The organism is Streptomyces sp. NPDC091282, assembly GCF_044757385.1.
Lineage (GTDB): Bacteria > Actinomycetota > Actinomycetes > Streptomycetales > Streptomycetaceae > Streptomyces > Streptomyces gramineus.
The window spans coordinates 1,206,598-1,321,940 of record NZ_JBIVUX010000002.1; the positions used below are offsets into that span (position 1 = coordinate 1,206,598).

Annotated in this window: 81 protein-coding genes (2 of these 81 only partly in view); 35 read left to right on the forward strand and 46 right to left on the reverse strand. The window is 72.2% G+C overall.

Going from position 1 to position 115,343, the window contains the following annotated elements; translation table 11 throughout:
• The 4 genes from ACIQOE_RS12490 to hemE all read right to left on the reverse strand — a co-directional run.
• Positions 1-63, reverse strand: the 5' end (the start) of a protein-coding gene (locus ACIQOE_RS12490; protein ID WP_399011111.1) for a P-loop NTPase fold protein. Its footprint begins 1,230 nt before the window's first position; only the first 63 of its 1,293 coding nucleotides appear in the window; its start codon is at positions 61-63; its stop codon lies beyond the left edge, outside the window.
• Between the two features lie 28 nt (positions 64-91).
• Complete coding sequence (gene fxsT / locus ACIQOE_RS12495) at positions 92-2,479, reverse strand: FxSxx-COOH system tetratricopeptide repeat protein (RefSeq protein WP_401411285.1); 2,388 nt, start codon at positions 2,477-2,479, stop codon at positions 92-94.
• Between the two features lie 6 nt (positions 2,480-2,485).
• Positions 2,486-4,399, reverse strand: coding sequence for a trypsin-like peptidase domain-containing protein (locus ACIQOE_RS12500; protein ID WP_401411287.1), 1,914 nt, complete (start codon positions 4,397-4,399; stop codon positions 2,486-2,488).
• Between the two features lie 91 nt (positions 4,400-4,490).
• Positions 4,491-5,558, reverse strand: coding sequence for a uroporphyrinogen decarboxylase (gene hemE, locus ACIQOE_RS12505; RefSeq protein ID WP_351325936.1), 1,068 nt, complete (start codon positions 5,556-5,558; stop codon positions 4,491-4,493).
• Positions 5,559-5,678: 120 nt separating this feature from the next.
• Here hemE and ACIQOE_RS12510 point away from each other — a divergent pair, with 120 nt between their 5' ends.
• From ACIQOE_RS12510 to ACIQOE_RS12530, 5 genes are all read left to right on the forward strand, one after another.
• A complete protein-coding gene (locus ACIQOE_RS12510) occupies positions 5,679-6,356 on the forward strand; it encodes a DUF3000 domain-containing protein (RefSeq protein ID WP_351325935.1) in 678 nt (225 codons plus the stop codon).
• A 304-nt stretch (positions 6,357-6,660) separates the two neighbouring features.
• On the forward strand, positions 6,661-7,323 hold the full coding sequence (locus tag ACIQOE_RS12515) for a response regulator transcription factor (protein WP_123973178.1): 663 nt from the start codon (positions 6,661-6,663) through the stop codon (positions 7,321-7,323).
• Between the two features lie 194 nt (positions 7,324-7,517).
• The gene (locus ACIQOE_RS12520) at positions 7,518-8,798 is read left to right on the forward strand and encodes a ribonuclease D (protein WP_362649681.1); all 1,281 of its coding nucleotides are present in this window, start codon (positions 7,518-7,520) and stop codon (positions 8,796-8,798) included.
• A 287-nt stretch (positions 8,799-9,085) separates the two neighbouring features.
• A complete protein-coding gene (locus tag ACIQOE_RS12525) occupies positions 9,086-10,303 on the forward strand; it encodes an acetyl-CoA C-acyltransferase (RefSeq protein WP_351325930.1) in 1,218 nt (405 codons plus the stop codon).
• Entirely contained in the window at positions 10,300-12,429 is a 2,130-nt protein-coding gene (locus tag ACIQOE_RS12530) for a 3-hydroxyacyl-CoA dehydrogenase NAD-binding domain-containing protein (protein WP_401411291.1), read from the forward strand. The genes ACIQOE_RS12525 and ACIQOE_RS12530 overlap by 4 nt, the downstream gene beginning before the upstream one ends.
• A 67-nt stretch (positions 12,430-12,496) precedes the next feature.
• On the opposite strand, the gene ACIQOE_RS12535 is transcribed toward ACIQOE_RS12530, so the two are convergent.
• The 4 genes from ACIQOE_RS12535 to ACIQOE_RS12550 form a co-directional block, all read right to left on the reverse strand.
• Positions 12,497-15,358, reverse strand: coding sequence for a stealth conserved region 3 domain-containing protein (locus tag ACIQOE_RS12535; RefSeq protein ID WP_362649687.1), 2,862 nt, complete (start codon positions 15,356-15,358; stop codon positions 12,497-12,499).
• Between the two features lie 8 nt (positions 15,359-15,366).
• Positions 15,367-16,311 carry a hypothetical protein gene (locus ACIQOE_RS12540; protein ID WP_365562818.1) on the reverse strand — a complete coding sequence of 315 codons (945 nt, stop codon included), beginning with the start codon at positions 16,309-16,311 and terminating at the stop codon, positions 15,367-15,369.
• Positions 16,308-17,966, reverse strand: coding sequence for a stealth family protein (locus ACIQOE_RS12545; protein WP_401411294.1), 1,659 nt, complete (start codon positions 17,964-17,966; stop codon positions 16,308-16,310). The genes ACIQOE_RS12540 and ACIQOE_RS12545 overlap by 4 nt, the downstream gene beginning before the upstream one ends.
• 320 nt (positions 17,967-18,286) lie before the next feature.
• The gene (locus ACIQOE_RS12550) at positions 18,287-19,399 is read right to left on the reverse strand and encodes a hypothetical protein (RefSeq protein WP_401411296.1); all 1,113 of its coding nucleotides are present in this window, start codon (positions 19,397-19,399) and stop codon (positions 18,287-18,289) included.
• Between the two features lie 249 nt (positions 19,400-19,648).
• Here ACIQOE_RS12550 and ACIQOE_RS12555 point away from each other — a divergent pair, with 249 nt between their 5' ends.
• Entirely contained in the window at positions 19,649-20,749 is a 1,101-nt protein-coding gene (locus ACIQOE_RS12555) for an LCP family protein (RefSeq protein ID WP_401411298.1), read from the forward strand.
• 7 nt (positions 20,750-20,756) lie between these two features.
• Here ACIQOE_RS12555 and ACIQOE_RS12560 read toward each other — a convergent pair whose 3' ends face one another.
• The gene (locus ACIQOE_RS12560) at positions 20,757-21,773 is read right to left on the reverse strand and encodes a hypothetical protein (protein ID WP_401411300.1); all 1,017 of its coding nucleotides are present in this window, start codon (positions 21,771-21,773) and stop codon (positions 20,757-20,759) included.
• Positions 21,774-21,839: 66 nt separating this feature from the next.
• On the opposite strand from ACIQOE_RS12560, the gene ACIQOE_RS12565 reads away from it, so the two are divergent.
• Positions 21,840-22,211, forward strand: a complete 372-nt coding sequence (locus tag ACIQOE_RS12565) for an NTP pyrophosphohydrolase (protein ID WP_362649704.1) — start codon at positions 21,840-21,842, stop codon at positions 22,209-22,211.
• A gap of 48 nt (positions 22,212-22,259) precedes the next feature.
• Here ACIQOE_RS12565 and ACIQOE_RS12570 read toward each other — a convergent pair whose 3' ends face one another.
• The 10 genes from ACIQOE_RS12570 to ngcE form a co-directional block, all read right to left on the reverse strand.
• Positions 22,260-23,705, reverse strand: a complete 1,446-nt coding sequence (locus tag ACIQOE_RS12570) for a glycosyltransferase family 39 protein (protein ID WP_365576773.1) — start codon at positions 23,703-23,705, stop codon at positions 22,260-22,262.
• A 72-nt stretch (positions 23,706-23,777) separates the two neighbouring features.
• The gene (locus tag ACIQOE_RS12575) at positions 23,778-25,274 is read right to left on the reverse strand and encodes an amino acid permease (protein ID WP_365562830.1); all 1,497 of its coding nucleotides are present in this window, start codon (positions 25,272-25,274) and stop codon (positions 23,778-23,780) included.
• Between the two features lie 147 nt (positions 25,275-25,421).
• Positions 25,422-27,338 (reverse strand): 1-deoxy-D-xylulose-5-phosphate synthase, encoded by a 1,917-nt coding sequence (dxs, locus tag ACIQOE_RS12580; protein ID WP_351325919.1) that lies wholly within the window; start codon positions 27,336-27,338, stop codon positions 25,422-25,424.
• Positions 27,339-27,528: 190 nt separating this feature from the next.
• Positions 27,529-28,842, reverse strand: a complete 1,314-nt coding sequence (locus tag ACIQOE_RS12585; RefSeq protein ID WP_351326054.1) for an ABC transporter permease subunit — start codon at positions 28,840-28,842, stop codon at positions 27,529-27,531.
• A 56-nt stretch (positions 28,843-28,898) separates the two neighbouring features.
• Entirely contained in the window at positions 28,899-29,690 is a 792-nt protein-coding gene (locus ACIQOE_RS12590; protein ID WP_351325917.1) for an ATP-binding cassette domain-containing protein, read from the reverse strand.
• 327 nt (positions 29,691-30,017) lie between these two features.
• The gene (locus ACIQOE_RS12595; RefSeq protein ID WP_365562834.1) at positions 30,018-31,109 is read right to left on the reverse strand and encodes a substrate-binding domain-containing protein; all 1,092 of its coding nucleotides are present in this window, start codon (positions 31,107-31,109) and stop codon (positions 30,018-30,020) included.
• Positions 31,110-31,242: 133 nt separating this feature from the next.
• Positions 31,243-32,442, reverse strand: coding sequence for an ROK family transcriptional regulator (locus ACIQOE_RS12600; RefSeq protein WP_363019377.1), 1,200 nt, complete (start codon positions 32,440-32,442; stop codon positions 31,243-31,245).
• A gap of 348 nt (positions 32,443-32,790) precedes the next feature.
• Positions 32,791-33,714, reverse strand: coding sequence for a carbohydrate ABC transporter permease (locus ACIQOE_RS12605; RefSeq protein WP_351325911.1), 924 nt, complete (start codon positions 33,712-33,714; stop codon positions 32,791-32,793).
• 4 nt (positions 33,715-33,718) lie between these two features.
• A complete protein-coding gene (locus tag ACIQOE_RS12610) occupies positions 33,719-34,645 on the reverse strand; it encodes a sugar ABC transporter permease (RefSeq protein WP_365562837.1) in 927 nt (308 codons plus the stop codon).
• Between the two features lie 27 nt (positions 34,646-34,672).
• Positions 34,673-36,124, reverse strand: a complete 1,452-nt coding sequence (ngcE, locus tag ACIQOE_RS12615) for an N-acetylglucosamine/diacetylchitobiose ABC transporter substrate-binding protein (protein WP_351325908.1) — start codon at positions 36,122-36,124, stop codon at positions 34,673-34,675.
• Between the two features lie 424 nt (positions 36,125-36,548).
• Here ngcE and ACIQOE_RS12620 point away from each other — a divergent pair, with 424 nt between their 5' ends.
• Positions 36,549-40,292: a GH92 family glycosyl hydrolase gene (locus ACIQOE_RS12620; RefSeq protein WP_401411584.1), complete on the forward strand. Its 3,744-nt coding sequence runs from the start codon at positions 36,549-36,551 to the stop codon at positions 40,290-40,292.
• A gap of 64 nt (positions 40,293-40,356) precedes the next feature.
• Here the strand turns inward: ACIQOE_RS12620 and ACIQOE_RS12625 are convergent, their stop codons facing one another.
• Positions 40,357-43,635, reverse strand: a complete 3,279-nt coding sequence (locus ACIQOE_RS12625) for a GH92 family glycosyl hydrolase (protein WP_401411306.1) — start codon at positions 43,633-43,635, stop codon at positions 40,357-40,359.
• Positions 43,636-44,249: 614 nt separating this feature from the next.
• On the opposite strand from ACIQOE_RS12625, the gene ACIQOE_RS12630 reads away from it, so the two are divergent.
• Positions 44,250-44,657 carry a hypothetical protein gene (locus ACIQOE_RS12630; protein WP_351325905.1) on the forward strand — a complete coding sequence of 136 codons (408 nt, stop codon included), beginning with the start codon at positions 44,250-44,252 and terminating at the stop codon, positions 44,655-44,657.
• 48 nt (positions 44,658-44,705) lie between these two features.
• Here the strand turns inward: ACIQOE_RS12630 and ACIQOE_RS12635 are convergent, their stop codons facing one another.
• Together ACIQOE_RS12635 and acnA are read right to left on the reverse strand one after the other, a co-directional pair.
• The gene (locus tag ACIQOE_RS12635; RefSeq protein WP_401411308.1) at positions 44,706-46,307 is read right to left on the reverse strand and encodes a sensor histidine kinase; all 1,602 of its coding nucleotides are present in this window, start codon (positions 46,305-46,307) and stop codon (positions 44,706-44,708) included.
• A 369-nt stretch (positions 46,308-46,676) separates the two neighbouring features.
• Complete coding sequence (acnA, locus tag ACIQOE_RS12640) at positions 46,677-49,391, reverse strand: aconitate hydratase AcnA (protein WP_362649735.1); 2,715 nt, start codon at positions 49,389-49,391, stop codon at positions 46,677-46,679.
• A 338-nt stretch (positions 49,392-49,729) separates the two neighbouring features.
• On the opposite strand from acnA, the gene ACIQOE_RS12645 reads away from it, so the two are divergent.
• Together ACIQOE_RS12645 and ACIQOE_RS12650 are read left to right on the forward strand one after the other, a co-directional pair.
• Positions 49,730-49,927: a DUF4236 domain-containing protein gene (locus tag ACIQOE_RS12645; protein ID WP_351325899.1), complete on the forward strand. Its 198-nt coding sequence runs from the start codon at positions 49,730-49,732 to the stop codon at positions 49,925-49,927.
• Between the two features lie 435 nt (positions 49,928-50,362).
• Complete coding sequence (locus ACIQOE_RS12650) at positions 50,363-51,892, forward strand: UDP-N-acetylglucosamine 1-carboxyvinyltransferase (protein WP_351325898.1); 1,530 nt, start codon at positions 50,363-50,365, stop codon at positions 51,890-51,892.
• A gap of 458 nt (positions 51,893-52,350) precedes the next feature.
• Here the strand turns inward: ACIQOE_RS12650 and ACIQOE_RS12655 are convergent, their stop codons facing one another.
• The 3 genes from ACIQOE_RS12655 to ACIQOE_RS12665 all read right to left on the reverse strand — a co-directional run bounded on the left by ACIQOE_RS12655 (position 52,351) and on the right by ACIQOE_RS12665 (position 62,146).
• The gene (locus ACIQOE_RS12655) at positions 52,351-52,689 is read right to left on the reverse strand and encodes a hypothetical protein (RefSeq protein WP_401411312.1); all 339 of its coding nucleotides are present in this window, start codon (positions 52,687-52,689) and stop codon (positions 52,351-52,353) included.
• Positions 52,690-53,003: 314 nt separating this feature from the next.
• A complete protein-coding gene (locus ACIQOE_RS12660; RefSeq protein ID WP_401411314.1) occupies positions 53,004-53,477 on the reverse strand; it encodes an SUKH-3 domain-containing protein in 474 nt (157 codons plus the stop codon).
• A complete protein-coding gene (locus ACIQOE_RS12665) occupies positions 53,465-62,146 on the reverse strand; it encodes a ricin-type beta-trefoil lectin domain protein (protein ID WP_401411316.1) in 8,682 nt (2,893 codons plus the stop codon). The genes ACIQOE_RS12660 and ACIQOE_RS12665 overlap by 13 nt, the downstream gene beginning before the upstream one ends.
• Positions 62,147-62,390: 244 nt before the next feature.
• On the opposite strand from ACIQOE_RS12665, the gene ACIQOE_RS12670 reads away from it, so the two are divergent.
• Entirely contained in the window at positions 62,391-66,398 is a 4,008-nt protein-coding gene (locus ACIQOE_RS12670) for a LamG domain-containing protein (protein WP_401411318.1), read from the forward strand.
• 108 nt (positions 66,399-66,506) lie between these two features.
• Here the strand turns inward: ACIQOE_RS12670 and ACIQOE_RS12675 are convergent, their stop codons facing one another.
• Positions 66,507-66,815, reverse strand: coding sequence for a trypco2 family protein (locus ACIQOE_RS12675; protein ID WP_401411320.1), 309 nt, complete (start codon positions 66,813-66,815; stop codon positions 66,507-66,509).
• Between the two features lie 91 nt (positions 66,816-66,906).
• Here ACIQOE_RS12675 and ACIQOE_RS12680 point away from each other — a divergent pair, with 91 nt between their 5' ends.
• From ACIQOE_RS12680 to ACIQOE_RS12700, 5 genes are all read left to right on the forward strand, one after another.
• The gene (locus ACIQOE_RS12680; RefSeq protein ID WP_401411322.1) at positions 66,907-68,226 is read left to right on the forward strand and encodes a serine protease; all 1,320 of its coding nucleotides are present in this window, start codon (positions 66,907-66,909) and stop codon (positions 68,224-68,226) included.
• The gene (locus tag ACIQOE_RS12685; protein WP_365562873.1) at positions 68,226-70,598 is read left to right on the forward strand and encodes a tetratricopeptide repeat protein; all 2,373 of its coding nucleotides are present in this window, start codon (positions 68,226-68,228) and stop codon (positions 70,596-70,598) included. Before ACIQOE_RS12680 ends, ACIQOE_RS12685 begins: the two co-directional genes overlap by 1 nt.
• A 391-nt stretch (positions 70,599-70,989) precedes the next feature.
• A complete protein-coding gene (locus tag ACIQOE_RS12690) occupies positions 70,990-72,378 on the forward strand; it encodes a vWA domain-containing protein (protein ID WP_401411324.1) in 1,389 nt (462 codons plus the stop codon).
• A complete protein-coding gene (locus tag ACIQOE_RS12695; protein ID WP_401411326.1) occupies positions 72,375-73,397 on the forward strand; it encodes a hypothetical protein in 1,023 nt (340 codons plus the stop codon). Before ACIQOE_RS12690 ends, ACIQOE_RS12695 begins: the two co-directional genes overlap by 4 nt.
• A complete protein-coding gene (locus ACIQOE_RS12700; RefSeq protein ID WP_365576820.1) occupies positions 73,394-74,650 on the forward strand; it encodes a carbohydrate ABC transporter substrate-binding protein in 1,257 nt (418 codons plus the stop codon). The genes ACIQOE_RS12695 and ACIQOE_RS12700 overlap by 4 nt, the downstream gene beginning before the upstream one ends.
• Positions 74,651-74,855: 205 nt before the next feature.
• Here ACIQOE_RS12700 and ACIQOE_RS12705 read toward each other — a convergent pair whose 3' ends face one another.
• Positions 74,856-76,880 carry a BTAD domain-containing putative transcriptional regulator gene (locus tag ACIQOE_RS12705; RefSeq protein ID WP_401411328.1) on the reverse strand — a complete coding sequence of 675 codons (2,025 nt, stop codon included), beginning with the start codon at positions 76,878-76,880 and terminating at the stop codon, positions 74,856-74,858.
• An 87-nt stretch (positions 76,881-76,967) separates the two neighbouring features.
• Here ACIQOE_RS12705 and ACIQOE_RS12710 point away from each other — a divergent pair, with 87 nt between their 5' ends.
• Entirely contained in the window at positions 76,968-77,840 is an 873-nt protein-coding gene (locus ACIQOE_RS12710) for an alpha/beta hydrolase (RefSeq protein WP_365562887.1), read from the forward strand.
• A 56-nt stretch (positions 77,841-77,896) separates the two neighbouring features.
• On the opposite strand, the gene ACIQOE_RS12715 is transcribed toward ACIQOE_RS12710, so the two are convergent.
• Complete coding sequence (locus ACIQOE_RS12715) at positions 77,897-78,352, reverse strand: DUF6299 family protein (RefSeq protein WP_401411330.1); 456 nt, start codon at positions 78,350-78,352, stop codon at positions 77,897-77,899.
• 273 nt (positions 78,353-78,625) lie between these two features.
• Between ACIQOE_RS12715 and ACIQOE_RS12720 the strand changes: the two genes are divergently transcribed.
• The 6 genes from ACIQOE_RS12720 to ACIQOE_RS12745 all read left to right on the forward strand — a co-directional run bounded on the left by ACIQOE_RS12720 (position 78,626) and on the right by ACIQOE_RS12745 (position 83,402).
• On the forward strand, positions 78,626-78,820 hold the full coding sequence (locus ACIQOE_RS12720) for a DUF5999 family protein (RefSeq protein ID WP_365562893.1): 195 nt from the start codon (positions 78,626-78,628) through the stop codon (positions 78,818-78,820).
• 125 nt (positions 78,821-78,945) lie between these two features.
• Positions 78,946-79,758, forward strand: coding sequence for a PaaX family transcriptional regulator C-terminal domain-containing protein (locus ACIQOE_RS12725; RefSeq protein ID WP_362651294.1), 813 nt, complete (start codon positions 78,946-78,948; stop codon positions 79,756-79,758).
• 237 nt (positions 79,759-79,995) lie between these two features.
• Positions 79,996-80,547: an adenylyl-sulfate kinase gene (gene cysC, locus ACIQOE_RS12730; protein WP_351325841.1), complete on the forward strand. Its 552-nt coding sequence runs from the start codon at positions 79,996-79,998 to the stop codon at positions 80,545-80,547.
• Positions 80,544-81,446, forward strand: a complete 903-nt coding sequence (cysD, locus tag ACIQOE_RS12735) for a sulfate adenylyltransferase subunit CysD (protein WP_401411333.1) — start codon at positions 80,544-80,546, stop codon at positions 81,444-81,446. The genes cysC and cysD overlap by 4 nt, the downstream gene beginning before the upstream one ends.
• A gap of 2 nt (positions 81,447-81,448) precedes the next feature.
• The gene (locus tag ACIQOE_RS12740; RefSeq protein ID WP_401411335.1) at positions 81,449-82,681 is read left to right on the forward strand and encodes a sulfate adenylyltransferase subunit 1; all 1,233 of its coding nucleotides are present in this window, start codon (positions 81,449-81,451) and stop codon (positions 82,679-82,681) included.
• Positions 82,682-82,949: 268 nt separating this feature from the next.
• Entirely contained in the window at positions 82,950-83,402 is a 453-nt protein-coding gene (locus tag ACIQOE_RS12745) for an ATP-binding protein (RefSeq protein ID WP_351325837.1), read from the forward strand.
• On the opposite strand, the gene ACIQOE_RS12750 is transcribed toward ACIQOE_RS12745, so the two are convergent.
• The 3 genes from ACIQOE_RS12750 to ACIQOE_RS12760 all read right to left on the reverse strand — a co-directional run bounded on the left by ACIQOE_RS12750 (position 83,362) and on the right by ACIQOE_RS12760 (position 87,283).
• On the reverse strand, positions 83,362-84,798 hold the full coding sequence (locus ACIQOE_RS12750) for an amino acid permease (protein WP_351325835.1): 1,437 nt from the start codon (positions 84,796-84,798) through the stop codon (positions 83,362-83,364). The two genes, ACIQOE_RS12745 and ACIQOE_RS12750, sit on opposite strands and share 41 nt — an antisense overlap.
• A 127-nt stretch (positions 84,799-84,925) precedes the next feature.
• On the reverse strand, positions 84,926-85,933 hold the full coding sequence (gene argF / locus ACIQOE_RS12755) for an ornithine carbamoyltransferase (RefSeq protein WP_401411338.1): 1,008 nt from the start codon (positions 85,931-85,933) through the stop codon (positions 84,926-84,928).
• 126 nt (positions 85,934-86,059) lie between these two features.
• Entirely contained in the window at positions 86,060-87,283 is a 1,224-nt protein-coding gene (locus ACIQOE_RS12760; protein ID WP_365575736.1) for an arginine deiminase, read from the reverse strand.
• A gap of 129 nt (positions 87,284-87,412) precedes the next feature.
• On the opposite strand from ACIQOE_RS12760, the gene ACIQOE_RS12765 reads away from it, so the two are divergent.
• Both ACIQOE_RS12765 and ACIQOE_RS12770 read left to right on the forward strand, forming a co-directional pair.
• Entirely contained in the window at positions 87,413-88,516 is a 1,104-nt protein-coding gene (locus ACIQOE_RS12765) for an SPFH domain-containing protein (protein WP_365575738.1), read from the forward strand.
• A 55-nt stretch (positions 88,517-88,571) separates the two neighbouring features.
• A complete protein-coding gene (locus ACIQOE_RS12770; RefSeq protein WP_351325828.1) occupies positions 88,572-89,465 on the forward strand; it encodes a hypothetical protein in 894 nt (297 codons plus the stop codon).
• Between the two features lie 18 nt (positions 89,466-89,483).
• Here the strand turns inward: ACIQOE_RS12770 and ACIQOE_RS12775 are convergent, their stop codons facing one another.
• From ACIQOE_RS12775 to ACIQOE_RS12790, 4 genes are all read right to left on the reverse strand, one after another.
• Positions 89,484-92,027 carry a polynucleotide kinase-phosphatase gene (locus ACIQOE_RS12775; protein ID WP_401411341.1) on the reverse strand — a complete coding sequence of 848 codons (2,544 nt, stop codon included), beginning with the start codon at positions 92,025-92,027 and terminating at the stop codon, positions 89,484-89,486.
• Positions 92,024-93,499, reverse strand: a complete 1,476-nt coding sequence (locus ACIQOE_RS12780) for a 3' terminal RNA ribose 2'-O-methyltransferase Hen1 (protein ID WP_365575742.1) — start codon at positions 93,497-93,499, stop codon at positions 92,024-92,026. The genes ACIQOE_RS12775 and ACIQOE_RS12780 overlap by 4 nt, the downstream gene beginning before the upstream one ends.
• 110 nt (positions 93,500-93,609) lie before the next feature.
• Positions 93,610-94,536: a DUF4232 domain-containing protein gene (locus ACIQOE_RS12785; protein WP_365560248.1), complete on the reverse strand. Its 927-nt coding sequence runs from the start codon at positions 94,534-94,536 to the stop codon at positions 93,610-93,612.
• A 100-nt stretch (positions 94,537-94,636) separates the two neighbouring features.
• On the reverse strand, positions 94,637-95,560 hold the full coding sequence (locus tag ACIQOE_RS12790) for an LLM class F420-dependent oxidoreductase (RefSeq protein ID WP_362649523.1): 924 nt from the start codon (positions 95,558-95,560) through the stop codon (positions 94,637-94,639).
• Between the two features lie 160 nt (positions 95,561-95,720).
• Between ACIQOE_RS12790 and ACIQOE_RS12795 the strand changes: the two genes are divergently transcribed.
• Positions 95,721-95,966 (forward strand): hypothetical protein, encoded by a 246-nt coding sequence (locus tag ACIQOE_RS12795; protein WP_401411344.1) that lies wholly within the window; start codon positions 95,721-95,723, stop codon positions 95,964-95,966.
• A 76-nt stretch (positions 95,967-96,042) separates the two neighbouring features.
• Here the strand turns inward: ACIQOE_RS12795 and ACIQOE_RS12800 are convergent, their stop codons facing one another.
• From ACIQOE_RS12800 to ACIQOE_RS12815, 4 genes are all read right to left on the reverse strand, one after another.
• Positions 96,043-96,501 carry a DUF6099 family protein gene (locus ACIQOE_RS12800; RefSeq protein WP_401411347.1) on the reverse strand — a complete coding sequence of 153 codons (459 nt, stop codon included), beginning with the start codon at positions 96,499-96,501 and terminating at the stop codon, positions 96,043-96,045.
• A gap of 183 nt (positions 96,502-96,684) precedes the next feature.
• Positions 96,685-97,017 (reverse strand): nucleotide pyrophosphohydrolase, encoded by a 333-nt coding sequence (locus tag ACIQOE_RS12805; RefSeq protein ID WP_351325814.1) that lies wholly within the window; start codon positions 97,015-97,017, stop codon positions 96,685-96,687.
• Positions 97,014-98,498 carry an ATP-binding protein gene (locus tag ACIQOE_RS12810; protein ID WP_401411349.1) on the reverse strand — a complete coding sequence of 495 codons (1,485 nt, stop codon included), beginning with the start codon at positions 98,496-98,498 and terminating at the stop codon, positions 97,014-97,016. The genes ACIQOE_RS12805 and ACIQOE_RS12810 overlap by 4 nt, the downstream gene beginning before the upstream one ends.
• Before the next feature lie 95 nt (positions 98,499-98,593).
• Positions 98,594-98,983: a cell division protein SepF gene (locus ACIQOE_RS12815; RefSeq protein WP_351325813.1), complete on the reverse strand. Its 390-nt coding sequence runs from the start codon at positions 98,981-98,983 to the stop codon at positions 98,594-98,596.
• A gap of 238 nt (positions 98,984-99,221) precedes the next feature.
• On the opposite strand from ACIQOE_RS12815, the gene ACIQOE_RS12820 reads away from it, so the two are divergent.
• Positions 99,222-101,018, forward strand: coding sequence for a hypothetical protein (locus tag ACIQOE_RS12820; RefSeq protein WP_401411351.1), 1,797 nt, complete (start codon positions 99,222-99,224; stop codon positions 101,016-101,018).
• Here the strand turns inward: ACIQOE_RS12820 and ACIQOE_RS12825 are convergent.
• Complete coding sequence (locus tag ACIQOE_RS12825) at positions 100,999-101,514, reverse strand: YceI family protein (protein WP_401411353.1); 516 nt, start codon at positions 101,512-101,514, stop codon at positions 100,999-101,001. The genes ACIQOE_RS12820 and ACIQOE_RS12825 overlap by 20 nt on opposite strands.
• 101 nt (positions 101,515-101,615) lie before the next feature.
• On the opposite strand from ACIQOE_RS12825, the gene ACIQOE_RS12830 reads away from it, so the two are divergent.
• From ACIQOE_RS12830 to ACIQOE_RS12850, 5 genes are all read left to right on the forward strand, one after another.
• Positions 101,616-102,113, forward strand: coding sequence for a MarR family winged helix-turn-helix transcriptional regulator (locus tag ACIQOE_RS12830; RefSeq protein ID WP_401411355.1), 498 nt, complete (start codon positions 101,616-101,618; stop codon positions 102,111-102,113).
• A 113-nt stretch (positions 102,114-102,226) separates the two neighbouring features.
• The gene (locus tag ACIQOE_RS12835) at positions 102,227-104,032 is read left to right on the forward strand and encodes a methylmalonyl-CoA mutase family protein (protein WP_365560256.1); all 1,806 of its coding nucleotides are present in this window, start codon (positions 102,227-102,229) and stop codon (positions 104,030-104,032) included.
• Complete coding sequence (scpA, locus tag ACIQOE_RS12840; RefSeq protein WP_363017142.1) at positions 104,032-106,206, forward strand: methylmalonyl-CoA mutase; 2,175 nt, start codon at positions 104,032-104,034, stop codon at positions 106,204-106,206. Before ACIQOE_RS12835 ends, scpA begins: the two co-directional genes overlap by 1 nt.
• Complete coding sequence (meaB, locus tag ACIQOE_RS12845; protein WP_401411358.1) at positions 106,203-107,201, forward strand: methylmalonyl Co-A mutase-associated GTPase MeaB; 999 nt, start codon at positions 106,203-106,205, stop codon at positions 107,199-107,201. Before scpA ends, meaB begins: the two co-directional genes overlap by 4 nt.
• Before the next feature lie 68 nt (positions 107,202-107,269).
• On the forward strand, positions 107,270-107,812 hold the full coding sequence (locus ACIQOE_RS12850; protein ID WP_351325805.1) for a GNAT family protein: 543 nt from the start codon (positions 107,270-107,272) through the stop codon (positions 107,810-107,812).
• Between the two features lie 92 nt (positions 107,813-107,904).
• Here ACIQOE_RS12850 and ACIQOE_RS12855 read toward each other — a convergent pair whose 3' ends face one another.
• Together ACIQOE_RS12855 and ACIQOE_RS12860 are read right to left on the reverse strand one after the other, a co-directional pair.
• A complete protein-coding gene (locus ACIQOE_RS12855) occupies positions 107,905-108,630 on the reverse strand; it encodes an alpha/beta hydrolase (protein ID WP_351325803.1) in 726 nt (241 codons plus the stop codon).
• Between the two features lie 369 nt (positions 108,631-108,999).
• Entirely contained in the window at positions 109,000-109,968 is a 969-nt protein-coding gene (locus ACIQOE_RS12860) for an alpha/beta hydrolase (RefSeq protein ID WP_401411360.1), read from the reverse strand.
• Between the two features lie 251 nt (positions 109,969-110,219).
• Between ACIQOE_RS12860 and ACIQOE_RS12865 the strand changes: the two genes are divergently transcribed.
• A complete protein-coding gene (locus ACIQOE_RS12865) occupies positions 110,220-111,452 on the forward strand; it encodes an MFS transporter (protein ID WP_351325799.1) in 1,233 nt (410 codons plus the stop codon).
• Positions 111,453-111,559: 107 nt separating this feature from the next.
• Entirely contained in the window at positions 111,560-112,429 is an 870-nt protein-coding gene (locus ACIQOE_RS12870; RefSeq protein WP_399011412.1) for a LysR family transcriptional regulator, read from the forward strand.
• Between the two features lie 18 nt (positions 112,430-112,447).
• Here the strand turns inward: ACIQOE_RS12870 and ACIQOE_RS12875 are convergent, their stop codons facing one another.
• The 4 genes from ACIQOE_RS12875 to ACIQOE_RS12890 all read right to left on the reverse strand — a co-directional run.
• Complete coding sequence (locus ACIQOE_RS12875; protein ID WP_351325796.1) at positions 112,448-112,912, reverse strand: DUF5709 domain-containing protein; 465 nt, start codon at positions 112,910-112,912, stop codon at positions 112,448-112,450.
• Positions 112,909-113,940, reverse strand: a complete 1,032-nt coding sequence (locus ACIQOE_RS12880; protein WP_365560269.1) for a helix-turn-helix domain-containing protein — start codon at positions 113,938-113,940, stop codon at positions 112,909-112,911. The genes ACIQOE_RS12875 and ACIQOE_RS12880 overlap by 4 nt, the downstream gene beginning before the upstream one ends.
• On the reverse strand, positions 113,934-114,965 hold the full coding sequence (locus tag ACIQOE_RS12885) for a helix-turn-helix domain-containing protein (RefSeq protein WP_399011066.1): 1,032 nt from the start codon (positions 114,963-114,965) through the stop codon (positions 113,934-113,936). The genes ACIQOE_RS12880 and ACIQOE_RS12885 overlap by 7 nt, the downstream gene beginning before the upstream one ends.
• A gap of 73 nt (positions 114,966-115,038) precedes the next feature.
• On the reverse strand, positions 115,039-115,343 hold the 3' portion of the coding sequence (locus ACIQOE_RS12890; RefSeq protein WP_401411364.1) for an alpha/beta hydrolase. The gene runs 661 nt beyond the window's last position; 305 of the gene's 966 nt are visible here — the last part of the coding sequence; the start codon falls outside the window, past its right edge; the stop codon is at positions 115,039-115,041.

Genomic DNA, 115,343 nt, shown 5'->3' on the forward strand with positions numbered 1-115,343 from the left:
GGGCGCGAAGCCGAAGGCGTCGTCGGCGAAGTCGGAGATGGGGTTGTCGGTCAGCGGGCGCAAGGCGGCTCCTTCGGTCGTACCCGGCGGTTCAGGGGTCCTGGGGCGGTGTGCCGGCGTGGGCGCGGAGGACGGCGGCGACCGGGTCGGCGGCGGCGAGGCGGTGACTCCAGGAGTCGAGCGCGACCCGGGCGCGCGCGCCGGCGATCCTGGTGTCGCCGACCGCCGCGTGGTGTTCCACCACGGCGAGGACCAGGCCGCCGGTGGCCTCGGGGCCCGCGTCCAGCGCCGCGGCCAGGGACAGACGGCGGGCGATCTCGGCCATCCGGTCGCGGCCTGCGGGAGTGCCGGGATCGGCGGGCAGCGCCGCGGAGAGCAGACGGAGCGCGGCCTCCTCCGCCGCCAGCAGCTCGTTGCGCGTCATCACCACGCCGCGCATGACGGTGAGCAGGGCGGGGTGCACCTCGACCGTCCGGGCCTGCGCCTCGAAGACGGCCAGGTCCTCCTCGGCCAGCCGCATCAGGGCCAGATGCTGGGTCACCGCGTCGTGCAGCACGTCGCCGCTGCCGGGGGCGGGCGCCGATTCGGCCGCGGCGGCCAGCAGGTCGTAGGGGACGGGACCGGTGCCAAGGCAGCTGAGCACCCTCAGCAGCTCGACGGCGGACGCGTCCGCGTCGGCCAGCTCCGCGACGGCCCGTTTCCAGACGACGGCGACCTTGACGTCGTAGTCGGGGAGGCCATTGAGCAGCAGCCGGGCGCAGAGCTGGTCGAAGTCGGTGAGGTGCTTGGCCACGTCGAGGCGCCGGTTGGCCAGCGAACGGCCCAGGTGGACCAGGAGCGGCGGCAGGTCCCCGGCGCGCTCGGCGACGGCGTCCCCGTCGTCGTCGGTGAGCCAGGGCGCCCGGGCACGCAGCAGGACGAGGCTCTCCTCGCGGGTCAGCGGGCCCACGCGCAGCGGATGCGCCGTCTGCTCGGCCCAGCTGACATGGCGGCTGGTGATCAGGATGTGGCCGGCGCCGAGCGGCAGCAGGGGGACGAGGTCGGCCGGCGGACCGGCGTTGTCCAGGACGAGCAGCCAGCCGCGGTCGGCCGGGCCGGAGCGCAGCCGCTCCAGGACACCGGCCACCGGCACCAGGCCGTCGGGTCCCCGCGGGACACCGAGTTCGGCGCCGAGTCCGGCGAGTGACTGGGCGAGGCTCCGGGCGTCCCGGGCCTGGCCCCACCAGACGAAGTCGTACGCGCCGCGGTGGCGGTGCAGGTACTCCAGCGCGGTCTGGGTCTTGCCGACGCCGACGATGCCGTACAGCACGCACAGGCCGTCGGAGCGGAGCAGGGCCGTGCGGACGTCGCCGAGCAGTGTCCCGCGGCCGACGAACCGGGTGTTGCGGGTGGGCGGTTCCGAGCCGACGCGCGGCGCGGGCCGGGTGCGGCGGGCGGGTTCCGCGGGCCGGGCGGGCACGTCGTACGGGGCGGGCGACGGGAGCCGGCGCGTGTTGCGGGCCCAGGCGGCGGGCGGCAGCAGCCTCACGGCCAGATACAGGGAGCGGCGTGCCTCGGACTGGGTCAGCCGGCCGAAGAGCGGTTCCACCACCTCGTCGAGCAGGACGAACGCGCTCCGCCCGTCGGCGTCCCGGTCACGGTCGGGGGCACGTACCAGCAGCCCGCTGTGGAAGACCTCCGGGAGGGCTTCGTCGTCGTCCGGCAGCAGACCGCGCTGGACGGCATGCAGCAGGTCGAGGGTGACGAGCGGTGCGGCGGACAGGAGAGCGGCAAGCCGTACGGGCGCGGGACCGGCGACCTCCTCGAGGGTGCGGACGAGGTCGGCCGGATCGGCCGCGGGGACGCGGAGGGCGAAGCCGTCCCAGGCGTCGGGGCCCGGCGGGACGGGTATCCCCTCGCCCTGGTACCAGTCGTCGGCGGGCGCCGCCACGTGGCGCGCCCAGGCCTCGATGGACCGGCCGTCCTCCAGGCCCAGTACGGGAACGGCGCTTTGGGCGCGGATGCCGGCCGCCGTCTCCAGACTGTCCGGCTGGAGACCGCAGGTGACCCAGGCGGTGGGGGTGGCGGGGCGGGAGGCCCGCCACCGGAACGGTGCGAGCGGCACGCCCACCCGGTGCCGCAGCGACCGGGACAGCGGCTGGAGCACCGCGGTCACGCCGGTCCGGCTCCACAGGTCGAGCAGCGCGACCGCCCGCCCGTCCTGCCAGGCGTCCGCCACGCAGTCGCTGACCAGGAGCACGACCTCGCCGCCCGGCAGGGGTGAGCCGGTGTCCAGGGCCGGCAGCTCGCCCGGTGCGGAGGTGTCCACCTCGCTCACCCGTACGTCCGCGAAGGGTGCCCGGCCCAGCGTCTCCCCGAGGTCGGTGAGGGTCCGGGTCCACAGCTGCATCGAGGGCGCCCGGTCGAGCACCAGGTTCAGGGTGAGCTGCGGTGCGCTCTGGAAGGGGCGCATCGCGCGGAGCAGCGTGCTCGGGTCCACCGGCCGTCACCCGCTGTCGGGGGAGACGAGCGGTTCGTCCTTCGACAGCGGCCGCTCCGGGTCGGCGTAGAGCAGGGTCACCCGGTCGCCGGTGAGGGCGTGGCGGAGCCGCCAGGCCCGGACCGCCTCCGGCATCTCCTCCAGTGCCACCTCGCCCGCCAGCGCCGCAAGCGCCTCCTCCGCCGCCGGTGAGGTCCCACGCGACCGGATCAGCACCGGTACCCCTTGCAGAAGGCAGGCGGCGACCGCGTCCCCGGCGGACCGGAACGTCAGTCCGGCGGAGTCCAGCAGCAGGACCCGGCCGTCGACGCCGTCCACCCAGCGCGGCGCCCGCTCCTCGGGAAGGGTCTCCTTGAGCCGCCGCCACCGCGCGTGCCAGCTGCGGTGCAGGTCGGCACGGTCCTCCAGTTCGGCGGCCCGTACGACGACGGGGCGGCGGGCGCCGAGCGGACCCGCCGCGTCACCGACGTCGGTGTCCAGCTCGTCGACGGGAAGATCCAGCAGCCGGTACGGCAGCACGAACTCGACCTGTCCGGCCGGGCCCGCGCCGGCGGCCGCCCCCTCCGTCTCGTACGTGCGCAGCGCTCCCGCGATGGCGGGCATCAGCTCCTGGTAGGGGACCCGGTCGTCGGCCAGCAGCATCGTGGTGCCTTCCGCCGCGCGGACCGTCGCCGTGACCCCGTACGTGTCCGCGTCCCACAGGAGCGTGTCCACCCTGATGGCGAGGACCGGCTGCTCGGTCGGCGGCCGGGCCGGCCGTGCCATCCCGAGCCGGGTCGCGACCGACCGCCGCCAGGTGTCCAGGCCGGCGCCGGTCTCCCCCGCCACCGAGGCGGCGAGATGCGAGACGAACTCCAGCAGGGCGGGTGACCGGCCGGGCGGGGCACCGCGGTTCTCCAGGTCGCGGGCCCGCTCCAGCAGGCCGACGCCGCCGGGCACGTCGGTCCGTGCGAGCAGCCCCTGCAGGGTCCGGCGTTCGTCGGCGAGCAGCAGCGACGGTGCCGCGACCTTGTCCACCAGGGTCTCGAACGCCTCGACCTCCGAGCTGCCCGAGTCGAACACCCGCAGGGTCTCGACGAGCAGTCGCAGGTCCTCCGGGCGGCGCGCGAACTGCCGTACCAGTTGCAGTGCCCTGAGCCGGGCCGTGGCGCCCGAGACCAGGGCGACCCCGGGGACCTCGTGCTGGAGTTCCCGCGCGAGCAGGTCGAACGCCGGCAGGTCCCGGAGCACGGGTACGGCGAGCAGGGCCTCCACCAGTTCGCCGAGTTCGCGCAAGGTGATGGCCGCGTCCGGCCGGCGTTCCGTGCCCGGTGCGGGCGGGCTCGGGACCAGCCGCTCGACGACGGCGGCCAGCGGCAGGAAGTAGCCGGCGTGACGTGCGCGGCCGGTGGCCCGCAGGGCGGTGAGGAGGCCGACGACGGCGCCCTCGTCGTCGACCACGGGGCTGCCGCTGCCGCTCGGCCGCGGCGGCGTACCTTCGAAGGCCAGCAGGCCCCAGCCGTCGGGTTCGCCGGATCCGGGCAGCGCCTGGACGACGGCGGGCAGGTCGCCGTCCGGGGTGATCACCCGGACCCGGCCGCCGCTCCTGGCTCTGTCGACCGTGGCGGAGGACAGGAACCGGGCGTCCAGGCTCAGTATCGCGAAGTCGCCGGAGAGGTCGCGCAGCGGCACCCAGCCTCCGGGCATCACCTGCGCGGGGACGGCCTCGTCGGTACCGCGGCGCACCACCCGCAGCGGGCCGCGCGGGCCGTTCTCGCTGTGCCGGTCGACGCCCAGCGCGTCGGTCACCACATGGGCGCAGGTCAGCACCAGCCCCCGGGCGAACAGGAAGCCGGACCCGGCGGGGCGGCCGTCGCCGTCCAGGACACGGACCGGCCAGGGCTCATGACTGTCCGGCTCCCCCGTCGGCTCCCCCGCCACCGTGCCCCCTCCCCCGTCCGCGAAGATTATGCGGCCGGGTGCGGGGGCACGTCACCGGAACGGCCGCAACAGGGCGGCCGGAATGGTTTTCCTAGCGGGCCGTGCGGTTGTGGACGTAGTCGACCAGGCGGGTCAGTGCGTCCGGGTCGGTGGACGGCATGACGCCGTGGCCGAGGTTGAAGACGTGGCCTTCGAGGCCGGCGGCCGCGTCGAGCACCTCGCGCGCCTTGGTCTCCACCGCGTCCTTGCCGGCGAACAGGACGGTCGGGTCGATGTTGCCCTGGAGGGCCTTGCCGGGGCCGACGCGGCGGGCGGCCTCGTCCAGCGGGACGCGCCAGTCGACGCCGACGACGTCCGCGCCGGCCTCGCCCATCAGGTTCAGCAGTTCGCCGGTGCCGACGCCGAAGTGGATGCGCGGGACGCCGTATCCGGCGACGGCGTCGAAGACCTTGGCGGAGGCGGGGAGCACCGAGCGGCGGTAGTCGGCGGGGGACAGCGCGCCGGCCCAGGAGTCGAAGAGCTGGACGGCCGAGGCGCCGGCCTCGATCTGCACCTTCAGGAACGCGGCCGTGATGCCGGCGAGGCGGTCGAGCAGGTCGGCCCAGAGCTCGGGGTCGCCGAACATCATGGCCTTGGCGTTCTCGTAGGTGCGCGAGGGGCCGCCCTCGACGAGATAGCTCGCGAGGGTGAACGGGGCGCCGGCGAAGCCGATCAGCGGGGTCGCGCCGAGCTCCCGGGTGAGCATGCCGATGGCCTCGGTGACGTAGGAGACGTCCTCCGGGGTCAGGTCACGGAGCTGGGCGAGGTCGGCGCGGGTGCGGATCGGGCGGGCGACGACCGGGCCGACGCCGGGCTTGATGTCGAGGTCGACACCGATGGCCTTGAGCGGGACGACGATGTCGCTGAAGTAGATGGCCGCGTCCACGTTGTGCCGGCGCACGGGCTGGAGCGTGATCTCGGTGACCAGCTCGGGGCGCATGCAGGACTCCAGCATGGGGATGCCCTCGCGCACCTTGCGGTACTCCGGCAGCGAGCGCCCGGCCTGCCGCATGAACCACACGGGGGTGTGCGGCACGGGTTCACGCCTGCACGCCTTGAGGAAGGCACTGTCGTACGTCGCTGTCGGCTGCTGGCCCGCGGGGCTCCCGTTCGCACTCACGACGGCAAGTCTCGCACGCCCCCGCACCCGGTGCGGCCACGGCCCGGACGGGGCCCCGGGTGGGGCCTTAGGTGGTGTCTCTCCCTGCGCGAAGGCGTCGTTCCCCTTACTCTTCCCCGCATGGCTGCGGCTCAGGGACGACTGTCGGACGGCGCTGGCGGAACGGGCGAGGGGAAGGGTACCGAGGGGGGCGAAGGACATACGGGGACGGCGGCGCCACCGGCCTTCCGGGCCGCGGTCGACGCGCTGCGCGGCGCCCGGCTGCGGCCGCAGGTCGAGGTGGAGCCGACGCCCGCGCCGCAGCGTCTGGCCCCGTTCGCGTACGCCCTGGAGGCGGCGGTCGTCGACGGCGAGCAGGATCTCGCCGACGGCCGGCTGGTCCTGCTGCACGACCCGGCCGGGCACGACGCCTGGCGCGGTACGTTCCGGCTGGTGACGCTGGTGCGCGCGGAGCTGGAACCGGAGATGGCGGCCGATCCGCTGCTCCCGGACGTCTGCTGGTCCTGGCTCACCGGGGCCCTGCAGACGCGCGGTCTGTCGTACGGGGAGCCGAGCGGGACCGTCACGCGGGCCAGTTCGCACTACTTCGGCGGGCTGTCGGAGCGGCCCGCGGCCTCGCAGATCGAGATCCGGGCCTCCTGGACGCCGCGGGAGGGCCGCGCCGGGGTGCCGGACACCGCGGCGCACCTCGCCTCCTGGTGCGACCTGCTGGCGCAGGTGGCGGGGCTGCCGCCGGCCGGGCCCGGCGACGCCTCGGTGGTCACCCTGCCGCAGCGCCGCGACCCGCAGGCACGCTAGCGGCCGCCCCGGCGGGGCCCGTCCGCCCGGGCCTCGTCCGTTCGGGTCATCGGCGACTCACCCTTCATTGACCATCTCTTTGTCGATACGGCCACTTTCTGTCCTGTACGGCAACAGGCCGAACCGATTCGATCTTCGGATGATCGATCGCGTGTCCGAATTGCACGGATTGTTGCTCACTAAATCGTGATCATTCTCTAAAGGCGGACGGGTTTGATGCCGAAGACGACTGTGACCTTGAAAGCACGGTTCGTCCCGGCTTCTTCCCCACAAGCCGGCCCCGTCCCCCCACCCAGGAGGCCTGGTGTCCGTTCTCCTAGAGCAGCCCGCAAGCCTGGTCGCCTACCGCCCGAACAAGCCCACCGCCATGGTGGTCGTGGCCGACCCGCGCGTCCGTTCCACCGTCACCCGCCACCTGTGGGCGCTGGGTGTGCGCGACGTCATCGAGGCCTCGTCCATCGCGGAGGCTCGTCCCCGCATCGGCAACCCCCGCGACATCTGCGTCGCCGACGTCCACCTGCCCGACGGCTCCGGCCTGACCCTCCTGTCCGAGACCCGTGCCGCGGGCTGGCCCAACGGCCTGGCCCTGTCCGCGGCCGACGACATCGGCGCCGTGCGCAACGCCCTGGCCGGCGGCGTCAAGGGCTACGTCGTCACCGGCACCCGCACCAACATCGGGCTCCCCACCCGGCCCGGTGCCGCCCCCATCGGTTCCGCCGCCGCCCGTATGCACCGCCGCCCCCCGGGTGCCCCGAGCCACCCGGGCGGCTACCGCGAGCTCTCCGGCCGTGAGGTCGAGGTGCTCCGGCTGGTCGCGGAGGGCCAGTCGAACAAGGCGATCGGCGTCTCGATGGGACTGTCCGCCCTCACCGTCAAGAGCCACCTCGCCCGGATCGCCCGCAAGCTGGGCACGGGCGACCGTGCCGGGATGGTCGCCGTCGCCCTGCGCACCGGCATCATCCACTGACCCGCCGTTCACCCCGCCCTCCATCGTTCAGCGACGTGAACCGGATCGGCCGCTGTTCCGCGGTCGCGCCCCGGACGGCGTCCCCCGTTCGTGGACCTGAGAATTCACCGAGCTGACTGGTTTACGACCCCCCGGCGCCCGTCGACGGAACGTTCCGTCGACGGGCGCCGTCCACACACGGATACCCTTGACATGTGACCGACGCCCAAGACACCGCAGCAGACAGTTCACTGCGCACCACCGGGGGTACTCCCCCGGACGACGCCGGGTCTTCTGCGACGGAGGCGCCGACCCCCCTGCTCGAACCGCGTGAGGGCATTCCGCCCGTGGTCACGGACGAGGACGCGCTCGCCCGCGTGGTCGCCGCGTTCGCGGCCGGTTCCGGGCCGGTGGCCGTCGACGCCGAACGCGCGTCCGGCTACCGCTACGGCCAGCGCGCCTACCTGGTCCAGCTGCGCCGCGCCGGCGCCGGGACCGCGCTCATCGACCCCGTCGCCTGCCCCGACCTGTCCGGCCTCGGCGAGGCCCTGTCCGGCGTCGAATGGGTGCTGCACGCCGCCACCCAGGACCTGCCCTGCCTGCGCGAGATAGGCATGGTGCCCAGCAGCCTGTTCGACACCGAACTGGCCGGGCGGCTCGCCGGGTTCCCGCGGGTCGGGCTCGGCGCGATGGTGGAGGGCGTCCTCGGCTTCGTCCTGGAGAAGGGCCACTCCGCAGTCGACTGGTCCACCCGCCCGCTGCCCGAGCCCTGGCTGCGGTACGCGGCGCTCGACGTCGAACTGCTCGTCGACCTCAGGGACGCCCTGGAGAAGGAGCTGGACCGGCAGGGGAAGCTGGAGTGGGCCCGGCAGGAGTTCGACGCGATCGCCTCCGCGCCGCCGGCCGAGCCGAGGAAGGACCCCTGGCGCCGGACGTCCGGCATGCACAAGGTGCGGCGGCGCCGGCAGCTGGGCGTGGTGCGGGAGCTGTGGCAGACGCGGGACAGGATCGCGCAGAAGCGGGACGTGTCGCCCGGCAAGGTGCTCGGTGACGCGGCGATCGTGGAGGCCGCGCTGGCACTGCCGGCGAACGCGCACGCCCTCGCGGCGCTGACCGGCTTCGGGCACCGGATGGGACGCCGGCAGCTGGAGCAGTGGCAGGCCGCGGTCGACCGGGCCAAGGCGCTGCCGGACTCCGCGCTGCCGCTTCCCGGGCAGCCGGTGACGGGTCCGCCGCCGCCGCGCGCGTGGGCCGACAAGGATCCGGCGGCGGCCGCCCGGCTGTCCGCCGCACGGGCCGCGGTGTCGGCGCTCGCCGAGCAGCTCACCATGCCCCAGGAGAACCTGATCACCCCGGACACCGTGCGCAGGCTGTGCTGGGAGCCGCCCAAGGTGGTCGACGCCGAGACGGTGGGCGCGGCTCTGGCGGGATACGGCGCCCGGCCGTGGCAGGTGGAGCAGGTCACGGCGGCGCTGGTCACGGCGCTGACCGCGTAACCGGTCCGCGGGCGGCGGGGCGTCGAGATCACGCCAAGGTTCCGGGACGGCACACGGAGGAAACCGAAGCGGGGCGGCCGACGGCACACGCCGTCGGCGGCCCGGCCGGCGACGGTGTGTGCCGTCGGCCGGCGGTCTCCCGTCCGCGCGGGGCACCGCCGGCGTGTGACCTTCGCCGCTTGGCCCGTCAGGGGTGGGCAGCTACGTTACTCATAAGTAGCATGGGGCCTGAGCGCGCGCTCAGCGCATGCAGCAGTGCCATCCCGCACCCTGGAGGAGAGCCAATCGTGCCTCGTACCGTCAGGGATGTCGTCTTCGTCGACGGCGTCCGTACCCCGTTCGGCAAGGCGGGCCCGAAGGGCATCTACCACGAGACCCGCGCCGACGACCTCGTCGTGAAGGCGATCCGGGAGCTGCTGCGCCGCAACCCCGGGCTGGACACCAAGAAGATCGACGAGGTCGCCATCGCCGCGACCACCCAGATCGGTGACCAGGGCCTGACCATCGGCCGTACCGCGGGCATCCTCGCGGGCCTGCCGACCTCCGTGCCCGGCTACTCGATCGACCGCATGTGCGCCGGCGCCCTGACCGCCGTCACCACGGTCGCCGGTTCCGTCGCCTTCGGCGCGTACGACGTGGCCATCGCCGGCGGCGTCGAGCACATGGGCCGCCACCCGATGGGCGAGGGCGTCGACCCGAACCCGCGGTTCGTCAGCGAGAAGCTGGTCGACGAGTCGGCGCTGTTCATGGGCATGACCGCCGAGAACCTGCACGACCGCTACCCGCAGATCACCAAGGAGCGCACCGACGAGTACGCGGTCCGCTCCCAGGAGAAGGCCGCCAAGGCGTACGCCGACGGCAAGATCCAGGCCGACCTGGTGCCGATCTCGGTGCGCCGGACCAACCCCGAGGGCGGCGAGACCGGCTGGGGCCTGGTCACCGCCGACGAGCCGATGCGCCCGGGGACCACCCTGGAGAACCTGGCCGGTCTCAAGACGCCGTTCCGCGTGCACGGCCGGGTCACCGCGGGCAACGCCGCCGGTCTCAACGACGGCGCCACCGCCTCGCTGATCGCGAGCGAGGACTTCGCCCGCGAGAACAACCTGCCGGTCAAGATGCGGCTCGTGGCGTACTCCTTCGCCGGTGTGGAGCCCGAGGTCATGGGCTACGGCCCGATCCCGGCCACCGAGAAGGCGCTCGCCCAGGCCGGGCTGAGCATCTCCGACATCGGTCTGTTCGAGATCAACGAGGCCTTCGCCGTGCAGGTGCTGGCCTTCCTGGAGCACTACGGCATCGCCGACGACGACGAGCGCGTCAACCAGTACGGCGGCGCCATCGCCTTCGGTCACCCGCTGGCCTCCTCCGGCGTGCGTCTGATGACGCAGCTGGCCCGCCAGTTCGAGGAGCAGCCGCACGTCCGCTACGGCCTGACCACCATGTGCGTCGGCTTCGGCATGGGCGCGACGGTCATCTGGGAGAACCCGCACTTCGAGGGGGACAAGTGAGCACCACCGCCGAGCTTCTGAAGCAGGCTTCGGACCTGTTCCCCGACGAGGTCGTCACGTCGGCGCACGTACGCCACTTCGACCTGCCGTCCGGGGCCGGCCGCTTCGCGCTGATCACCCTGGACAACGGCCTGGACCACACCAAGCCGACCACCTTCGGCCCGGCGTCGCTGGCGAACCTCAACGCCGCGATCGACCAGGTGGAGAAGGAGGCGGCCGACGGCGCGATCGTCGGTGTGGGCGTCACCGGCAAGCCGTTCATCTTCGCGGTCGGCGCCGACCTCAAGGGCGTCGAGCTGCTGAAGAACCACGAGGACGCGCTCGCCATCGGCAAGGGCGGCCACGAGGTCTTCAAGCGCCTCGCGGGCCTGGCCGTGCCGACCTTCGCCTACTACAACGGTGCCGCCATGGGCGGTGGCGTCGAGGTCGGTCTGCACTGCACGTACCGGACCGTCTCCAAGGCCATCCCGGCGTTCTCGCTGCCCGAGGTCTTCCTCGGCCTGGTCCCGGGCTGGGGCGGCTGCGCGCTGCTGCCGAACCTGATCGGCGCCGACAAGGCCGTCTCGGTCATCATCGAGAACAGCCTGAACCAGAACAAGCAGCTCAAGGGGCAGCAGGTCTTCGACCTCGGCATCGCCGACGCCCTGTTCGAGGGTGCCGACTTCCTGGAGCAGTCGCTGATCTGGACCGCCCAGGTCCTCAAGGGCGACGTCGAGGTCGAGCGTCCGGTGATCGACCGCGGCGAGGCCTGGGACCAGGCCGTGGCCAAGGGCCGTTTCATCGCGGACTCCAAGGTGCACGGCGCCGCTCCGGCCGCCTACCGCGCCCTGGACATCATCGCGGCCGCCAAGAACGGCGACCTCCAGCAGGGCTACGACGCCGAGGACAAGGCGCTCGCCGACCTGATCATGGGCGGTGAACTGCGCGCCGGCATCTACGCGTTCAACCTGGTGCAGAAGCGCGGCAAGCGTCCGGCGGGCGCGCCGGACAAGAACCTGGCGCGTCCGGTCACCAAGGTCGGTGTCGTCGGCGCCGGTCTGATGGCCTCCCAGCTCGCGCTGCTCTTCCTGCGCCGCCTGGAGGTGCCGGTCGTGCTGACCGACATCGACCAGGAGCGCGTCGACAAGGGTGTGGGCTACGTCCACGCCGAGATCGACAAGCTGCTCGGCAAGGGCCGCGTCAACCAGGACAAGGCCAACCGCCTCAAGGCCCTGGTCACCGGTGTGCTGGACAAGGCCGAGGGCTTCTCCGACGCCGACTTCATCATCGAGGCGGTCTTCGAGGAGATCGGCGTCAAGCAGCAGGTGTTCGCGGAGGTCGAGGCGGTCGCCCCGGCGCACGCGATCCTCGCCACCAACACCTCCTCGCTGTCGGTGTCCGAGATGGCGTCGAAGCTCAAGAACCCCGAGCGGGTCGTGGGCTTCCACTTCTTCAACCCGGTCGCGATCCTCCCGCTCCTGGAGATCGTGCGCGGCGAGCAGACCGACGACGCCTCCCTGGCGACCGCGTTCGCCGTCGCCAAGAAGCTGAAGAAGACCGCGGTGCTGGTGAAGGACGCCCCGGCGTTCGTCGTCAACCGCATCCTCACCCGCTTCATGGGCGAGATCCAGAACGTCATCGACGAGGGCACCCCGGTCGAGGTCGCGGAGAAGGCGGTCGAGCCGCTCGGCCTGCCGATGTCCCCGCTGGTGCTCCTGGAGCTGGTCGGTCCCGCCATCGGCCTGCACGTCTCGGAGACCCTGAACCGGGCCTTCCCGGACCGCTTCACGGTCTCCCCGAACCTCGCGGCCGTCGTCAAGGCGGGCAAGCGCGGCTTCTACGTGTACGACAGCGGGAAGCCGGAGCTGGACCCGGAGGTCGCCGCGCTGCTGAAGCAGGGCGACACCGTTCTCAGCGAGGAGCAGGTCCGTGACCGCGTCCTGGACGCCGTCGCCCAGGAGATCGGGCTGATGCTCGACGAGGGTGTCGTCGCCGAGGCGCAGGACATCGACCTGTGCCTGATCACGGGTGCCGGATGGCCCTTCCACCTGGGCGGCCTCACGCCGTACCTGGACCGCGAGGGTGTCTCCGAGCGCGTGAACGGCAAGAAGTTCCTGGCGCCCGGCGTGGCGTCGGTCCCGGCGTAACGGCCGACGGCGAAGGGGGCCTCCGCGATCCGCGGAGGCCCCCTTCGGTGTGTTCGGACGCCCTGGATCAGAGCGGCCAGCCGGGCAGATGCCCCGCGTGGAAGAGCCGGTTGCGGGGCGAGCCCGCCTCGAACTGGGCGGCGACGGGGAAGTAGCTGGGCAGGAACGCGGCCAGCGTGGCGTCCTGCTCGTCCTCGGAGACGTCCCCGTCGTGGAAGTCGTTGAGGCAGAAGACGTCGTGGGCGCGCTCGGCCAGGAGGTGGTTGAGCTTCTTCACCTGGTCGCTGAGTCCGACGTTGACGAATCCGCTGGAGATGCCGCCCGGCACGCTGCGGCCCGTGTAGTAGCCGAAGTAGTGGTGCAGCGACGAGGCGACGGACACGTCCGACGGGTCGCGCAACTGGTGGTGGGCGGTGGCGCGCAGCGCGTCGGGGAACTCCCGCTCCAGGTCGTACATGACGCTGCGGCGCAACGGGTGCGGGGCGTGGATGAAGGAGTTGACGAGGGTCCTGCCGAACTTCCGGGCCACCAGCTCCCGGTTGTTCTTCGCCGCCATGCGGCTGAACTCGTCGCCCTCGGCGATGGGGTTCACCGGAATGGCGTTCGACGACATGAAGTGCTTGGACTGGCCGTTGCCCAGGAAGAACAGGGAGGGCTGGAGGGGGCGGGCGGCGAAGACGTCGTCGTTGAAGTACAGGAAGTGCTCGGCCAGCCCGTCGATGTGGTGCAGGCGGCTCTCGATGGCGTGCGAGTTGTACGTGGGCAGCGCCCCCTCGTCGCCGAAGATCTCGGTGTGGTCGACCACGCGGACCCTGGGGTGGTGCGGGTCCAGCCACGCCGGGACCTGACGGTCCGTCACGATGTAGATGTTCCTGATCCACGGGGCGTACATGTCCAGGGACCGCAGCGAGTACCGCAGTTCGTCGCGGTTGCGGAAGCGGGCGGCGCTCGTGGCCGCGTCCTGCGTCTCGATCCCCATGGCGGCCAGCACGGCGTTCTTGCGTTCCAGCCACGAGACGTCGGCGCCGTCGACCCAGGTGTACACGGCGTCCACCGGGAACGCGATGTCGTGGTGCAGGGTTTCCGCGAAGGCCTCCAGCGTCGGGTACCGGCGGCCGCCCAGGTCCGTCGGCACCCGGCGAAGCGCGGACTTGGGCACCCGCGAGCCGAGCAGGGTGCGGAACGGGGAGACGATGGTGCCGGGGTCCTCGGGGTCGTCCTGCCAGAACGCGACGGTGCAGCCGTAGGCCGCCCCGAGCCGCAGGGTCCGGGACGGGGTGACGACGCTCTGGTAGACCCGCAGCCCGGAGCACTCGGTGCGCAGGTACTCGGTGGCGAGCCCGGCGAGGGTGGTGGCGACCGAGGTGTCCGCGTCGTTGAGCAGGGCCACGTAGACGGCCTGCTCGCCGACGTGCTGGGCGAGCGCCTTGAGGACGGCCTCCCGGTGGTCGGCGTGGACGGCGACGGTGTGCCGCACCTTCGTGGTCCGGGAGACGAAGTAGGGGACGCGGGCGGCCTCCAGCGCGGCGGCCGTCATCGCCAGGTTGGCCTGGACGGTGTCGAACGGGGTCTCCGCGTCGATCAGGCGGCACACCTGTCCGCCGTCGCGCACCAGACCGCGGTGCTCCTTGAGCAGCCGTTCCTCGGCCTGCTGGAGCCGGCTGGAGTGCCGGGTGCTGCGCGGAGCGGCGGCCGCGGCCCGGGCCTGGCCGCCCGCACCGGCGACGAGGGCGTGCGCGGCGGTCCGCTCGGCCTTCAGCGCGGCGCGGCGGCCGTCGGCCCGGTCCGCCTCCAGGGCGGCGAACAGGGTGTCCCACCGGTCGCCGGGGAAGAACCGCAGGGCCGCTTCGGCGGCGAGACGGCCCATGCCGTGGCGGGTGTCGGCGTCCTCGATCAAGCTGAGCAGCGCGCCCGCCAGGGCATCCGTGTCCCCGGGAGTGGTGAGCAGGCCGGTCCGTCCCTCGTGCACGATCTCGCGGGGGGCGTGCGGACTGTCGTAGGCCAGTACGGGGACCCCGGCGGCCTGGGCCTCGCGCAGCGCCAGTCCGACGGCGTCCTCGGTGGCGGTGCTCAGGGCGATGCTGGCCTTGGCCCACTCCTCGGCGAGGCCGGCCGGTGCCTCCCCCACGAACTGGACGGTTCCGTGCAGGCCGAGTTGGTCCCTGCGGCCGGTGAGCCGGCTGCCGAGCGGGCCGTCACCGAGGATCCGCAGGACCCAGGTGGGGTGGAGCGGGCTGACCCGTGCCCACGCGGTCAGGGCGTCGGCGATCCCGGAGCGCTCCTCCAGCCGGGCGGCCAGCGTCACCATGCGGGTCTCCAGCGTCGAGCGCGGCCGGAACCCCTCGGTGAGAGCGGGCGGGATCACCGCGAGCGGCGGGGCGCCGGCTCCGAACGTCTCGGTGTACCACTCCTTTGATCGGGCGCACGCCAGTGCCACGGCGTCGCAGCGCGTGATGTGCCGCAGGAGGGGTTCGACGGCGGCACCGGCCGCCTCCGGAGCGCCGAGTTCGTGGTGGACGGTCAGTACGTGCGGCGGGGCGAACCGAGCGGCACAGGCGAGCAGCGCCGGCGAGGTGGTGACCAGGACGTCGACGTCGGTGTTCTGCAGCGCGTACTCAAGCTCGATGTCGGTGAGCCGGCTGAAGCGGTCGTCCCAGCGGCGCTCGACGACTTCGCTGGGCAGCGCGCTCAGCGCGGGTCCGGCCGCCTCGTCCAGGGCCGAGCGGCGTACGGGCCGGTGCTGGAGCGCCTCGACGAGGAACCCCACCGGGACCCGCGGGTCGGGCGCGGTGAAGCGCCGGCGGCGCGCCTTGAAGACGCTGATGACGCTGACCTCGTGCCGGTCGGCGAGCGCGCCGGCGTGACCGAGCACGGCCCGCTCCTCGCCGCCCAGCACGTCGGCCTGGGTCAGCAGGAAGGCGATTCTCATGGGTTCCTCTACTCGGCCCCGGTACCGTCACCGCAGGTGAACCGCAGGTTCCCGGCAGGCGTGTAGCGGGGTTGGATCAACATCAGGGTGCCGCGCCGCGGTGACACGAGGATCTTCCGCATCGCGAACACCCGCCCCGGTGCCTGGACGTCGTGCAGCCGACGGCCAAGACGCAGCGGGGCGCGGGCGTCCGTGTGGACCAGGACGTCCCAGTGCACGTTCCGGCTCCCGGCCGGGACCATCTCGGCCAGTGGCACCTCCACCCGCCACACGCCGGCGCCCACCGCGTGCAGCGGACGCCTCACACTGCGCCCGGCGGCGACGAACTCGGCCTGCCGGGCGTCCGCGTCGACTCCGAACAGGCGCAGGTCGACCTCGATGCGCGCGTGCTCGATGTGCACGGTGACCACCTCGGCGGCGGGCCGCGGCCTGGCGCAGACCACTCGCGCGTCGCCGCGGACGGTCCGGCCGAGCCGGTAGCGGTCGGCGGTGACCGGCGACGACGTCATGGGCCCGGTCGTCCCGGTCGTGGGCCTCGTCAGTTCCGCGAGCAGCAGCGGGAACCGGAGGACCCGGCGCCCGGCGGTCACGTGCAGCCGCAGTCTCCACCGCCCCGGGGTCACGGGCACTCCCCTGGCGCCGGTGCCCAGCAGGACCGCCGCGTCGACGAGGAGGCGGCCGTCGCGCCCGGCGTAGATCCGGGCGGGCACCCGGTGCCGGTGGCGGCGGCGCTGCACGACGATCTCGGCCAGGTCCGCGCCGGTGACCGAACGGGGCAGCTCGGCGTGGAGGTTGACGGTCTGGCCGTCCAGGACGGCGGCGTAGCGCAGCCGGGCGGTGCGGGCGGCGCGCCGGGGCACGAACAGCCGGTCCATCAGCCAGGCACGGGGCCGGGCTAGCCGGACCGCGGCCCGGCGGCGGACGGCGGCGAGGATCCGGCCGCGCGCGCTCATCGGGCCACCGCCCCTTCCTCGACCTGCTGCCGGGCCGCGGCGAGGGCGGGTTCGGGCCGCTCGTACGGGCTGGGCACGGGGAAGTAGGCGTCCAGGAAGCGGGCGACCATGCGGGCCTGGGCGTCCCGGTCCTCGGGGACGATCGTGTCGTTGATGCAGAAGGTGTCGAAGTCGCGCCGGGCGACCAGGCGGTTGAGCCGCTGCTGGGCGCGCTGGTCGCCGATGTCGACGTACACGTACCGCAGGTCGCCGATGGTGGCCCGGGCCGAGTGGTAGGCGTAGTAGTGGTGCAGCGACGAGACGACCGGGGTGTCGTGCGGGGAGCGGAACCGCGAGTGCTGGGTGACCCAGTGCGCGCGGGCGTAGACCTGCTCGATCTCGGCGAGGACGGAGCGCCTGAGGGCGTGCGGGGTGTGTTTCATCTTCTGCGAGATCACGGTGCCGAACTGCTGGGCGATCAGTCCCCTGCTGTTCTTGCCCGCGGCGTTCACCGGGAGGTCGTCCGGGGAGATCTGGCCGGACGGGATCAGCGCCTTGGACATGAAGAACTTGGTCAGGCCATTGGGATGGAAGAACTGCTCGGGGTGGACCGGGCGGCCGAAGAACACGTCGTCGTTCAGGTAGAGGAAGTGTTCCGAGAGGTCCGGTATGTGGTGCAGCTGGCTCTCGATGGCGTGGGAGTTGAAGGTCGGCAGCGCGTGCGCGTCGGAGAAGATCTCCCGGTGGTCCACCACGCGCAGGCCCGGGTACTCGGTGTCGAGCCAGCCGGGCACCTGCCCCGCCGTCACCAGGAAGATGTTCCGCACCCAGGGCACGAACTGGTGGATGGAGCGCAGGGAGTACCGCAGTTCGTCGCGGCTGGTGTACCGGGCGTCGTTGTCGGCCTGGTCGTGCATCGGCACGGAGCCGTCGACCCACCGGCGCGTGGCGTCCTTGCTCGCTCTCCAGACCGGGTCGGAGTCGTCGACCCAGGTGTAGACGATGTCGATCGGGTAGCGGTGGTCGCCGATCAGCGCGGCCGTGAACTCGGGCAGCGTGCGGGTCCGTCCGGTGCCGTACAGGAACGGGACGGGGCTGAACAGGCGCTGTTCGGCGAGCCGGCGTGCGCCGTCGACCGGAGTGCTGGTGACCACGGAGTTGGGGCGGGGGGCGACGAGTTCGCCGTCCTCCTCCGACCAGAACTCCAGTTCGCAGCCGGAGTCGTGGCCGAAGACGAGGTTCCCGGTGGGGTCGCAGACCATCCAGGCCACGTTGAGCACCCGCTGCGCACGCAGTTTCCGCCAGGCCTGCGCGGAGGACCCGTCGCGGGACTGGCCCCCCGAGGCCGCACGGACATAGCCGGGGTCGCTGGCGCAGACCATCTGGAGGACCTCTTCGACGTCCTCGCGGAGCGCCGCGGGGATCGCCAGTACAGGAACGTTTCCTCCCGTGCCCCGCACGGCGAAGTACTCGATCTCGGCCTCTTCGAGGACGGCCACGAGGAGATGGAGGTTGCGCGCCCGCGCGGCCCATTCGGTGGCGCCGGGCACGACCATGGCCCGCACGTGCCGTCCGTCCAGACGGACCACCCGCGGGGCGGCCGCAGCGCGCCCTCGCCCCAGAGCGATCCCGGCCAGGGTGGTGCGCATCGCGTCGGCCGCCGTCAGGCCCCGCATGACCCCCTGGCGCAGGGGACGCGGAATGCGCCGGACGATCCGCCGGCGGGTTCGTACCGGTACGAGTGATCTGTACGTGGAAACGAGCGCACTGGCCTCCGGATTACCCGGGCTCACCCAAACTCCTCAGCACCTTGAGCAAGGGCTGAGACCCCCCTCACGCCCCGTGAACGACTGCGCTCGCACGCCCGCCGTTCCGTATCGGACGACCAGATCGAGCCACCGGATCTTCACATTCTCACCAACTTATTGTCCACCTGTTTTCACAGCTGTGAGATAGGTGTCACCTACATTTCAATGGGATATGGGTCATTACCCGGTCACACGGGGACCGACCGCCCCATCGCCAGCCCCGCCTCGTCCGCCTGGCGCGCCACGCGCAGGGCGCCCGCCTCGTCCACGAAGGCCAGGACCACCCGCCCGCGCGCGTCCCTGGCCAGCGCGGGACCGTGCGCGCACCGCTCCCCCGTCGGCGACCACCACACGCCGGCGCCCTCGTTCTCGGTCCCGAAGGCCGTGAGCGCGATCCCGCCCGTGCGGTCCCGGACGGCGAGCACCGTGCAGTCGTACCCGTCGAGCGCGGTGCGCAGGGCCGCGATCCTGCCGGTGGCCGGCGCCCCGCCCAACGGGACGGCCCCACTGCCGGGACGGTGGGCGACGACCCCGCCGGTCGCCGCGTCCGTCCAGTAGAAGGTCACCCGGTCCCGGGCGGTCTCCAGCACGGCGGGACTGCCCTCGGCGACGGCGACGTCCAGGTTGGGCCGGCGCTCCGCCTCGCCGTCCGGCTCGGACTGGGACCAGCGCATCGCGGCCTTCTCGCCCGGCACGAACACCTCGATCCGGCCGGTCCCGGTGGCCGTGGCCGCCGTCCCGGTACGGACGCCCCCGCCGCGCAGATCCCGCCAGGGCTCCCACCGTCCGTCCGCCGCCTCCCGGCGCAGACAGACCCCGCCGCCCGCGTTGCGGACGAAGACGTGCACCCGCCCCGACGCGCTCACCGCCGCGACCGGTGCCCCGACCAGAGCCGCTCGCTCCGGGGTCCGGCCGGGATTGCCCATCGAGCGCCACTCGCCGACGGGCCGGCCGGTCTGGTACTGCACCGCGTGCACGATCTCGACCGAGCCCCCGCGCTCCCGCCTGCCCACCAAGTGCACGTATCCGTCGGCGCCTTGGGCGGCCGAGACATCCGTGACACCGGGGGCGGCGAAGAAGTCCGGCCCCGTCCAGTGAGGACCGCCCGGCCGCGTCTCCGTCCAGCGCAACAGGCCGCCGTCGGTGCGCGCGTAGGCGCTGAGCCTGCCGTCGCGGCCGCCGGCCAGCCAGCGGCCGTCCACGACACCGTCACTCCGGGGACCTTCACCGGCCGCCCGGCCGGCCTCCCCCCGTGAGACGCTCCCGCGGCCGCGTCCGGCTCGCTCGGTTCCGACCCCCATCGGGTCCCCCTCTTCCTCTTCCCTCCGCCGGTCCGCCGTCGGCGCCGGCCGTCCCCTCGGACACCCCCGGGAGACACCCGCACGACGGCCCGCGTTCACGTTTTCGTCACTCCGACCGCACAACTGTCCGGACGAAGTGTCTATAGTGCAACGTCATCCGGCAGATCACGGACCGGCTCTCCCCCCACCCGAGTCCCCACGCCACCGCATGCGCCCTCCGGGGCACGACACCTGAGGACTCGAACCAGGATGAGCCACGTATCGACGCCGCCCTCCGCCGACGGCGCCACGTCACCGCTCGGAGGCGGGCGAGGCGGCAAGCGCGACCGCCCCCGCGGGCGCCGGACCGGCCGCTGGATCCTGATCTCGCTGGCCGTCCTGATCGTGGCCGTGGCCGGCACCGGTTACTGGCTCTACAGCGGCATCGACGGCAACATCCAGGGCGTCGACATCGACCGGGCGATCGGTGACGACCGGCCGGAGAAACTGCCCACTTCGGGACAGAACATACTGATCCTCGGCTCGGACTCCCGGGCCGGCGCCAACGCGGCGCTGCACACCGGCAAGGTCTCCGGGGCCCGTTCGGACACCGCGCTGGTGATGCACATACCCGAGGGGCGCCGGCAGGCCGTCGCGGTCAGCATCCCGCGCGACACCCTGGTGACCCGCCCCGAGTGCACCAGCGCGACCGGTTCCACGGTCGCCTCCGCGCGGCGCGTGATGTTCAACTCCATCTACTCCCAGGTCGGTCCGGCCTGCGTGGTCAAGACGGTGGAGCAGATGTCCGGGGTCCGCATGGACCACTACGTCGAGGTCGACTTCGCCGGCTTCAAGGACCTGGTGGACGCGATAGGCGGGGTGACCGTCACCGTGGACCAGGACATCCACGACACCTCCAGCGGCCTCGACCTGACCAAGGGCACCCACCGGCTGGACGGCACGCGGTCCCTGGAGTTCGTCCGCACCCGGCACGGCATCGGCGACGGCAGCGACCTCGGACGCATCGGCCTCCAGCAGCAGTTCATGATCGCCCTGCTCGGCGAGATCCAGCGGCAGGACCTGCTGGGCAGCCCGGTGAAGGCCTACAAGATCGCCGACAAGCTGACCGCGGCGCTCACCACCGACTCCGAACTCGCCTCGCTCACCAAGCTCGCGGAGTTCGGCCGCAGCCTGAAGGGTGTCAACCCGGACACCATGGAGACGATCATGCTCCCGGTGGCGTACGACAAGGCCGACCCGAACCGCGTGGTGGCCGCCCAGCCGCAGGCCTCGGCCCTGTGGAAGGCGGTCCGCGCCGACACCGAGATCCCCGAGTCCGCGAAGAAGTCACCGGCCACCGGCGGAAACTGACGGACGATCAGACCTCGCGCCAGGCCTCCAGCGCCAGCCCCTCCTCCTCCTTGCGCCGGGTGAGCAGCAACTGCCCGGCGGACGGGGACAGGGAGACCGCGGTGACCCGGCCGTCCTCGTCCGTGGCCAGGGCGACCGTCGCGTCGGCGGGAAGCTGCGGGCCCGACTCGGTCCACCAGGCACCGGCCGGCTCGTCCTGCGTGGGATAGGCGGCGAAGGCCACCCGGCCGCTCGCCGAGCGCTGGGCGAGCAGGGTGCAGTCGTGCCCGTCGAGTTCGCAGCGGACCGCGGCGACCGGACCGGGCCCGGCGGACGGCAGCAGGGTGTACGGCCGGTCGCCGGGACGCCAGGCGCAGAGGTCACCGGCCTCGTCGGTGTAGTAGAGGGTCGTGCTCGCGGGCGAGGTGGCGAGAGCGGCGAGGGTGCCCGGACGGACCGGGGTCTCGATCGTCTCCGCCAGGACGGGCGGCTTCCCCGCCTCCTCCTGGCGCCAGTGCACGATCCCGCCGGGTACGGCCGCGTACACCTCCACCCGCCCGGACTCGCCGGTCACCGCCGCGAGCCCGTCCTCGACCAGCCGGCCCTTCAGGTCGCGCCACGGATCCCAGCCGCCCTTCTCCTTCTGGGCGACCATGCTCACCCCGCGTCCCCGGTTGCGGACGAAGACATGGGCCCGGCCCTGCGCGTCCACCGCGACCGCCGGAGCGCCGGTGACCTCGCCCTTCTTGCCGGGATGGCCGATCGGCTGCCAGTCGAGGGCGGCCAGGTGCGAACGGTAGTGGGTGGAGTGGACCAGCCCCGACTCGCCCTTCACCGTGGGCCGCCAGGCCACCAGGTGGGCGTATCCGTCGGCGCCGTGGCCCACCGCGAAACCGGGGTGCAGCCGCTGGTCGCCGCCGATCCTGCGGGGTGCGCCCCAGGGACGGCCGGGGCCGCGTTCCGCCCGGCACAGCACGGCGTCACCCGACGGCAGATAGACACTGAGCCGGCCGTCGCGGCCGCGGAGGAGCCAGTCGCCGTTCACCGCTTCACTCTAAGCGGGGGGCCGTTCGGGGCCGTGGGCAGGCCCCGGGCGTGCGACGCTGGGGACATGGACGACGAAGCTCCCCTGCTGGTGATCGTCGACGGCGCGAACGTCGTCGGGTCGCGGCCCGACGGCTGGTGGCGGGACCGCAAGGGGGCCGCCGAGCGGTTGCGCGACCGGCTCGCCGAGCGGGGCCTGCCCGGCCGTCCGGCCCCGGTGGAGCTGGTGCTCGTCGTCGAGGGCGCCGCCCGCGGGGTCGAGTCGGTGCCCGGGGTGCGGGTGGAGGCGGCGTCCGGCAGCGGCGACGACCGCATCGTCGAGCTGACCGCCGGACACCCCGGCCGCCCCCGCCTGGTCGTCACCGCCGACCGCGAACTGCGCCGCAGGGTCACCGCGTTGGGCGCCGAGGTGATCGGCCCGAGCACCCTCCTGCACTGAGCCGCGGAGCCGGGCCCGACACATCCGGCGCCGTCCGCCGCCGCCCGGCTACCCGCCCGGCACCCGGGCGTACAGCACCGCTCCGTCCACCTCGCCGACCTGGGTGTAGCCGGCCGTGAGCAGGCGGCGCAGGGAGGGGACGCGGTCCGGGCCGTACGGCTTGCCCCGGGAGTCGTCGATCACCAGGGCCGGTGGCCGCTCGGCGAGTTCGGCGCGGAAGACCGGCCAGGTGCCCGCGACGGCGTACTTCTCGCCGACCTGCGGACCGTCCCGGCCGCCGCTGAAGTTGGTGAGGAGACCGGCGGTGAGGTACCGGGTGGCGGGGGTGCGGTCGGCGAGCCAGTAGGTCTCGGGGTGTATCCCCCACACCAGCACCCGGTCGGCCGGCTGGGTGCGCTGGGCGAGGGCGGCCGCGAGCCGCTGGGCGTGCGCGAGTTCGGGCCGTGGCGCCAGCAGTCCCCAGGCCAGGAACGGGACGCAGACGCAGGCCGAGACACGGACGGCCGCCGCGGTCCGCTCCCTGGCCAGGACCTGCAGCGCGGCCGTGGCCAGCAGCGCGAGCGGCGGGGTGAGCTGCAGGAAGTAGTGGCCGAAGAAGTGGAGGCCGACGGTGACGGCGGCCGCGGACGCGGCCAGCCACAGCCACAGGTCCCCGGCGCCGGTGCGGGCGGTGCGCAGGGCGCGCGCGACGGGCGGGAGCAGGCCCGCGCAGGCCGTGGCGAGGATCGCGGTGTTGGTGAGCGCGCGGGCCGTGACGTGGAGTTCGGAGCCGGTGAAGGAGGCGTAGGCGCCGGAGCCGGTGACCGTCCAGAAGGCGAAGCCGGCCGGGTCGGTGAGCAGGGCGGCGGCCAGGACGGGCAGGGCGACGCCGGCGGCCAGCCGGAGCAGGCCCGCGCGCGGGGCGCCGCTGCGGTGGAACAGCCAGATCACCGGCAGCAGGACCGCGCCGCCGGTCTGCTTGGTGAGCAGGGCGCAGGCGACGGCCGCGCCGGCGGCGCCCCAGCGGCGGCGGTCGGCGCACCACATCGCGGCGGCCGTGGCGGGCAGTATGAACACCTCGAAGGTGGCGGCCTGCGCGTCCTCGGGGTTGAGCCCGACGGAGACCAGCAGGTACAGCGTGCCCGCTGTACGGCCCGCGTGGTCGCCCCAGCGGCGCCGGGCGATCGAGGCGAGCAGCACCGCGGTGGCCAGCTGGGCGAGGACGGCGAGCACCCGGACCGGGGTGAGCGACCCGGATCCGAAGACCGCGAACGTCCCTTCGTACAGCCAGGGCAGCAGCGGCGGCTTGCGGTCCACCACCGTCTCGTAGAGCTGCCCGCCGCGCGCCAGTATGCGGGCCTGTACGGCGAGATAGCCCTCGTCCGGGTTCCACAGCGGCCGCAGGAAGGACGGCGCCCGGGTGACGCAGGCCAGGACGGCGAGCAGGGGCAGCAGCCGCGTCCAGTACCCCTTCCCTGCTGTGGACCGTTGCGGGGCGAGGGGCGCGAGAAGCATGGGGAGCACGCTATCCGGCCCCGCAGTCCCACTCGGACGGGACATACGGGGCCGGAGCGGCGGGCCTGCCGGTCACGGAGCGTCGGCGGGGCTCCGCTCGGCCTCGGCGAGACGGCTGTGCGTACGGCCGTAGAGGAAGTAGACGGCGAAGCCGATGACCATCCAGATGGCGAACCGCAGCCACGTCTCGGCAGGCAGGTTGAGCATCAGCCACAGCGAGGCCAGCACGGACACGACCGGCAGCGCGGGCACCCACGGGGTGCGGAAGGACCGCTCCAGGTCCGGCCGGGTGTTGCGCAGGATGACGACGCTGATCGCGACGACGATGAAGGCGAAGAGCGTGCCGATGTTCACGAGTTCGGCGAGTTCGCTGAGACTGGTGAAGCCGGCGACGATCGCGATGACGACGCCCAGCAGGATGGTGGGCCGGTACGGGGTGCGGAACCTCGGGTGGGTGTGCGAGAAGAACCTGGGCAGCAGCCCGTCCCGGCTCATCGCGAAGAACACCCGGGACTGGCCGAGCAGCAGGATCATGCAGACGGTGGTCAGGCCGACGGCGGCGCCGAAGCTGATCAGGCCCGCGAACCAGGGGTGCCCGGTGGCCTTGAAGGCGTCGGCGAGCGGGGCGTCCACGGACAGCGCGCTGTACTTCTGCATGCCGGTCACGACGATGGCCACGGCGACGTACAGCGCGGTGCAGATGATCAGGGAGCCCATGATGCCGCGCGGCACGTCCCGCTGCGGGTTGCGGGTCTCCTCGGCGGCGGTGGCGACGACGTCGAAGCCGATGAAGGCGAAGAAGACGACGGAGGCGGCGGTGAAGATGCCCATCACGCCGAAGTTGGAGGGCGCCCAGCCGATGATCAGCTGGATCAGCGGTGCCTTGAGGCTGCCGCCCGCCGGCACGGCCTCCTTGGGCGGGATGAAGGGGCTGTAGTTGCCGCTGTGGATGAAGAAGGCGCCCGCGATGATGACGACCAGGACGACGGCCACCTTGATGGCGACGACGACCGTGGTGACCCGCGCGGAGAGCTTCATGCCGACGACCAGGATGGCGGTGAGGGCGAGGACGAGGGCGGCGGCGAGGATGTCGAAGCCGAAGCCGTGCGCGCCGTCGCGGCCGCTGAGGTACTCGGGCAGGTGCCAGCCGGCGTTGTCGAGCAGCGAGTGGATGTACCCCGACCAGCCGACCGCCACCACCGCCGTGCCCAGCGCCAGCTCCAGCACCAGGTCCCAGCCGATGATCCAGGCCGGGAACTCCCCCAGGGAGGCGTACGAGAAGGTGTACGCCGAGCCGGCCACCGGGACGGTGGAGGCGAACTCGGCGTAGCACAGCGCGGCGAGGCCGCAGACGACGCCGGCGACGACGAAGGAGAGCGCGACGGCGGGGCCCGCGGTGTTCTTGGCGGCCGTGCCGGTCAGGACGAAGATGCCGGTGCCGATGATGACACCCACGCCGAAGACCGTGAGGTCCAGGGCCGACAGCGACTTCTTGAGCGCGTGCTCGGGTTCCTCGGTGTCCTTGATGGACTGTTCGACGTTCTTGGTCCTGAAGAACGTACTGGCCACTGCCTACCTCCCACGCTTGTCGTCCTCGACATGATCGAGAGGGCCGGGGATGCGTATGCCCGGCAAAGGCAGGTTCACGCACGCGGGCCGGTCCCGCCACCTGAGGTGAGCGGAACCGGCCCATCGGGGTGGTTCGGGTGTGTCGGTTCAGTCCCTGGCGGGCTCCACGGAGCCGACGTCGGCCGGCTGGCCGTCCAGCTTGGCCACCAGGCCGGTCACCTGGCGGGCGATGTCGGGTGCCGTCAGGCCGATCTCCGCCATGACCTCCGCCCGCGACGCGTGGTCCAGGAAGCGCGGCGGGATGCCGAAGTCGCGGAGCGGGACGTCCACGCCCGCGTCGCGCAGCGCCTGGGCGATCGTCGCGCCCACGCCGCCGACGCGGAGGTTGTCCTCGACCGTGACGACCACCCGGTGCCGCTCGGCCAGCGGGGCCATCGCCTCGTCCACCGGCTTGACCCAGCGCGGGTCGACGACGGTGGTGGAGATGCCCTGCTTGTCGAGGAGCGCGGCGATCTCCAGGCACATCGGGGCGAGCGCGCCGACGGAGACCAGCAGCACGTCCGGGGTGTCGGTGCCGGGCTCGCGCAGCACGTCCATGCCGCCCACCGTGCCGACGGCGGCGACGGCGGGACCGACGGCGCCCTTGGAGAAGCGGACCACGGTCGGCGCGTCGTCGACCCGGACGGCCTCGCGGAGCTGGGCGCGGACCTGGTCGGCGTCGCGCGGGGCGGCGAGCCGCAGACCGGGGACGACCTGGAGGATCGACATGTCCCACATGCCGTTGTGGGAGGCGCCGTCGGTGCCGGTGACGCCGGCCCGGTCCAGGACGAAGGTCACGCCGCACTTGTGCAGGGCCACGTCCATGAGCACCTGGTCGAAGGCGCGGTTGAGGAAGGTGGCGTACAGGGCGAAGACCGGGTGGAGTCCGGCGGTGGCCAGGCCCGCGGCGGAGGTGGCGCCGTGCTGCTCGGCGATGCCGACGTCGTAGATCCGCTCCGGGAAGGTGTCGGCGAACTTCTTCAGGCCGACCGGCTGGAGCATGGCCGCCGTGATGGCGACGATGTCCTCGCGCTCCTTGCCCAGCTCGACCATCTCGTCGCCGAAGACGGAGGTCCAGTCGGCGCCGGACGCCTTGATGGGCAGGCCGGTGTCGGGGTGGATGGGGCCGATGCCGTGGAAGCGGTCGGCCTCGTCCTGGAGGGCGGGCTGGTAGCCGCGGCCCTTCTCGGTGAGGCAGTGCACGATGACCGGGCCGCCGAACCGCTTGGCGCGGGCGAGCGCCGACTCCAGGGCCTCGATGTCGTGGCCGTCGATCGGGCCGACGTACTTCAGGCCCAGGTCCTCGAACATGCCCTGCGGGGCGATGAAGTCCTTCAGGCCCTTCTTGGCGCCGTGCAGGGTGTCGAAGAGCGGCTTGCCGACGACCGGGGTGCGCTCCAGCAGGTCCTTGCCGCGGGCCAGGAACCGCTCGTACCCGTCGGTGGTGCGCAGGGTCGCGAGGTGGTTGGCGAGGCCGCCGATGGTCGGGGCGTAGGACCGCTCGTTGTCGTTGACGACGATGACCAGCGGGCGGTCCTTGGCGGCGGCGATGTTGTTGAGCGCCTCCCAGGCCATGCCGCCGGTGAGGGCGCCGTCACCGATGACGGCGACGACGTGGCTGTCGTTGTCGAGCAGTTGGTTGCCCTTGGCGATGCCGTCGGCCCAGCCGAGGACCGTGGAGGCGTGGCTGTTCTCGATGACGTCGTGCTCGGACTCGGCCTGCGAGGGGTAGCCGGACAGGCCGCCCTTCTGTTTCAGCTTCGAGAAGTCGTGCCGGCCGGTGAGCAGTTTGTGCACGTAGGACTGGTGGCCGGTGTCCCACAGCACCTTGTCCTTCGGGGAGTCGAAGACGCGGTGCAGGGCGATGGTGAGCTCGACCACGCCCAGGTTGGGACCGAGGTGTCCGCCGGTCTTGGAGACCGCTTCCACCAGGAAGCTCCGGATCTCCTCTGCCAGCTGGAGCAGCTCCTCGGGGCTGAGCCGGTCCAGATCGCGCGGTCCCCTGATACGGGTCAGCAGCGGCACCCGTGCCTCCTTGCAGTAGAGCTGATCGAGCTGTTGCCGGGCCTGTCGAGTCTAATGTTCCGCCCGGACGGAACGTCTCCGGCCCCAGGGTCATAGGTCACGCGTCGGCTGTACCCATCATGGCGCCCACCTATGACACGGCTGTGCCCGGCACCGTGCGGTGCCGGGCACAGTCGGGAACCTCGGGGCGTCAGCCGCGCCCGGCCGCCTTCTGGCTGCGGCGGGAGACGGAGTCGATGACGACCGCGCCGAGCAGAACACCACCGGTGATCATGTACTGGATCGAGGTGTTCATGTTGAGCAGGTCGAGGCCGGTCTGGATGGACTGGATGACCAGCATGCCCAGGAGGGCCGACCACACCGAACCGCGGCCGCCGAAGAGCGACGTACCGCCGATGACCGCCGCCGCGATGGCCAGCATCAGGGTGTTGCCGCCACCGGCGTTCAGCGTGGCGCTGGCGGTCTGGCCGGCGAAGAACATACCGCCGACCGCCGCGAAGCCGCCGGAGATCGCGAACACGGTGATCCGGACCATCGGCACGCTGATACCGGCACGGCGGGCGGCCTCGATGCCGCCGCCGACCGCGAACACCTTGCGGCCGTACGTCGTGCGGCGCAGCACGAAGTCGACGACCACCAGGGAGGCCAGGAAGATCACCAGGGCGTTGGAGACACCGGAGGCGTTGTTGAGCACGGCCGCCGCCACGAAGGAGGCGATGGCCAGGAGCGCGACGCGGACCAGGATCTCGCTGGTGGGACGGAACGGCACGCCCGCGGCACGGCGCCGGCGCTGCTCGTTGAACTGGCCGAGGGCCGACAGGACCACACCGAGGCCGGCCAGCAGGTAGGCGCCGATGATGGCCTGGTCCATGAAGAAGGAGCTCTGGCCGAGGATGTGCACCGGTCCGCTGTCGGACGGGATGTTGATGGTGCCGCTGTCGCCGAGCAGCCACAGCATCAGGCCGTTCCAGCCGAGGAAGCCGGCCAGGGTGACCACGAACGCGGGGACGCCGATCTTGGCGAAGAACCAGCCGTGCAGCGCGCCGATGCCGATGCCCGTGATGATCGTGAGGATCAGGGCCAGCCAGGGGTTCATCCCGTGGTTGACCGCGAAGACCGCGAACAGCGTGGAGGCCAGGCCGCTGACCGAGCCGACGGACAGGTCGATCTCACCGAGCAGCAGCACGAACACCAGGCCGATGGCGAGCATGCCGGTGGCCGAGAGGAAGTAGCTGATGTTGGAGAGGTTGTCGGCGCTGAGGAACAGGCTGTTCTTCGCCTGGAAGATGGTCCAGATGATGATCAGGCCGATGACCACCGGCAGCGAGCCCAGCTCGCCGCCCTTCACCTTGCGCTTGAACTCGGTGACGTAGCCCTTGAGGCCTTCCTCGCGGACCAGCAGACGCGGGTCGACGACCGCGACCGGCGCGGCCGTGGGGTCCTCGGCGGGCGGGGCCACCGTCGCGGTGGCCGCGGCGGCCTCGGCGGCCGCGGACTTCTCGATCTGGGGCGCCTCGTCGGGCGACTCGTCGCCCTGCACGGTCTTGTTCGACGTCTCGCTCACTTTGCCGCCTCCGGGGTGCGACGCTCCGCACGACGGGTCACGGCGTTGTCCGTGGCGCCCGTGATCGCGGCGATGATCTCTTCATGGCTGGTGCTCTTCACGGGGAAGGAGCCGTTGTTCCTGCCCAGGCGCAGCACGGCGACCGTGTCCGCGACCGCCTTCACGTCAGCCATGTTGTGGCTGATCAGGATGACGGCGAGGTTGCGCTCGCGCAGCCGCTCGACGAGGTCGAGGACCTGTGCGGTCTGCTCGACACCGAGGGCGGCGGTGGGCTCGTCGAGGATGACGACCTTGGGGTCGCCGATCAGGGCGCGGGCGATGGCCACGACCTGGCGCTGGCCGCCGGAGAGGCTGGCGATCGGGATGCGCACGCTCGGGATGCGGATGGAGAGCGTGCTCAGCAGTTCGCGAGCCTGCTTCTCCATCGTGACCTCGTCGATGGCGCCCCGGTGCAGGAGCTCACGGCCGAGGAAGAGGTTGCCGACCACGTCCAGGTTGTCGCACAGGGCGAGGTCCTGGTAGACCGTCGCGACGCCCAGGCCCTGGGCGTCGTTCGGCTTGTTGATGTGGACCGGCCGGCCCTCCCACTCGATGACGCCCTCATCGATGGGATGCACACCCGCGATCGTCTTGACCAGGGTCGACTTTCCGGCGCCGTTGTCGCCCACCAGGGCGACCACTTCTCCGGCGTGGACCTCCAAGTCGACATCGGTGAGTGCCTGGACTGCACCGAATCGCTTGGAGACTCCGCGCAACGCCAGCACGGGCGTAGCGGACACGTGAACCATCTCCTTCGCCGCCTGACCGGCGGGGATGCCGCGCTTGGTGATCAGGCGCGGAGGGTCGTGCGGTCACCTCGGGTTGTCTTCGGTGTACGCACGAGATTTACAAGATGAACATGCGCGAATCCGCTGCGCTTGGCAACGGGTCCGTCCGACGCCCGCTCCGGCAGCGGGGTATGAGGCCGGAGCGGGCGTCGGAGGGGTTTCGCGAGACCGCCGGACGGACGGGGCACCTTGCGGAAGGGCCGGCGCGTCGGGCGGCCGGGGCCCGGGTGTCGTACTGCGAGCACCCGGGCGCTGGCGGCCGGAGCCGTGCGGCTCCGGAGCGCCGGACTACTGGAGGCCGGCAGCCTTGCAGGCCTTGGCGTACTCGCCGGTGCAGATGTCGGAGACGGTGTACAGACCGTCCTTGATCACCGTGTCCTTGATGTTGGCCTTGGTGACCGACACCGGGGTCAGCAGCTGCGAGGGCACCTTGTCGCCGGAGCCGCTGGTCTGCGTGCTGGTGGCGAGCGAGGCGATGTCCTTGCCCTGGAGCAGGTCCACGGCGATGGTCGCGGCGGCCTCGGCCTCCGGCTTGAACGCCTTGTAGACGGTGGAGGACTGGGTGCCGGCGACGATGCGCTGGATGCCCGCGAGCTCCGCGTCCTGACCGGTCAGCGGGATGCCGCTGATGCCGGCGCCCTTGAGGGTGTTGGCGATACCACCGGCCATGCCGTCGTTGGCGGAGTAGACACCGGCGATGTTCTTGGCGCCGAGCTGCGTGATGGCGGCCTTGACCTTCTGCGCGGCGGTCGTGTCCTTCCACAGGCCGGACTGCTCGTAGGCGATGTCGACCTTGCCGTCCAGCGCCTTGTGGGCGCCTTCCTTGAACTGCGCGGCGTTCGGGTCGGCGTCGTCACCGTTGATCATGACGACCTTGGACTTCTTGGTCGCCTTGGAGCCGAGGGAGTCCAGCAGGGCCTGGCCCTGCAGCTCGCCGACCTTGACGTTGTCGAAGGAGACGAAGGCCGAGACCGGGCCCTGGGCGAGGCGGTCGTACGCGACGACCTTGATGCCCTTGTCGACAGCGGCCTGCACCGAGGACTTGATGGCCGCAGCGTCCTGGGACGAGATCACGATGACCTTGACGCCCTTGGTGATCATGCTGCTGACCTGCTGGGCCTGCTTGGCCGAGTCACCGGCGGCGTTCGCGTACTCGACCTTGCAGTCGGCACACAGCGAGCTGACCTTCGCCTCGAAGTACGGCTTGTCGAACTTCTCGTAGCGCGCGGTCACGCTGTCGGGAAGCAGCAGGCCGATGGTCTTGCTACCACCGGAGGAGCTGCTGCTCGAGTCGCTCTTCTTGTCATCGCCGGCCTTGCCACAGGCGGCGAGCGACAGCGCCATGGAAACCGCGGCGGTGCCGATCACGACTCTACGCATCGTTGCGTTCATTGGGGGTGCCTCCCTGACAGGGCCGCAACGCTGCGGCCGAGGTGGCTGGAAGTCAACTCGGCCGTGACTGCGGCGTCAAGAAGTAAATACTTAACGAGATGGCAACGGCGCCATTCGTTCTCTAAGTGAAGGCAGGTGCAACGGCAGGCAACGAGCCGTCCAAAAGTGTCGAATCGCCCATCTCGCTGAGCGCGAGAGCGAGCGCCCCGAGCACCTCCGCACGGCCGCCGAGCGCCCCGGGAAGCACCGAGAGCTGCCGTGCGGCACTGGGGATCGCGTAGCGCCCCACGGACTCCCTGATGGGCGCAAGGACCAGTTCTCCGGCCTCGGCGAGGTCGCCTCCGAGGACCACCCGGCTCGGGTTCAGCAGGTTGCAGAGGTTGGCCACACCGCTGCCGATGTGCCGCCCGACGTCGGAGATCACCCGCCGGCAGCCGGGGTCGCCGTCCCTGGCCAGCCGTACGACGCCCTCCAGGGTCAGGTCGGGGCCGTGGCTGGGCTGGAGCAGCGGCAGCACGTAGCGGGCCGCCGCGAAGGTCTCCAGGCAGCCGCGGTTGCCGCAGCGGCAGACCGGGCCGGACTCGTCGAGTGTAATGTGCCCGATTTCGCCCGCCGTGCCGCCGGGCCCGCGGTAGATCTTCCCGTTGATCACCAGCCCGGCGCCGACACCGCTCGCGACCTTGATGTAAGCAAGATCACGTACTCCCTTGCCGCTGCCCCAGACCAGTTCGCCCAGGGCGCCGAGGTTGGCGTCGTTGTCCACGTGCACCGGGACGCCGAGCCGCAGTCTCAGCTCCTCGGCCGGTCTCGCGCCGATCCAGCCGGGCAGGATCGCGCTGGAGCCGAGGGTGCCGGACTCGACGTCGATCGGCCCAGGCACGCCGACGCCCACGCCGGCGATCTTCGACCGGTCCACGGAGGTCGCCGCGATCAGGCGGTTGACCAGCTCTTCCGCCCGGTCGAAGCCCTGGCTCGACGACGCGTCGACGTCGAGCGGCTCGGACTCCTCGGCCAGCACCTGGTGGGCGAGGTTCCCGATCGCGACGCGCAGATGGGTGTGGCCGAAGTCGACCCCTATGACGATGCCGGCGTCACCGCTCAGGCTCACGCTGCGGGCCCTGCGGCCGCCCGCCGACGTGGGCGTGACCTCGACGGTTCCGCCGTCCTTGAGCTCGCGCACGATGTTGGAGACCGTCGCCGCGGACAGGCCGGTCGTGCGCGCGATCTCCGCCTGCGTGAGCGATCCCGCCAGCCGTACGGCCCGTACGACACGTTCCAGGTTGGCTCGGTGCAGCGACGACTGCGACCCCGGAGTCTCCATCGACCCATCCACTCCCGCCATCGGAGGCGGCCACGGTGCCGCCAACGTGACCCAAGTCACATCTCTGGAACCGGGTCACTTACAAGTTATGAACTCCAAGCTCTGCTGAACGGGTTACCGCCGTCAAGTCCTTGACAGAAATCGTTGGCGGTTCGGGGGATGCCTGCGGGACATGCGTTCGACATGTCTAGTCCACTGGTCGGCTGGTGGGAGCGGGCGTGTCGCGTGGCCGTGGCGGAGCCGCTGCGGCGCCGTTGTCGCTGGTCGCGCGGTGCCCCGCGCTCCTTCACGGCGTCGCGGCGGCCGCCCGGATCGAGGCGCCGCACTTTCGGGTTGCGAACGTCGGGACTACTTCAGCGCGCCCGCCGTGAGCCCCGCCACCACCTGGCGCTGGAAGACGATGTACGCGGCCAGGACCGGCAGCATCGCCATCACCAGGCCGGCGAAGAGTCCCGACCAGTCGCCCTTGTAGCCCTGGCTGACCGCTAGCTGGACCAGTCCCTGGGTGAGGACGTGCTTGTCGGGATCGGTGTTGAGGACCGTCGGGAGCATGTACTGGTTCCACTGCCCGAGGAAGTTGAAGATCCCCACGCTGATCAGGCCGGGCTTCGCCATCGGCAGCATGATCTGGAAGAACGTGCGGGTGTGCGAGGCGCCGTCGACGAAGGCGGCCTCGGCCACCGAGGTGGGCAGGGTGCGGAAGAACGCCGTGAGGAAGAAGACCGTGAACGGCAGCGAGTACGCGATGTAGACCAGGATCAGGCCGTGGATCGTGTTCAGCAGGCCCATGTTGTTGACGACGTAGAACAGCGGGACCAGCGCGAGCATGATCGGGAAGCTCATGCCGCCGATGAACAGGTAGTAGATGAAGCGGTTGCCGGGGAAGTCGAAGCGGGCCAGGACGTAGGCCGCCATCGAGCCGAGCACCAGCGTGCCGATCAGCGAACCGCCCACCACCAGGATGGTGTTCAGGAAGTAGTCGCCCATGTTGGCCTGGGTCCAGGCCCGCGACCAGTTGTCGAAGTGGAGCGCGTCCGGCAGCGCCCAGGGCGAGCTGAAGATGGACCTGTCGTCCTTGAAGGAGGTCATCACCGCCCACACCAGCGGCATGACCACCATGATCGCCCACAGGACCAGGACGCCGTGGGAGAAGACGTTGAGGATCCCGCCCTCGCGCCGCCCCCGGGACGGCTCCGGCGCGGCGGCGGGGGTCTTCGCCACGGGCGCGTCGGGGCCGGTCGGCATCGGGGCGTCGGTCTCGGTCGTCGTCATCGCTTCAGTACTCCAGCCGCTCGCGACGGCCCAGCCGCATCACGACCGCCGCGAAGGCGAGCGTGACGACCAGCAGGGCGACGCCGATGGTGGTGGCGTAGGCGGCCTGACCGTCCCGGAACGCCTTCTGGTACACGTACAGGACCATCACGGTCGTCGAGTAGTCCGGACCGCCCGGTCCCGTCGTCATGATCTGTACGACTGCGAACGACTCGGCGCCGAGCGCGAGGATGCCCATGTAGACCCAGCCGGACTGCACGGTGTCCCACAGCAGCGGCAGGGTGAGGCGGAAGAAGGTGGTCGCGCGGCCGGCTCCGTCGAGCAGGGCGGCCTCGTAGAGATCGGTCGGGATGGACGCCATGCCGGCCGAGAAGAGGACCACGAAGAAACCGACCGTGGACCACACCAGTACGGCCATCACGCACCACAGCGCCAGGCTCGGGTCGCCGAGCCACAGTGGCTGGACACTGCCCAGACCGATTCCGCGCAGGAACGAGTTGATCGCGCCGCTGTCCGGGTTGTAGGCGAAGGCGAACAGCAGCGAGACGATCGCGATGGACAGCACCTGCGGGAAGAAATAGACGATCTTGTAGAAGGAGGAGCCCCGTACGCCGGTGACGACGGGACCGCCCCTCCTTCTGCGGCCGCCCACATTGATCATGAAGGCGAAGAACAGCGCCAGGCTGATCGTCACCAGCGGCAGCACGACCGCGAACATCAAGCTGTGCTGCAAGGACTTCCAGAAGATGTCGTCGTGGAACATCCTCTTGTAATTGTCCAGGCCGACCATCTTGAAATCGGGGCTCAGGCCGGTCCAGTCCGTGAACGAGTAGTAGATGGACTGGATGAACGGCCAGACCACGAAGAGCGCGTACAGTCCCAGGGGCAACACGAGAAACCCCACAATGAACCGGTACTTGCCGTGCTGCATCGCCACTCCGGTGCCGTGAGGTGGGTATTACTGGTGCTTGTAGTGCTTGATCGTGGTGTCCTTGGCCGCTTCGTCGGCGTATCCCTGGATCTTCTTGATGGCCTCCGCCGGGGTCAGCCGTCCGGCCATCATCTCGCCGAGACCGGCCACGCCGATCTTCTCCTTCTGGAGCTGCACGTACCAGTCCTGGAGCCGCGGGTTGACCACATTCGAGCCGGCCAGTTTCAGGGCGGCGACGCCGGAGGTGAGGCCCGGGGTGAGGGTGATGCCGTCGGTGCCGCCGTTGTAGGCGGTCAGGGACTTCACCTTCGACGTGAAGTTCTTGGAGGAGGCTTCGCTGAGCATGATGCGCAGCTGCTCCATGCCGCCCTCGCCGTTGGCCGCCTTGGCCGGGACGATGAACGGTTCGCCGCCGGAGGCCCAGATGGTGCCGAAGGGCATCTTGTCGTTCTTGTCGATGCCGGTGGGTGCGGAGACGGCGAGGTTGAAGTCGGAGGGGATGACGTTCGCCGACTCGTTCTCCACCCAGGAGCCGTTCGGGATGAACAGGGCCTTGCCCTGGGCCCAGGCGGTCTGCGACTGGATGTGGTCCAGGCCGGGGGTGCCCTTGAGGATGTAGCCCTTCTTGTAGAGCTCGTAGTACGCCTCGAAACACGCCTTGACGGCCGGGTGCTTCCAGGCGTTCGGCTCCAGGTTGTCGATGGCGTTCAGGACCTCGACGCCGCCGACCTTGCCGATCATCGGGTACAGCGAGAAGGGGATGTAGTACGGGTACTTGCCGGCGTAGGTCCAGCCGGCCATGCCCTTCTTCTTGGCCTTCTCGCAGACGGCGAGCATCTGGTCCCAGGTCTGCGGGTACTCCGCGTCCAGCGAGTCCAGGGCCTTCTGCGAGTACCAGACGCCGTACACCGTGTAGGCGTAGTACATGATCCAGACCGGGTCGCCGTCGAACTGGCCCATCTCCACGATGCCGGGGCGCAGCGTGTCGCGGACCTTCTTGTTCGGGTCGTCGTACGACGGCGCGTCGAGCAGCGGCGTGAGGTCGGCCAGCTGCTTCTTGCCGACCAGCACGCCCATGTCCATCTGCTCGGCGCCGGAGTTGTCGATGAGGTCCGGCGGGGTGCCCTGGTTGAAGCGGGGCTGCAGGGTGGACTGGATCTTCTGGGTGGCCGAGAACTTGACCTTGGCCTTCGGGAAGTCCTTCTGGTAGATCTTCACCGCGTCCTCGGCGTACTCCTTGCCGAAACCGCCGTCGAAGAGGACGAATTCCATCTGGGCGGTGTCGTTGACGCCGAGCGGGTTCTTGGCCGTCTTCTTGCCGGCCTTGTCCTTGGACTGGCCGCCTCCGCCACTGCTGGCGCAGGCGGAGAGAAATCCGACGGTGGGGACCGAGATCAGGCCGAGTGCGGCCGACCGCTTGATCAGATCGCGGCGGCCGACGCCTTCGGAACCATGACTGGCTGCGGATGTGGATCCCATGCTCAAGTCCTCGCCCTCTCCAGGACTCAGGCGGTGAACCGGATCCTCCCCGGCACCGCGGTCGGGTCGTGCTGAGCCGTGCAGGAAGTCACTCAGGAAGTGCCGACAGGTATAGTCCACTTCCCGCCAGCGGGGCAAGATCGAATGCAAGGTTCGCCAAGGGTCTTTTCCTAGTTGAGACCTGTCGGAAATCTGAGCGAGCCGTGTACGGCTTGCCGGAAAAAGAGCCGACATAGACCCCTGAATGCCGCAGCCAACACCCTTGACATCACGGACCACTTGACCACCTACTGGTTCCTGCGCCACGCATCTGACAACGTTGTCTCTTGTGGCAGGGAGGGTACCCGTCGTGATGCAGCGGAGAACGCAGCGAAGAACAGGACACCGATCCGGTACGGCGGTCGTGATCACGGCCGCCGTCGTCATGACTCTGGGCTCCCAGGGGGCCGCGGTCGCCCTGCCGGCCAAGGCACCGGCGGCCGCGACGCAGTTCGCGTCCTCGTTCGAGTCCGGCGATCCGTCACCTGACTGGACCGACACCGTCGACACGGACCCCGCCGGCGCTCCGCGCGCCTCGGGTGTCGACGGCGGCTACAGCACCGGCATCCCCGGCAACGTCACCGACCACGTGACGGACATGCGGGCCAGCGGCGAGAACACCGGCGCGGGCGAGGTGAAGGAGAACCTCGTCGACGGCGAGCCGGGCACCAAGTGGCTCACCTTCGAGCGGACCGGCTGGGCGGAGTTCGACTTCGACAAGCCCATCAAGCTGGTGACGTACGCCGTCACCTCGGCGAACGACTACGCCGAACGCGACCCCGCCGACTGGACCCTGCAGGGTTCGACGGACGGCAAGGACTGGAAGACCGTCGACACCCGTACGGGTGAGACCTTCACCGAGCGGTTCCAGACCCGGTCCTACGACCTCGCGGAGCCCGCCGAGTACCAGCACTTCCGGCTCGACGTCACGAAGAACAACGGCGCCCCGGACATCCTCCAGATCGCCGACGTCCAGTTCTCCACCGGCGGCAGCGGCGGCCCGGTGCCCCAGGACATGCTCTCGCTGGTCGACAAGGGCCCGAGCGGCTCGCCGACCGCGAAGGCCGGGGCCGGCTTCACCGGCACCCACGCGCTGCGCTACGCGGGCCGGCACACCGCGAGCGGGCGGGCGTACTCGTACAACAAGGTCTTCGACGTGAACGTGAAGGTCGGGCGCGACACCCGGCTCGGGTACCGGATCTTCCCCTCGATGGCCGACGGCGACCTCGACTACGACGCCACCAACGTGGCCGTGGACCTGGCCTTCACCGACGGCACGTACCTGAGCGGCCTCGGGGCGAAGGACAGCCACGGCTTCGCGCTCTCGCCGCGCGGCCAGGGCGCGGCCAAGGGCCTGTACGTCAACCAGTGGAACGACGTCTCCTCGGTGATCGGCTCGGTCGCGGCAGGCAAGACCGTGGACCGGATCCTGGTCGGCTACGACTCGCCGGCCGGACCTGCCAGGTTCCGGGGCTGGATCGACGACGTGCGCATCGCGCCGGCCGCGCCCGAGAAGCCGAAGGCGCACCTGTCCGACTACGCGCTGACCACCCGCGGCACCAACTCCAGCGGCAGCTTCTCGCGCGGCAACAACTTCCCGGCCACGGCCCTGCCGCACGGCTTCAACTTCTGGACGCCGGTGACCAACGCGTCCTCGGAGAGCTGGCTGTACGAGTACGCGCGGGCCAACAACGCGGACAACCTGCCGACGATCCAGGCGTTCAGCGCCAGCCACGAGCCCAGCCCCTGGATGGGCGACCGGCAGACCTTCCAGATGATGCCGTCCGCGGCCGCCGGCACCCCGGACACCGGGCGGGAGGCGCGCGAGCTGGCCTTCCGGCACGAGAACGAGACCGCGCGGCCGTACTACTACGGGGTCAGGTTCGAGAACGGCCTCAAGGCCGAGATAACGCCGACCGACCACGCGGCGGCGCTGCGCTTCACCTATCCGGGCGACGACGCGAGCGTCATCTTCGACAACGTCACCGAGCAGGCGGGTCTGACCCTCGACAAGGAGCACGGGGTCGTCACCGGCTACTCGGACGTCAAGTCCGGCCTGTCGACCGGCGCCACCCGGCTGTTCGTCTACGGCGTCTTCGACAAGCCGGTGACGGACGGCGACTCCGCCGGGGTCAAGGGCTACCTGCGCTTCGACACGGGCTCCGACCACGCCGTCACCCTGCGCCTGGCCACCTCGCTGATCGGCGTCGACCAGGCGAAGGACAACCTGTCCCGGGAGATCCCGGACGGCACCTCCTTCGACACGGTGAAGGCACGGGCCCAGAAGGTGTGGGACAAGCTGCTCGGCAAGGTGGAGGTGGAGGGCGCCACGGCGGACCAGCTGACCACCCTCTACTCCAGCATGTACCGGCTCTACCTGTACCCCAACTCCGGTTTCGAGAAGGTCGGTTCGAAGTACCAGTACGCCTCCCCGTTCTCGCCGATGAGCAGCCAGGACACCCCGACGCACACCGGCGCGAAGATCGTGGACGGCAAGGTGTACGTCAACAACGGCTTCTGGGACACCTACCGCACGACCTGGCCTGCGTACTCGCTCCTGACGCCCTCCCAGGCGGGCGAGATGGTCGACGGGTTCGTCCAGCAGTACAAGGACGGCGGCTGGACCTCGCGCTGGTCCTCCCCCGGCTACGCCGACCTGATGACCGGCACCTCCTCGGACGTGGCGTTCGCGGACGCCTACGTCAAGGGCGTGCACTTCGACGCGAAGGCGGCCTACGAGGCGGCCCTGAAGAACGCGACGGTCGTCCCGCCCTCCTCCGGGGTGGGCCGCAAGGGCATGTCGACCTCCCCCTTCCTCGGCTACACCAGCGACGACACCCGCGAGGGGCTGTCCTGGGCGATGGAGGGATACGTCAACGACTACGGCATCGCCGAGATGGGCAAGGCGCTGTACGAGAAGACCGGCGAGAAGCGCTACAAGGAGGAGTCGGACTACTTCCTGAACCGCGCCCAGGACTACGTGGACCTCTTCGACTCCAAGGCCGGCTTCTTCCAGGGCAAGGACGCCCAGGGCAAGTGGCGGGTGGACTCCTCGGCGTACGACCCGCGGGTGTGGGGCTACGACTACACCGAGACCAACGGCTGGGGCTACGCCTTCACGGCGCCGCAGGACAGCCGGGGCCTGGCCAACCTGTACGGCGGCCGGTCCGGGCTCGCGGACAAGCTGGACGAGTACTTCGCGACCCCCGAGACGGCCTCCACGGACTTCGTCGGCTCCTACGGCGGGGTCATCCACGAGATGACCGAGGCCCGGGACGTCCGGATGGGCATGTACGGCCACTCCAACCAGGTCGCCCACCACGTCATCTACATGTACGACGCGGCCGGCGAGCCCTGGAAGGCCCAGGCGTACGTCCGCGAGGCGGTCTCCCGGCTCTACCTCGGCAGCGAGATTGGGCAGGGCTACCACGGCGACGAGGACAACGGCGAGCAGTCTGCCTGGTACCTCTTCTCGGCCCTCGGCTTCTACCCGCTGGTGATGGGCAGCGGCGACTACTCGATCGGCTCCCCGCTGTTCAAGAAGGCCACCGTCCATCTGGAGAACGGCCGGGACCTGGTCGTGCGGGCACCGCAGAACAGCGCGGCCAACGTCTACGTGCAGGGTGTGCGGGTCAACGGCCGCATCTGGACGTCGACCTCGCTGCCCCACTCGCTGATCTCCAAGGGCGGTGTCGTCGACTTCACGATGGGGTCCAAGCCGTCGACCTGGGGCACCGGCAAGAACGCGGGACCGGTCTCCATCGCCCAGGACGACAAGGTCCCGGCCCCGCGCGCGGACGTCCTGAAGGGTGACGGCTCCCTGTTCGACAACACGTCGGCCACGCAGCAGTCGGTGACCTCGGTGGACCTGCCGGTGACCGGGCCGGTGAAGGGGATCCAGTACACGCTGACCTCTCCGGCGGACCACACCCAGGCGCCGACGGGCTGGACCCTCGAGGCGTCCGCGGACGGCACCCACTGGCGCACCGTGGACCGGCGTTCCGGCGAGACCTTCGCCTGGAACCTGCAGACCAGGGCGTTCACGGTCCGCACCCCGGGGACGTACGCGCACTACCGGCTCGTCCTGGACGGCGCGCCGACGCTGGCGGAGGTGGAACTGCTGGCCTGAGCCGCGGCACACGGAAGGGGGCGGACCCGGACGGGTCCGCCCCCTCTCGCGTGCCCCGTTCCTCTCAGCCGGTGGCGAGGGTGAAGACGTGCAGGTCGGCGTCGTCGGGGAGGCGGACGCTCTGGATGAGCCGGCCCGCCGGGGCCTCGACGGGTTCGGTCGCGAAGACGTAGGTGGCCACGGGGTCCTTGTCGGCGCCCGCGACGTTGCGGTACGCGGTCCGCGCCACGGTCGTGTTCCCGTACCGGACGGTGCCGCCTCCGCCGCCGACGGTCCAGTCGGTGAGGGCGAGATCGACGGTTGCGGTGCTGCCGTCGGTGTAGGTGACGGTCGCCGGGGCCGACCGGTCGCCGTTGGTGGCGCTGCCGAGGAAGGACAGCCTGGCGGCGGGGGCGGGGAGATCGATGGTCTGGCCGGCGGCGCTCGCGTTGTCGGGGCGGCCCGCGGGCGCGTCGGGCCAGGTGTAGGCGAGGCCGCCGACCGTGCCCCGGGCGCCCGCGGTGAGGCCGGCCGCGGCGAGGGCCTGGCGGGAGTAGCTCCAGCCGCCGCCGTCGAAGTCGCCCTCGTCGTGGTCGCCCTCGTCGTCCGAGACGCCGGTGTTGTCGTAGGCGGCGAGCAGAGAGCCCGGCGCGGCGACGGTCAGGACGACCGGCTGGACGGTGGAACGGCCGGCGGAGACCACCGTGACCTGGACGTCGTAGTAGCCCTGCGGGGTGCCGGCGGTGGTGGACAGCGTGATCTGCTGCGTGCCGCCGGTCACCGAGCCCTCGGCCGGGGCCGCCTCGACGCCTTCCGGGGTCCGCACCTGGAACCGCACCTCGGGACCGGTGCCGCCGGTCAGGGAGAGAGCGCGGACGGCGACTTGGGTGCTGCCGCCGGGGGCGAGGGTCGCGGCGGTCGGACCGACGCCGATCTGGTACGGCTGCTCGCCCCGGCGGAAGGACGGCGGCGGCGAGGAGGCGCCCCAGGTGCGGTCCGGGGTGGCGGACAGGGTGTAGTCGAGGCGGCCGCCGTCCCGGACGAAGGAGCTGTCGAGCCAGGGGCGGTCGCTGGTACGGCCGTCGACCTTCAGGGACCGGACGTAGGGGGCGCCGGCGGCGGCGCCGCGGGCGTGGACGGAGATGTCGTTGCCGCCGGGGCGGTCGATCTCCACCCGCTCGAACAGCGGTGAGGCCAGGACGAGTTCGGCGCGGGAGGGCACCTGCGGGTACATGCCGAGCGCCGAGAAGACGTACCAGGCCGACATCGCGCCCAGGTCGTCGTTGCCAGGGATGCCGCCGGGGCCGGTGGACCAGAGCGTGGTCATGGCCGCGCGGACGGTCTCCTGGGCCTTGTACGGGGCGCCCGCGTAGTCGTACAGGTAGGGCACGTTGATCGAGGGCTCGTTGTCCAGCTCGGCCTTGTCGCCGCCGCTGCCGGTGAGGGCCCAGCTGCCGTCGGCGTTGTGGAAGAAGGCGTCCAGCCGGGCCAGTACCCGGTCCGTGCCGCCCATCGCGGCGAACAGCCCCGCCGGGTTGTGCTGGACCATCCAGGTGTACTGGGCGGCCGTGCCCTCCACGAACCCGTTGCCGGTGTCCGGGGTGAAGCCGGTGACCCAGCTGCCGTCCGCCTTGCGGTTGGCGATGTAGCCGCCGCCGGGGTCGGCGGCGACGTCGAAGTTGTTCTGCCACCACTGGGACCGGTCGGCGAAGACGGCCGCCGTGTCCTTCTCCCCCGCCGCCAGGGCGAGTTGGGAGAGGGAGAAGTCGGCCGTGGACATCTCCAGGGTCTCCGCGGCGCCGCCCCAGGCGTTGGAGACGGACGGCATGTAGTGCTTGTCCAGGTACTTGTCGAGCGAGGGGCGCTGGCCGGCCGACAGCACCGGCTTGCCGGCCGCCGACAGGTCCTGCGCGGTCGGTTCGGTGGCCGCCTTCACCAGGGACCGCAGCGCGCCCTTCAGGTCGAAGTCGGTGCCGCCGAAGGCGCGGATGCCGGCGAGGGCGGTGGGCGAGGGATCGCCGTTCATGACGTGGGTGCCGCTCGCGCCGTGCAGCCAGCGGTCCCAGACGCCGCCGTTCTGCCCGGCGAGTTCGTAGAGCGACTGGGCGATGTCGGAGCCGGTGCGGGGGTCCAGCAGGGTCAGGAGCTGGACCTGGTCGCGGTAGACGTCCCAGCCGGAGAAGGTGCCGTACTGCGCCCGGTGGCCGTGTCCGACGCGGTGCACCTCGCCGTCGCCGCCCCGGTAGCGGCCGTCCGCGTCGCTGATGACGTTCGGGTGCAGGAGCGAGTGGTACAGGGCGGTGTAGAAGGTGGTGCGGTCGGTGTCCGTACCGCCTCCGACGCGGATCGCGCCGAGGCGGTCGCGCCAGGCGCGGCGGGCCGCGTCCCGGACGGCGTCGAAGGAGCGCCGCGGCGGGTTCTCCGCCCGCAGGTTCGCCTCGGCGGCCGACCGGCTGACGTACGAGATGCCCACCTTGACGCCGACCGGGCCGGTGCCGGGCGCGAACTCGACGTAGCCGCCCGCTCCCTTGCCCGCGACCGGACGTCCGCCGGCCGTGAAGCCGCCGGTGCCGCCGGAGGCGGTCGTGGAACCCGGGCTGAGCCGGTCGTCCCGCCAGGTGCCCGCGCCGGCGAAGGCGCGGTCGAAGCGGGCGGTGAAGTACAGGGTGTAGTAGGACCGTTGGCCCTCGGGGTCGAGGTAGCCGCAGAAGTTCCCCGAGGTGACCGAGCCGGAGACGGTCCGGGTGGCCGGGTCGATGCTGACCGTCGAATCGGCCGAGCCGACCTCGGAGTTGGCGGTGCGGATCAGCAACGAGGCGGGCTTGCCGGCCGGGTAGGTGAACCGGGCCGAGCCGGTGCGGGCGGTCGCGGTGAGGTCGGCGGTGACCCCGGAGGCCAGGCCGACCTCGTAGTGGCCCGGCTCGGCGCGCTCGTCGGCGTGGCTGAAGTCCGAGGCGTAGACGGCGTCCTCGGTGTCGCTCGCCGGGGACGAGGTGACGGCACCGGCGTAGGGGAAGAAGGGGATGTCGCCGCTGCCGCCGGCGCAGCCGGTGCCGGACATGTGGGTGAGGCTGAAGCCCCGGACGCGGGTCGCGTCGTAGTGGTAGCCGCCGGGCGCCGCGGTTCTGGTCGCGTCGCCCCTGGTGTTCTCCGGGCTCCAGGAGAGCATGCCGAGGGGCGCGACGGCGCCCGGGAAGGTGTCGCCGCCGTTCTTGGTGCCGATCAGCGGATCCACGTACGCCGTGGGGTCGGTGACGAGTTCGGGCCGCGGGCCGGGTCCGCTCGCGGTCGCCGCGAGGGCGGGGGTGGCGCCGCCGGCCGTGAGCAGCGCGGCCAGCAGCAGGGACATGGGACGGAAACGCATGACGCGGCCCCTCCTCCTTCGGACGGGTCGCGCACCACAGGTCGCACAAGCCGCAGGGACAGTAACGTGCGCCACGCGTAGCACGGAAGACCGCGTGCCCTTCGGCAGGCGCCGCACCGGTTCACCCGCTCGGGCTACCCGAAGTGGGTTGACATCGTTGTCGGTTGGGGCGGTAAAGTCATGTAAAGACCATCAGACAACGTTGTCGTGCTCCATGGCGTCGACACAAGCCGAACAGCACAGCACACGAGTGGCGGTTCGAGCCACTTCCCCCGGGCAGGTACCCCACCCCCCTCCCTGCCCGGCTCGCGGACCCGGTGCGCACCGCCACCGGGTCCGCCCAGAGCGGATGCCGGCGGTCCCGACGGCCTGGCGGGGCAGGGTGGTTCGCGGTGTGTCCGCTGCCTCCCCGCCTGCGGGCCGCCGTCCCGGTCGCGTCCCAGCCGCTCCAGGACGGCCCAGTTCAGCGCCCCGCGGCCGTCCCGCCGTCCCAGGGCTCCCGGAACTCCTTGGCATATGCACGGCCGCGCGGACAGCCTGCTGCCGCCGGGCCGGAGCCGACACCTCCCGCCGGGCACCCGACCGCACACCCGCTTGAACTTACGGGAGGACCCATGAAGAAGCGCGCCATCGCGGCCGTCGTCGCCGGCCTGGCGGCCGCGGCCCTCGGGCTCACGCCGGGCACGGCCAGTGCCGCGGACAACGACGTGCTCAGCGCCAGCACCACCGGCGCCTCCGCGTCGCTCACCGTCGACTGGACGGGTTCGGAATCGTTCACCCTGCGCAACGTGAAGCTCAGCGACACCTCCTGTGACGCGCACCCGGTGTTCTTCCACGTCTCCGTGCCGGGCTTCCAGTTCCCGAACCACTTCAACAGCGCCGGCTGCGGCACCACGACCACCTGGGGGAGCATGCCGGGCAGCCTGACCGGCGGCATCCACAGCCTCTGGCTGACGGTCTGCCGGGACACCACCCTCGACAACTGCAGCACGTCGGCCACCTCGATCAACCCCTACAACTGACGGCCCGTGCGGGCGCCGGGGCCGGCCGCGGCGCCGGCGCCCGCACGGTCACGATCGCTCCCGGGCGCGCGGCAGGACCGCGCGCCCGGCGGGCCTGTCTGCGGGCCTCTCTGCGGACCTCTCCGCGGGCCTCTCCGCGGGTCCGGACGCCGGGACCTCCCACCGGGCCTGGTCGGTCGGCGCGCGGCGGGCGGCGGGGAGTTCGAGGGTGAACTCCGTGCGGCCCGGGACGCTGTGCGCCTCGGCACGGCCGCCGTGGGCGGTGGCGATCGCCGCGACGACGGCGAGGCCGAGACCCGCGCCGCCGCCCGGGGATCCGGTGCGGGTGCGGGAGGGGTCGGCCCGGGTGAAGGGTTCGAAGACGGCGGGCAGGAACTCCGGCGGGATGCCCGGGCCGTCGTCGCGGACGCGGACCACGCAGGCGGCGGCGGTGGCACCGACCGTGGCGGTCACCGTCGTCCCCGCGGGCGTGTGCGCCCGCGCGTTGGCGAGCAGGTTGGCCACCGCCTGGCGCAGCCGGGCCAGGTCGCCCAGGACCAGCACCGGCGCGTCCGGGTCGAGTTCGAGCCGCCAGACGTGCCCGGCGCCCGCCGCCCGCGCGTCCCACACCGCCTCCGCCACCACCGCGGCCATGTCGACCTCGACGGCCTGCAGCGGCGCTCGCTCGCCGAGCCGGGCGAGCAGCAGCAGGTCCTCGACCAGGCCGCGCATCCGGGCCGACTCGGCGTCGACCCGGCGCCAGGCCGGATCCGGTGCGACGCGGCCGGTTCCGCGGCTCATCAGCTCCGCGTAGCCGGCGATCGAGGCGAGCGGGGTGCGCAGTTCGTGGCTGGCGTCGGCCAGGAACCGGCGCATGCGCTCCTCGCTGCGGCGCACCTGCTCCTCCCCGCGCCGGCGGTCCGCGAGCGCCGCCTCCACCCGGTCGATCAGCCGGTTGAGGGCGGCACCGACCTGTCCGGCCTCGCTGCCGGGGCCGGTGTCCCGTTCCGGCACCCGGGGCAGGGCGGTGGCAGGGCCGGGGCCGAGGGGGGCGCGGGAGACGTCCGCGGCGGTGGCGGCGACGCGGCCGAGCGGGCGCAGCTGCCGTCGTATCACCGCCGTGGAGGCGCAGCAGGCGGCCGTGAGGGCGACGGCGGCGAGCACCGCCTCGGTGCGTGCCAGGTCGCCGAGCGTGTCCCGTACGTCGTCCATCGGGAGGCCGGTCACGACGCGGACGCCACTGGCGTCGAGGGCGGCGACCCGGTAGGTGCCCAGACCGGGCACCGTGCGGGTGCCGGGCGGTCCGTTCGGCGTGACGTCCCCGAGCGCGTCGGCCTGGTCGGCGGTGAGCGGGCGCGGGGAGGTGTTCTCGGTGACCACGGCGGCGCTGAGGATCCGGCCCCGGGCGTCGACGCGGGCGGCGAGTTCGCCGGCGGGCCGGCCGCCCTCGGTGAGGAAGCCCAGGTCGCGGGGCAGCTCCGGGTGACGGGCCGCGCCCGCGGCGTCGCGCTCGACGGCGTCGCCGACCCGGTCGTCCAGACCGCCCATCAGAGCGGCGCGCTGGGCGAACACGGTGGTCACGGCCAGCACGCCGCAGACGCAGACCAGGACGGCGGTGACGAGGACGGGCAGCCGCGTGCGCAGCGGCCGGCCCCGCCGCGGACCGGTCATCTCCCGTCCCCCACGGCACGCCCCGTGCCGCGCGCGCCGTGCGGCCCCGAAGTCCTGCGCGGCGGCCTGCGCGCGCCGGGGACCGGACGGTCCGGTACGGCGGCTGGGGTCGTCCGGGGTGCCGTCGGGCGGGCGGCGGCGGTGGCCGGCAGCGCGGCCGGGGCCGGCCCGGCGTCGGCGGCCGGGGCGCGGAAGGGGCCGGATCGGGACCCCGCGGTGGCGGACATGTACCGAGTCTGTGCCGGTCCGCTGAGGGAACGCTGTGCTCCGGCTGAGCCCTGGCGATGTCCCGCCGCGGCCCGCGCACAGGAACGGCGAAGGGCCGCGCCCCCGGTGACCGGGAACGCGGCCCTCACAGGCGCCTGGAGACTACTTGCGGATCAGGCTGCGCAGCACGTACTGCATGATGCCGCCGTTGCGGTAGTAGTCGGCCTCACCGGGGGTGTCGATCCGGACGACCGCGTCGAACTCGACGCCCGTGTCGGTGGTGACCTTGACCGTGCGCGGGGTGGTGCCGTTGTTGAGCTCCTCGACGCCGGTGAAGGAGAAGGTCTCCTCGCCGGTCAGGCCGAGGGACTCGGCGGTGGCGCCCTCCGGGAACTGCAGCGGGAGCACGCCCATGCCGATCAGGTTCGAGCGGTGGATGCGCTCGTAGGACTCGGCGATGACGGCCTTGACGCCGAGCAGCGCGGTGCCCTTGGCGGCCCAGTCGCGGGACGAGCCGGAGCCGTACTCCTTGCCGGCCAGGACGACCAGCGGGATGCCCTGCTCGATGTAGTTGCGGGAGGCGTCGTAGATGAACGCCACCGGCGCGTCGGCCTGGGTGAAGTCGCGGGTGTAGCCGCCCTCGGTGCCCGGCGCGATCTGGTTGCGCAGGCGGATGTTGGCGAACGTGCCGCGGATCATGACCTCGTGGTTGCCCCGGCGCGAGCCGTAGGAGTTGAAGTCACGACGCTCCACACCGTGCTCGGTGAGGTAGGTGCCGGCCGGGGTGTCGGCCTTGATGGCACCGGCCGGGGAGATGTGGTCGGTGGTGACCGAGTCGCCCAGCTTGGCCAGCACGCGGGCACCGGCGATGTCGGAGACCGGGGACGGCTCCATCTGCATGCCCTCGAAGTAGGGGGGCTTGCGGACGTAGGTGGACTCGGCGTCCCACTCGAAGGTGTTGCCGGTCGGGACCGGGAGCGACTGCCACTGGGCGTCGCCGGCGAACACGTCGGCGTAGGACTTGTTGAACATGTCCTCGCCGATGGCGCTCGCCACGACCTCGTTGACCTCGGCCTCGGTGGGCCAGATGTCCTGGAGGTACACCGGCTTGCCGTCGGTGTCGGTGCCCAGGGCGTCCTTGGTGATGTCGACCTTCATCGAGCCGGCGATCGCGTAGGCGACGACCAGCGGCGGGGAGGCCAGGTAGTTCATCTTGACGTCGGGGTTGATCCGGCCCTCGAAGTTCCGGTTGCCGGAGAGGACCGAGGTGACCGCGAGGTCGTGGTCGTTGACGGCCTTGGAGACCTCCTCCGGCAGCGGGCCGGAGTTGCCGATGCAGGTGGTGCAGCCGTAGCCGACCAGGTTGAAGCCGACCTTGTCGAGGTAGGGGGTCAGGCCCGCCTTCTCGAAGTAGTCGGTGACGACCTTGGAACCCGGGGCGAGGGTGGTCTTGACCCAGGGCTTGCGGGTCAGGCCCTTCTCGACCGCCTTCTTGGCCACCAGCGCGGCGGCGACCATGACGTACGGGTTGGAGGTGTTGGTGCAGGAGGTGATGGCCGCGACGGTGACCGCGCCGTGGTCGATCTCGTAGGTCGTGCCGTCGGGGGCGGTGACGGTGACCGGGTTGGTCGGGACGCCGTTGGTGGCGGCCGGGGAGTCGGAGGCCGGGAAGGACTCCTTGCCCGCCTCGTCGTCGTCGGCGACGTAGTTGCGCACGTCGCTCTTGAACTGCTCGGCGGCGTTCGCGAGGACGATGCGGTCCTGCGGGCGCTTCGGGCCGGCGATGGAGGGGACGACCGTGGCGAGGTCCAGCTCCAGCTTCTCGGAGAAGTCGGGCTCGGCCTTCGGGTCCAGCCAGAGGCCCTGCTCCTTGGCGTACGCCTCGACGAGCGCGACCTGCTGGTCGCTGCGGCCGGTCAGGCGCAGGTAGTTCAGGGTCTCGCCGTCGATCGGGAAGATCGCCGCGGTGGAGCCGAACTCCGGCGACATGTTGCCGATGGTGGCGCGGTTGGCGAGCGAGGTGGCGGCCACGCCCTCGCCGTAGAACTCGACGAACTTGCCGACCACACCGTGCTTGCGGAGCATCTCGGTGATGGTGAGCACGAGGTCGGTGGCGGTGGTGCCGGGCTTGAGCTCACCGGTCAGCTTGAAGCCGACGACGCGCGGGATGAGCATGGAGACCGGCTGGCCGAGCATGGCGGCCTCGGCCTCGATGCCGCCGACGCCCCAGCCGAGGACGCCGAGGCCGTTGACCATGGTGGTGTGCGAGTCGGTGCCGACCAGGGTGTCGGGGTACGCCTGGCCGCCCCGGACCATGACCGTGCGGGCCAGGTGCTCGATGTTCACCTGGTGGACGATGCCGGTGCCCGGCGGGACGACCTTGAACTCGTCGAACGCGGTCTGGCCCCAGCGCAGGAACTGGTAGCGCTCGCGGTTGCGGCCGTACTCCAGCTCGACGTTCTGGGCGAACGCGTCGTGGGTGCCGAACTTGTCGGCGATGACGGAGTGGTCGATGACCAGCTCGGCCGGGGCCAGCGGGTTGATCTTCGCCGGGTCGCCGCCGAGCTCCTTCACGGCCTCGCGCATGGTGGCGAGGTCCACGACGCAGGGGACGCCGGTGAAGTCCTGCATGATCACGCGGGCCGGCGTGAACTGGATCTCCTGGCTGGGCTGAGCCTGCGAGTCCCAGCCGCCGAGGGCACGGATGTGGTCGGCGGTGATGTTCGCGCCGTCCTCCGTGCGGAGCAGGTTCTCCAGCAGCACCTTCAGGCTGTACGGAAGGCGAGCCGAGCCTTCCACCTTGTCCAGCCGGAAGATCTCGTACGACTCGTCGCCCACCTGCAGCGTGCTGCGGGCGTCGAAGCTGTTCGCCGACACGACAGTCTCCTTCATTGATGTGCGCGTACCACCGTCAATCGTGCCGCCACGCCGACTTGGCCCATCCAGTAAGGTCAGGCTAAGTTAGGCATGCCTTACTAGAGGTGGCGGCTACGGTGCGCCTAGGCAGATATCTCGATGTCGAGATAACTCTAGTACACGGGCGCCGGATGGTCATGCCCGGACCCGCCCTCCGTCGCGCCCGCGGCATGTCCCGGACCCTCCCCGAGGAGCGCACCACCCGCGCCGGACACACCTCCGCGAGTGAATTCGGTTCCCCCGCCCATCAGTTCGCGAAGCGGGGGTAACCGACGGGGGAAGCGAAAGGAGTCACCGACATGCCGCTCACCTTCAGGAAGAGCTTCCGGATCCTGCCCGGAGTGCGCCTCAACATCAACCGCCGCTCCTGGTCCATCACCACGGGAGGCAAGCACGGCCCCCGCCACACGCACAGCAGCACGGGACGCCGGACGACGTCGATGGACCTGCCCGGACCGTTCGGGTGGCGGCACACCTCCAAGCAGCGCCGGGGGTGACCGCCGCCGGGCGGCCCGCGCGCACCGCGGCCCGCCCGGCGGCGAAGGCCGCGCCCGAACGGAGGCACCCGGGAACCCGCACGACGGAATCCCGGCGTGTCGCACATCGCGCACAGGCGAGGCGGACGGGCGCCGCGCGCCACGAGAGGGCCGGCCCGGCCGGCGTCTCGGCGCACCGAGCGGGACCAATCGGATGAAGCACGCATACATGACACATCACGGGTGGGAACCGGCGACCGCGCACCAGGGGTGACGCGGAGGCTGGGGAACAGGCGCACAAACCCTGCAATAACCGTACTTTCCGGCCCGTGGACTCGACCGGAGAAGCTTCCGGACAGCGGCCGACAGGTCGAACACGTAGCCGCACTGACGAGGCATCACCCGAACGGACCCCCTCAGCGGGTCCCATCTCATATCTGAGATAACCTCGACCTCATGGCAGACGACTACCTCGTACGCATCGGCAAGCTCATCCGTGACGCCCGGCAGCACCGCGGCTGGACACAGACACAGCTCGCGGAGGCGCTCGGCACCAGTCAGAGCGCCGTCAACCGCATCGAGCGCGGCAACCAAAACATCAGCCTTGAGATGATCGCTCGAATCGGTGAAGCCCTGGACAGCGAGATCGTCTCACTGGGCTACGCGGGCCCGATGCACCTGCGCGTGGTGGGCGGCCGTCGCCTGTCCGGCGCGATCGACGTGAAGACCAGCAAGAACGCGTGCGTGGCCCTGCTGTGCGCCTCGCTGCTCAACAAGGGGCGCACGGTGCTGCGCCGGGTGGCCCGGATCGAGGAGGTGTACCGCCTCCTGGAGGTGCTCAACTCCATCGGCGTGCGGACCCGCTGGATCAACGAGGGCGTCGACCTGGAGCTGGTGCCGCCGGCCGACCTGGACATGGCGGCGATCGACGCCGAGGCCGCCGTCCGCACCCGCTCGATCATCATGTTCTTCGGCCCGCTGCTGCACCGCATGGACCACTTCAAGCTGCCGTACGCCGGTGGCTGCGACCTCGGCACCCGGACCATCGAGCCGCACATGATCGCCCTGCGCCGGTTCGGGCTGGACATCGCGGCGACCGAGGGGCAGTACCACGCGCAGGTCGACCGCTCGATCCGCCCGGACCGCCCGATCGTGCTGACCGAACGCGGCGACACGGTCACCGAGAACGCGCTGCTGGCCGCCGCCCGGCACGACGGCGTCACCGTCATCCGCAACGCCTCCTCCAACTACATGGTCCAGGACCTCTGCTTCTTCCTGGAGGCGCTCGGCGTCCGGGTCGAGGGCATCGGCACCACGACCCTGACCGTGCACGGCGTCCCGAACATCGACGCCGACGTCGACTACTCCCCCTCCGAGGACCCGGTCGAGGCGATGAGCCTGCTGGCCGCCGCGGTGGTCACGGAGTCGGAGCTGACGGTCCGGCGCGTCCCGATCGAGTTCCTGGAGATCGAACTGGCGGTCCTGGAGGAGATGGGCCTCGACCACGACCGCAGCCCCGAGTACTTCGCGGACAACGGCCGCACCCGGCTGATCGACCTCACGGTCCGGCCCTCCAAGCTGGAGGCGCCGATCGACAAGATCCACCCGATGCCGTTCCCGGGTCTGAACATCGACAACGTCCCGTTCTTCGCCGCCATCGCGGCGGTCGCCCAGGGCAAGACCCTGATCCACGACTGGGTCTACGACAACCGCGCGATCTACCTCACCGACCTGAACCGCCTCGGCGGCCGCCTCCAGCTCCTTGACCCGCACCGGGTCCTGGTGGAGGGCCCGACCCGCTGGCGCGCCGCCGAGATGATGTGCCCGCCGGCCCTGCGTCCCGCGGTCGTCGTCCTGCTGGCGATGATGGCGGCCGAGGGCACGTCGGTGCTGCGCAACGTGTACGTCATCAACCGGGGGTACGAGGATCTGGCGGAGCGGCTGAACTCCGTGGGGGCGCAGATCGAGATCTTCCGGGATATCTGAGGGCCCGGCGAAGGAGTTGCCGCCACGTCCCTGCCAGTCCGCGCGCACGCGGCGCCGGCGGGGACGTGGCGGCGTTCCCACTCGAAATGCGGGCCGTCGTCACCGCATCTCAACTCAGGAAAAGCACACCGACTCCGACGATCACAAGAAAGAGACCGCAGGTAATCGCAAGTCCTGCGAGTACAGCGAGCAGTCCGGGCCTCAGCAGGGCCGATGAGGCAGGAGCGGCAGCCGGTTCGAGGCGCCGGCGACGCAGTGCGAGCGTTCTGCCACCAGCAAGCAGACTTATGAGTCCGATTATCACGAAGGGCATGTTTCCGTCTCTCTGATCCTGGACACTTCAGAATCCCCCACACTGCTTCGCGGCCAAAACTCCGGCACCTGCCGGCAGCAGCGGTGGGGGGAATTAATCGACACTCGGCCGCTCATATGGATTCTCTACGAAATTCCTGCCCGCCTCACTCGACGTGCCCCCAACTCACTTCCGGGCCCGGTGGCCATTCCTGTCCAAAATCAAACAGGGTCTCGTCGTCGAGGCCTCGAACGGCTTCCCGCCACGACGGACGGCCACCCACGATGAAGCCGCGGAAACCACCACTCGACACCAGATAGAGGGACTGCGACTTCTCGCCGAGATTGAACTTCTCGGCCGCCTCAGATGCCTCCTGAGGCGAAGGTCGCCAAATCCTGATTCCCTTGATCCTCGGCCTCAGGAACATTACTTCGACATTGCCGATACAGATCTCGATTCGAGTGCCGACCTCATCACGGGGACTGGGGTTGCTCCGCAGCAACATGGTGCGATGCGAGGGGCTGAAGCTCCAGATCTCAAACAGCCTGTCCGACTCGTACGCTGACACTACCGACCCGCCAAACCTTTTGGAGCAGCCCAGTCGAGTACTTGAACATCGACTGCTGCACCACTCCAGTAGAACTGAATGGACGACCACGACCGACCAAATTCACTATCCACACTATTAAGGTAGGCGTTTCGACCGACGACACTCATCTCCCATGCCGTGTCATTGGTCTCCAAAGAGCCCATTTTTATCGCAAAATTGGACGCCACGATTTCACGGGTTCCGGACCCCCCGACCGTGCACAGTAGATATCAGGGCAACCAATCAGCCCGATGCGCCCGATCTTCTCCGCCGGTGACCACGTAGGTCACCGCCTCAGTGAAGCTCGAACCCAACTCCCAAATGGTGTGCGTCCCCACGGCAATAACCTTACCGTCAGCCGCAATATAAGACCTAAATTGCACGGACCACATTCCGAGGGGCGAGTAGTTCTGGCCAAGTCGTTGAGACAACACGACAGCTTCGTCAAGGGCATCGATGCAGGCGTCCACCGGATCGACCCGCAAGGATGACGCAGGAACACGATCTGCGGAGCTTTTGATCACCAATTCCCCGAATTCTTCCCATACCCGAAGGGCGGTTCCATTCAACTGGAACCCGGCCCCCTCAAGAAAATTAACCGAGGAAGTAATGTCAATTCGCCTATGCGGAAACCATCCAGCCACAACCAAAGCCCTCACGACTGAAGGATCGTCGTCTCTGAACATTCCGCTCAATTGCTCCACGTCCCAAATGTTTTCCTGATCACGACCTGACACGATTCCTCGCACGGGTCGAATGGCACACCGCTCTCCAGCGGAGACCCTAGGGGCCTTACTCGCAGCGTTCTAAAAGATCCGCCGAATATAGCCGAATCACCTTCTGCCTTCTGCGCCTCATTCATAGCGCAGATCTCCGAGCAGGTATCACGCCCATTGGCACCCAGGACGTCGTCGAGCGCACTACCCGGTTCAATTTCAGTATCTCCCTGGGTGCGCCCCCAATAGGACCTCCCAGAAGGTGACGTGTACTCCGTGACAAAGTCAGGGGTTGTCGCCTGATTACGTCCGCGATTTGCGTTGGCGTAATCCTCTAGCGTATGTCCATCTTGAGCTGGGCCAGGTCTCGGATCGGGCCCAGCCTGGGCCGAATTTGTGGGGCAACCAGTATTGTGCACCAAGATCGGCGTGCCGCCCGCCACGACATAATACGTGTGCAGTTCCCGGACCGTGAGGTTCCAGCGGTTCGCCGTGCCCGGTGTGGTGCGGGTCGTGACCACGTAGGCGTGGTCGTTGTCCGCCGTGTTGAGGGCGTCTCCGTGGTGGAGGGCGCCGGCCGGCTTCCAGCTGTGGGTGGTGTCGTCCCAGAACGGGTGGTTGGCCGTCGTGTGCAGCGTGGCCGTGTGGCCGTCCTTGTCGCGGACGGTGACGTCGAGGAGGTCCTTGTCGTGGTTGATCCAGACGTGCTGGACGGTGCGGGCACCCTTGTGCTTGCCCGTGTCCGGGTCGGCCGACTCGACCTTGTCACCGGTCTTGATCTTGCCGATCGCCTTGGTCCTGCCGCCGGCCATGAGGACAGGGGTGCTGGGCGAGAAACTGCAGCGCGGGTTCTCACCGCCTGAACCCTTGTCCGTAGTACCGGAGTTCCCCGTGCCGGGTTCGTCCGGCGCGGCGGCCGCCTTGCTGGAGGCGGCTGCCTCCTGCTGAGGGTCGGCCTTCTTCGGCGCAGCCGCGTTGGCCCCCGCGGAGTCCTTGGTGGATTCCCTGCCGGCGCCCGAGGCGGCCGCGGCGTCGCCCGAGCCGCTGCCCGCGTCGTGCGGGGCCGCGTCGGCGGAGGCCTTCGGGGCCTCACCGGCGCCGCCCGCACCGGATGGTGAGTCGGCTTCCTCTCCGCCTATCGGCTCGCCGCCACCGCAGCCCATGGCCATGCAGTCGGCACCGCCGGCCAGGCCGCCGACCGCTCCGATCGCCTCTCCGGCAGCCATGACGCAGGCGGGGGCGGCGACCACGGTCTCGGTGCAGGCGGCCACGGCGACGACCACCACCACGACCACGGCGACGACCGCGACGACGGTCGCGACCTTCTCGGCGACCGGGAGCGCCTTCTTGAAGTAGTGCCCCGCACATCCCCAGAAGCCCGAACAGCCGCCGCTGCTGTGGTGCTTCTTCGTGCCGCTGGAGGTCGTGGTGGAGGCATACGCCTTGTCGTTGGCCGCCGCGCACTTGGAGTCGCAGCCGCCTCCGCCGCCTCCGCCGTCCATGGCCAGCATCAGACCGCTCGGGTCCGAGCCGCTGGCCGGGTTGTCCCCGGCGTAGGTGTAGCCGCCCATCTGGTTGGGGTCGCCGGCCTCGAAGACCGGGTCGGCGCTCAGGAAGCGGCCGGTGACGGGATCGTAGTCGCGGGCGCCGAGGAGGTCGAGGCCGGTGGTCGGATCGGTGGGCTGGCCGAGGAAGCCGCGGTTCTCGTCCGTCGCCACCCATGAACTCGGCTTGGTGCCACGGGGGTTGCCGTAGGGGTCGTAGAACCGACGGGTGACGGCGAGGGTGGAGGCGTCCACGGCGGTGATCGCGGTGCCCTGGCCGTTGGCGACCTGGTAGGTGACGGAGCCGGTGCTGGAGCGGGTGACGGTGGTGCCGTCGGGCCCGGTGATGTTGCGCAGGCCGGTCCAGGTCTTGGCGGAGACGTTGAGGGTGATCTGCTCGGCGCCGCCGAAGAGGTAGAGGACGCGGGTCTTGTCGGTGCCGTCGACCGCGGCGGTCTGTTCGAGCAGGCCGCCCTGGGCGTCGTAGACGTATTTGCTGGTGTTGGTGTGGCTGCCGGAGGTGGTGGCGACGCCGGCCGTGCGGCCCTCGGCGTCGTAGGTGAAGGTCTGGCTCTGGCCGGCCGGGACCGCACCGTTGGCGGCGTTGGTCCAGGTCTGGCCGGTGCCGCCGCAGGCGGTGAGGGTCAGCTGGGTGCCGGTGGTGGCGGAGGCGGCCGGGTCGGTCAGGCACATCGCGGTGTTGGCGCTGCTGACCAGGGTGCCGGTGGTGGTGACCTTCCACTTCTGGGTGGCGTCGGACTTGCAGGTGTCGATCACCACGAGGGTTCCGCCGGCGGTGGCGTTGCCGTTGGTGTCCAGGCACATGCCGAGGACCTTGACCGTACCGTCGGTGCCGATCGTCCACTTCTCGTCGGTGCCACCGTTGCAGGTGTTGATCTGCACCTTCGTGCCGGCGGTCGTGGAGCCGCCCGCGTCGTCGACGCACCGCTTGACTCCGCCGGTGATGGTGAAGGAGTTGGTCAGCGGTCCGACCGTGGTCACCTTCCGGCTGATGGTGTCGCCGGCGTTGACGTTGCTGTAGGCGGGGTCGGTGTACGTGGTGGCGAGGGTCGCCGTTCCGGCCGGGTCCGTGAGGGTGGTCGTTCCCGCCTGGTCGGGCAGGGTCGCGGGCGTCGTGCCGTTGGTGCCGGTGTAGGCGACGGTCTGCGTGATGTCGTTGAGGGCGTTGCCGGTGGTGTCGTGATTGACGCTGCCGGTGCGGTCGCCGAGCTGGTCGTAGGTGTAGGTCTGCCAGTACGGGGCCGGGCCGCCGACGGTGGTGGCGGTGATCGGGGACGTGGTGGTGGTCTGCACCCGCGCGGTGGTGCAGCCGCCGACCGCGCCCGGCGTGGCCGCGTTCGGGTCGGTGATGCCGGCGGTGTCCGTCCAGGCGGCGGTCAGCCGCTGGAAGGAGTCGTAGGTGAAGCACTGCGTGTCGTGCTTGGTGTTGTCCTGAAGGTCGTCGACCGCGGTGAGTTCGCCGGCCTGGTTGTAGCGGAGGTTGGTGACGTCCAGGGCGGTCGTGGAGGTCTGCAGCATGCTGCTGGCCTGGGTGACACGGCCGGTGGTGGCGTCGTACTGGGCGAAGGTCGCCAGTTCCTTGCCGGTGCGGCCGTAGTCCGCCTGGAGCACGCGTCCGAAGGCGTCGTGGACGGTGGTGTCGAGGTAGGCGGGGGTGTTGGCGGAGTTGATGAAACCGCCGATGCCGTCGAGATTGCCCTGCTGCGTGTAGCCGTAGTCGATGTCCTCGGCCGGCAGGTTGCCGTCCGCCTGGAAGTGCGTGGTGGACAGCAGCCCGGCGGTGTCGGTGTAGCGGTTGGTGCTGGTGTAGGTGACGGTGCCCGACGCGGGGGCGCTGGTCTGGCCGGCGGCGGCGAAGCCGTCGGACGCCGGGATGGTCAGCGTGGTGCCCAGCGGCTGGTAGGCCGTGTTGTAATCGGTGACGGCCTGGGTGTAGGCGGCTCCCGAGGCTCCACCGACGTAGCGGGTCTCGGAGGTCTCGTAGCCCTTCTCCAGCGTGTCGTACACGTGGGAGACGAGCAGCTTGGACTGGTCGGGGCTGGCCGACCAGGGGGCGGAGTACTCGGCGGTGGGGCGGTTGTCCCAGTCATAGGTGAAGGACAGGGCCTGGCCGCGCGCGTCGGTGGTCTGCAGGAGGTTCCCGGCGACGTCGTACTTGTCGAACTTGGTCTTGCCGGTGTTGGGGTCGGTCTGGGTGAGCTTCTGGCCGAGCAGGTTGTAGGTGTACGACCAGGAGTTGCCCGCGTTGTCCTTGATCGTGTCGACCTGGCCGGCGGGCGTGTAGGTGTACGACGTGGTGGCGTCGGCGGCCGGGACGGCGTTCGCGGTGCCCTGTTTCCACAGCTGGGTGGTCCCGTTGGAGGCGACGACGGCCGCGGTGGAGTCGTTGCGTACCTGGAAGGTGGCGCCGGTGGTGGCGGTCAGGCCCGTCGTCCACAGCTGTGCGGCGGCCGTGCTGTAGATCACCAGGTTGCCGTCGGTGCCGAACTTGGCCCATGCGCCGGCGTGGCCGGAGGTGCCCGACGACCAGATGGTCGCGCCGGTCGCGAGTGCGGTCAGTACGAGGTTGCCGTCGGACTGCATGCTCAGGCGCACGCTGTCGGAGGTCAGCGACGTACCCGACGGAATCACCGAGCCGCCGTTGAGGGTGACGGTGGAGCCGGTGTTCTTCACCACCGTCCTGGTGGTCTGGCCGACGGCGTTGGTGAAGGAGGCGGTGGAGCGGCCCCCGGCCGGTGCCGTGGTGTCGACCTCGTCGGCGCCCGGGTAGCTGGTGGAGCCGTGCCACTGCTCGACCGCCTGGTGCCAGAGGGTCTCCTTCAGGGGCCGTCCCTCACCGTCGTAGGCGGTGGTGGTCTCCGAGGGGATCTGGTTCTCGTTCGCCGCGTAGAGCGTGGTCGAGGGGAAGTCGTTCGGCTCCGAGTACGGCGCGTACGACGCCACCTGCCAGCCGTGCGAGTCGTAGAAGGTGTCGGAGACGACCCGGCCCGAGTTGGAGTCGCCCATGGCGGTTGCCTGGGTCTGCCGGGGCTGCAGCATGCCGTCGTAGATCGTGACCGAGGTCGCGTACGTGCCGTCGTCCCGCAGCGTCTTCGAGGTGACCGAGGTCGGCGCGCCGGGCTGGGTGATGGTGCCGCCCGGTGCGGGGACGGCGCCGGGGTCGATGGAGTACGCGAAGGTGCGGTCCGCGCTCTGGCCGGACGCCTTGTCCCGGCCGGGCAGCCACACCGCGGTGCGCCGGCCGAGCGCGTCGTAGGTCATGTCGGTCTTGCGGCCGTTGGCGTCGACGCTCTCCAGCGTCGCACCGCGCAGGGCGTCGAGGGTGGAGCTGACCTTCCATCCCTGACTGTTGACGGAGGTCTCGCCCGTGGCGTTGGTGTTGCCGCCCGAACCGCTCCAGGCGGGGCTGAAGTCGGTGTGCGTCTTCTGCCCGGTGGCGTCGTAGGCGTCGGTGACCCGGCCGGCGCCGTCGTAGGTCATGGCCGACGTGGTGAGCCAGTTCTCCGTCGTACCGGTGTAGCCGGTGGCCGTCTGCGTCGCGGTCGACTCGCCGGAGGCGGAGACCTTCCCGAAGGTGCCCAGGGTGCCGGGGGTGCCGTCGCCGAGGTAGTAGATCTTCTTGTCCGTCAGCAGGCTGCTCGCGCTCGCCGCGGTGGAGCAGTCACCCGCGACCGAGGTGACCCGGTCCGGGTAGGACAGCATCATCGTGTTCGAGGTCGGTGGATCGGCGTAGGCCGTGGTCGCGCACTTCTCCTGCTTGGGGTCGACGCCGTCGCCGTGCGCGTTGACGGTGGAGAGCCGGCCTTCGCTGTCGTACGTGGTGTCGTTCTTGGTGTGCCGCCACGTGTTGTCGGCGAGGAGTTCGTACTGCAGGGAACTGCTGGCCTTGATGCGGTGCGCGGTGAGGTCGGGCAGCGTGGCCGCGTCCGGCTTGGTCCCGCCGGGGTTGTCGTCCTGGGTCCAGGCCGTCCAGGAGGTCTGGGGTGCGGAGGCCGTGGTGGTGAAGGTGAACGGGCCGTTGATGCTGACCGTGTCGGCCGTGCCGCCGGCCTGGGTGTAGCCGGTGTCCTGGAAGTCGGTGCCGGCGAGCTGGTCGGCGTCGGTGACGCTCAGGACCGTGTTGCCGCCGACCTTGGCGTCGACGGTGACGGAGCGGCGGGTGCCGTCGGCCTTGTAGTCACCGTCCATGCCCTGCAGGTAGGTCGTGGTCTGCTGGGTGACGGGTTCGGGCGCCTGACCGGTCTGGACGGTGACGGTGCGGAAGCCGCGGAACTGGTCCCAGGTGCGGTACTGGTCGTCGGTCAGTGCGTCGTCGTCACGGTGCCAGGCGGGGCCGGTGTAGCTGTAGCGGGAGATCTGGGTCTCGGAACCGGCCGGGTTGTTCTGGGAGTCCGGCTTGTACTGCCCGGCGATGGTCAGGTCGGACGTGGCCACGCTGTTGACCGTGACCTTGTTGAACCAGTCCGCGACCGGCTTGGAGGCGCCGGGCACGGTCCAGTAGACGGGGTAGCAGGAATTGGTGTTGCTGTCCGCCTGGGAGATCGTGAGCGTCTTGCCCGCACACGGGGCGGAGTTGTACGCGACGGCTATCGACTCGCCGGTCTCCGTCTGGATGCTGGAGATGCGGGGCCGGTACAACGGCGGCGCGGACGGGGAGTCGTCGTCGACCCGGTTGTCGATCTCGGTGCCGGTGAAGGACACCTGGTTCAGAGCGATGTCGCTGTTGCCGTTGCCGTAGGTGTCCTTGCCGGTGTGCCGGACGGACTGCAGCCACATCACGGCCTGCAGCATCCCGGCGTCCTTCGGGTCCACCGTGGTGCCGGTGACGGGGTCGACGGTGCCGCCGGCGTCCGAGTAGACCTGGCCCAGCTTGTAGGTGTCGACCGCGGTGAGCTGGTCGGTGGCCTTCACATGGACCTTGGTGGTGATGGAGTCCAGTCGGGTGGTGGTCCAGAAGCTGGGGCCCGAGGTGACGCACACGTCCTCCGGGACCTTGGTGGCCCCGTCGGGCAGTTTGGTCTTGTCGGTGGAGTCGCAGTGCAGGTCCCACGGCACGTCCGGCCAGTGGGTGGCGGTGCTGTCCTTGAGGTTGTCCGCCGAGCAGTCGCTGAAGCCGTCGGTGGTCTGGCACCGCTGGTCGAGGCCGAAGTCGACCTCGGCGGCCGGGGTGCGGCCGGCCTGCTCGTCGTCCAGGGTGTAGCCGTAGGAGATCAGGGTCAGCGCGCCGCCGCGGGTGTACGACGTCAGGGTTCCGGTGTCGTCCGGGTCGTCGGTCGCGGCCGCCTGGCCGCCGCCGAGGTCGTAGTAGTTGGACTCGGCCGTGTAGTCGTAACGCTGGACGAAGCCGTCCGGCGCGACGACGAAGTCCAGGTTCCAGCGCCAGCCTTCGGGCTTGTCGCACTGCGACGCCTTGCCCTTGGCGTCGTCGTGGCAGGGGTCGGCGGAGCGCGGGTGCAGGACGGGGACGCCCCAGGCCGAATGCGTGGAGGGGTCCGCGGGGTCGGCGGGCATGGTGGCGCCGGTGCCGGGGTCCTTGGGCGAGTGATCGGCACCGAAGTACGCGGCCGTGCCGTCGGTGGTCAGCACCCGGTAGTAGACGCCGTCGTGCAGCCCGTTGGCGGCGCCGGACAGCTCCTGCACGACCGTGCCGTCGTCGCCCTGGATGCGCCACTGCTTGATCTCGCCGGGCACCCCGGAGTCGACGCCGTCGGGCACGAGCACACCGGAGTGCGAGCCGAAGGACAGCGTGGCGTTGTCGCCGCCCCAGCACTCGTCCGACGACCCCTTGACGAGCTTCTTGCCGTCGGAGTCTAGGAGCGAACCGCAGCTGCGGTAGCGCCGCTCGACGTAGCCGACCTGGTAGCTCCAGCCGTCGCCGACCCAGGAGGCCTGCGCGTTGCGGGCCGTGGTCTCGCCGTCGACGGACTGGGAGTCGTAACCCAGGCCCACCGAAGGCGCGTTGCCGCCGATCGCGGCGGGCACGGAGATCGGGTAGGAGTAGGTGAAGGAGCCGGTCGCCGAGGCCTGCCAGGAGCCCGCGGCCGACAGTTCGGTGGCTCCGTAGTCGCCCTGTGAGCCGGAGGTGCCCGAGGTGACGGCGAGTGCGGTGGTGTCGGCGGCCGCGGCGGCGGTCAGCGGGGCGGTGCGGGCCGACATCGTGTCCGGTCCGCCGGTGGCGCTCTCGGTCGGCTGCGGGGATCCCGCGCTTCCGGTGGGCTTCGGGGACTGCGTGCCACCGGCCGGCTTCGCGGTGCCGGTGGGGCCGGAGGGGGCCGTGCTGGTCGTCGCGGACGGATCGTTCTCGTCGTCGGACGACGGGGCGTGAGCGGTGTCCTCGTCGTCGGCGGACCCGGCGGCCGTGGTGACGGTAGCGGTCAGCTGATGCGCGGCGGCCCGGTTGGTGAACTTCAGCGGAGTGGCCTTCTGGCACTCGGCCCGCTCGGGAGTGGTCAGCGCACAGCCCGGCAGTTGGACGAGCCGCAGCCGGGAGCCGTAACCACCGCCGTACGCACGGGCTATCTCCGAGTAGTCGATGACCACCTTGACGCGGCCGCGAGCGGCCTGCGTTCCGGACGGGGTGATGCCCAGGAGCATGCCGTTGGCGCCGGTGCGCAGCGTCTGGGCGTGGGAGGCGGCCTGCACCCGTACGGAGTCGACACCGCGGCCGGTGCCGGCGGGCGCCACCCAGACGGGGAGGGCGCCCGCCCTGACCGGCCCGGTCCTGCCGTGCGTGTCCAGGTCGACGACCGCGCTGCCTGCCCGGGGCCACCGCACCGTCTGCGCGTGGTAGGCGCCCAGCGCCTTGTACCCCTTGGGGGGTTTGCGCGTCTTGGACTGCAGAAGGTGCGAGCCTACGGCTTCGGTGGCGGGAAGCTTCTTGGGACGCCACACCGTGCCGTCGAACGTGAAACCGCCGTGGTCGCCGAACCCGTCGTCGGAGTGGCCGGCGAGGAAGCCCGGCGTACCGACTCCCGTGGCGATCGCGACGGGGACGAGCAGCGCCAGCAGGGCGACCGGAACGGTCCACAGCCCCAGCCCCCCGAAGAATCTCCGGTGCCAGGTGCCCGCGAACCAACGCCGTCTGCCACTCACTCGTAACCCCCCACGACATGCCCCTGAAGGGGTTGTCACACAGTCGGATCACAGGTGAGTGATCGACCGAAGGCTAGGTAGGCCCATGATCACGCCTCAAGGTCCTTTGCCGTTTCCAGGGAAAGATCATGCAGATACATGACAGATCCTGTGCAGTTTCTGTGCCGAAATTGATCACTTGACTGCTCCCTGTGGCAACCGGGCTTCTCATCCCGCTGCCCGTGACCCGAAGGAAGCCCGCCAGGTGTCGAGACCACCGATACGCACCGGCCGCAGACGCGCCGTGCCGGCCAGCAGACTGGGCCTGTTCACCGCCGTGTTGAGCCTGGTGACGGTCCTCCCCGTGCTGCCCGCCGCCGCCGACGGCTCCCCGCCGGCCCCCTCCGACCCGTTGCTCGCGGCCCGGGCTGAGGCCCAGTCGACCGGCCGCGCGGTTCCGGTGGACGCCCTGACGACGGAGGTCTCCACCACCGACGCGCTGCCGGACGGCACCTTCACCAGCACCACCAGCGCGCTGCCGGTCAGGGTGTTCAAGGACGGCGCGTGGACCCCCGTCGACTCCACCCTCGTCCCCGACGGCGACGGCGGTTACACGCCGACGGCCACACCCAACGGGGTCGCCCTCTCCGGCGGCGGTGACGGGCCGCTTGTCACCCTCACGCACTCCGACGGCCCCAGCATGGCGCTGACCCTGCCGTTCTCCCTGCCGAAGCCTCAGGTCAGCGGGGACACCGCCGTATACGCTTCGGTTCTGCCCGGCGTCGACCTGTCGGTGTCCGTGACCGACCAGGGCGGCTTCAGCGACGTCCTGGTCGTGCACGACCAGGACGCGGCGGACAACCCTCAGCTGAAGAAGCTCACCCTCGCCGCGGACACGCACGGCCTCGCGCTGGCCACCGCCGACGGCGACACCATGACCGCGACCGCCGCCGACGGCGATCTGGCCTACACCAGCCCGCAGCCGCTGATGTGGGACTCCGGCACCACGCCCGCGGCACCCGAGGGCCCCGCCTCCGACACGGCCTCCTCCGTCGACGGTCCGGGCCCGGGCGCCGACACCGAGCCGGTCGCCATGACCGCCACCAGCAAGGCGGTGACGCTGACCCCCGACGCGGGGATGCTCACCGACTCCGGCACGACGTACCCGGTGTACATCGACCCGTACACCAACCCGGTCTCCTCCACGGCCGGCCACTACACCGAGGTGTACTCCAGTTCGACCTGCGACAACTCACCGCAGTACGACAAGGCGCAGACCAACGGCCAGGGCGTCGGCTACCAGCGGTGGGGCGGTGCCTGCGGCGTCGGACTGGAACGCTCGTACTGGGCGATCAACACCGGCGGACTGCACTCCTCGTTCGTGGTGTACGACGCGTACGTGAAGGTCTCCACCACGTACGCGGCGAGCTTCAACTGCAGTGAGAACCAGCCGCTGACGCTGCACACCACCAACGCGATCAGCTCCAGCACCGACTGGCTGTCCCGGCCCGGGGTGCACGACACCGCGTTCCCGCCGGTGAACGAGACCGTGCCCAGTGGTGCCAACTCCGGCAGTTCGTGCAGCAACAGCACCGCCACGTTCCATCTGAAGGACCAGGCACAGAAGATCGCCGACCAGGACGGCAACGGCTACGACGCCGACGGCACCTTCGGCGACGGCACCAACACGTGGACCATCGGCCTGTACGGCAACGAGTCCGAGAGCTCCGGCAACACCGACTACCTCCGGATGTCGACGACGCTGACGCTGACCACCAAGTTCGACATCCCGCCGGGCGTCCCCACCAGCCTTCACACCACCCCGGGCGCCACCGGTGCCGCGGACGCCTGCACCACCAGCGGCGTCGGCTGGATCGGAGCCACCACCTACTCCGACGCGGGCAGTGACATCACCCTGCACTCCACCGTCACCTCGCAGATCTCCGGCGAGAAGGTCAGGGCGCACTACTACGTCTGGGACCGCACGATCGACCCGGACGGCGACGGCAACGGCGCCTCCGTCTCGACCCCGGACAGCGGCTGGCTGGCATCCGGCACCGACGCGGCCATGAAGGTCGGCGCCACGCTCAAGGACGGCCACCAGTACGGCTGGGACGTCTACTCCGAGGACGACTCGGCCGACCAGAACCTGACCTCGGCCAAGTCCGAACACTGCTGGTTCAACACCGACTTCACGGCACCGCAGACTCCCGAAGTCACCGGGAACCCCTCCTTCCCGCAGGTCGGTTCCGACAGGACCGGGGACGTGGTGTACGCGGGCCCCAAGAAGACGACCGCCTTCACCGTCGCCGGAGCCGACGCCCCGGCCTCCGACGACAGCTGCGACCCCGGCACCTGCAGGTCGAGCGGCATGGCGTCGTTCCTGTGGCAGCTCGACTCGCCGCCGTCCGCCGCGACCGGCACGCCGGCCGCGGTCACGGGCACCGACAGCCAGGGCCGTTCGACCGCCACGATCCCCGTGCCGATCCAGGACTGGGGTGTGCACACCCTCTACGTGGCCGGCGTGGACAAGGCGGGCAACATCTCCACCAGCCCCGCCGGCTACACGTTCGTGGTCCCCTGGGACCCGGCCACCACCGTCAAGCCCGGTGACATCTCCGGCGACGGTGTGCCCGACCTGCTCGCCACGACCAAGACCGGGGACCTCGACCTGATCCCGGGCGACCGTGACCCCGCGCAGACCACCGCGCCCGCCCAGTCGGGCCCGGTCGACGGCACGCCGCCGGACGTCACCGGCCCGGTCACCGTGTCCACCCCGGTGGACTCGCCCGACGGCACGGGCTGGAACAACTACCTGATCGCGCACCGCGGCAACATGCACGGTGCCAACGGCGACGACCTGTGGGCGTACAACAGGACGACCGGCGAGCTGTACGTCGTCAAGAACGACCTGGACCCCGTCAACGACGGTGATTTCCCGAGAAAGCCCTGGTCCACGTTCGGGGGGTTCATCGGCAAGCGCTTCGACCGCGTCGTCAAGGACGCCTGCGCGCCCTCCGACGTCGTCGCGGACGACACCCGCTGCCGCACCACCGACTACGACAGCACGGACTGGAACGTCAGCCAGCTCATCGCTCCCGGGAACGTGTTCGGGAACACCGACGACTATCCCGCCGTCATCACCGTGGAGAACAAGGAACTCTGGATCTACCAGTCCGACGGCGGCTACCACCTCAAGAACCCGATCCTGCTGGGTGACGGCGACTGGACCGGCCAGACCCTGATCTCCGCAGGCACCCTCAAGGGCAAGCCGGTCCTGTGGGCCCGTGACAAGGCGTCCGGAAAGCTGTACAGCTACCCGCTCACGATCGACCCGGCGACCCTCGTGCCGGCCCTGCTCCACCCCGCCACCCGCACCGACCTCGGGCTCACCCTGCCGTCGGCGACGTACCCGGTGGTCGCCTCACCCGGCGACGTCAACAGCCCGGTCCAGACCGGCGACGCCAACCCCGGCGGCCCGGACGGCATTCCGGATCTCTACGCGGTCGACACCTCCGGCCAGCTCCTGGAATACAACTACCGGCAGAGTGGCGTGCCGGCTTCTCCGCCGGCCTATGCCTTCGGGGCTCCGGTGTCGCTCGGCTCGGTCACGGACACCGCGTCCCACTGGTGGAACCTGGCGGAAGGCTCCGGAGCCGCCACTGCCGACAGCACGGGCACTCTCAACGCCACGCTGGCCGGCGGCTACTCCTGGACGAACGACACGACACGGGGCAACTCCCTCACCCTGAACGGCAGCACCGGATACGGCAGTACGACCGGGCCGGCCGTGGACACGTCCAAGAGCTTCACCGTCTCCGCCTGGGTCAGACTCGCCTCACTCACCGCCAACAGCACGTTCCTGTCCCAGAACGGCACCACCAACAACGGCTTCCAGCTGTACTACTCCTCCGGCGCCGGCGCCTGGGCGTTCGGGCGGCACAGTACGGACGCGGCGACGGGCGCGGTCTGGCGGGCGGCCTACGGCGGCAAGCCGGCCGTCGGCCGGTGGACCCATCTCGTCGGCATGTACGACGCCACCGCCAAGCAGATCCGTCTGTACGTCGACGGCAGGCTCGCGGCGACCAACGACTGGACGTACACGCCGTGGAACGCCACCGGCCCGCTGCAGCTCGGCCGGAAGCTCGCGTCCGGAACCTACGGTGAATACACCAACGGTGCGATCAGCGACATCCGTCTCTATCCCATGGCCCTGCCCGCCGCCGACGCCTCGGCAGGCGGTGATCTGCCGAAGGTGACGCAGCTCGACTGACGATCCGGCCTCCCCCGGACCTGTCCACGCCCGGAGTTCTCGGGCGCGGACAGGTCCGGCCGCGTCCGGGGACCGAGCGGACCATGGGCGAGCGGTCGCCGGGAAGGGTCACGGGAACCGGGATTCGCGGCTCACCTCGTGGTGGTGGCCGTCCGGGCGGGGCAGGGGCTTGAGGTCGACCTGGATGCGATGCGTGGAGTCGTGGCTGACCGAGCCGCCGAGGCGCGCCTCGACCACGCCGAGCCGCAGCCCCGCCCCGGCCTCGCCGGCCCGGTGGAACTGCACCGAGAACTCCAGGCTGACCTGCTCCACGCTGAACCGCCAGTCGCTCCGGGCGCCCTCCGCCTGCGCCCTGGCCAGTTCCGCACGGACCGTGCCGATGGCCTCCGCGAGGCCGATCGGTTCTGGATCCCCCATCACAACTCACCGCCGGCTTCCGTCGCTTGACCGATCCAACCGGGTCACAAGTCTAGGGACGGGCGATGCCCCGCGCGTAGTGTGAGACAGCATGGGGGACTTGCGTGCCGACTGGAGACTCAGGCTGCGACGCGGGGACGCGCACGGGCCCGTCTGCGGGGCCGGTGTACTCGTCGATCAGCACACGGCGTTGACCTGCGCGCACGTGGTGCGCCACCCGGACGCCGTGATGTGGCTGGAGTTCGCCGAGAACGGCGCGCTGGAACCGGTGGCCGCCAGGGTCATGCCGGGCGGCTGGCTCCCGGAGGGCGAACACGGCGAGGACGTGGCCGTGTTACGGCTCGACAGCCCGCGCCCGCGAGCGCGTCCCGCTCCACTGGACCCCGTGCTCAGGGCCGGGACCGAGGTGTACGCGACCGGGTACGCGGAGGGCTTCGACGACGGCATGAGCCTGTGGGGCCGGATCGGCGGCGCCAGCGGCGAGCGGGTGCAGCTCGACGCCGTCACCAAGGCGGAGGTGGTGCGCGCCGGGTTCAGCGGCGCGGCCGTGTGCACCAGGCCCCTGGAGGGCCGGCCGGTGCGGGTGGTCGGTCTCGTCGTCAGCCGCCGCGGCGACCTGGGCGAGGTGCTGCCCGAGAACAACCGGCTGGCCTTCTCGTACCTGATCCCGGTCGACCTGATCGCCCAGCTCTCGCCGCTGGTCGGGGAGTTGAGCGGCCCGGATGCCTGGGACCACGCCTTCGGGGAGCGCCTTGAGCGGTGGTTCGGCGATCCGGACGAGGACCCGGTGAAGATCACCGTGGTGCCGCCGGGCAGCGGCAAGGACCGTTCGCTGCGCCATCTGCTGCACCGCGCCGACGTCGTCCATCGCGGCGGCGACAGCCGGCCGCACCTCGCCGACCACGCCCTGGGCCGGATCTCCTTCCCGGTGGGCGAGTACCTCGCGTACTGGGACTGGCTGCTCGGTACCGCGCGCCGCCCGGCCGGCCCGGCCCCGGCACCCGCCCGGCCGGTGACCCTCGTGGTCGACGGCCTCGACGAGGAACCCCGCCCCGGCCCGCTCCTCGAACTGCTGCTGCGCTTACGGGAGCTGGGCTTCCGGCTGCTGCTCGTCTTCCGTCACGAGGGCGGCACCGGCTGGAACGCGGCCCGTGACGACCTGCTTCTCCCCGCGCTGTCCGACCACGCGGACGTCCTTCTCGGACGGCTGGAGCAGGCCGAGTTCGGCAACGCGATCCGCCGGGACGTCGTCGACAGCGCGTCCCTCGACTCCGTGACGGAGACGGCCGACCTGCGCCGGGCCGAACTCCGCCGGATCGCCGCCGCAGCCGACCCGCAGCGCCGACTGCCCATGCTGCGCGCCCTGCTCAGGACCCTGCGCGCCGACCTGGACCGGCAGGGAGGCCGCTGATGCGCGAGGAGCGCACCGGCCCGGACGGCGGCCGGCGTCCGGCCGGCTGCCCGCACCGCGCCTTCGACGGATCGCGCTGCCCGGGCTCCGTGCTGCCCACCGGCTGGTGCGACCGGTGCGGCCGCGCGGAGCAGGGCCCGAGCCTGCCCGACCTGCCCGAGGACCCGCGCGACCTCGGCCCCCGCGACCTCCTGACGCTCCCCGACCGCGCCCCGCGCCCCGCCGGGGCACGCCTGGTCCGCGCGGAGACACCGCTGCGGATCCGCATGGGCTGCTCGGCCGCCGACTGCGGGATCACCTTCGCCCCGCCCTACACCGAGGGCCCGGTGCCCATCACCGGGTACTGCCCGGCGTGCGGCGCGCGGTACTCGTACGAACCGGAGCTGTCCGAGGGCGAGTTGCTGCGCGACCAGTACCGGATCATGGGACCCATCGACCACGGCGGGCAGGGCTGGGTCTACCTCGCCGAGGACACCCATCTCGGGGACGTGGTGGCGGTGAAGGGGCTGCTCAACCGGTACGAGGAGGACGGCGCCCGGCTCGCGGACGTCGAGCGCCGCAACCTCGTCGCCATGCGCCACCCCCGCATCGTGCAGATCCGCGACTTCGTCGCCCGCGGCGACGGCAGCGGGGAGATCACCGGCGGCTACATCGTCATGGACGACGTCGGCGACGGCACGCTGGAGAAGGTGGTGGAGGAGACCCGGCGGGGCGAGTCGGTGCTCGACATCGAGCACGTGGCGGCGTACGGCTGCCAGATCCTCGAAGCCCTGGTGCATCTGCACGCCGGCGGTGAACGGGTCTTCGTCTACGGGGACATGAAGCCCTCGAACGTCGTGCACCACGGGGACGGCGTGAAGGTCATCGACCTCGGCGGGATGCGCGAGGAGGGCCAGAACCGGCCGCCCGCCCACGTCACCGGCGACTACATGGCGCCCGAGACCGCGTTCTCGGGACTGCCCACCGTCGCCCATGACCTGCACACCGTCGGTGTCACCCTGCGGGAACTCGCCCACTGGGCCGTCGACGGGGTACCGGGCCTCGGCACCCGCTCCTTCTGGCAGGTCGTCGAGCGCGCCGTACGGACCGATCCCGGACGGCGTTTCGCCGACGCCCGCGAGATGGCCGGCCAACTGCGGGGCGCGCTGCGGGAGATCAGGGCGCTGCGCGGCAAGAGCGATCCGCCGGAGCCGTCCGACTACTTCCGTCCGTCCCCGCAGCTGCTCGGCGCCCGGCTCGGCACGGTACCGGGCGTCGAGCACTGGCTGGAGCGGCCGCGCCGCGACCGGTACGAGCCGCCGGTGGCGCCCGCCCTCGACCTCGGCGCCCCGACGCCCGCCGAGATCGCCGGGTGCCTGCCGGTGCCGCGCCGGTATCCGGGCGATCCGCAGACCGCGCGGTTCGAGGTGAGCAGCGGTTACGACCCCGGGCTGCTCCTCGACCAGGAGGACGAGAAGCCTGCGTCGGTGGAGATCTGCCTGCACAACGTGCGTGTCCTGCTGGGCCGCAACACCCGTGCCGACCTGGAGCTGGCCCAGGCGGAACTGGACACCGCCGACTCCGTCCCGGGACCGTCCGCGGTGCGCCGGTGGCGGCTGGAGTGGCACCGCGCGCTGCTGGCGCTGCGGCACGCCGGTCTGCACGACGCGCCCCACCAGATCACCGAGGCCCGCACCCATTTCCTGCGGGTCCACCTCGAACTGCCCGGCGAGTACGCACCGAAGCTGGCCCTCGCCTACTGCGGCGAACGGCTCGGCGACCACGGCAACGGGCCGACCGCCAGGGAGCTGTACGAGGCGGTGTTCGCGCGCAACCCCGCGCACGGCGGTGCCGCGCTGGGGCTGGCCCGGCTGGCGCTGCGCGCGGGCGACCGGCGGGCCGCTCTCGACGTCCTCGGCCGGGTGGGGCCCGGCACCCTGGACCACACCGTCGCCCGGATCGCCTCCCTGCGGATCCGCGCGGCCCGGCTGCCCGGTGGCGACGACGGTCCGCCGGCGGCGGGCTTCGCTCCGCTGCCCGCGCCCGCCGAGGTCGACGCGGCCCTGGCCGAGCTGCCCGGCCTGGTGGGCCGCGCACCGGGTGCGGGCGGGCCGAGCCTGTCCGAGGACGAGGCGCTGCGGCTGCGGACCGAGCTGCACGAGTGGAAGCTGGACGCGCTGCACCACCAGAGCGACCGGAGCGACCGGCCGGGCACCGGCGCCGGGCGGCTCGACGCCCGCCGGCTCAGACGCCTGGCCCCGCCGGAGCGCGAGCAGCGCCGGCGGCTGGAGTCCCTGTACCGGCAACTGGCCGCCCGGCACCGGGAGTCGGCCACCGCCCACGAACACCTCGTGGACCTCGTGCACGCGGTGCGGCCGCAGACCCGGATCTGAACCCGGGGGCGGGGACGGCACGGCGGCCCCGGCGGTACGACGGAGAACACCGGGCACCCGGCCGGACCGGGCGGCGCCCTCGGGAACCCGCCGCCAGGCATCGGGCAGCCGGGCGGGGACACGCGATACGACCGACCCGAACGGCACCACACAGGCACACGGCACGACCGACCCGAACGGCACAACGCAAGCTCACGACACGATCGACCCGAACCGCACGACACAGGCACACGGCACGACCGACCCGAACCGCACGACACAGGCACACGGCACGACCGACCCGAACGGCACAACCCAAGCTCACGACACGACCCGAACCGCACGACGCAGGCGCACGGCATCGCACCCGCGGTGCCGGCGGTGACCCAGGGAAGGAGCGGTGACCGAGGACATGAGCAGCCGCACCCGGCCGTCGCACCCGGCCGTCCGCCTCCACGTCGACCTCGACGGCGACCTGCGCCCGCACCGCAGCGCGAAGATCGAGGCCCATCTGCGGGTCGAGGTGGCCGCTGACCGTGCCCCGAACGACCTGCCGGCGGTCGAACTCGCCGTGATCGTCGCGGTGGACGTGGCCGAGGCCAACCGGGCGGCCGTCCGCCACGCCCTGCCGGCCGCGCTGCGCGCGCTGCCCGACGGCATCTCCTTCGCCGTGCTCGGCAGCGGTCCCGAGCCGGTCCGGTTCCACCCGCGGGACGCCGGTACGTGGGCCGTCGCCGACCGGGACCAGCGGCGCCGGGCCGCGTTCGCCGTGGGCTCGCTGCCGCTGCACCGGGACGGCCCGCGTCCCGCCGGATACGCGCCCTGGGCCGCCGAGGCACGGGCGTTGCTCACCGACCGTCCGCTGTCCGTACCGCACCTCGTGCTGATCACCGACGGCAGCAGCGCCGCGGGCGAGACCCGCCTCGACGAGGAACTGGACGCCTGCGCGGGGAAGTTCACCTGTGACGTGTTCGCGGTGGGCGCCGACTGGCCGCCCGATCCGCTGCTGGCCATCGCCGAACGGCTGCACGGCACGGCCCAGTTCGTGGACGAGGGACTCGGCCGCGCGGTCACCGACGCCATCGCGCGGCTGCGCCGGGCCGGGCCCGCCCAGCTGGCGATCGAGGTGACCCTGCGGCCGTCGGTGCGCCAGGTCTCGCTCACCGAGAAGGCTCCCCGGCCGCACCGCCTGGTCGGGCTGCCCGAGGCCGACCGGCCGCACCGCTGGACCTTCCCCACCCACCAGTGGGAACAGGGCCGCCGCGACTACCTGCTCACCCTGGTCGCCGGCGCCGACGACGACCCGCTGGAGACGGACCTGCAGTTCGCCATGGTCTCCGTCGACGGCGTCCACGTGCCCGTCGTCGCCCGCTGGCACCTGCCCCGGCCGTCCGCGCCGCCCGGCCCGACGGGCGGGGGCAGCGTGCGCAGTCTCGACGCCACCGCCCGGATGCGCGGCGCGCTGCGCGAGGGGCTGACCGCGCTCCAGGCCCACCGGCCGGACACCGCGCGGGAGTGCCTGGCGCAGGCGGCCCGGCTGGCGGCGCGGTTCGGCACCGACTGGGTGCTGGACGAGATCCGTACGGTCGCCGACGTCGAGGACGCGGCCGAGGGACGGATCCGGCTGCGCACCGTGGCCGCCGGGACGCTGGGCCCGATGATCCTGCGGGCCGGCTCCCACCCGGGCGCGCCCGTGGCCGACGGCGCCGGCGCACCGCCCGGACCGCGCTGCGGCGCCTGCCGGAACCCGGCCGGCGGCGAGGCCCGCTACTGCATCGCCTGCGGAAAGAAGCTGCTGTGACGACCGTACGGACGACCCTGCCCCGGCGGTGTTCCCCGGCCGCGTTCTGGCGCGGGCGGCTGCGCCGCACGCGGACCCGCCGGCTGCTGGAGACGCACCTGCTGGTGCTGCTGCTGTGCGCGGCGGTGGCCGCGGTCTCGCTGTTCCTCTCCTACCGGCAGACGCAGCGCGGCGCGGCGGCCCTCGCCGCCCGTGAGGCGCCGGCCGTGCAGGGGCTGGCCGCCACCCGGCTGGCGGCGCTGCGGGCCGACCAGGAGGCGCACGCCCTGGTGACGGCGCACCTCGTCGACGTGGCGGGTTCGGGCGAGACGTACCGCTCCCAGCTGTCCGCCGCCGACCAGGGCCTGTCCCGGATCGCCGACCGCACCGACCAGGATCTCGGTACGGTCAACGGTCTGCTCGCCACCTACGGCAACTCGCTCGGCCTGGGCACGTCCATGTACCGCGACCAGCCGCTGATGCGGGAGCAGAAACTCGACGAGGCGGACTCGCTGCTGACCCGCAGCAAGGTCGGGCTGGCGCCCCGCCTCGACGCCCTGCAACGGGTGCAGCTCCGGCACGCCGCCGCCACCGCGACCATGGGGCGGTGGCAGCGGGCCGGCTGGTGGCTCGCCGAGATCGCCCTGGTGGCAGTGGCGTCGACCCTGCTGTCGGCGCTGTTCGTGCTGCGCGACCGGTGCGGCCGGGACTGGAACCCCTATCTGGTCGCGGCGTTCGTCCTGACCGTGCTGCTCGCGGTGTTCCCGCTGCTGACGGCGACCGCCGCCGAGGACCGCCTGGCGGGCGCGCTCGGTGACCTCGGGCGCATCACGGAGATGTCCCGGCACACCGGTCCGGGGCTGGCCGCCGCGCAGCAGGGCGTGGCGCAGGAGTCGGAGGAGGTCCGGCGGGAACTCGCGGCCGGCGACTGGGCGGACCGGATCTACCAGGGCACGGTGGTCGGCGGCCTGCTGGTCGTCGTCCTGCCCGCGCTGGGCCTCGGGCTCCGGCTGGACAGCGACTACTGGAGGCGGCGGTGACCCGGCGGTTCAAGGTGCTGGTCGTGCTCGTGGTGATGGCGCTGGTCGCGGCCGGCGGGCTGGTGGCGGCCTGGGCACGGCACGACGACGGGGAGCCGGTGACCATCCTGGGGACCTGGACCGGGGACCAGGCGGACCGGTTCGAGGCCGTGCTGCGGGACTTCGGGATCCCCTTCCGCTACCAGGGCACCGCCGCCCAGCGGGAGGTGCTGCTCTCCAAGGTGCAGTCGGGGGAGCCGCCGGACATCGTGATCATGCCGGGCATCGGTGAACTCGCCGAGTACGCCGACCAGAACCGTCTCGAACCGCTGAACGGGCTGTACGACCCCGGGCAGTACGGCGCGCCGTGGAACGCCACCGGCACCGCCTCCTCGTCGGTGTACTGGGTGCCGGTCAAGGCGGACCTGAAGAGCATCGTCTGGTTCCGGCGGGGCGAGAAGCCCGCCGACGCGCCTGCTCCGCTGCGCAGTTGGTGCATCGGCATGGGTGACGACGGCGCCTCCGGGTGGCCCGGCACCGACTGGATCGAGGACCTCGTGCTGCAACGGGCGGGCCCCGGTGTCTACGCGCAGTGGGCGCTGGGCGCCGGGGGGACGCGGTGGTGGCAGAGCGACGCGGTGCGCTCCGCGTGGCAGGCATGGGCCGGTCTGCTGGCTCAGGACCGGGTCCGGGCGCGGCACGCCCTGCTCACCGACCACCGCGGCGCCCCGGACGGCGACGGGCTGCTCTTCGCCGGGTGGGGCGGCTGCGGGCTCGAACACCAGGGGTCGTTCGCGCGCTCCTTCTACCGGGGCGAGGCGGCGCACGCGGACCTGACGGACTCCGCTCCGCTGCTGCCGGGTGGCGGCCGGGTGCAGGCCCACGAGGTCACCGGTGACTTCGCGGCCCTGTTCAGCGACCGCCCCCAGGCACGGGAGCTGGTGAGGCTGCTGGCCTCCCGGGACGGCCAGCAGGAGTGGGCCACGTCGGCGGACTTCTTCTCGGCGAACCGGGAGGTCACCCCGCGGGACGACGAGGTCGCCCACGAGATCGCCGAACGGCTCCGGGAGGGCCCGCGCTGCCTGGACGCCTCGGACGTCATGGCACCGGCCGTACGGGACGCCTTCTACGAGGCGGTCCTGCAGACCATCGCCCGGGTCGCCGACGGCCAGGACCCCGGCACCGCGGGCCTGCTGCGGGACCTCCAGCGGGTGCAGGACGCCCAGGGCGCCCCGGGAAAGGCCGCGCCCCGGACGGTGTGCAGCCCCCGGTGAGCGGGTCGGGACGGGTCCGGCCGGGCGCGGGCGGAGGACGGCGGCGGAGGACGGCGGCGCCAGGCGCGCGCCCTCGGCCCGAGACGGCGGGAGGCCGCCGGGCGTTGCGGCCACGGTGCGCGCCGGGGCCCCGGCGCCGGTCCGGCCGGACCCGTCGGCCTCGCTGCGCCCCGCGGGCGACGGAGGGACCGGCCGGCCGGGACGCCTAGAGCGTGTTGCGAAAGTCGCGCGGCAGACGGGACTTTCGCAACACGCCCTGGGCCAGCGCTTCGTCGATCGTCGTCAGCCAGGTGTCGACCGGGCCGGCCGTCAGCAGGCCGCCTGCCGCTCCGGCGAGTTGGCCGGCCGCCGGGCGCAGCCCGTCCCGGCAGCGGAGCAGGGCCCGGCGGTCACCGGCCGCCAGGGCGGCGGCCGCCACGGCACACCACAGGGCCTCCTGCATGAGGTCGGCGGGCGGCTCCGGCAGCTCGCGCAGCGCCTCGCGGGCGGCCCGCTCGCCGTCGGCGGCGAGCGCGAGGCCGGGGCGGATCCAGGGCAGGTACGGCCCCCAGTCGGCGGCCGGGTCGAGGGCGGCGCGGATGCCGTACGGCCGCTCGGCGAGCCGGAGGCACAGCAGGGCGAGAGGGAGGAGTCCGGCGCGCACGCCGGGCATGCCGGGCCCGTCCAGCAGCCGGTCGACCGCGCGGTAGGCGGCCTCGGCGCGGTCCGCCCGCCCGGTCGCGGCCAGCCGCAGCGCCCGGTAGCCGTGCGTGAACACGCGGACCAGCGGCAGTTCCCGGCGGTCGGCCAGCCGGTCGGCCGCCTCGGCGTGCGCGTCGGCGGTGGCGAGGTCGGCGAGGCCCGCGCGGGCCTGTACCCGGATCAGGTGGCCGAGGACCTCGTAGGTGACCAGGCCGTGCCGGGCTGCCAGGGCGATCAGTTCGGTGCCGAGGGCGTCGCGGCGCGGGGCGAGGCCGGCGCGGGCGCAGGACTGCATGAAGACGCCGTTGAGGGCGAAGGCGAGCAGGGCCGGATCGTCGAGCCGGCGGGCCAGGCGTTCCGCCTCCGCGGCGGCCTCGGCGGCGCGGGCCGACCGGGTGCCGCGGGTCTCCAGGGCGACCGTGGCGAGGAGCCGGCAGCGGGCGGCGTCCTGGGCCGGGGTCACGGGCAGCCGGGCCAGGGCGCGTTCGGCGGCCTCGGTGACGCGGCGGGCGGCCGCCGGATCGTCGGAGCGGGTCCAGACGGCCGGGACGTCGTAGGCGCCGATGACCCGTGCGGTCAGTTCGGGGTCGCCCAGTTCCTCGGCGGCGGTGATCGCCGCGAGGCGGTGTTCGCGGGCGGCGGCGAGACCGCCGGAGCCGGTCACCGCGAGGGTGCGCAGCAGGCCGACGGTCGATTCGAGCCGGGCCCGTGCGCCCGCGGCGACGGTACGGTCGTACGCCTCGGTGGCCCGCGTCCACACCCGTGCCGCCGCATCCTCGCGTACCGCGTCCAGGGCGGGGTCCTGCGCGAGGATGCCGGCCTCCAGCCGCCGCAGTGCCGGGCCCGGATCGAGCCCCAGCTGGTCGGCGAGGGTCGCGCGGGCCCGGCGCAGCACGGCGAGGGCGTCGCCCTGCCGGCCGGTGCGGTAGAGGGCGAGCGCGAGCAGCCGCCAGCCCTCCTCGCGCCACGGGTGCCCGGCGAGGTGGGCGTCCAGGTCGGGGACCGCCTCGGCCGGGCGCCCTCCGGCGAGCAGCGCCCCGGCCCGCTGTTCGACCGCCCGCAGCCGCAGCTCGGCCAGCCGGGTCCGCTCGCCCCGGCACCACCGCTCGTCGGCGAACTCGGCGTAGGCCGGCCCCCGCCACAGCTCCAGCGCGTCCCGCAGCAGCCGGGCGGCCCGGCCGGGCTCCTCCGGTACGGCGGTGTCCACGGCGGTCTCGAACCGCCAGGCGTCCACCGTCCCGGCTTCCGTGCGCAGGGCGTAGCCGGGGCCGTCGGTGACCAGGATCCGGGCCGGGGTGCGGGGCGGGCGGCCGGGTTCGAGGGCCCGGCGCAGGTCGCCGACGAAGGTGCGGACGGCGCTGACGGCGGTGGGCGGCGGCTCGTCCCAGAGGTCGGCGACCAGCCGGGCCACCGGCACGACCCGTCCGCGGGCCACGATCAGCCGGGCCAGCACGGCACGGTGCCGGGGGCCCTTCAGAGCGAGCGGGGCACCGGCGCGCTCGGCCACCACGGGTCCGAGCACACCGAAGCCGAACTGGTCCGTCCTCACCCGCCCCACGGTAGATCCGGTCGTCCGGCGGACGCCGCCCAGGTGCGTGCTGACCGGTTGCTGACTCACGCACGGGAGTCTCGGCGCATGAACTTCCCCGGCTTCACCACGCACCGTGTCCCCGTGGCGGACGGCGTCCGGCTGCACGCCCTCGTCGGCGGCACCGGCAGCCCGGTCGTCCTGCTGCACGGCTTCCCGCAGACCCACCTGATGTGGCGGCGGGTGGCCGCCGGCCTCGCCCGCGAGCACACCGTGATCTGTCCCGACCTGCGCGGCTACGGCGCCAGTGACAAACCGGCCGACGTGGACGGGCTGGCGTACGCGAAGCGGACCATGGCCGCCGACGTCGTGGCGCTCGCCCGTGCCCTCGGCCACGAGCGGTTCGCGCTGGCCGGGCACGACCGGGGCGCGCTGGTCGCCTTCCGGGCGGGCCTGGACCACCCGGACGCCGTGACGCACCTGGCGCTCCTCGACGTGCTGCCCACCGCGGACATGTGGGAGGTGCTGCACGGCCGCTCCGCCGCCGTCGCCTTCCACCTCTACCTGACGGCCCAGCCCCCGGGCCTGCCCGAGCGGCTGATCGGCGCCGCCCCGGACCTGTTCTTCGGTCACTTCCTCGACCTGTGGACCCGTGACCCCGCGGCGATCCCGGCCGACGTCCGCGCCGCCTATCTCGCGGCCTGCCGGGCGGCGGTGCCCTCGATCGTGGCCGACTACCGGGCCTCGGCCGGTGTCGACACCGAGCACGATCTGGCCGACCGGGCCGCGGGGCGGGTGCTGGGCATGCCGGTGACCGTGCTCCAGCAGGACTGGGGCGCGGCCCTCGGCTACGACGCGGCCGCGCTGTGGCGGGCCTGGGCCCCGGAGCTGGAGCACCGGACCGTGGACTGCGGGCACTTCATGGCGGAGGAGGCACCGGACGAGGTCGCCTCCGCCGTCCGGGAGCTGCTGTCCCGGTGATCCGCGGGTGACCCGGCCCGGCACTCCTCGGGTGCCGGGCCGTCCGGGACGGCGTCTCAGCCCTTGGCGAGTTTGACGTCCTGCTGCCGGGTGACGTGGAAGAAGGGCAGCGGCAGGCCGCCCGCCGGGCGCAGCTCCATGATCGTGGCCTCGACGCGGGCGGCGCCCGGCTCCAACTTCTCGGAGGTCACCTTGCCGGTGTTCTCCCAGTGGTGCTCGGCGCCGTCGCACACGGCCCGCGTGCCGCCGACGCCGTGCCGGCTGGTCGGCGAGTCCTGGCTGACGGAGGAGCTGACGAACACCGGGCCGGTGGCGTCGGTGCAGGTGTAGGTGCCGGAGAGGGTGACCGTGCCGTCGTCGGCCAGACGGCCGGTGGCGTCGACGGTGACGGACTCGGCGGAGGCGGTGACGGACTTCGCGGGGGCGGCGGGGGCGGCGGTCGCGGGGCCGACGGCGGCGCAGAGCAGGGCGGCGGAACCGAGGGCGGTGGCGAGGACGGGACGTAGGGGCATGACATCCTTCCCGGGTCGTGGTGTGGGCATGCGCCCTGGATACCGGGCGTCCGGCCCGGGAGGCGTGACCGTCACCCCTTCGGTGGCGCGTCCCGGCCCGGCCGACGCCGCCGGTCGCGTCGCGGACGTGCGGCGGCCGTCGTGGGGGCGTCCGGGAGTTGTCCGTGTGTTGTCACAGGTCGCGGCGGGTGGTTCCGTACCGTTCACGGCGGGAGCATGGTCTGGTCATGCCGGTCGGCGACCGTGCCGGCGGCAGCCCCGTGGAGGTGCGCCATGTGTTCCCACCCGTTCCCGAGCGCGACGGCCGGCCATGGCCTCCCGCACGTCGTCGCCGCCCACCCCGAGCAGGGCTGGTCCCTGCTGTGCGACGGGGCGATCGTCTTCGACGACACGGGCGAGCTGCGCCCCGACGGCAGTGTGGCCGAGCCGCACCGCGGCCCGGCCGGAGGGCTCGTCGTCGCCGCCTGACCGGGCGCGCGGTCACGCGCCGAGTCCCGGCGCCCCCGGACGCCCCGCCGGTCCCCTCCCCCGGAATCCTGACTCACGTTCAGCCCCGTACCTGATGTGACCAGCGGTGATGCCGTGGACCTAAAATGATCAACGTGTCCGAGCACCACGCCCCGAGGTCCCTCATCGTCACGCTGTACGGCGCGTACGGCCGCTTCCTGCCCGGCCCGGTGCCCGTGGCCGAGCTGATCCGGCTGCTGGCCGCCGTCGGCGTGGACGCCCCTTCCGTACGGTCGTCGGTGTCCCGGCTCAAACGGCGCGGCCTGCTGGCCCCGACACGCACCGAGCAGGGCGCGGCCGCCTACGAACTCTCCGACGAGGCCCGCCAGTTGCTGGACGACGGCGACCGGCGGGTGTACGCGGCGCCGGCACCGCGGGACGCGGGCTGGGTGCTCGCGGTGTTCTCGGTGCCCGAGTCGGAACGGCAGAAGCGGCACGTGCTGCGCTCACGGCTGGCCGGACTCGGCTTCGGCACGGCCGCGCCCGGCGTGTGGATCGCCCCGGCCCGGCTGTTCGAGGAGACCCGGCACACCCTGTGCCGGCTCGGTCTCGACCCGTACGTGGACTTCTTCCGCGGCGAACACCTCGGCTTCGCGCCCACCGCCGAGGCGGTCGCCCGCTGGTGGGACCTGACCGCGATCGCCAAGGCGCACGAGCAGTTCCTCGACGACCACGAGCCGGTGCTGCGCGGCTGGGAGCACCGGAGCGACACCCCGCCCGAGGACGCCTACCGCGACTACCTGCTCGCCCTGGACTCCTGGCGGCACCTGCCGTACACCGATCCGGGGCTGCCGACGGCCCTGCTGCCCGCCGACTGGCCGGGCACCCGTTCGGCCGCCGTCTTCCGGGCGCTGCACGAACGGCTGCGGGACGCGGGCGGTGCTTTCGCGGGCCTGTGAGGAAGCCGGCCCGCGGGGAGCGCTCGTGAGGCAACGGGACCGTGCGGGACGGACGGCCGGACCGTGAAGGGGTGTCCGGTTGTGAAATGTTCGTTGCACGAAGCCGTGACCTCTTGCCCACCATGTGTCACTCAGCTAAACCTCAGCTTCCTTAACCACTCCTCTCAGACTTCTTACCTACTCTTCGACGGGTCGTACGCGGGCTGGACGAGACGGTAAGGAAGAGGTCTGTTGCGCATGACCACCACGCCAAAGGCTCAGGGGGCCACGGTCTGGCTGACGGGGCTGCCGAGCGCGGGCAAGACGACGATCGCCCGGCTGCTGGGGGATCGCCTCAAGGCCCAGGGACACCGCGTGGAGGTGCTCGACGGCGACGAGATCCGCCGCTTCCTCTCGGCCGGTCTCGGCTTCTCCCGGGAGGACCGCAACACCAACGTGCAGCGCATCGGACTGGTCTCCGAGGTGCTGGCCCGCAACGGCGTGCTCAGCGTCGTCCCGGTCATCGCCCCGTACGCCGACAGCCGCGAGGCGGTCCGCGTCCGGCACGAGAAGAGCGGCACGCCGTACCTGGAGGTGCATGTCGCGACCCCGGTCGAGGTGTGCAGCGAGCGTGACGTGAAGGGGCTGTACGCCCGGCAGGCCGCGGGCGAACTGTCCGGGCTGACCGGCGTCGACGACCCGTACGAGCCGCCCGCCGATCCGGCGCTCGTCCTGCGCACCGAGGACCAGACCCCGCAGGAGTCGGCGGACGCGGTGCACGCACTGCTGGTGGAACGGGGGCTGGCGTGAGCACCTTCGCCCTGTCCCATCTGGACGCGCTGGAGTCCGAGGCGGTCCACATCTTCCGCGAGGTGGCGGGCGAGTTCGAACGGCCGGTGATCCTCTTCTCCGGCGGCAAGGACTCCATCGTCATGCTCCACCTCGCCCTCAAAGCCTTCGCCCCCGCGACGATCCCCTTCTCCCTCCTCCACGTGGACACCGGCCACAACTTCCCCGAAGTCCTCGACTACCGCGACCGCGTCGTCACCGCACACGGACTGCGCCTCCACGTCGCCTCCGTCCAGGACTACATCGACCGCGGAGTCCTCAAAGAACGCCCCGACGGCACCCGCAACCCCCTCCAGACCCTCCCCCTCACCGAGAAGATCCAGCACGAGAAGTTCGACTCCGTCTTCGGCGGCGGCCGCCGCGACGAGGAGAAAGCACGCGCCAAGGAACGCGTCTTCTCCCTGCGCGACGAGTTCTCCCAGTGGGACCCCCGCCGCCAGCGCCCCGAACTGTGGAACCTCTACAACGGACGCCACGCCCCCGGCGAACACGTCCGCGTCTTCCCCCTCTCCAACTGGACCGAACTCGACGTCTGGCAGTACATCGCCCGCGAAGCCATCGACCTCCCCCAGATCTACTTCGCCCACGAGCGCGAGGTGTTCCGGCGCGACGGGATGTGGCTGACCGCCGGCGAGTGGGGCGGCCCGCGCGACGGCGAGACGGTGGAGAAGCGCCAGGTGCGCTACCGGACCGTCGGAGACATGTCCTGCACCGGCGCGGTCGATTCGCACGCCGGCACGCTGGACGCCGTCATCGCCGAGATCGCCGCGTCCCGGCTCACCGAGCGCGGCGCCACCCGCGCCGACGACAAGCTCTCCGAGGCCGCGATGGAAGACCGCAAGCGCGAGGGGTACTTCTAGAGATGAGCACGACCACCACGGAACTCGGCCTGACCGAGACCACCTTGCTGCGGTTCGCGACCGCCGGGTCGGTCGACGACGGCAAGTCCACCCTCGTCGGACGACTCCTGCACGACTCCAAGTCCGTCCTCACCGACCAGCTGGAAGCCGTCGAACGCGCCTCCGCCTCCCGCGGCCAGGACACCCCCGACCTCGCCCTCCTCACCGACGGCCTGCGCGCCGAACGCGAACAGGGCATCACCATCGACGTCGCCTACCGCTACTTCGCCACCCCGAAACGCCGCTTCATCCTCGCCGACACCCCAGGCCACGTGCAGTACACCCGCAACATGGTCACCGGCGCCTCCACCGCCGAACTCACCGTCGTCCTCGTCGACGCCCGCAACGGCGTCGTCGAACAGACCCGCCGCCACGCCGCCATCGCCGCCCTCCTCCGCGTCCCCCACGTCGTCCTCGCCGTCAACAAGATGGACCTGGTCGGCTACGAGCGGGCCGGGTTCGAGCGGATCGTCGCCGACTTCGCCGCGCAGACCGCCGAGCTGGGACTTCCCGAGGTCACCGCAATCCCGGTCTCCGCGCTGGTCGGCGACAACGTGGTCGACCGGTCCACGGCCATGGACTGGTACGACGGCCCGGCCCTGCTGGAGTTCCTGGAGCGCGTGCCGGTCGCCGCGGACGCGGCCGACGCCCCGGCCCGTTTCCCGGTCCAGTACGTCATCCGGCACGGCGACGTCCGGTACTACGCGGGCCAGCTGGTCTCCGGCTCGCTGCGGGTCGGTGACCGGGTCATCGTGCACCCGTCCGGAGCGACCTCGGAGATCGCCGGGATCGACGTGCTGGGCACCGCCGCCGGGGCCGCGCACGCACCGCAGTCGATCGGGGTGCGCCTGGCGGACCAACGGGACGTGTCCCGCGGCGACATGATCACGGCCGGGCCGGAGGCGCCCGTGCTCACCCAGGACGTCACCGCGGCCGTGTGCCACCTGGCCGACCGGCCCCTCAGGGTCGGCGACCGGGTGCTGCTCAGGCACACCACGCGGACCGTCAAGGCGATCGTGCGGGACCTGGCGGGCGCGACCGAGCTGACCGCGAACGACCTGGGCCGGATCACCCTGCGCAGCGCCGAACCGGTGCCGCTGGACGCCTACGCGGTGTCCCGGCGCACCGGCGCGTTCATCCTGATCGATCCGGCGGACGGCGCGACGCTGACCGCGGGGATGGTCGACCTCGCCTGATCCCGCCTCCCGCCCGGTACCGCGAAGAGCCCCCGGCGGCTGCCGGGGGCTCTTCGCGGTACCGGGCGGCGGGTCCGGCCGGTCACAACGTCACGGCGTGTCGATAACGCCGTAACAGCCGGATCGCGCGTGCGGAACGGCGCACCGCGCTGGGTAGTCAGCGGGGTACCGGGCCGCAGGCCCCGCCCGGGGCCCGGCGACGGGTTCCGGGAGCGGACCCGTACCATTCCTACAGTTGAAAGCAGGACAAGCAGTGATCGCCTGCGCCATGAACGGAATCGCCGTGTACGAACCACCTTCCGCCGCCGCCTCCTGGCGCATCGCGCTGCCGCACACCGTCGCGGCCGTGCCGGTCGCCCGTGCCCTGGTGCGTTCGGCGATGGAGGAGGCCGGCCACGCGGCGGACCCCGACACCGCCGAGCTGCTCACCGCGGAGCTGGTCGCCAACGCCGTCGAGCACACCGCGGGCAAGGGCCCGATAGAGCTGGTCGTCGAGCTGATGCCGGGCGGCTGCAAGGTCGAGGTGCACGACCCGGACCCGGCGCCGCCCGGCCACCTGACCCGCCCGGTGATCGAGGAACCCGACCCGATGGAGGAGGGCGGGCGCGGCCTGCTGCTGATCCGCGCCCTCAGCGCCTCCTGCGGCCACCGCCCCACCGAGTCCGGCAAGGCGGTGTGGTTCAGGCTTCCTGCAGTACCGCGTCAGTGGCGTCCGGCGTGACCGCCGCGGCGCGCGCCAGCGTGGAGTTCCGGCGCCCGTAGCCGACGTAGACCAGCAGGCCCACCGCGAGGAAGACGGCGAACTGGACCCAGGTCGTCCAGCCCGTCTCGTACATCAGGTACAGGCAGAAGCCGACGCCCAGCAGCGGCACCACGGGGTACAGCGGGACCCGGAAGGTGCGGGCCAGGGCGGGTTCGCGGCGGCGCAGCGCGATCACCACGACGTTCACCACCGCCATGATGGCGAGGGTCCCGATGGTGCACAGGTTCATCACCGCGTCCAGCGACGCGAAGGCCGCGGGCAGCGCGAAGACGAGCGCGACGATCAGCGTTCCCGCGACCGGGGTGGCCGTCTTCGGGGAGACCTTCTCGAAGACGCGCGGGATCAGTCCGTCCCGGGACATCGACATGAGGATGCGGGTCTGGCCGTACATCACCGCGAGGACGACGGAGGCGATGGCGACGACCGCGCCGAAGGCGATCACACCGCCGCCGATCGTGGACCCGGTGACCTGGTTGACCACGTAGGACAGGGCCGCGGGGCGCCCGGCCACCTGGTCGCCGCCGATGGCGCCGGTCGCGGCCAGGGCGACGGCGCAGTAGAGCAGCGTGACCACGCCCATGCAGACGAGGATCGCGACCGGGATGTCCCGGCGCGGATTCTTGGCCTCCTCGCCGGCCGTGGTGATGGCGTCGAAGCCGATGTAGGAGAAGAACGCGGCGGTGGTGCCCGCGCCGATGCCGCCGAGCCCGGCCGGGGAGAACGGCACGAGGTTGCCGTCCTTGAAGGCGCTGAAGCCGATCGCGCAGAAGGCCACCAGGATGACGAGCTTCACGGCCGCCATCGCCGCGGTCGCGCGGGCGCTCTCCCGGACCCCGCGGACCAGCAGCACGGCGGCCATCGCGATGACGATCACGGCGGGCAGGTTCACGATCCCGCCGTCGCCTGGCCCCGCGGACACGGCGTGCGGGAGCTGGAGGCCGGTGAGGCTGTGCAGCAGTTCGTTGACGTACTGGCTCCAGCCGACCGCGACGGCCGAGATGGAGATGCCGTACTCCAGGAGCAGGCACCAGCCGACCAGGAACGCGGTGGACTCGCCGAGACCGGCGTAGGCGAAGGAGTACGACGATCCGGAGACCGGGATCGCGCCGCCCAGCTCGGCGAAGGAGAGGGCCGTGAAGACGCAGGTGATCGCGGCGAGGACGAAGGAGACCACGACGGCCGGGCCGGCCTGGGCGACCGAGTCGGAGAGTCCGACGAAGATGCCGGTGCCGACGATCGCGCCGATGCCGAAGCAGATCAGCTGGAAGAGGCCCATGGTGCGGCGGAGGCCATGGCCCGCGCGGTCGGCGCCGGATTCGGCGACGAGCAGGTGGGGGGACTTGATGCGGGGCATGCGGGTGGTGCTCGTTTCTGGTGGTGCGGGTGCGATCCGGGTCGGTCGCCGTGGCGGCCGCGGCTGGGGTGGTGCCGGGCCGCCGGACAGAATAAGGCCTGGTGGGGCGTGCGCGGTACGACGGCGGTCAGCCGAGCGTGGCCACCAGCACCGCCTTGATGGTGTGCATCCGGTTCTCGGCCTCGTCGAAGACGACCGAGTGCTCGGACTCGAACACCTCGTCGGTGACCTCCAGCTCGGTCAGGCCGTGGCGCTCGTAGATCTCCCGGCCGACGTCGGTGCCCAGGTCGTGGAAGGCCGGCAGGCAGTGCAGGAACTTGACGTCGGGGTTGCCGCTGGCGCGCAGCACGTCCATGGTCACGGCGTAGGGGCCGAGCAGCGCGATCCGCTCGTCCCACACCTCCTTGGGCTCGCCCATGGACACCCATACGTCGGTGGCGATGAAGTCGGCGCCGCGCACGCCGTCCTTGATGTCCTCGGTGAGCGTGATCCGGGCGCCGGAGGCCGCGGCGAGCCGCTCGGCCAGCTCCACGATGGCGCCGGCCGGCCACAGCAGCCGGGGCGCCACGATCCGCACGTCCATGCCGAGCAGCGCGCCGGTGACGAGGTAGGAGTTGCCCATGTTGTAGCGGGCGTCGCCGAGGTAGGCGAAGGCCATGGTGTCGAGCGGCTTGTCGCTGTGCTCGGTCATGGTGAGCACGTCGGCGAGCATCTGGGTGGGGTGCCACTCGTCGGTGAGGCCGTTGTAGACCGGCACTCCGGCGAAGGCGGCCAGCTCCTCCACGACACCCTGGCCGTGCCCGCGGTACTCGATCGCGTCGAACATCCGGCCCAGCACCCGGGCGGTGTCCTTCACCGACTCCTTGTGCCCGATCTGCGAGCCGGACGGGTCGAGGTAGGTGGTGACGGCGCCCTGGTCGGCGGCGGCGACCTCGAAGGCGCAGCGGGTCCGGGTGGAGGTCTTCTCGAAGACCAGCGCGATGTTCTTGCCGCTCAGGTACCGCGTCTCGGTCCCGGCCTTCTTGGCCGCCTTCAGCTCGGCGGCCAGCCCGATGAGCCCGCGGAACTCCTCCTCGGTGAAGTCCAGCTCCTTGAGGAAGTGGCGGCCGGCGAGGGCGGTCGGGACTGTCGCCATGGGGGCGCTCCAGCAGTAGGGGTCGACGCGGGGACTTTTGGAAGTCTATACGACGTTACACATTTCTATACAGGCCCTTGTTTCCCCTCCGGCCCCCCGCGCCCCTCCCCCGCGTTCCCCCGCGTCCTATACGGCGTCCCGCTCCACCGGGCAGCTCATGCACCGCGGGCCGCCCCGCCCCCGGCCCAGCTCGCTGCCCGGGATCTCGATCACCTCGATGCCCTGCTTGCGCAGGTGGGTGTTGGTGGTCGCGTTGCGTTCGTAGGCGACGACCACGCCGGGTTCGACGGCGAGCACGTTGCAGCCGTCGTCCCACTGCTCGCGCTCGGCCGCGTGCACGTCCTGGGTGGCGGTGAGGACCCGGATCTCGCTGAGGCCGAGGGCGGCGGCGATCGCGCGGTGCATGTGCTCCGGCGGATGGTCGGTGACCTTCAGCTCCTTGTCGCCGCCGCCCGGTTCGATGGTGTACGAGCGGAGCATGCCGAGCCCGGCGTACTGGGTGAAGGTGTCGCCGTCGACCATCGTCATCACGGTGTCGAGGTGCATGAACGCGCGCCCCTTCGGCATGTCGAGGGCCACGATGGTCCGCGCGGAGCCCGCCGCGAACAGCTCGTGCGCGAGCATCTCCACAGCCTGCGGGGTGGTGCGCTCGCTCATGCCGATCAGGACCGCGCCGCCGCCGATCACCAGGACGTCACCGCCCTCGATGGTGGAGGGATAGGCGGCCTGCCCCTCCGACCACACGTGGAACGTCTCGTCACGGAAGAGCGGGTGGTGCCGGTAGATCGCCTCGAAGTGCACGGTCTCGCGCTGCCGGGCCGGCCAGCGCATGGCGTTGATGGAGACGCCGTCGTAGACCCAGGCGGAGGTGTCCCGGGTGAAGAGGTGGTTGGGCAGGGGCTGCAGCAGGAAGTCGTCGAGGTCCATGACGTGGAAGCGGACCGAGGTGGGCTCCGCGTGCCCGTCCAGGAACTCGCGTTTGGTCATGCCGCCGACCAGCGCCTCGGCCAGCTGCGGCGCGGGCAGGTTCTCGAAGGCGGCGCGCAGGTGGCCGGTGGCGAGCGGGCCGTACTCCTTCTCCTCGAAGACCCGGTCCAGGACCAGGGCGCGAGCCGCCGGGATCGCCAGCGTCTCGGTGAGCAGGTCGCCGAAGAGGTGGACGGCGACCCCGCGGTCCCGGAGCACGTCCGCGAACCCGTCGTGCTCGGCCCTGGCCCGGCGCACCCACAGGAGGTCGTCGAAGAGGAGGGCGTCCTTGTTGCTGGGGGTGAGCCTTTTGAGCTCCAGATCCGGCCGGTGCAGGATGACGCGGCGCAGCCGCCCGGCTTCGGAGTCGACATGGAATCCCATGACTCCATCCTGACCATCGGGGACCGGATTCACCCCCAGGTCGACCGTTTCTGTTGTCGTCCTCTTGACGACAAGCGGAACGGGGGCGATTATTGTCATGTTGACTCTAAATTGCGAGGGGGACTTTTCATGGCCGACATCACCCGGCGGCTGGGACGGCGTCATCTGCGCGGCGCCCCGACGGCGCACATCAGGCACCACCGGGACGGCAAGCTGCTGCACGACGGCACCGGCATCAGCTTCTGGTTCCGCGCGCTGACCGCGGCGATCTCCGAGATACCGGTCGACGACCGCGAACTGGCGATGACCTTCCACGCCCGCACGGCCGACTTCCAGGACGTCGCGGTGCAGGCCACGGTCACGTACCGGATCGGCGACCCGGCGCTGGCGGCCGCCCGCCTCGACTTCTCGATCGACCCCGGCACCGGAGTCTGGCGCGGCACCCCGCTGGAACAGCTGGGCACCCTGCTCACCGAGACCGCCCAGCAGCACGCGCTGGCCGTGCTGGCCCGCACTCCGCTGGCGTCCGCGCTGGTCGACGGGGTGGCGGCGGTCCGGGAGCGGATCGCGCAGGGTCTCGGGGCGGAGCCCCGGCTGCCGGCCACCGGGATCGAGGTGGTGGCCGTGCGCGTGATGGCGCTGCGGCCGGAACCCGAGGTGGAGCGGGCGCTGCGCACCCCGGCCCGCGAGCAGATCCAGCAGGAGGCGGACCGGGCCACCTACGAGCGGCGCGCGGTGGCCGTGGAGCGGGAGCGCACCATCGCCGAGAACGAGCTGGCCAGCCAGATCGAACTGGCCCGCCGCGAGGAGCAGTTGGTCGAGCAGCGGGGCACCAACACGCGCCGCGAGGCGGAGGAGCACGCGGCGGCCGACGCGGTGCGCGCGCAGGCGGAGGCGGCCCGCTCGGTGAAGCTCGCCGAGGCCGAGGCGGCGCGTACGGTACGGCTCGCGGAGGCGGAGGCGGCCCGCTCGGTGAAGCTGGGCGAGGCCGAGGCGGCCCGTGCCGTCACGCTCGCGCGGGCCGAGGCCGAGGGTGCCCGGGAGACCGGCGAGGCGCGGGCCGCGGCCCAGGCGGCCTGGCTGCGGGTGCACGGCGAGGTGGACGTGGCCACGCTGCACGCGCTCACCGGCACCCGGCTCGCCGAGAACCTGCCGCGCATCGACAGCATCACCGTGTCGCCGGACGTGCTGACGGGGCTGCTGGCGAAGCTGGGCGCGACGGAGGAGTCGTGACCACCCGCCCGGCGCCACACCGGCCCACCGCGAGCGGCCCAGCAAAGGCGGGGTCGTGAGTCTCGCGCCGCGGGTGGTCCTCGTCCACCGGACCACCGAGTACGACGAACTGGTCGCCCACCACGGCACCCACGGGCAGGCCGCCTTCTTCCTCTCCACCCGGGGACGGGACATCGAGGAGATCGCGGAGCGGCACCGCAGGACGGGGCGGGCGCTCGCCGAGGTGGCCGCGGCGATCCCGTTGAACTGGCGCCAGGCCCGCGTCGAGCGGGCCGACCTGGACCGCTTCCTGTTCGCGCCCGAGGACGTGGTCCTGGTGGTGGGCCAGGACGGCCTGGTGGCGAACGTGGCCAAGTACCTGGACGGCCAGCCGGTGATCGGCATCGACACCGACCCCGGCCGCAACCCCGGGGTGCTGGTACGGCACCGGCCGGAGCACGCGGCCACGCTGCTGGCGTCCGCCGCCGCGGCCCGCGCCGACGAACTGACGATGGTCGAGGCCGTGGCCGACGACACGCAACGGCTCGTGGCGCTCAACGAGATCTATCTGGGAACCGCCGGTCATCAGACCGCCCGATACCGCCTGGGCCTCGAAGTCGACGGGGGTGTCGTCGAGGCCCAGGCTTCCTCCGGAGTGCTGGTGGGCACCGGCACCGGGGCCACCGGCTGGCTGCGCTCGCTGTGGCAGGAGCGCGGCGCCCGGCTGACGCTGCCCTCCCCCACCGAGGACCGCCTGCTGTGGTTCGTCCGGGAGGCCTGGCCCTCGCCGGTGACCGGGACCTCCCTGGTCGCCGGCGAGCTGACCGCCTCGGCGTCCCTGACGCTCACCGTCGAGTCGGACCGTCTGATCGCCTTCGGCGACGGCATCGAGACCGACGCCCTGGAACTCACCTGGGGGCAGACGGTCCGGGTCGGGGCCTGCGCCCACCGGCTGAGGCTGGTGGGCTGAGGCCGCGGCCCGCCGGCCTCACAGCCGGGGGTCGACCGGCTCCGACTCCAGGGCCAGCACCCCGAACACCGCCTCGTGGACCCGCCACAGCGGCTCGCCCTCCGCGAGGCGGTCCAGGGCCTCCAGACCCAGGGCGTACTCGCGGACCGCCAGGGACCGCTTGTGGTTCAGGAACCGGTTCCGCAGGCGTGCCAGGTTGTCCGGGCGGGTGTACTCGGGACCGTAGATGATCCGCAGGTACTCGCGGCCCCGGCACTTGATGCCGGGCTGGACCAGCCGGCCCTTGGGGTCGCGCACCACCGCGCCGAGCGGCTTGACGACCATGCCCTCGCCGCCCCGGCCGGTCATCTCCAGCCACCAGTCGACACCGGCACCGACCGACTCCGGGTCGCCGGTGTCGACGTGCAGGCGCCGGGTGGTCCGCAGAAGGCCCGACGGGTCGTGCTCCACCATCCGGTCCAGCAGGGCGAGCTGCTCGTCGTGCGGGAGCGCGGCGAGGCTGCGGCCCTGGACCGCGAGGATCTGGAAGGGGGCCAGGTGGACCCCGTCCAGGCCCTCGGTGGTCCAGCAGTACCGGCGGTAGGCGTCGGTGAACGCGGCCGCGTCGGCGGCGCGGCCGCGCTGCCGGGCGAGCAGTCCGCCGACGTCCACACCGCGTGCCGACGCGCCCTCCAGGGCGGCCAGCGCGCCGGGGAACACCGCTCCGGAAGCGGCTCCCACCGCCGCGTACTGGGTGCGCAGCAGACCGCCGGCCTTGAGCGACCAGGGCAGCAGTTCGGCGTCCAGCAGGAGCCAGTCGGTGGCGAGTTCGTCCCAGAGTCCGGCCGCGTCGACCGCGCCGCGGATCCGGCCGAGGATCTCCTCGGTGACGGACCCGTCGTCGAAGAACGGGCGTCCGGTGCGGGTGTACAGGGAGCCGGTGGGCCCGAGCGGGACGCCGAAGCGGCGGTGCGCGGTCTCCGCGTCCCGGCACACCAGGGCCACCGCCCGCGAGCCCATGTGCTTCTCCTCGCACACGACCCGGGCGACGCCGTCCTGCGCGTACTGCGCGAACGCCTCCGCCGGGTGCTCCAGGTAGCCCTCGACGTGACTGGTCGCCGTGGGCGCCATGGTCGGCGGCAGGTAGGGCAGCAGGCGCGGGTCGACCGCGAAACGGCTCATCACCTCCAGGGCGGCCGCCGCGTTCTCCTCACGGACCGCGACCCTGCCCTGGTACCGGGTCTCCACGGCCCGCCGGCCCTGCACGTCGGCCAGGTCCAGCGGGCGCCCGTCGTGACCGCCGGGCGCCTCGGTGCGCAGCGGCCTGGCCGGCTCGTACCAGACCCGCTCGGCCGGTACGTCGACCAGTTCCCGCTCCGGCCAGCGCAGCGCGGTGAGCTTGCCGCCGAAGACCGCACCGGTGTCCAGGCAGATGGTGTTGTTGAGCCAGCTGGCCTCCGGGACCGGCGTGTGGCCGTAGACGACGGCCGCCCGGCCCCGGTAGTCCTCGGCCCACGGGTAGCGCACCGGCAGGCCGAACTCGTCGGTCTCGCCGGTGGTGTCGCCGTACAGGGCGTGCGAGCGGACCCGGCCGGATGTGCGGCCGTGGTACTTCTCGGGCAGCCCGGCGTGGCAGACGACCAGCCGGCCGCCGTCGAGGACGTAGTGGCTGACGAGTCCGTCGATGAACTCCCGTACCTGCCGGGTGAACTCCTCGCTCTCGCCCGCCATCTGCTCGATGGTCTCGGCGAGTCCGTGGGTGTGCTGGACCTTGCGGCCCTTGAGGTGGCGGCCGTACTTGTTCTCGTGGTTGCCGGGCACGCACAGGGCGTTGCCGGACCCCACCATCGACATGACCCGGCGCAGCACACCGGGGCTGTCCGGTCCGCGGTCGACGAGGTCGCCGACGAACACGGCGGTGCGGCCCTCGGGGTGCACGCCGTCGGCGTAGCCCAGCTTGGCGAGCAGGGCCTCCAGTTCGGTGGAGCAGCCGTGGATGTCGCCGACGATGTCGAAGGGGCCGGTGAGGTGGGTCAGGTCGTTGAACCGCTTCTCGGTGACGACGGTCGCCGACTCGGCCTCCTCCACCCCGCGCAGGACGTGCACCTTCCGGAAGCCCTCGCGCTCCAGGTGCCTGAGGGAGCGGCGGAGTTCGCGGACGTGGCGCTGGATGACCCGGCGGGGCATGTCGGCCCGGTCGGTGCGGGCCGCGTTGCGCTCGGCGCACACCTCCTCGGGCACGTCGAGGACGATCGCGACGGGCAGGACGTCGTACTTCTTCGCCAGGTCGATCAGCTGGCGCCGGGACTCCTGCTGCACGCTGGTCGCGTCGACGACCGTGCGGCGGCCGGCGGCCAGCCGCTTGCCGGCGATGTAGTGCAGCACGTCGAAGGCGTCCCTGGTGGCGCCCTGGTCGTTCTCGTCGTCGCTGACCAGTCCACGGCAGAAGTCGGAGGAGATCACCTCGGTCGGCTTGAAGTGGCGGCGCGCGAACGTCGACTTGCCGGATCCCGAGGCTCCGATCAGGACGACCAGGGAGAGGTCGGTGACGGGCAGGACGCGTCCTGCTCTCTGCTCGGTCATGCCGCCTTCGCCTCCTTCACGTCGGCAGGGGTGGTGGTCAGCCGGAACACGGCCATCTGGGTGGGCGGGCCGACGTCGGGGTCGTCCGGGCCCACGGGGACGAACGCGACGTCGTAGCCGTGGAGTCCGGCGACGCGGGCGGCCCAGGCACCGAACTCCTCGCGGGTCCACTCGAAGCGGTGGTCGCCGTGCCGGACGTGTCCGGCGGGCAGCGTCTCCCAGCGGACGTTGTACTCGACGTTCGGCGTGGTCACCACGACCGTGCGCGGGCGGGCCGCGCCGAACACGGCGTACTCAAGGGCGGGCAGCCGGGGCAGGTCGAGGTGCTCGATCACCTCGCTGAGCACGGCCGCGTCGTAGCCCTTGAGCCGCCGGTCGGTGTAGGCCAGCGAGCCCTGGAGGAGCGTGACGCGGGACGCCTGCCGCTCGCCCATGCGGTCCAGCCCCAGCCGGCGCCCCGCGATGGTGAGGGCCCGCACCGACACGTCGAGGCCGACGATCTCGGTGAAGGCGGGGTCCTTGAGCAGCGCCTGCACCAACTGGCCCTGTCCGCAGCCGAGGTCGAGGACCCGGGCGGCACCGCAGCGGCGCAGGGCGTCGAGGATCGCCTCCCGGCGCTGCACCGCGAGCGGCGCCGGCTTCTCCTCGGCCTCGGTCTCCTCCTCGACCGCGTTGTCGATCTCCTCGACCTCGCTGTCGTCGGTCTCGGCGAGCCGCACCAGTTCCAGCCGCTCCATCGCCTGCCGGGTCAGCGACCAGCGGCGGGAGAGGTAGCGGGTGGTGATGAGCCGCTGCTCGGGGTGGCCGGGCAGCCAGCCCTCGCCGGCGCGCAGCAGCTTGTCGACCTCCTCGGCGGACACCCAGTAGTGCTTGGCGTCGTCGAGGACGGGGAGCAGGACGTAGAGGTGGCGCAGGGCCTCGGCGAGGGTCAGCGTCCCGGACTCCAGGACCAGCCGGACGTACCGCGAGTCGCCCCACTCGGGGAACGCGGTGTCCAGGGCGACCGGTTCGGCGGTCACCGTCCAGCCGAGCGGCTCGAAGAGCTGCCGTACCAGACCGGGGCCGCCGCGCGCGGGCAGCACGGGCACCTCGATGCGCAGCGGCCGCGGCTGCTCGGGGGCGTCGGGGCGGGCCCGGCACACTCCGCGGATCGCGCTGGAGAAGACGTTGCCGATCGCCACGGCGAGCAGGGAGGAGGCCGCGTACGGGCGGTCGTTGACGTACTGGGCGAGCGCCGCGTCGGGTGCCCCGCCGTGTCCCTTGCCCTTGCCGCGCCGGACCAGCGCCACCGCGTCGACCTCCAGCAGCAGCGCCGCCGTGCAGCGCTCGGGATCCGCCTCCGGGTAGAAGACGTGCGCGATGCCGTAGGACGTCGAGAAGGTCTGCGCGTTGTCGGGGTGCTTGTGCAGCAGGAACCCGAGGTCGGTCGCGGGGTGGTCAACAGTGCCGGTGGTGGTGATCGTCAGGAACACGGGTCGCCTCGAAGGGGATCAGGAAACGGTGCGAAAGCGCTGGTCGTGCGCTTGTGCGCGGTTCCAACGTACAGACGCTCGCCGTGCGGGGCCCCGGATTTTCTCCGGCGCTACCGCCCGGCGCGCTTCCAGGCGCCGACGCCGAGCCTCCCCGTGGTGCCGAGATCCAGACGCGGTGTGAGCATGACGGGCGCGGCGCCCGGCTTGGCCAGGACCCGGACGTAGGGCACGTTCACCGCGGTGCCGGACAGGGTGGTGTTGCGCCAGATCAGGCCGGAGAGGGCGGACTCGCCGGGTTTCAGGACGAGCGGGGCGGGCGGGCCGTCGAGGCCGGTTCCGGTGGCGATGGCGGTGCCGCCGTGCAGGACGCGCACGCCGTCGACGGGTTCGCGGTCGTCGTCCAGGAGGGTCAGTTGCGGATAGCCGTCGAGCGGGTAGTCACGCTTCCCGCAGTTCTCCAGGTGCAGGCCGACGACGCGCAGGCCCATCGCGGCGTCGCCGTCGTCGGCCCACAGCCGCACGCCGGAGGCGGGGCAGGGGCCGGTCCGGGAGGGTGCCTCGTCGGCGGGGACCTTGGTGACCTCGGCGACCTTCACCCGGGTGACCGGGGAGGCGCCGGGTGCGAGCGCGCCCGCCTCGACGGTCCCGGTGGTGCTGCGGCCCGGCGCGACCCCGGCCACGGTCACCTTCCGGGAGGCCATGACGGCTCCGGTGTCCGTCGTGAAGGCGAAGACCACGGTGTAGGTCATGGCGTCGGCGCCGTCGTTGCCGACCCGGTAGGCGGCGGAGATCCCGGAGTCACCGGTCCCGGGCAGCGGGTCCGCGTGCACCCGGCCCGGGGTGGCGGACGGGCTCGGCGCGGCCGTGGGGAGGGTGACCGACGTGATCCGCACGCCGTCCACCGGCGGGTCGGTGACGGTGGTGCGGGGCGGCGGCGCGGCCGAGCCGGGGCCGTCGTCCGCGTGCTCCGTGCCGCACGCCGTGGCCAGCAGGAGGGCGGCGGCGGGGGCGAGGAGACGAAGGTGGGGTCTGCGCATCCGGCCAGCTCATCAGGGCGAACCCCCAACGCCTGTGACGGAGGCCATAGTTCCGGTCACAGGCGTGTCACAGCCGGCCGGACGCGCGGGCCCGTACCGGCTACGGCAGCTGCGTCTGGACCTGGGCGGAGATCAGCTCCAGGTGGTCCAGGTCGGACAGGTCGAGGACCTGGAGGTAGAAGCGTCGCGCGCCGATCTCCGCGTAGCGGCCGATCTTGTCGACGACCTCGGCCGGGGTGCCGGCCAGGCCGTTCTCCTTCAGTTCGCCGACCTCGCGGCCGATGGCGGCGGCGCGCCGGGCGACCTCCTGGTCGTCCTTGCCCACGCACACCACGAGGGCGTTGGAGTACGTCAGGTCGTCGCCCTTGCGGCCGGCCGCCTCGACGGCGGCGCGCACCCGCGCGAACTGGGCCGCGCTGTCCTCGATCGAGGCGAACGGCATGTTGAACTCGTCGGCGTAACGGGCCGTCAGCCGCGGCGTGCGGGTGGCGCCGTGGCCGCCGATCAGCACCGGGATCCGCGCCTGGGCGGGCTTGGGCAGCGCGGGCGAACCGGCGAGGTCGTAGTAGGTGCCGTGGAAGTCGAAGGTCTCGCCGAGGCCGGTCTCCCACAGCCCGGTGACGATCGCCAGCTGCTCCTCCAGGCGGCCGAACTTCTCCTTCGGGAAGGGGATGCCGTACGCCGTGTGCTCCTCCTCGAACCAGCCCGCGCCGAGGCCGAGTTCGACCCGGCCGCCGGACATCTGGTCGACCTGGGCGACCTGGATGGCGAGCACGCCGGGCAGCCGGAAGGTGGCCGCGGTCATCAGGGTGCCGAGGCGGATCCGGCTGGTCTCGCGGGCCAGACCGGCCAGGGTGATCCAGGCGTCGGTCGGGCCGGGCAGGCCGTCCGCGTCGCCCATCCTCAGGTAGTGGTCGGAGCGGAAGAAGGCGTCGAACCCGAGGTCCTCGGTCGCCTTGGCCACGGTGAGGAGGGTGTCGTAGCTCGCGCCCTGCTGGGGCTCGGTGAAGATGCGAAGGTCCATGCGTCCATCCTGCACGGCCGCGGTCCCGTCGAGAGCATCGGCACCGGCTGCCGCGCGCGTCCCCGCCGGGGTGAACACCGCCGGTGGCGGGGCGTGCGGTGCGGCGGGCCGGTGACCGTCCCGCCGGGTGATCGTTGACGGGAGGGAGCCGGGCCGTCCGGTGCCCGCGCCGGACGGCCCGCGCCGTCGCGCGCGGTTCGTGGTCCGCCGCGGGCGGCCCGGGGCCGAGGAGGCCGTCCTGTCCGAAGAGTCCGCTCCCCCGCGGGACGGCGCCGCCGGACCGCCGCGCGGGCTGCTCCAGCGGATGGAGGAACTCATGGCGGCGCTGAACGCGGACCTGTCCGACCTGCGCAGGGAGGCGGGCCTCGCCGGCCGCGACGCGCAGGAGTGCGCCGACATCCCGTAGGGCCGTGCGGACGGATCACGTCACGGCGGGGGGGTCCGTCGCCGCCGCCGTCGGGGGGCCGGGCGGCGCCGCGCGGTCAGCCGTCGTGGACCTCCTCCCGCGCGGCCAGTTTGCGCAGCATCTCCAGGACCCGGTCCCGGGACTCGTCGGCCGCGTCGATGGCCTCCATGCACTGCCAGTACGCCCCCTCGTCGGCCGCCGCGCTGGCCATGCCGACCAGCGTGATGCCGACCTCGGCGAGGAGGCCGCCCAGGGAGAGCAGCGTCGCCCGGGCGTCCTCCAGTTCGGTGAGCTGGGCGGCGCGCAGGGTGCCGGGATCCAGGTCGGGGGCGCCCAGGATCCCGCAGCCCCGGCCCGCCAGCTCGGTCAGGCCGAGGGCCTCGCCGCGCAGCTCGGGCGGGCCGGAGACGGCCAGCCGGCTGCCGATCGCCTGGGCCAGGGCCTGCGCCTGCCACACCTCGGTCATCATCTCCGGTACGCCCGCACCGCTCGCCAGTGCCCGTCTGCTCGCCACGATGAGCCGCATCGCGTCCATCCGCCGCCCCGTCCCCGTCGGTCCGAACTGCCGTGCAGCAGTCAGTAGTTCACTACCCAGAGTGAGGGCAGGTGAGACGTATAGCCAGAGGAAGGGGGAAATCTGTGGACAACAATTCGGATTCGGGCGGGCTTTCGGTTACCGAGCGTTAAAGCGGAGTACCGCCCTCCCCCCGGGCCGCCGTCAGGAGGGCGGGAACCGCTTCTCGTTGCGTTCGATCTTCGCGTCCAGCGCGGCCAGCGGGTCGACGTCCAGGACCTCGCAGAGCTGGAGCAGGTAGGACAGGACGTCGGCCACCTCGTCGGTGACCCGGTGCGCGGTGTCGGGGTCGGCCATCACCCGGGCGGACTCCTCCGGGGTCAACCACTGGAAGATCTCGACCAGTTCGGACGCCTCCACGCTGAGGGCGGCCACCAGGTTCTTGGGGGTGTGGTACTGCTGCCAGTCACGGGCGGCGGCGAACTCGGCCAGCCTGCGCTGGAGCTTCGCCACGTCGAGGGGTTCTTGGTCGGTCACGCCTCCAGGTGTACCACTGTGATCGTCCCGGCTTCGGCGGCCAGGTCCGCGTCGCTCACCGCACCGACGAGCCGGATGTGGCCGCGTTCGCCCATCAGGACCGCGGTGCCGAGGAGTTCGGCGCGCTGACGGGGGTCGAGGCAGCGGTCGAAGCCGTCGGCGAGGACGGTGAGGCTGCGCATGGCGTCGGGGACCTCGCCGGGCGCGTCGACCTCCAGGACGCCGGGGCCGGTGAAGAGGACCAGGGCGAGGGCGAGGTAGCGCAGCTCGCCGTCGCCGAGCCCGGCCAGCTCCGAGCGGTGGCCGTCGCCGCGGTCGAGCAGTGCCCGTACCGTGCCGTCGCCGAGCGGTTCGGCGAGCAGGTCGGCGACGGGACCGGCGCAGCCGGTGCGGACCGCGTCGACGAGCAGTCCGTGCCGGCGGCCGCATTCGGCGCGGGTGCGCCACAGGACGTCGGCGAGGTTGTCGCAGCCGCGCAGCAGCCGCCCGGAGCCGGTGCGGACGGGGGCGCGCATGGCGTCGGGACGCGGGTCGCAGGCGAACACGGACCGCAGCGCGACGACCATCTGCTCGGCGGCGGCGAGGACCCGGCGCTGGCCGTCGGTCTTGCCGGCCACGCGCAGCGGCAGCAGGGCGGTGCCGAGCCGGTCGTCGGGCAGCGGCGCCTTGGTCACCGGGGAGCTGCCCGCCGTGTGCCAGGCGGCCTGGACGGACCGGCGCCCGGGGTCGCGCAGGGCGGTCTCCAGCAGCACGAGGCCGCCCGCGGTCAGCCGTTCGCCGACGATGCGGAGGTCGGGCTCGGCCTGGACGGCGACGTCGAGCCGTACCGGCCCTTCGGCGCCGTCCGCCGTGCAGCCGATCCGGAATCCGCGCCGGCGCTGCGCGTCGGGCCGCGCCCGCTCCGGCACCAGGGCGACGGGGTCGGGGAACACCTCCTGGACCGAGGCGCCGCCGCCGAGCCGCGCCAGCGCCTCGTAGGCCGCGAGCGCCGCGGACTTCCCGCTGCCGCTCGGCCCGGTGAAGAGGGTGACCGGCCCGAGCGGGAAGCGCGCCCCGCGATGCCGCGCGAAGGCGGACAGACGCAGCTCGGTGAGCCGGGGGCGGGGGTCGGGCCGGGAGGCGCCGGGGCCGCCGCCGGGCCGGAGGTCCGGTGCGGGACCCGGCGGACCGCCGGCCCGTGCCGTCCGGCGCGCGGGCGGGGCCTGCGCGGAGCCGGGCCCGGCGGGGGCGGCGTCCGGGGCGGCCGGTGGTGACGGGGGCGCGCCGGGCACCGCCGTGGACTGCGCCGCCGCCTCGGTGCGGCGGCCCGACCGGGCGCGGGGCACGGTCTCCCCCGGCGCGGCGGGCGCGCCGGGGCCTGGGTCGCCGGACGGGGCCGGGACGTGCGGTGCCGTCGGCGGCGGGGCCGCGCGGTGGGCCGGCGGGCCGCTCGTGGCGGGGGCGGAGGGGGTGGACGCGGGCGAGGCGGAGGGCACGGCCATAGGGGGACCGTAGGGCGCCGCCGGCCGGTGAACCGTTTTGCCGTCGGCGACTTCCTACGATCGGGGTACGGCGGCGCCCAGGCCCCGTCCCCGGCTCAGCCGCCCGAGACCCCGGCGCCCTCCATCAGCCCGCTGACCTCGGTGCCGGGCGGGGTGAGGAGGAAGACGTTGCGGTCCACCCGGTGCATGCCGCTCGCCAGGCCGAAGACGACGCCCGTGCTGAAGTCGAGGACGCGCTTGGCGGTCTCCGTCTCCGCGCCGGTCAGGTCGAGCAGGACCGGTATCCCGGCCATCAGCGTCTCGGCGACCTCACGCGCGTCGGCGAAGACGTTCACTCTCAGCACCACGAAACGGCGCCGGGTCTCGGTCTCCGCGTCCGGCAGCGACCGGTGGCGGACCGCGGACGGCCAGGCGTCGCGGCCCCGCAGCGGCACGACCTGGGCGAGCCCCTCCCACTGTTCATCGGTGACGTCGTAACGGCTCACCGGCTCCCCCTGACCTGACTCGCACTCGTTGCCTGCACCAGCCAATTCTTACGCCAAGTCACCCGTTCGGCCCAACAGCGACACGAAGCGCGAACGACTGTGGGCGGGCATGCGTGGAACACGCGTTCTTGTCACTATTAGGACGATTGCCGCGCATTGGTGGCTTCTTACTGCCCTCACACCGGACTCTTCTCCTCCTTCGGCGCCCCGTTCACCGCCCGGGATTAGCGTCCGGTGCGTGCACTTGGCAGAAACACAGCAGGTGACACCCGACCGGCGGACACAGTCGGCGGTGTCCGCCGCCCCGGGAACCTCCCGGGATCCCGAAGCGTGCGCCCCGCCCGCCCCCTGGCACCGCGTCCTGACCCTCCTCGCCGACGTCTCCCTGTTCATCGGCACCCGTTCGGTGTGGACGCAGGCGGCCACCCACCACCTGGTCCTGGCGGCCCTGATCTCCCTGTGCTACGCCTCGATCCTGGTGAGCGGCGTGCTGGCCCTGACCGTGCGCAGGACCCGGTCGCTGGCCCGGGTCGACCTGCTGGTCCTGGTCACGGCGGCGGTCCTCGCCCTGTGCGCCTGGGCGCTGAACCACAACGGCGGCGACGAGGGCGTCCTCACCACCCAGGCGGCCCGCGCGCTCGTCACCGGGCACGCCGTGTACGGGCAGCCCTGGCCCTGGCTGTTCCACGGCACGGGCATCGCCGTGACGCCGACCATAGGCGGCGGCTACGACTACACGTACGGCTACCCTCCGCTCGCCGTGCTGCTCACCGTCCCGCTGCTGTGGCTCGGCCACTCCGGCGCCCCGGCGACGGCGGCGTGCACGCTCGCGCTGATCGGCGGCACGGTCGCGCTGTGGCGGATGCTCCCGGTGCCGTGGCGGTCCTCGGCGACGCTGGCCTGCCTGGGATTCGGTTTCCTGTCGACGTACGCCCGGGTCGGCTACCCGGCGATCATCGCGCTGGCCCTGCTCGTCCCGGTGGCGGTGCGCTGGCCGCGGATCGGCGCGGGCGGCCGGCTCGGCGCCGCGGGGCTCGCCCGTGCCGCGTGCCTGGGCGCCGCGTGCGCGGCGCAGCAACTGCCTTGGTTCGTGACGCCGTTCCTGCTGGCCGGGCTCTACGCGGTGCGGCGCGGCGAACTCGGCGGCCGGGCCGCGGCCCTGCTGGTGCTGCGGTTCGCCGGCGCCGCCGTGACGGTCTGGCTGCTGATCAACACCTACTTCGCCGTCTCCGCACCCGGCCGCTGGCTGGGCGGGATCGCGCTGCCGCTGACCCAGGGCGCCGTGGTGCACGGCCAGGGCCTGGTCGACGTCACGCTGTACTTCACCGACGGCAGCGACCGCATCGCCTGGTACTCGCACGCCAGCATGCTGCTCGCGGCGGCCCTGCTGGCCCTGTTCGTGCTGTTCGTACGGCGTCTCGGCCCGGTGGCGACCGTGCTGCCCTGGCTCGCCTTCTTCCTGGCGACCCGCTCCCAGGACGGCTACTACCTGCTGATGACCCCGCTGTGGCTGGCGGCGGCCGTCACCGCGCCCCTGCCGGAGTTCGCGCGGGCCTGGCAGCCGCGGCCCGCCTTCCTGGCCGGGCCCCGCCGCCGGCCCTTCCTGGTCGCGGTGGCGGTCCTGCTGTTCACCCCGGCGCTGGTGAGCGCGGCTCTCGCGGTGTCGGGCAGGCCGCCGCTGCGCATGGAGGTCACCGCGCTGCGCCGGGCGGAGCGGTCGGCGGCGGTGGTCCGGGCGATGACGCTGAAGGTGGTGAACACCGGGAGCGCCCCGCTCACCCCGCACTACACGCTGACCACCGGCCAGGGCATGAGCCGGTACTGGCTGCTGGTGCGCGGCCCGGCGACGATTCCCGGGCACGGCACGGCGAGCGTCGAACTCCGGCCGCCGGACGGCCGGTTCGCCGTCCCCGGCAAGCCGGGCACCCGGATCCGGCTGCGCGCGTTCACGGCGGACCCGCAGACCCTGTCCAGCCAGGACGTCACCCTGCGCGGGACCGCGCGGGGAGCGGGGGTCAGGCCGCCGCGCGGGTGAAGCGCAGGGTGGCGGTCACCGTGGTCGGGCCGCCCATCATGCGCATCTGGTTGAAGGCGACCCCGAACTCCTCGCGGGTCACCGTGAACTCCGTCTCCAGCGTCAGCCCGTCCGCGTCGGCCGAGGCCAGCCGTGCGGTGATCTGCTGCGGCCTGGTGACGCCCCGGACGGTCAGCCGGCCGTCCACCCGCACCGCGCCGTCCGCGTCCCGCTCGGCGCCGCGCACCTCGAAGGTGATCTCCGGGTGGTGGGCGGCGTCGAAGAAGTCGGCCGAGCGCAGGTGGTCGTCGCGCTTCTTGTTCCTGGTGTCCAGGGTGGCCGCGTCGATCACCAGCGTGCCGGTGGCGGTCCCGTCGGCGGCCACCTCGCCCCGGCCGGTGACGCCCGTGAAGGTGCCCCTGACGGTGACCAGGCCCCAGACCGACTTGTGCCGGACGGCGACGGTGGAGGCGGTCGAGTCGAGCTGCCAGAGGCCGGTTTCCACGGTGACGGTCATGGCCGTGCTCCGATCGGATCAGTGGTTCAAATTTGGATGACTTCGGTACGGCTGCACGCTAGCCCACTATCCAAATTTGGACAACAGGTAGACTCGACGCCATGGCCGCCGCCCCGGAAGACCCCGCAGAGCTGCCCGTATGCCCCTCCCGCGCGGGCGACGGGCTGCTCCCGGACGAACTGCGCGCCTGGATGCTGCTGCTGGCCGCGACGGGGGCGGTGGAGCAGCGGCTGCGGTCGGTCGTGAAGAAGACCCTGGACGTCTCCCACGACGAGTTCCTGATCCTGTGCCTGCTGGCCGAACAGCCGCGCGAGGGCCTGCGGATGAGCCGGATCGCCGAACTGCTGGGCCGCCCCAAGACCCGCCTCACCTACCAGATCGCCTGCCTCCAGCACGCCGGCCTGGTCACCCGCAAGGCCGTCTGCGACGACAAGCGGGGCATCGAGGCCGCCCTCACCGACAAGGGCCGCGGCCGCCTCCAGGACGCCTCCGCCGCCCTGGCCGAGACGGTCGGTCAGGCGTTCGCCCACGTCATCGGACCGGAGCAGCGCGAGGCCCTGTGCGCGCTCGTGCCGACCCTCGCCGACGGCACCCGCTGACCTCCGCGAACCGGCCCCGACACCCCCGGGAGGCGCAGGTCACAACCACGGAGAGGGAAAGGTCACAGCCCCGTCACCCGTGCACTTCTGACGCTCTGCCCTAGCATCCGAGCATGACGGTCCTGCCTGACGACGGGCTCTCACTGGCCGCCGAGTTCCCTGACGCGACACACGAGCAGTGGCAGCACCTCGTGGAGGGCGTACTGCGCAAGTCGGGCAGGGAAGTCTCGGGCGAGGCCGCTGAGGACGCCCTGTCCACGACGCTGGAGGACGGGCTGCGCACCCGTCCCCTGTACACGGCGCGCGACACCGCGCCCGACCCCGGCCTGCCCGGCTTCGCGCCGTTCGTGCGCGGCGGCCGGCCCGAGGGCGGCACCGCGGGCGGCTGGGACATAAGGCAGCGGCACGCGGCCGCCCCCGACGGCGCGCTCCTGGCCGACCTGGAGAACGGCGTCACCTCGCTGTGGCTGCTGACCGGCGAGGGCGGCATCCCGGTCTCCGGCCTCGCGCGCGCCCTCGACGGCGTCTACCTCGACCTGGCCCCGGTCGTCCTCGACGCCGGCCGCGAGGTGACCGGGGCGGCCGCCGAGCTGTTCCGGCTGTACGACGAGAAGGGCGTCGACCCCGGGGCCGTACGCGGCAACCTGGGCGCCGACCCGCTCGGCTTCGAGGCCCGTACCGGTGCGGCGCTGGACTTCGCGCCCGTCGCCGCCCTCGCACGGCGCTGCGCCGAGGAGTTCCCGGGGCTGCGCGCGCTGACCGTGGACGCGCTGCCGTACCACGAGGCGGGCGGCTCGGCGGGGCAGGAACTGGGGGCCTCGCTGGCCACCGGGGTGGCCTTCCTCCGTGAGCTGACCGAGGCCGGCATGAGCGTCGAACAGGCCCTCGGACAGCTGGAGTTCCGGTACGCGGCGACCGCCGACCAGTTCCTGACGATCGCCAAGCTGCGCGCCGCGCGCCGGCTGTGGGCGCGGGTCGCCGAGGTCAGCGGCGCGGCCGACGCGGGCGCCCAGGTGCAGCACGCGGTCACCTCGCCGGTGATGATGAGCCGCCGCGACCCGTGGGTGAACATGCTGCGCACCACCGTGGCCACGCTCGCCGCCGGGGTGGGCGGCGCCGACTCCGTCACCGTGCTGCCCTTCGACCACGCGCTGGGCCTGCCGGACGCGTTCGCCCGCCGTATCGCCCGCAACACCTCCACGATCCTGGTCGAGGAGTCGCACCTGGCGCGGGTCGTCGACCCGGCGGGCGGCTCCTGGTACGTGGAGCGGCTCACCGACGAACTCGCCCACGCGGGCTGGGAGTACTTCCGGTCGATCGAGCGGGACGGCGGCCAGGCGGCCGTGCTGCGCTCCGGCCGGCTGCGCACGGACCTCGCCACGACCTGGGCGGAACGCTCCAAGAAGCTCGCCAGGCGCCGCGAACCCGTCACCGGCGTCAGCGAGTTCCCGAACCTGGCCGAGAAGGCGCCGGTACGCGAGGCCGCCCCCGAGTCGCCGTCCGGCGGACTCCCGCGGGTCCGCCGGGACGAGGCCTTCGAGGAGCTGCGCGCCCGCTCGGACGCGCACCTCGCCGCGACCGGCGGCCGCCCCCGGATCTACCTGGCGACGATCGGCCCGGCCGGCGCGTACACCGCCCGCGCCGGTTTCGCCGCCAACCTCTTCCAGGCCGGAGGCATCGAGACCGTCACCGAGGGCGGCTTCGAGGAGAGCGGTGCCGCCGAGGCGGTGCTCTGCTCCAGCGACGCGCTCTACGCCGAGCAGGCCGAGCCGACCGCCCGGTCGCTGAAAGCGGCCGGTGCCGGGCACGTGTTCCTCGCCGGCCGGGGCGAGTACGCGGGGGTCGACGCATACGTCTTCGCCGGCTGCGACGCCGTGGCCGTGCTGTCCGAGACCCTCGACCGCATGGGAGTGTCCTGATGGGAATCCCCGACTTCTCCGGCATCGAACTGGGGACCCCCGTCACCGAGGGCGGCGACGCCCAGTGGCGCACGGCCGTCGAGGACGCCACCGGCGGGGCGGCCCCGGTGTGGGAGACCCCGGAGGGCATCGGGGTCAAGCCGCTCTACACCGGCCGTGACCTGGAGGGCCTGGACTTCCTCGGGACCTACCCGGGCATCGCGCCCTACCTGCGCGGCCCCTACCCGACGATGTACGTCAACCAGCCCTGGACGATCCGCCAGTACGCGGGCTTCTCCACCGCCGAGGAGTCCAACGCCTTCTACCGGCGCAACCTCGCGGCCGGCCAGAAGGGCCTGTCGGTCGCCTTCGACCTGCCCACCCACCGCGGCTACGACAGCGACCACCCGCGGGTGACCGGCGACGTCGGCATGGCGGGCGTGGCCATCGACTCGATCCTCGACATGCGCCAGCTGTTCGACGGGATCCCGCTGGACCGGATGACCGTGTCGATGACGATGAACGGCGCCGTGCTGCCGGTGCTCGCGCTGTACATCGTGGCGGCCGAGGAACAGGGCGTACCGCCGGAGAAGCTGGCCGGGACCATCCAGAACGACATCCTCAAGGAGTTCATGGTCCGCAACACCTACATCTATCCGCCGAAGCCGTCGATGCGGATCATCTCCGACATCTTCGCCTACACCTCGCAGCGGATGCCCCGCTACAACTCGATCTCCATCTCCGGCTACCACATCCAGGAAGCGGGCGCGACGGCCGACCTGGAGCTGGCGTACACGCTCGCGGACGGCGTCGAGTACATCCGGGCGGGCCGCGAAGCGGGCCTGGACGTCGACGCGTTCGCGCCGCGCCTGTCCTTCTTCTGGGCGATCGGCATGAACTTCTTCATGGAGATCGCCAAGATGCGGGCGGCCCGGCTGCTGTGGGCCAAGCTGGTGGCGCAGTTCGACCCGCAGAACACCAAGTCGCTCTCGCTGCGCACCCATTCGCAGACCTCGGGGTGGTCGCTGACCGCGCAGGACGTCTTCAACAACGTGACGCGGACCTGCGTGGAGGCGATGGCCGCGACCCAGGGCCACACCCAGTCGCTGCACACCAACGCCCTCGACGAGGCGCTCGCGCTCCCCACGGACTTCTCGGCGCGCATCGCCCGCAACACCCAGCTGCTGATCCAGCAGGAGTCGGGGACGACCCGGGTCATCGACCCCTGGGGCGGCAGCGCCTACGTGGAACGGCTGACCTACGACCTCGCGCGCAAGGCCTGGGCGCACATCCAGGAGGTCGAGCAGGCGGGCGGGATGGCGCAGGCCATCGACGCCGGCATCCCGAAGCTGCGGGTGGAGGAGGCGGCCGCGCGGACGCAGGCGCGGATCGACTCCGGACGGCAGCCGGTGATCGGCGTCAACAAGTACCGGGTGGACAGCGACGAGCAGATCGAGGTCCTCAAGGTCGACAACTCCTCGGTGCGCGCCCAGCAGATCGAGAAGCTGCGGCGGCTGCGGGCGGAGCGGGACGACGTGGAGTGCCGGGCGGCGCTCGACGCGCTGACCCGGGCCGCCGACGGCGAGGGCAACCTGCTGGAACTGGCGGTGAACGCGGCCCGCGCCAAGGCGACCGTCGGCGAGATCTCCGACGCCCTGGAGAAGGTGTACGGCCGGCACGCGGGCCAGATCCGTACGATCTCCGGTGTGTACCGCAACGAAGCCGGCGAGTCCCCGAACGTGGACCGCACCCGGGCCCTGGTCGACGCCTTCGACGAGGCCGAGGGACGCCGTCCGCGCATCCTGGTCGCCAAGATGGGCCAGGACGGCCACGACCGCGGCCAGAAGGTGATCGCCACCGCCTTCGCCGACCTCGGCTTCGACGTCGACGTCGGCCCGCTGTTCCAGACCCCGGACGAGGTCGCCCGCCAGGCGGTGGAGGCCGACGTGCACGTGGTCGGCGTCTCCTCGCTGGCGGCCGGCCACCTCACCCTCGTACCGGCGCTGCGCGAGAAGCTCGCCGAGGAGGGCCGGGCGGACATCATGATCGTGGTCGGCGGGGTGATCCCGCCGCAGGACGTGCCGACGCTGCTGGAGATGGGTGCCACGGCCGTGTTCCCGCCCGGGACGGTGATCCCGGACGCGGCCTACGACCTGGTGCAGCGGCTGTCGGCGGAACTCGGGCACGACCTGTGATCGATGTCGACGCCTATGCGAAGGGGGTGCTCGACCAGAAGCGCGCGGTGATCGCCCGCGCGATCACCCTGGTCGAGTCCACCCGGCCGCAGCACCGGGTGCTGGCGCAGCAGCTGCTCACCGAGCTGCTTCCGCACAGCGGCCGGGCACGGCGGATCGGCATCAGCGGAGTGCCGGGCGTGGGCAAGTCGACGTTCATCGACGCGTTCGGGACGATGCTGACCGGGCTCGGCCACCGGGTCGCCGTCCTCGCCGTGGACCCGTCCTCCACCCGGACCGGCGGCTCGATCCTCGGCGACAAGACGCGGATGGAGCGGCTGTCGGTCGACCCCGCCGCCTTCGTCCGCCCCTCCCCCAGCGCGGGCACGCTCGGCGGGGTCGCCAAGGCGACCCGCGAGTCGATGGTGGTCATGGAGGCCGCCGGGTACGACGTGATCCTGGTGGAGACCGTCGGCGTCGGCCAGTCCGAGACCGCGGTCGCCGACATGGTCGACTCCTTCCTGCTGCTCAGCCTGGCCCGCACCGGCGACCAGCTCCAGGGCATCAAGAAGGGCGTGCTGGAGCTGGCCGACGTCATCGCCGTGAACAAGGCGGACGGCCCGCACGAACGCGACGCGCGGACCGCGGCGCGTGAACTGGCGGGCGCGCTGCGGCTGATGCACGGCAAGGACGCCTTCTGGACGCCTCCGGTGCTCAGTTGCAGCGCCCGCGAGGCGACGGGACTGGACGTCGTCTGGGAACGCCTCGAACAGCACCGGGCGTTGCTCGACTCCAGCGGGCGGCTCGCCGGCAAGCGCCGGGAGCAGCAGGTCGGCTGGACCTGGTCGATGGTCCGGGACGAGCTGCTCGGCCGGCTTTCCGCCCATCCCGCGGTCCGTGCGGCCGCCCCCGACCTCGAACGGCAGGTCAGGGACGGCACGCTGACGGCCACGCTGGCCGCCGAACGGATCCTGGAGGCGTTCGGTGAGCCCCCGGACGCACCGGAGCCCGGCTGAACCCCGCCCCGGTGCGTAGACCGGTAATCCGTTTGCCGGACGCCGGCCGGGTCGGATAGGAAACTCGCATGCTCAGAGGTGGCAAGGTCGGGCTCAGGGCCCGGCACGAGGCGGACGTCCCGGTGCTGCAGGCCGAACTCCACGGCGACGTGGTCAACGCGTCGCGGGCGGCCGGGCGGCCGTGGCGGCCGTTCGCTCCCGGTTCGCAGGACGGGCCGTTCGCGCTGTCCGAGCCGGAGGAGGCGACCGTCCCGTTCTCCGTGGTGGAGTTGGACGGCGGCGCGCTGGTCGGCAGCGCCATGCTGTGGGGCATCGACACCCACAACCGGTCCGCGCATCTCGGCGTCGGGCTGCTGCCGGCCGCCCGCGGCAAGGGGTACGGCACCGACGTGGTCGCCGTGCTGTGCCACTACGGCTTCGTCGTGCGCGGTCTGCACCGGCTCCAGGTCGACACGCTGGCCGACAACACCGCGATGCTGCGCTCCGCCGAACGCAACGGCTTCGTCCGCGAGGGCGTGCTGCGCTCCGCGGCCTGGGTGATGGGCGAGTTCCTCGACGAGGTCTTCCTGGGCCTGCTGGCCGAGGACTGGAAGCCCGCCGCGCGGGGCTGACCTGCTCCGGCGGACCGGGCCCCGGCCGCGCACGCGCACGGGCCGCGCCCGGTCGGCACCGGTACGCGGCCCTTCGTGTCATCCCCGCCGGGTCACGGTGCGGTCAGGCTGCCGACCGCCTCCTGGATCAGGGCGACGACCTCGCCGGGGTGGGCGAGCATCACCAGGTGGGAGGAGTCGACCTCGACGGTGGTCATGCCGGCGCGTTCGTAGCCGTAGCGCTCGACGTCGGGGTTGATGGTCCGGTCCGAGGAGGAGACCAGGCCCCAGGACGGCTTGGTACGCCAGGCCGCTACGGGCGCCTGCTCGGCGAAGGCCGCGCCGGCGAGAGGCCGCTGGGAGACGGCGAGCACCTTGGCCAGGTCCGGGTCGACGTCGGCGGCGAAGATCGCGGGGAACCGGTCGGGGTCCACCGTCACGTCGGTGCCGGGCTCCTGCGAGCCCTCGACCGGGAACGGCGTGTAGACCAGGGCCGAGGCCAGCTCCGAGTCCGGGAACCGGCCCTGCAGCTCGCCGAGGCTCTCGCCCTCGGCCAGGGCGTAGCCGGCCAGGTAGACGAGCGCCCGCACGTTGTCCTCGGCGCCCGCGACGGTGATGACGGCACCGCCGTAGGAGTGGCCCACCAGGACCACGGGGCCGGGTACCGCGCGGACCACCGAGGCGATGTACGCGGCGTCGCCGGTCAGGCTGCGGTTGGGCACGGCCGGCACGAGCACCTTCAGCCCGGCGGCGAGGAGTCCGGGGACGACCCCTGCGAAGCTGGACGCGTCGGCGAAAGCGCCGTGCACCAGGACGACGGTGGGTGTGGGTTCGGTCATGTCGGTTCCTTCTCTGCTGTCCGAAGCGGGATGGGTACGGGCCGGCGAGAGGGACCGGCCCGGGAAGGCCGGCCGTGCGGGGGCCTGCCGGCGGACCGGGCCGTTGGCGGGGGCCCGCGGCCTCGCCGGTGCGCGTTCCGCCGTGTCCGGTGGCGGCGCGGCGCGGGATGCCCGCGCCGCGTGACCCGGCGGCGGGGGCCGGTGCGCGATGACGGCACCCGGGTCGAGGACGGCGGTGCCGGTCGCGTCCGCCGGCTCCGCCTCCTCGCGCTCCGCCCGCTGCCGCGGCCTGTGCGGGCCGGCCGCTGTCTCAGGTGCGGGCGGCGCCCGTCGTGCCGGACCGGTTCGCTGGTGCGCCCGGCCGCCGGGTCAGGCGGTGTGCAGGGCGGTGTGCAGGGTGCGGACGGCCATCGAGACGGCGGCCTCGGCGGCGTGCGTGCCGCGCAGGGCGTTGAGCATCACGAAGTCGTGGATGATGCCCTGGAAGCGGACCGCGGTGACCGGCACCCCGGCCTCGCGCAGCTTGTTGGCGTACGCCTCGCCCTCGTCGCGCAGCACGTCGGCCTCGCCGGTGACGACCAGGGCCGGCGGCAGGTCCTTGAGCTGCTCGACGGTGGCGCGCAGCGGGGACGCGGTGATCTGGGCGCGCTCGGCCTCGTCGGTCGTGTACTGGTCCCAGAACCACTGCATGCCGTCGCGGCGCAGGAAGTAGCCCTCGGCGAACTGGTGGTACGACGGGGTGTCGAAGTTCGCGTCGGTCACCGGGTAGAACAGCACCTGCTGGAGCAGCGGGAGGCCGCCGCGCTCCTTGGCCATCAGGGTCAGCGCGGCCGTCATGTTGCCGCCGACGGAGTCACCGGCCACCGCGATCCGGGACGCGTCCAGGTCCTTGGTCGCGCCCTGCTCCACGATCCACCGGGCGACGGTCCAGTTCTGCTCGATGGCGACCGGGTAGCGCACCTCGGGCGAGAGGTCGTACTCGGGGAAGACCACGGCGGCGTTCGCGCCGACGGCGAGTTCGCGGACCAGGCGGTCGTGGGTGTGCGCGTTGCCGAAGACCCAGCCGGCGCCGTGGATGTAGATGATCACGGGCAGGGTGCCGGTGGCGCCGGCGGGCTTGACGATGCGGGCCCGGACGGTGCCGGTGGGACCGCCGGAGACGGTGATCCACTCCTCGTCGACGGCCGGCGCGGCGATCTCGCCGGACTGCACCTCGTCGACGGCCTTGCGGCCCTCCGCCGGGGCGAGGTCGAAGAGGTAGGGCGGGTTGGCGGTGGCCTCGACGAAGGCCTGGGCGGCGGGTTCGAGCACCGGCTTGACGGGCGGGACTTCGGACATGGGAGTCTCCTGGAATTGCGTGCGGTTCACCGGTGGTTCCGGCGCCGTCGGGCCCACCGTAGGAGCCGGCCCGGCCGGGCAGTTGTCCCCGAGCGCACTTCCGGCCGCCCCGCAGCGCAAGGGGCGCACGCCGGTGGTCATCTGGTGGTGAGATGACTGACATCCCGGATCATCGCCTCGCACGGGGAAGCATCGCGGCCCGCGGAGCGCTGGTGCCGGTGAGAGTCACCGCTCCTGTGAGGAAGGTCCCCGTGTCCCAGTCGTCGTCCGAAGTCCGCTCCCCGCGCCGGAAGCCCGCCGCCGGTTCCGCCCACGGGGTGCCGGGCTGGCTGATCGCGCTGTTCGCCGTCGCCTCCGGCATGACGGTCGCCAACCTGTACTACGCCCAGCCCCTGCTGTCCGAGCTGCGCGGCGTCTTCCACATCGGCGAGGGCACCGCGGGCACGCTGATCACGCTCACCCAGGTCGGCTACGTGATCGGCATGGTCTTCCTGGTCCCGCTCGGCGACCGGCTGGAGAAGCGCGGCCTGATCACCGCGCTGCTGACGGTCACCACGCTCGCCCTGCTGGCGGCCGGGCTCTCGACCGGCTTCCCGATGCTGCTGATCGCCTCCCTGGTCAGCGGCGCCACCTCGGTGGTCGCGCAGATCCTGGTGCCGTTCGCCGCGAGCCTGGCGCCCGACCACGCGCGCGGCCGGATCGTCGGCCGGGTGATGAGCGGCCTGCTCACCGGCATCCTGCTGTCCCGCACGCTCAGCAGCCTGGTCTCCAGCGTCGCCGGCTGGCGGGTCGTCTACCTCGGCTCGGCCGTCCTGATGGCGCTGCTGGGCGTGGCCCTGCGGCTGGCCCTGCCCCGGCAGGCGCCGACCACGTCCGTGCCGTACCACCATGTGCTGCGCTCCACGGCGGCGCTGGTGCGCACCCACCCCGCGCTGCTGCGCCGCGGCCTCTACCAGGCGGCCATGTTCGGTGCCTTCAGCGCCTTCTGGACCACCGTGTCGTACGTCCTGACCGGGCCGCGTTTCCACTACTCGGCCGTCGGTGTCGGGGTGTTCGCGCTGGTCGGGGCCGCCGGTGCGGCCGTGGCACCGCTCGCCGGACGCTGGGCCGACCACGGTCTGACCCGGCGGATGACCGGTGCCGCGCTCGTGCTCGCCGCGCTGGCCTTCGCCGCGGCCGGCTTCGGCGGGCACAGCGTGCTCCTGATCGCGCTCGGAGCCGTCGCGCTGGACGCGGCCGTCCAGACCAGCCTCATCCTCGGCCAGCACACCGTCTACCAGCTCGACCCGCTCGCCCGCGCCCGGCTCAACAGCGCCTTCATAGCGATCTTCTTCATCGGGGGCGCCCTCGGCTCGCAGATCGGCTCGATCGCCTACCGGGCCGGCGGCTGGGGCGCGGTCAGCCTCTTCGGGGCGGCCCTTCCGGTGCTGGCGCTGCTGTACTGGCTGACCGAGTCGCGACAGGGCACGAAGCGCCCGGCCTAGCGTGCGACACCCGCCCGGTCCGTACCGGCGGGGGCCGGGCGGCTGCCTAGGATGCAGTGACGATCGCCGCCCCGCCGAGCGGGGCGCTGCGCCTGCGGGAGCGGATGATGGACCTACGGCAGATGGAAGTCGTCGTCGCGGTGGCGGACGCGGGCGGGTTCACGGCGGCGGCGCGACGGCTGCACGTGGTCCAGTCCGCGGTCTCCGGCACGGTCCGCGCGCTCGAACGCGAGCTGGGCACCGCGCTGTTCACCCGGACCACCCACCGGGTCGGGCTCACGCCGGCCGGTGAGGCGTTCGTCCCGGCGGCGCGGCAGACGCTGCGCGCCGCCGAACTGGCCCGTGCGGCGGTCGACGCGGCCCAGGGCGAGCTGCGCGGCACGGTGACGGTCGGCACGATGCAGGGGGTCTGGGCGGACCTGCACCTCGCGCTGGCCGCGCTGCGGGCCGAGCACCCGCGGGTGGTGGTGCGGTTGCGGCAGGCCGCGGTCGTCGACCTCCGTCAGGCGCTGCGGGAGGGCTCGGTGGACCTGGCGGTGGTGGCGCTGGACCGGCGGCAGCAGCGCGGTCTCGTGACCAGGCTGCTGTCCCAGGAGGAGATGGTCCTGGTGGCCTCGCCCCGCCGGAGGATCGCCGGCGCCGAGCCCGGCGGCACCGTCGACCTGGCGGACGTCGCCGAGCTGCCGCAGGTGGAGTTCACGCCCGGCTGGGCGATCCGGGACGCGGCCGACCGGGCGTTCCGCGCGGCGGGCGTCGAACGGGCCACCACGTTCGAGGTCAACGACATCGTGGCCGCCTCCGAACTGGTCCGCAACGACCTCGGCGTCTGCATCATGCCGCCGACCATCGCCCACCGCTTCCCCGACCTGGCCGCCTACCGCTTCGCCGGCCGCGCGCCGAGCTGGAAGGTGATGGTGGTGCGGCCGCCCGGAGAGCCCCCGGCGGCGGTCGCCGCGCTGCTGCGGCACATGACCTGACCTCCGGGGGCGCGGCCGTCAGTAGGTGTCGGCGTCCGGGATCACGTGCATCGCGGCCTCCTCCGCCGACGCCCCGGCACCGTCCAGGCCCCGGTCGGAGGCGAACAGGTCCGTCTCGGTGTTCTCGTGGGCGCCCTCGTCCGGTGCCACGAGCCGTCCGGCGCGGCCGTCGCCGACCTCGTCGTCGAGGAGTTCGCCGTCCGTGTCCCAGGCGTCGCCGAGGCCGTCGCCCTCCGGGACGGCGAGGTCAGGGACCTCCTCGGCGAGCCGTTCGTCGAGGGTCTCCCCGCGCCGGCCCTCGGCCGCCGTGACGCCGGTGTGCTCCACGGCCCACGGCCGCTCCGGCGGCGAGTAGCCCTCGTCCAGGGCCTCCTCCCCGGCCCGGTAGTCCAGGGTGTCCGACGCGTCCAGCACACCCGCGTCGTCCTGCACCTCCGAACCGTCCGGCTGGTAGACCTCGTCGCCCATCGCCTCGTCGGTCATACGTGCTCCATCGTCGCTCGGGCCGTCCGTTCGATCCGGCCGCCATCGGAAAGGGTAGGAGGTTCGGGCCGCGGCCCGCGGCCGTTCCCGGCCGCGGCCCTGCGCCACTGCGCCGGTGACATGCCGTACGTGTCCCGGAAGGCCCGGCTGAAATGGGAGGGGCTGGTGAAACCCCAGCGGGCGGCGACCGCGGCGATGGTGGGTTGGACCGGGCCGGGCCGGGCGAGTTCCTCGCGGGCCGCCTCCAGGCGCCGGGTCCGCAGCCAGCCGCCGACGGTGGTGCCGTTGCGCTGGAAGAGCAGATGCAGGTAGCGCAGCGAGATGGCGTGCTCGCCCGCGATGTCCCGCGGGGTGAGTCCGGGCTCCCCCAGCCGGGCCGTCAGGGACGCGGTGATCCGCTCCCACAGGGCGGGCTCCGGCTGCCGGCCGGCCTGGTCGAGGGCGACGGTGGCCAGGATCTCCGCCGCGGTCCTGGCCAGTTGTTCGCGCCGGGCGGGCCCGGCCCGGCCGACCTCGTCGACGAGTCCGTCCAGGAGCGGCAGCAGCAGGGCGGCCGCGCCGCCCGCGGTCTCGTCCACCACGGTCGCCGTGAGCGTGCGCAGGTGCCGTTCCTCCAGGCGCAGCAGGGCGCGGGGCACCATGAGGATCCGGGCCCGCTGGCGCTCCGGGAACACGATCCGGAACGGGCGCCGGGCGTCGTGGAAGGCCGTTCGGCCGGGCAGGAGTTCGGCGGTGCGGCCGTCCTGGAGCAGCAGGGCGGTGCCGGCCAGCTGGCGGCGGACCAGGATGTGGGTGCGCGGGTCGGCGGCCACCGCGCGGGCGCTGCGCAGGACGGTGCCGGGCCCGGACTCCTCGGTGGCGATCTGCAGGGATCCCAGGCGCCGGGCGGTGAGTTCGGCGGTCCAGGGCCGGCCGGGTCCGACCCTGACCTCCAGGTCGACGAAGGCCTCCGACAGCGCCCGCTGCCAGGCGGCGGGCCGGTCCCCGGCCCCCTGGTCGCCGATCGCGCACGTCACGTGCGTCACCATGGCGTGCCCTCCGTCCGGGTCCGCTCCAGCCAGTCGGTCGGTGACAGCCCGAAGGCCTGCCGGAAGGCCTTGCCGAACCCGGCGGAGCCGGTGAAACCCCAGCGGCGGGCGACCTGGCCCAGGTCGGCGGTGCCGGACGGCCCGGCGGCGAGTTCCCGGCGGCACTCGTGCAGGCGCTGTTCGCGGATCCAGCGGCACACCGTGGTGTCCTCGGACCGGAACAGCCGGTGCAGGGAGCGCACCGAGATGCCGTGGACGGCGGCGATGACGGACGGCGTGAGGTCCGGGTCCGACAGGTGCCAGCGGATGTACGTCCTGACGCGCCGCAGCAGGATGCCGTCGGCGCCCGGCAGTTCGCCGATCTCCTCCCCCAGCTGCTCCGCCGCGGTGGCGGCCATCAGGTCGATGACGCTCCCGGCCAGCCGCTCGGCGGTCGGCGTGGCGTACGACTCGGAGGTGTCCGCCAGCCGCTCCAGCAGCGGCGCGAGCAGTGCGGGGAGCCCGCCGCCGGGGTGTACCGCGCGGCCGGTGAGCCGCCGCAGGTCGGCCTCCGGAAGCTGCAGCAGCCGGCGCGGGACGGCGAAGATCCGCAGCCGGAAGCGTTCCGGGAAGGTGGTGCGGAACGGGCGTACGGTCTCGAAGAACCCGATGTCCCCGGTGCGCATCTCGGTGCTGCGGCCGTCCTGTTCGACGTGGGCCCGGCCGCTGCTCTGGAGGGCGACGAAGATCTCGTGCCCGTCGCCGCGGGCGATGGAGCGCGGTGTCCGGCGCACCCGGCCGGGGTCGGCCTCCACCGTGGTGATCTGCAGGTCCCCGAGCCGGTCCGTGCGCAGGGCCGCGTCGTAGGTGTTGCCCGCGGTGGCGATGTCCATCCCCACCAGGGTGTCGAGGACGGCGTCGTGCCAGTAGTCCAGGCTCTGGCGCGGTGGCACCGAGCGGGTGGTCAGGACCCTGGCCCGGGGGCCCGGCGACGGGACGGCCGGACGCCGGCGTCTCTCCTCGTGGGAGCCGGTCGCGGTTGGCATGCCGTCAGCTTCGCCCGGCGGGGCGCGTCGGCGCATCAGTCGGCCGACTGGTCCTCGGCCGGTCGGCCGACGGTCAGCTCAGCCGGGCCCGCAGGAAGGCGCAGCCCGTCAGGACCGCGGCCCGGGTGGGCGAGCTGTCGGCGAGGGCGTGCAGGGCGACGAAGTCGTGGACCGTGCCGAGGAAGCGTACGGACAGGGCGTCGACACCGGCCTCGGTGAGCCGGCGCGCGTACAGTTCGCCCTCGTCGCGGGCCGGGTCGGCCTCGGCGGTGACGACCAGGGCCGGTGGCAGTCCGGCCAGTTGGTCGCGGCGGGCCCGCAGCGGCGTGGCGGTGGGTTCGGCGCGCTGCGCCGGATCGGGGACGTACCGGGCCCAGT

Bases quoted from the DNA above. Each gene is read 5' to 3' on its own strand.
- ACIQOE_RS12510 (WP_351325935.1), top strand. From the start codon at position 5,679: ATGGCTGCGGCTCAGGGACGACTGTCGGACGGCGCTGGCGGAACGGGC.
- ACIQOE_RS12535 (WP_362649687.1), bottom strand. From the start codon at position 15,358: ATGAGAATCGCCTTCCTGCTGACCCAGGCCGACGTGCTGGGCGGCGAG.
- ACIQOE_RS12540 (WP_365562818.1), bottom strand. From the start codon at position 16,311: ATGAGCGCGCGCGGCCGGATCCTCGCCGCCGTCCGCCGCCGGGCCGCG.
- ACIQOE_RS12545 (WP_401411294.1), bottom strand. From the start codon at position 17,966: ATGCGGGGCCTGACGGCGGCCGACGCGATGCGCACCACCCTGGCCGGG.
- ACIQOE_RS12550 (WP_401411296.1), bottom strand. From the start codon at position 19,399: ATGGGGGTCGGAACCGAGCGAGCCGGACGCGGCCGCGGGAGCGTCTCA.
- ACIQOE_RS12555 (WP_401411298.1), top strand. From the start codon at position 19,649: ATGAGCCACGTATCGACGCCGCCCTCCGCCGACGGCGCCACGTCACCG.
- ACIQOE_RS12565 (WP_362649704.1), top strand. From the start codon at position 21,840: ATGGACGACGAAGCTCCCCTGCTGGTGATCGTCGACGGCGCGAACGTC.
- ACIQOE_RS12570 (WP_365576773.1), bottom strand. From the start codon at position 23,705: ATGCTTCTCGCGCCCCTCGCCCCGCAACGGTCCACAGCAGGGAAGGGG.
- ACIQOE_RS12590 (WP_351325917.1), bottom strand. From the start codon at position 29,690: ATGGTTCACGTGTCCGCTACGCCCGTGCTGGCGTTGCGCGGAGTCTCC.
- ACIQOE_RS12595 (WP_365562834.1), bottom strand. From the start codon at position 31,109: ATGCGTAGAGTCGTGATCGGCACCGCCGCGGTTTCCATGGCGCTGTCG.
- ACIQOE_RS12600 (WP_363019377.1), bottom strand. From the start codon at position 32,442: ATGGAGACTCCGGGGTCGCAGTCGTCGCTGCACCGAGCCAACCTGGAA.
- ACIQOE_RS12605 (WP_351325911.1), bottom strand. From the start codon at position 33,714: ATGACGACGACCGAGACCGACGCCCCGATGCCGACCGGCCCCGACGCG.
- ACIQOE_RS12610 (WP_365562837.1), bottom strand. From the start codon at position 34,645: ATGCAGCACGGCAAGTACCGGTTCATTGTGGGGTTTCTCGTGTTGCCC.
- ngcE (WP_351325908.1), bottom strand. From the start codon at position 36,124: ATGGGATCCACATCCGCAGCCAGTCATGGTTCCGAAGGCGTCGGCCGC.
- ACIQOE_RS12620 (WP_401411584.1), top strand. From the start codon at position 36,549: ATGACTCTGGGCTCCCAGGGGGCCGCGGTCGCCCTGCCGGCCAAGGCA.
- ACIQOE_RS12625 (WP_401411306.1), bottom strand. From the start codon at position 43,635: ATGCGTTTCCGTCCCATGTCCCTGCTGCTGGCCGCGCTGCTCACGGCC.
- ACIQOE_RS12630 (WP_351325905.1), top strand. From the start codon at position 44,250: ATGAAGAAGCGCGCCATCGCGGCCGTCGTCGCCGGCCTGGCGGCCGCG.
- ACIQOE_RS12635 (WP_401411308.1), bottom strand. From the start codon at position 46,307: ATGACCGGTCCGCGGCGGGGCCGGCCGCTGCGCACGCGGCTGCCCGTC.
- ACIQOE_RS12645 (WP_351325899.1), top strand. From the start codon at position 49,730: ATGCCGCTCACCTTCAGGAAGAGCTTCCGGATCCTGCCCGGAGTGCGC.
- ACIQOE_RS12650 (WP_351325898.1), top strand. From the start codon at position 50,363: ATGGCAGACGACTACCTCGTACGCATCGGCAAGCTCATCCGTGACGCC.
- ACIQOE_RS12655 (WP_401411312.1), bottom strand. From the start codon at position 52,689: ATGTTGCTGCGGAGCAACCCCAGTCCCCGTGATGAGGTCGGCACTCGA.
- ACIQOE_RS12675 (WP_401411320.1), bottom strand. From the start codon at position 66,815: ATGGGGGATCCAGAACCGATCGGCCTCGCGGAGGCCATCGGCACGGTC.
- ACIQOE_RS12680 (WP_401411322.1), top strand. From the start codon at position 66,907: ATGGGGGACTTGCGTGCCGACTGGAGACTCAGGCTGCGACGCGGGGAC.
- ACIQOE_RS12685 (WP_365562873.1), top strand. From the start codon at position 68,226: ATGCGCGAGGAGCGCACCGGCCCGGACGGCGGCCGGCGTCCGGCCGGC.
- ACIQOE_RS12690 (WP_401411324.1), top strand. From the start codon at position 70,990: ATGAGCAGCCGCACCCGGCCGTCGCACCCGGCCGTCCGCCTCCACGTC.
- ACIQOE_RS12710 (WP_365562887.1), top strand. From the start codon at position 76,968: ATGAACTTCCCCGGCTTCACCACGCACCGTGTCCCCGTGGCGGACGGC.
- ACIQOE_RS12715 (WP_401411330.1), bottom strand. From the start codon at position 78,352: ATGCCCCTACGTCCCGTCCTCGCCACCGCCCTCGGTTCCGCCGCCCTG.
- ACIQOE_RS12720 (WP_365562893.1), top strand. From the start codon at position 78,626: ATGTGTTCCCACCCGTTCCCGAGCGCGACGGCCGGCCATGGCCTCCCG.
- ACIQOE_RS12725 (WP_362651294.1), top strand. From the start codon at position 78,946: ATGATCAACGTGTCCGAGCACCACGCCCCGAGGTCCCTCATCGTCACG.
- cysC (WP_351325841.1), top strand. From the start codon at position 79,996: ATGACCACCACGCCAAAGGCTCAGGGGGCCACGGTCTGGCTGACGGGG.
- ACIQOE_RS12740 (WP_401411335.1), top strand. From the start codon at position 81,449: ATGAGCACGACCACCACGGAACTCGGCCTGACCGAGACCACCTTGCTG.
- ACIQOE_RS12745 (WP_351325837.1), top strand. From the start codon at position 82,950: ATGAACGGAATCGCCGTGTACGAACCACCTTCCGCCGCCGCCTCCTGG.
- ACIQOE_RS12750 (WP_351325835.1), bottom strand. From the start codon at position 84,798: ATGCCCCGCATCAAGTCCCCCCACCTGCTCGTCGCCGAATCCGGCGCC.
- argF (WP_401411338.1), bottom strand. From the start codon at position 85,933: ATGGCGACAGTCCCGACCGCCCTCGCCGGCCGCCACTTCCTCAAGGAG.
- ACIQOE_RS12760 (WP_365575736.1), bottom strand. From the start codon at position 87,283: ATGGGATTCCATGTCGACTCCGAAGCCGGGCGGCTGCGCCGCGTCATC.
- ACIQOE_RS12765 (WP_365575738.1), top strand. From the start codon at position 87,413: ATGGCCGACATCACCCGGCGGCTGGGACGGCGTCATCTGCGCGGCGCC.
- ACIQOE_RS12775 (WP_401411341.1), bottom strand. From the start codon at position 92,027: ATGACCGAGCAGAGAGCAGGACGCGTCCTGCCCGTCACCGACCTCTCC.
- ACIQOE_RS12785 (WP_365560248.1), bottom strand. From the start codon at position 94,536: ATGCGCAGACCCCACCTTCGTCTCCTCGCCCCCGCCGCCGCCCTCCTG.
- ACIQOE_RS12790 (WP_362649523.1), bottom strand. From the start codon at position 95,560: ATGGACCTTCGCATCTTCACCGAGCCCCAGCAGGGCGCGAGCTACGAC.
- ACIQOE_RS12800 (WP_401411347.1), bottom strand. From the start codon at position 96,501: ATGGACGCGATGCGGCTCATCGTGGCGAGCAGACGGGCACTGGCGAGC.
- ACIQOE_RS12810 (WP_401411349.1), bottom strand. From the start codon at position 98,498: ATGGCCGTGCCCTCCGCCTCGCCCGCGTCCACCCCCTCCGCCCCCGCC.
- ACIQOE_RS12825 (WP_401411353.1), bottom strand. From the start codon at position 101,514: ATGACCGTCACCGTGGAAACCGGCCTCTGGCAGCTCGACTCGACCGCC.
- ACIQOE_RS12830 (WP_401411355.1), top strand. From the start codon at position 101,616: ATGGCCGCCGCCCCGGAAGACCCCGCAGAGCTGCCCGTATGCCCCTCC.
- ACIQOE_RS12835 (WP_365560256.1), top strand. From the start codon at position 102,227: ATGACGGTCCTGCCTGACGACGGGCTCTCACTGGCCGCCGAGTTCCCT.
- scpA (WP_363017142.1), top strand. From the start codon at position 104,032: ATGGGAATCCCCGACTTCTCCGGCATCGAACTGGGGACCCCCGTCACC.
- ACIQOE_RS12850 (WP_351325805.1), top strand. From the start codon at position 107,270: ATGCTCAGAGGTGGCAAGGTCGGGCTCAGGGCCCGGCACGAGGCGGAC.
- ACIQOE_RS12855 (WP_351325803.1), bottom strand. From the start codon at position 108,630: ATGACCGAACCCACACCCACCGTCGTCCTGGTGCACGGCGCTTTCGCC.
- ACIQOE_RS12860 (WP_401411360.1), bottom strand. From the start codon at position 109,968: ATGTCCGAAGTCCCGCCCGTCAAGCCGGTGCTCGAACCCGCCGCCCAG.
- ACIQOE_RS12870 (WP_399011412.1), top strand. From the start codon at position 111,560: ATGGACCTACGGCAGATGGAAGTCGTCGTCGCGGTGGCGGACGCGGGC.
- ACIQOE_RS12875 (WP_351325796.1), bottom strand. From the start codon at position 112,912: ATGACCGACGAGGCGATGGGCGACGAGGTCTACCAGCCGGACGGTTCG.
- ACIQOE_RS12880 (WP_365560269.1), bottom strand. From the start codon at position 113,940: ATGGTGACGCACGTGACGTGCGCGATCGGCGACCAGGGGGCCGGGGAC.
- ACIQOE_RS12885 (WP_399011066.1), bottom strand. From the start codon at position 114,965: ATGCCAACCGCGACCGGCTCCCACGAGGAGAGACGCCGGCGTCCGGCC.